Annotated in this window: 96 protein-coding genes, 1 tRNA gene and 2 pseudogenes (1 of these 99 cut by a window edge); 53 read left to right on the top strand and 46 right to left on the bottom strand. The window is 66.9% G+C overall.

Annotated elements, in window-relative coordinates; genetic code table 11:
* The coding region (locus LCI23_RS06000; protein ID WP_224945306.1) for a TraM recognition domain-containing protein at positions 1 to 401 on the top strand (401 nt) is incomplete at its 5' end.
* 72 nt (positions 402 to 473) lie between these two features.
* Here the strand turns inward: LCI23_RS06000 and LCI23_RS05995 are convergent.
* The gene (locus tag LCI23_RS05995) at positions 474 to 2600 is read right to left on the bottom strand and encodes a bifunctional diguanylate cyclase/phosphodiesterase (protein ID WP_224945304.1); all 2127 of its coding nucleotides are present in this window, start codon (positions 2598 to 2600) and stop codon (positions 474 to 476) included.
* 100 nt (positions 2601 to 2700) lie between these two features.
* Positions 2701 to 3282: a hypothetical protein gene (locus LCI23_RS05990; protein WP_224945302.1), complete on the bottom strand. Its 582-nt coding sequence runs from the start codon at positions 3280 to 3282 to the stop codon at positions 2701 to 2703.
* Positions 3283 to 3515: 233 nt separating this feature from the next.
* On the opposite strand from LCI23_RS05990, the gene LCI23_RS05985 reads away from it, so the two are divergent.
* Both LCI23_RS05985 and LCI23_RS05980 read left to right on the top strand, forming a co-directional pair.
* Positions 3516 to 4172, top strand: coding sequence for a VTT domain-containing protein (locus LCI23_RS05985; RefSeq protein ID WP_224945300.1), 657 nt, complete (start codon positions 3516 to 3518; stop codon positions 4170 to 4172).
* Between the two features lie 143 nt (positions 4173 to 4315).
* Positions 4316 to 5170, top strand: coding sequence for a Sir2 family NAD-dependent protein deacetylase (locus LCI23_RS05980; RefSeq protein WP_224945298.1), 855 nt, complete (start codon positions 4316 to 4318; stop codon positions 5168 to 5170).
* Between the two features lie 69 nt (positions 5171 to 5239).
* On the opposite strand, the gene LCI23_RS05975 is transcribed toward LCI23_RS05980, so the two are convergent.
* The 6 genes from LCI23_RS05975 to LCI23_RS05950 all read right to left on the bottom strand — a co-directional run bounded on the left by LCI23_RS05975 (position 5240) and on the right by LCI23_RS05950 (position 11281).
* Positions 5240 to 6607, bottom strand: coding sequence for a VWA domain-containing protein (locus tag LCI23_RS05975; protein ID WP_224945294.1), 1368 nt, complete (start codon positions 6605 to 6607; stop codon positions 5240 to 5242).
* Positions 6608 to 6712: 105 nt separating this feature from the next.
* Positions 6713 to 7951 carry a permease gene (locus tag LCI23_RS05970; protein WP_224945292.1) on the bottom strand — a complete coding sequence of 413 codons (1239 nt, stop codon included), beginning with the start codon at positions 7949 to 7951 and terminating at the stop codon, positions 6713 to 6715.
* Between the two features lie 11 nt (positions 7952 to 7962).
* Positions 7963 to 8211, bottom strand: a complete 249-nt coding sequence (locus LCI23_RS05965; RefSeq protein WP_224945291.1) for a DUF2249 domain-containing protein — start codon at positions 8209 to 8211, stop codon at positions 7963 to 7965.
* Entirely contained in the window at positions 8208 to 8675 is a 468-nt protein-coding gene (locus LCI23_RS05960) for an Rrf2 family transcriptional regulator (protein WP_224945290.1), read from the bottom strand. Before LCI23_RS05960 ends, LCI23_RS05965 begins: the two co-directional genes overlap by 4 nt.
* A 7-nt stretch (positions 8676 to 8682) precedes the next feature.
* Positions 8683 to 8946: a DUF2249 domain-containing protein gene (locus LCI23_RS05955; RefSeq protein WP_224945289.1), complete on the bottom strand. Its 264-nt coding sequence runs from the start codon at positions 8944 to 8946 to the stop codon at positions 8683 to 8685.
* Between the two features lie 61 nt (positions 8947 to 9007).
* A complete protein-coding gene (locus tag LCI23_RS05950; RefSeq protein ID WP_224945288.1) occupies positions 9008 to 11281 on the bottom strand; it encodes a nitric-oxide reductase large subunit in 2274 nt (757 codons plus the stop codon).
* A gap of 241 nt (positions 11282 to 11522) precedes the next feature.
* Between LCI23_RS05950 and hemN the strand changes: the two genes are divergently transcribed.
* Together hemN and LCI23_RS05940 are read left to right on the top strand one after the other, a co-directional pair.
* Positions 11523 to 12953 carry an oxygen-independent coproporphyrinogen III oxidase gene (gene hemN, locus LCI23_RS05945; RefSeq protein ID WP_224945287.1) on the top strand — a complete coding sequence of 477 codons (1431 nt, stop codon included), beginning with the start codon at positions 11523 to 11525 and terminating at the stop codon, positions 12951 to 12953.
* A 109-nt stretch (positions 12954 to 13062) separates the two neighbouring features.
* The gene (locus LCI23_RS05940; RefSeq protein WP_224945286.1) at positions 13063 to 13314 is read left to right on the top strand and encodes a heavy-metal-associated domain-containing protein; all 252 of its coding nucleotides are present in this window, start codon (positions 13063 to 13065) and stop codon (positions 13312 to 13314) included.
* 138 nt (positions 13315 to 13452) lie between these two features.
* Here LCI23_RS05940 and LCI23_RS05935 read toward each other — a convergent pair whose 3' ends face one another.
* Positions 13453 to 14649 (bottom strand): NnrS family protein, encoded by a 1197-nt coding sequence (locus tag LCI23_RS05935; RefSeq protein WP_224945285.1) that lies wholly within the window; start codon positions 14647 to 14649, stop codon positions 13453 to 13455.
* A gap of 32 nt (positions 14650 to 14681) precedes the next feature.
* Positions 14682 to 15359: a Crp/Fnr family transcriptional regulator gene (locus LCI23_RS05930; protein ID WP_224945284.1), complete on the bottom strand. Its 678-nt coding sequence runs from the start codon at positions 15357 to 15359 to the stop codon at positions 14682 to 14684.
* A gap of 260 nt (positions 15360 to 15619) precedes the next feature.
* Here LCI23_RS05930 and moaA point away from each other — a divergent pair, with 260 nt between their 5' ends.
* Genes moaA through LCI23_RS05910 form a run of 4 tightly spaced genes read left to right on the top strand, consistent with a single transcriptional unit; the run spans position 15620 to position 19910 of the window.
* A complete protein-coding gene (gene moaA, locus LCI23_RS05925; RefSeq protein ID WP_224945282.1) occupies positions 15620 to 16594 on the top strand; it encodes a GTP 3',8-cyclase MoaA in 975 nt (324 codons plus the stop codon).
* Between the two features lies 1 nt (position 16595).
* Entirely contained in the window at positions 16596 to 17258 is a 663-nt protein-coding gene (locus LCI23_RS05920) for a carbonic anhydrase (protein ID WP_224945280.1), read from the top strand.
* Positions 17255 to 19207 (top strand): type IV pili methyl-accepting chemotaxis transducer N-terminal domain-containing protein, encoded by a 1953-nt coding sequence (locus LCI23_RS05915; protein WP_224945278.1) that lies wholly within the window; start codon positions 17255 to 17257, stop codon positions 19205 to 19207. Before LCI23_RS05920 ends, LCI23_RS05915 begins: the two co-directional genes overlap by 4 nt.
* 25 nt (positions 19208 to 19232) lie before the next feature.
* Positions 19233 to 19910: a response regulator transcription factor gene (locus LCI23_RS05910; RefSeq protein ID WP_224945276.1), complete on the top strand. Its 678-nt coding sequence runs from the start codon at positions 19233 to 19235 to the stop codon at positions 19908 to 19910.
* On the opposite strand, the gene LCI23_RS05905 is transcribed toward LCI23_RS05910, so the two are convergent.
* Positions 19907 to 22246: a response regulator gene (locus LCI23_RS05905; RefSeq protein WP_224945274.1), complete on the bottom strand. Its 2340-nt coding sequence runs from the start codon at positions 22244 to 22246 to the stop codon at positions 19907 to 19909. The two genes, LCI23_RS05910 and LCI23_RS05905, sit on opposite strands and share 4 nt — an antisense overlap.
* 157 nt (positions 22247 to 22403) lie before the next feature.
* On the opposite strand from LCI23_RS05905, the gene glp reads away from it, so the two are divergent.
* The 11 genes from glp (at position 22404) to LCI23_RS05850 (ending at position 36223) form a co-directional block, all read left to right on the top strand.
* Positions 22404 to 23609: a gephyrin-like molybdotransferase Glp gene (glp, locus tag LCI23_RS05900; RefSeq protein WP_224945272.1), complete on the top strand. Its 1206-nt coding sequence runs from the start codon at positions 22404 to 22406 to the stop codon at positions 23607 to 23609.
* Between the two features lie 168 nt (positions 23610 to 23777).
* On the top strand, positions 23778 to 25037 hold the full coding sequence (locus LCI23_RS05895; RefSeq protein ID WP_224945270.1) for a nitrate/nitrite transporter: 1260 nt from the start codon (positions 23778 to 23780) through the stop codon (positions 25035 to 25037).
* A gap of 31 nt (positions 25038 to 25068) precedes the next feature.
* On the top strand, positions 25069 to 26442 hold the full coding sequence (locus LCI23_RS05890; protein WP_224945268.1) for a NarK family nitrate/nitrite MFS transporter: 1374 nt from the start codon (positions 25069 to 25071) through the stop codon (positions 26440 to 26442).
* A gap of 158 nt (positions 26443 to 26600) precedes the next feature.
* Entirely contained in the window at positions 26601 to 30407 is a 3807-nt protein-coding gene (locus tag LCI23_RS05885) for a nitrate reductase subunit alpha (RefSeq protein ID WP_307727708.1), read from the top strand.
* Positions 30408 to 30426: 19 nt separating this feature from the next.
* Positions 30427 to 31983: a nitrate reductase subunit beta gene (narH, locus tag LCI23_RS05880; RefSeq protein WP_224945266.1), complete on the top strand. Its 1557-nt coding sequence runs from the start codon at positions 30427 to 30429 to the stop codon at positions 31981 to 31983.
* A 1-nt stretch (position 31984) separates the two neighbouring features.
* Positions 31985 to 32659, top strand: coding sequence for a nitrate reductase molybdenum cofactor assembly chaperone (gene narJ / locus LCI23_RS05875; RefSeq protein WP_224945264.1), 675 nt, complete (start codon positions 31985 to 31987; stop codon positions 32657 to 32659).
* A gap of 22 nt (positions 32660 to 32681) precedes the next feature.
* Positions 32682 to 33365, top strand: a complete 684-nt coding sequence (gene narI, locus LCI23_RS05870) for a respiratory nitrate reductase subunit gamma (RefSeq protein ID WP_224945262.1) — start codon at positions 32682 to 32684, stop codon at positions 33363 to 33365.
* A 16-nt stretch (positions 33366 to 33381) separates the two neighbouring features.
* Positions 33382 to 34128, top strand: a complete 747-nt coding sequence (locus tag LCI23_RS05865) for a peptidylprolyl isomerase (RefSeq protein WP_224945260.1) — start codon at positions 33382 to 33384, stop codon at positions 34126 to 34128.
* A complete protein-coding gene (locus LCI23_RS05860) occupies positions 34128 to 34727 on the top strand; it encodes a YitT family protein (protein ID WP_374041146.1) in 600 nt (199 codons plus the stop codon). Before LCI23_RS05865 ends, LCI23_RS05860 begins: the two co-directional genes overlap by 1 nt.
* Positions 34728 to 34738: 11 nt before the next feature.
* Complete coding sequence (locus tag LCI23_RS05855; protein ID WP_224945258.1) at positions 34739 to 35143, top strand: ribonucleotide reductase subunit alpha; 405 nt, start codon at positions 34739 to 34741, stop codon at positions 35141 to 35143.
* Between the two features lie 111 nt (positions 35144 to 35254).
* Positions 35255 to 36223 (top strand): IS1595 family transposase, encoded by a 969-nt coding sequence (locus LCI23_RS05850; protein WP_224945256.1) that lies wholly within the window; start codon positions 35255 to 35257, stop codon positions 36221 to 36223.
* Positions 36224 to 36286: 63 nt separating this feature from the next.
* On the opposite strand, the gene LCI23_RS05845 is transcribed toward LCI23_RS05850, so the two are convergent.
* The 6 genes from LCI23_RS05845 to LCI23_RS05820 form a co-directional block, all read right to left on the bottom strand.
* Entirely contained in the window at positions 36287 to 37252 is a 966-nt protein-coding gene (locus tag LCI23_RS05845; protein WP_224945254.1) for an ABC transporter permease, read from the bottom strand.
* A 3-nt stretch (positions 37253 to 37255) separates the two neighbouring features.
* Positions 37256 to 38347: an ABC transporter permease gene (locus tag LCI23_RS05840; RefSeq protein ID WP_224945252.1), complete on the bottom strand. Its 1092-nt coding sequence runs from the start codon at positions 38345 to 38347 to the stop codon at positions 37256 to 37258.
* A 15-nt stretch (positions 38348 to 38362) separates the two neighbouring features.
* The gene (locus LCI23_RS05835; protein ID WP_224945249.1) at positions 38363 to 39892 is read right to left on the bottom strand and encodes an ABC transporter ATP-binding protein; all 1530 of its coding nucleotides are present in this window, start codon (positions 39890 to 39892) and stop codon (positions 38363 to 38365) included.
* A 103-nt stretch (positions 39893 to 39995) separates the two neighbouring features.
* On the bottom strand, positions 39996 to 41006 hold the full coding sequence (locus LCI23_RS05830; protein ID WP_224945247.1) for a BMP family protein: 1011 nt from the start codon (positions 41004 to 41006) through the stop codon (positions 39996 to 39998).
* A gap of 384 nt (positions 41007 to 41390) precedes the next feature.
* Positions 41391 to 42377, bottom strand: a complete 987-nt coding sequence (locus tag LCI23_RS05825) for an alpha/beta hydrolase (protein WP_224945244.1) — start codon at positions 42375 to 42377, stop codon at positions 41391 to 41393.
* 118 nt (positions 42378 to 42495) lie between these two features.
* The gene (locus tag LCI23_RS05820) at positions 42496 to 43029 is read right to left on the bottom strand and encodes a DUF2231 domain-containing protein (RefSeq protein ID WP_224945243.1); all 534 of its coding nucleotides are present in this window, start codon (positions 43027 to 43029) and stop codon (positions 42496 to 42498) included.
* A 170-nt stretch (positions 43030 to 43199) separates the two neighbouring features.
* On the opposite strand from LCI23_RS05820, the gene LCI23_RS05815 reads away from it, so the two are divergent.
* From LCI23_RS05815 to pcp, 4 genes are all read left to right on the top strand, one after another.
* Positions 43200 to 43502: a YciI-like protein gene (locus LCI23_RS05815; protein WP_224945242.1), complete on the top strand. Its 303-nt coding sequence runs from the start codon at positions 43200 to 43202 to the stop codon at positions 43500 to 43502.
* A 78-nt stretch (positions 43503 to 43580) separates the two neighbouring features.
* Positions 43581 to 44279, top strand: coding sequence for a DUF969 domain-containing protein (locus LCI23_RS05810; RefSeq protein WP_224945241.1), 699 nt, complete (start codon positions 43581 to 43583; stop codon positions 44277 to 44279).
* Complete coding sequence (locus tag LCI23_RS05805) at positions 44276 to 45229, top strand: DUF979 domain-containing protein (protein WP_224945240.1); 954 nt, start codon at positions 44276 to 44278, stop codon at positions 45227 to 45229. Before LCI23_RS05810 ends, LCI23_RS05805 begins: the two co-directional genes overlap by 4 nt.
* On the top strand, positions 45229 to 45987 hold the full coding sequence (gene pcp / locus LCI23_RS05800; protein ID WP_307727707.1) for a pyroglutamyl-peptidase I: 759 nt from the start codon (positions 45229 to 45231) through the stop codon (positions 45985 to 45987). The genes LCI23_RS05805 and pcp overlap by 1 nt, the downstream gene beginning before the upstream one ends.
* Here pcp and LCI23_RS05795 read toward each other — a convergent pair.
* A complete protein-coding gene (locus LCI23_RS05795; RefSeq protein WP_224945239.1) occupies positions 45872 to 46279 on the bottom strand; it encodes a hypothetical protein in 408 nt (135 codons plus the stop codon). The two genes, pcp and LCI23_RS05795, sit on opposite strands and share 116 nt — an antisense overlap.
* 204 nt (positions 46280 to 46483) lie before the next feature.
* Between LCI23_RS05795 and LCI23_RS05790 the strand changes: the two genes are divergently transcribed.
* The gene (locus LCI23_RS05790) at positions 46484 to 46693 is read left to right on the top strand and encodes a hypothetical protein (protein ID WP_224945238.1); all 210 of its coding nucleotides are present in this window, start codon (positions 46484 to 46486) and stop codon (positions 46691 to 46693) included.
* Here the strand turns inward: LCI23_RS05790 and LCI23_RS05785 are convergent.
* The 3 genes from LCI23_RS05785 to LCI23_RS05775 are packed head-to-tail and all read right to left on the bottom strand — an operon-like array spanning position 46680 to position 49681.
* The gene (locus LCI23_RS05785) at positions 46680 to 47600 is read right to left on the bottom strand and encodes a LysR family transcriptional regulator (protein WP_224945324.1); all 921 of its coding nucleotides are present in this window, start codon (positions 47598 to 47600) and stop codon (positions 46680 to 46682) included. The genes LCI23_RS05790 and LCI23_RS05785 overlap by 14 nt on opposite strands.
* A gap of 13 nt (positions 47601 to 47613) precedes the next feature.
* On the bottom strand, positions 47614 to 48534 hold the full coding sequence (locus LCI23_RS05780; RefSeq protein ID WP_224945237.1) for a pseudouridine-5'-phosphate glycosidase: 921 nt from the start codon (positions 48532 to 48534) through the stop codon (positions 47614 to 47616).
* Between the two features lie 4 nt (positions 48535 to 48538).
* Positions 48539 to 49681, bottom strand: coding sequence for a carbohydrate kinase (locus LCI23_RS05775; protein WP_224945235.1), 1143 nt, complete (start codon positions 49679 to 49681; stop codon positions 48539 to 48541).
* A 276-nt stretch (positions 49682 to 49957) separates the two neighbouring features.
* Between LCI23_RS05775 and xapA the strand changes: the two genes are divergently transcribed.
* From xapA to LCI23_RS05745, 6 genes are all read left to right on the top strand, one after another.
* Complete coding sequence (gene xapA / locus LCI23_RS05770; protein ID WP_224945233.1) at positions 49958 to 50803, top strand: xanthosine phosphorylase; 846 nt, start codon at positions 49958 to 49960, stop codon at positions 50801 to 50803.
* 16 nt (positions 50804 to 50819) lie between these two features.
* A complete protein-coding gene (locus tag LCI23_RS05765) occupies positions 50820 to 52013 on the top strand; it encodes a phosphopentomutase (RefSeq protein ID WP_224945231.1) in 1194 nt (397 codons plus the stop codon).
* Positions 52010 to 52966, top strand: coding sequence for a deoxyribose-phosphate aldolase (gene deoC, locus LCI23_RS05760; RefSeq protein WP_224945229.1), 957 nt, complete (start codon positions 52010 to 52012; stop codon positions 52964 to 52966). Before LCI23_RS05765 ends, deoC begins: the two co-directional genes overlap by 4 nt.
* Positions 52967 to 52984: 18 nt before the next feature.
* The gene (locus tag LCI23_RS05755) at positions 52985 to 55363 is read left to right on the top strand and encodes an aldehyde dehydrogenase family protein (protein WP_374041145.1); all 2379 of its coding nucleotides are present in this window, start codon (positions 52985 to 52987) and stop codon (positions 55361 to 55363) included.
* A 155-nt stretch (positions 55364 to 55518) separates the two neighbouring features.
* Positions 55519 to 56841, top strand: coding sequence for a thymidine phosphorylase (deoA, locus tag LCI23_RS05750; protein ID WP_224945227.1), 1323 nt, complete (start codon positions 55519 to 55521; stop codon positions 56839 to 56841).
* Positions 56842 to 56859: 18 nt separating this feature from the next.
* Positions 56860 to 57264, top strand: coding sequence for a cytidine deaminase (locus LCI23_RS05745; RefSeq protein ID WP_224945226.1), 405 nt, complete (start codon positions 56860 to 56862; stop codon positions 57262 to 57264).
* A gap of 241 nt (positions 57265 to 57505) precedes the next feature.
* Here LCI23_RS05745 and LCI23_RS05740 read toward each other — a convergent pair.
* The 4 genes and pseudogenes from LCI23_RS05740 to LCI23_RS05725 all read right to left on the bottom strand — a co-directional run.
* Positions 57506 to 57902, bottom strand: a pseudogene (locus LCI23_RS05740) (transposase); the annotation flags it as partial.
* A 3-nt stretch (positions 57903 to 57905) separates the two neighbouring features.
* On the bottom strand, positions 57906 to 58466 hold the full coding sequence (locus tag LCI23_RS05735) for a hypothetical protein (protein WP_224945222.1): 561 nt from the start codon (positions 58464 to 58466) through the stop codon (positions 57906 to 57908).
* A pseudogene (locus LCI23_RS20660) lies at positions 58429 to 58806 on the bottom strand (hypothetical protein); the annotation flags it as partial. The pseudogene LCI23_RS20660 and the gene LCI23_RS05735, both read right to left, overlap by 38 nt.
* Positions 58807 to 59186: 380 nt before the next feature.
* Positions 59187 to 59318 carry a transposase domain-containing protein gene (locus tag LCI23_RS05725; protein ID WP_224945322.1) on the bottom strand — a complete coding sequence of 44 codons (132 nt, stop codon included), beginning with the start codon at positions 59316 to 59318 and terminating at the stop codon, positions 59187 to 59189.
* Between the two features lie 218 nt (positions 59319 to 59536).
* Between LCI23_RS05725 and LCI23_RS05720 the strand changes: the two genes are divergently transcribed.
* Positions 59537 to 60196: a DUF2076 family protein gene (locus tag LCI23_RS05720; protein ID WP_224945218.1), complete on the top strand. Its 660-nt coding sequence runs from the start codon at positions 59537 to 59539 to the stop codon at positions 60194 to 60196.
* An 18-nt stretch (positions 60197 to 60214) separates the two neighbouring features.
* Here LCI23_RS05720 and LCI23_RS05715 read toward each other — a convergent pair whose 3' ends face one another.
* The 5 genes from LCI23_RS05715 to LCI23_RS05695 all read right to left on the bottom strand — a co-directional run bounded on the left by LCI23_RS05715 (position 60215) and on the right by LCI23_RS05695 (position 63472).
* Positions 60215 to 60985, bottom strand: coding sequence for a LytTR family DNA-binding domain-containing protein (locus tag LCI23_RS05715; protein WP_224945217.1), 771 nt, complete (start codon positions 60983 to 60985; stop codon positions 60215 to 60217).
* The gene (locus tag LCI23_RS05710; RefSeq protein WP_224945216.1) at positions 60985 to 61875 is read right to left on the bottom strand and encodes a sensor histidine kinase; all 891 of its coding nucleotides are present in this window, start codon (positions 61873 to 61875) and stop codon (positions 60985 to 60987) included. The genes LCI23_RS05715 and LCI23_RS05710 overlap by 1 nt, the downstream gene beginning before the upstream one ends.
* 3 nt (positions 61876 to 61878) lie before the next feature.
* The gene (locus tag LCI23_RS05705; RefSeq protein WP_224945215.1) at positions 61879 to 62130 is read right to left on the bottom strand and encodes a hypothetical protein; all 252 of its coding nucleotides are present in this window, start codon (positions 62128 to 62130) and stop codon (positions 61879 to 61881) included.
* 131 nt (positions 62131 to 62261) lie between these two features.
* Positions 62262 to 62918 carry a TonB family protein gene (locus LCI23_RS05700; protein WP_224945214.1) on the bottom strand — a complete coding sequence of 219 codons (657 nt, stop codon included), beginning with the start codon at positions 62916 to 62918 and terminating at the stop codon, positions 62262 to 62264.
* Positions 62915 to 63472: a GNAT family N-acetyltransferase gene (locus tag LCI23_RS05695; RefSeq protein ID WP_224945213.1), complete on the bottom strand. Its 558-nt coding sequence runs from the start codon at positions 63470 to 63472 to the stop codon at positions 62915 to 62917. The genes LCI23_RS05700 and LCI23_RS05695 overlap by 4 nt, the downstream gene beginning before the upstream one ends.
* Positions 63473 to 63728: 256 nt before the next feature.
* Here LCI23_RS05695 and LCI23_RS05690 point away from each other — a divergent pair, with 256 nt between their 5' ends.
* Positions 63729 to 64748, top strand: coding sequence for a PEP-CTERM sorting domain-containing protein (locus tag LCI23_RS05690; protein ID WP_224945212.1), 1020 nt, complete (start codon positions 63729 to 63731; stop codon positions 64746 to 64748).
* A 79-nt stretch (positions 64749 to 64827) separates the two neighbouring features.
* On the opposite strand, the gene LCI23_RS05685 is transcribed toward LCI23_RS05690, so the two are convergent.
* A complete protein-coding gene (locus LCI23_RS05685; protein WP_224945211.1) occupies positions 64828 to 65460 on the bottom strand; it encodes a TetR/AcrR family transcriptional regulator in 633 nt (210 codons plus the stop codon).
* Between the two features lie 7 nt (positions 65461 to 65467).
* A complete protein-coding gene (locus tag LCI23_RS05680; RefSeq protein ID WP_224945209.1) occupies positions 65468 to 66943 on the bottom strand; it encodes a PLP-dependent aminotransferase family protein in 1476 nt (491 codons plus the stop codon).
* A gap of 164 nt (positions 66944 to 67107) precedes the next feature.
* On the opposite strand from LCI23_RS05680, the gene LCI23_RS05675 reads away from it, so the two are divergent.
* The 8 genes from LCI23_RS05675 to LCI23_RS05640 all read left to right on the top strand — a co-directional run bounded on the left by LCI23_RS05675 (position 67108) and on the right by LCI23_RS05640 (position 77510).
* On the top strand, positions 67108 to 68424 hold the full coding sequence (locus tag LCI23_RS05675; RefSeq protein WP_224945207.1) for an aspartate aminotransferase family protein: 1317 nt from the start codon (positions 67108 to 67110) through the stop codon (positions 68422 to 68424).
* A gap of 4 nt (positions 68425 to 68428) precedes the next feature.
* Positions 68429 to 69934, top strand: a complete 1506-nt coding sequence (locus tag LCI23_RS05670) for a CoA-acylating methylmalonate-semialdehyde dehydrogenase (protein ID WP_224945206.1) — start codon at positions 68429 to 68431, stop codon at positions 69932 to 69934.
* Positions 69935 to 69957: 23 nt separating this feature from the next.
* Positions 69958 to 71346 (top strand): NAD(P)-dependent oxidoreductase, encoded by a 1389-nt coding sequence (locus LCI23_RS05665; RefSeq protein ID WP_224945204.1) that lies wholly within the window; start codon positions 69958 to 69960, stop codon positions 71344 to 71346.
* Complete coding sequence (gene preA / locus LCI23_RS05660) at positions 71334 to 72608, top strand: NAD-dependent dihydropyrimidine dehydrogenase subunit PreA (RefSeq protein WP_224945202.1); 1275 nt, start codon at positions 71334 to 71336, stop codon at positions 72606 to 72608. Before LCI23_RS05665 ends, preA begins: the two co-directional genes overlap by 13 nt.
* A 188-nt stretch (positions 72609 to 72796) precedes the next feature.
* Positions 72797 to 74311, top strand: a complete 1515-nt coding sequence (locus LCI23_RS05655; RefSeq protein WP_224945200.1) for an NCS1 family nucleobase:cation symporter-1 — start codon at positions 72797 to 72799, stop codon at positions 74309 to 74311.
* A gap of 11 nt (positions 74312 to 74322) precedes the next feature.
* A complete protein-coding gene (gene hydA / locus LCI23_RS05650; RefSeq protein ID WP_224945198.1) occupies positions 74323 to 75714 on the top strand; it encodes a dihydropyrimidinase in 1392 nt (463 codons plus the stop codon).
* Between the two features lie 11 nt (positions 75715 to 75725).
* Positions 75726 to 76964: a Zn-dependent hydrolase gene (locus LCI23_RS05645; protein WP_224945196.1), complete on the top strand. Its 1239-nt coding sequence runs from the start codon at positions 75726 to 75728 to the stop codon at positions 76962 to 76964.
* A gap of 75 nt (positions 76965 to 77039) precedes the next feature.
* Positions 77040 to 77510: an MgtC/SapB family protein gene (locus tag LCI23_RS05640; RefSeq protein ID WP_224945188.1), complete on the top strand. Its 471-nt coding sequence runs from the start codon at positions 77040 to 77042 to the stop codon at positions 77508 to 77510.
* Positions 77511 to 77672: 162 nt separating this feature from the next.
* Here the strand turns inward: LCI23_RS05640 and LCI23_RS05635 are convergent, their stop codons facing one another.
* Entirely contained in the window at positions 77673 to 79418 is a 1746-nt protein-coding gene (locus LCI23_RS05635; RefSeq protein WP_224945320.1) for an allantoate amidohydrolase, read from the bottom strand.
* 77 nt (positions 79419 to 79495) lie between these two features.
* Complete coding sequence (locus tag LCI23_RS05630; RefSeq protein WP_224945185.1) at positions 79496 to 80431, bottom strand: LysR substrate-binding domain-containing protein; 936 nt, start codon at positions 80429 to 80431, stop codon at positions 79496 to 79498.
* A 109-nt stretch (positions 80432 to 80540) separates the two neighbouring features.
* Between LCI23_RS05630 and LCI23_RS05625 the strand changes: the two genes are divergently transcribed.
* Together LCI23_RS05625 and LCI23_RS05620 are read left to right on the top strand one after the other, a co-directional pair.
* Positions 80541 to 81779, top strand: a complete 1239-nt coding sequence (locus LCI23_RS05625) for a urate hydroxylase PuuD (RefSeq protein ID WP_224945182.1) — start codon at positions 80541 to 80543, stop codon at positions 81777 to 81779.
* Positions 81776 to 83041 carry a M20/M25/M40 family metallo-hydrolase gene (locus LCI23_RS05620; RefSeq protein WP_374041144.1) on the top strand — a complete coding sequence of 422 codons (1266 nt, stop codon included), beginning with the start codon at positions 81776 to 81778 and terminating at the stop codon, positions 83039 to 83041. Before LCI23_RS05625 ends, LCI23_RS05620 begins: the two co-directional genes overlap by 4 nt.
* Here the strand turns inward: LCI23_RS05620 and LCI23_RS05615 are convergent.
* The 4 genes from LCI23_RS05615 to LCI23_RS05600 all read right to left on the bottom strand — a co-directional run bounded on the left by LCI23_RS05615 (position 83038) and on the right by LCI23_RS05600 (position 93263).
* Positions 83038 to 85323 carry a hypothetical protein gene (locus LCI23_RS05615; RefSeq protein WP_224945180.1) on the bottom strand — a complete coding sequence of 762 codons (2286 nt, stop codon included), beginning with the start codon at positions 85321 to 85323 and terminating at the stop codon, positions 83038 to 83040. The genes LCI23_RS05620 and LCI23_RS05615 overlap by 4 nt on opposite strands.
* A 108-nt stretch (positions 85324 to 85431) precedes the next feature.
* Positions 85432 to 87789, bottom strand: coding sequence for a prolyl oligopeptidase family serine peptidase (locus LCI23_RS05610; protein ID WP_224945178.1), 2358 nt, complete (start codon positions 87787 to 87789; stop codon positions 85432 to 85434).
* Between the two features lie 599 nt (positions 87790 to 88388).
* Positions 88389 to 88622, bottom strand: coding sequence for a hypothetical protein (locus LCI23_RS05605; protein ID WP_224945176.1), 234 nt, complete (start codon positions 88620 to 88622; stop codon positions 88389 to 88391).
* Between the two features lie 9 nt (positions 88623 to 88631).
* Positions 88632 to 93263: a DUF6861 domain-containing protein gene (locus LCI23_RS05600; protein WP_224945174.1), complete on the bottom strand. Its 4632-nt coding sequence runs from the start codon at positions 93261 to 93263 to the stop codon at positions 88632 to 88634.
* Between the two features lie 303 nt (positions 93264 to 93566).
* Here LCI23_RS05600 and LCI23_RS05595 point away from each other — a divergent pair, with 303 nt between their 5' ends.
* On the top strand, positions 93567 to 95846 hold the full coding sequence (locus LCI23_RS05595) for an ATP-binding protein (protein WP_224945172.1): 2280 nt from the start codon (positions 93567 to 93569) through the stop codon (positions 95844 to 95846).
* Between the two features lie 11 nt (positions 95847 to 95857).
* On the opposite strand, the gene LCI23_RS05590 is transcribed toward LCI23_RS05595, so the two are convergent.
* The 5 genes from LCI23_RS05590 to LCI23_RS05570 all read right to left on the bottom strand — a co-directional run bounded on the left by LCI23_RS05590 (position 95858) and on the right by LCI23_RS05570 (position 101211).
* The gene (locus LCI23_RS05590) at positions 95858 to 97504 is read right to left on the bottom strand and encodes a hypothetical protein (RefSeq protein WP_224945170.1); all 1647 of its coding nucleotides are present in this window, start codon (positions 97502 to 97504) and stop codon (positions 95858 to 95860) included.
* A 102-nt stretch (positions 97505 to 97606) separates the two neighbouring features.
* Positions 97607 to 99025, bottom strand: coding sequence for a glycosyltransferase family 2 protein (locus LCI23_RS05585; protein ID WP_224945167.1), 1419 nt, complete (start codon positions 99023 to 99025; stop codon positions 97607 to 97609).
* Positions 99022 to 99999, bottom strand: a complete 978-nt coding sequence (locus LCI23_RS05580) for a HEAT repeat domain-containing protein (protein ID WP_224945165.1) — start codon at positions 99997 to 99999, stop codon at positions 99022 to 99024. Before LCI23_RS05580 ends, LCI23_RS05585 begins: the two co-directional genes overlap by 4 nt.
* A 64-nt stretch (positions 100000 to 100063) precedes the next feature.
* On the bottom strand, positions 100064 to 100822 hold the full coding sequence (locus LCI23_RS05575) for a YaiO family outer membrane beta-barrel protein (protein ID WP_224945163.1): 759 nt from the start codon (positions 100820 to 100822) through the stop codon (positions 100064 to 100066).
* Positions 100819 to 101211: a response regulator transcription factor gene (locus LCI23_RS05570; RefSeq protein WP_224945161.1), complete on the bottom strand. Its 393-nt coding sequence runs from the start codon at positions 101209 to 101211 to the stop codon at positions 100819 to 100821. The genes LCI23_RS05575 and LCI23_RS05570 overlap by 4 nt, the downstream gene beginning before the upstream one ends.
* Positions 101212 to 101399: 188 nt before the next feature.
* Between LCI23_RS05570 and LCI23_RS05565 the strand changes: the two genes are divergently transcribed.
* Entirely contained in the window at positions 101400 to 101981 is a 582-nt protein-coding gene (locus LCI23_RS05565) for a hypothetical protein (RefSeq protein ID WP_224945159.1), read from the top strand.
* 58 nt (positions 101982 to 102039) lie between these two features.
* Entirely contained in the window at positions 102040 to 102408 is a 369-nt protein-coding gene (locus LCI23_RS05560; RefSeq protein ID WP_224945158.1) for a winged helix-turn-helix domain-containing protein, read from the top strand.
* 96 nt (positions 102409 to 102504) lie between these two features.
* Here the strand turns inward: LCI23_RS05560 and LCI23_RS05555 are convergent.
* Together LCI23_RS05555 and ispB are read right to left on the bottom strand one after the other, a co-directional pair.
* Positions 102505 to 102581: transfer RNA gene (locus tag LCI23_RS05555), tRNA-Pro, on the bottom strand.
* Between the two features lie 51 nt (positions 102582 to 102632).
* Positions 102633 to 103619 (bottom strand): octaprenyl diphosphate synthase, encoded by a 987-nt coding sequence (gene ispB / locus LCI23_RS05550; protein WP_224945157.1) that lies wholly within the window; start codon positions 103617 to 103619, stop codon positions 102633 to 102635.
* A gap of 280 nt (positions 103620 to 103899) precedes the next feature.
* On the opposite strand from ispB, the gene rplU reads away from it, so the two are divergent.
* The 7 genes from rplU (at position 103900) to LCI23_RS05515 (ending at position 109437) form a co-directional block, all read left to right on the top strand.
* A complete protein-coding gene (rplU, locus tag LCI23_RS05545; protein ID WP_027865917.1) occupies positions 103900 to 104211 on the top strand; it encodes a 50S ribosomal protein L21 in 312 nt (103 codons plus the stop codon).
* A 43-nt stretch (positions 104212 to 104254) separates the two neighbouring features.
* Positions 104255 to 104527 carry a 50S ribosomal protein L27 gene (rpmA, locus tag LCI23_RS05540; protein WP_027865916.1) on the top strand — a complete coding sequence of 91 codons (273 nt, stop codon included), beginning with the start codon at positions 104255 to 104257 and terminating at the stop codon, positions 104525 to 104527.
* 104 nt (positions 104528 to 104631) lie between these two features.
* Entirely contained in the window at positions 104632 to 105744 is a 1113-nt protein-coding gene (gene obgE / locus LCI23_RS05535; protein WP_224945156.1) for an Obg family GTPase CgtA, read from the top strand.
* 1 nt (position 105745) lies between these two features.
* The gene (locus LCI23_RS05530) at positions 105746 to 106156 is read left to right on the top strand and encodes a hypothetical protein (protein WP_224945155.1); all 411 of its coding nucleotides are present in this window, start codon (positions 105746 to 105748) and stop codon (positions 106154 to 106156) included.
* Positions 106153 to 107283, top strand: a complete 1131-nt coding sequence (gene proB, locus LCI23_RS05525) for a glutamate 5-kinase (protein WP_224945154.1) — start codon at positions 106153 to 106155, stop codon at positions 107281 to 107283. The genes LCI23_RS05530 and proB overlap by 4 nt, the downstream gene beginning before the upstream one ends.
* A 156-nt stretch (positions 107284 to 107439) precedes the next feature.
* The gene (locus LCI23_RS05520; RefSeq protein ID WP_224945153.1) at positions 107440 to 109020 is read left to right on the top strand and encodes a methyl-accepting chemotaxis protein; all 1581 of its coding nucleotides are present in this window, start codon (positions 107440 to 107442) and stop codon (positions 109018 to 109020) included.
* A gap of 54 nt (positions 109021 to 109074) precedes the next feature.
* The gene (locus LCI23_RS05515) at positions 109075 to 109437 is read left to right on the top strand and encodes a nuclear transport factor 2 family protein (RefSeq protein ID WP_224945152.1); all 363 of its coding nucleotides are present in this window, start codon (positions 109075 to 109077) and stop codon (positions 109435 to 109437) included.
* Here the strand turns inward: LCI23_RS05515 and nth are convergent.
* On the bottom strand, positions 109434 to 110013 hold the 3' portion of the coding sequence (gene nth, locus LCI23_RS05510; RefSeq protein WP_224945150.1) for an endonuclease III. The gene runs 113 nt beyond the window's last position; only the last 580 of its 693 coding nucleotides appear in the window; its start codon lies off the right edge, out of view; the stop codon is at positions 109434 to 109436. The genes LCI23_RS05515 and nth overlap by 4 nt on opposite strands.

The following is a 110013-nucleotide window of genomic DNA, read 5'->3' as shown; positions in this document are numbered from 1 at the left end:
TTGCGAATGAAACACTTGATATGGCAATTGGCCAATTAGGATCGGCCGGCATTACCTTATGGCCCGTGGTACAGCATATCAGCCAATTGAAAAGATATTACCCGGATACCTGGGATAATTTCATTCGCAATACCCGCGGTGTCCAGTACTTCGGCGACCAGTCGCCCGATATGCTGGCCTACCTCGAGAAACGCATCGGCTACCGGTCGGTCCGGATGCGCGATGGAACGATCATGAAAAAGCCGCTCATATCGGAAAACCAGATGTCCAGTGAGCTGCTGTCCCGGGACTCGAAACGCCTGCTGTACATACCGAACCAGCAGCCGGCAATGCTGCTCGAACTGGTCGAATATTACGACGGCACTTTTCCCAAGCATTGGTTCGATCCCGATCCGCGCTAGGAAAAGCGCAGGCTGCCCTGCATGGCGCGAGTTTCCGCGGCTGGAGTGGCCTCGTCACGACGCAGCCTGTCGTCAGGCGTGCCCGAAGCCTTGCGCGCTGTACCGGTGCTCGAATTCCTCGATCGGCACCGGCATCCCCAGCAGGTAACCCTGGAAGGTGCTGCAACCGCCCTCGATCAGGAAGCTGCGCTGTGCCTCGTGCTCGACGCCTTCGGCCACGATGTCGAGCTTGAGCGTGCGCGCCAGGGCGATGATCGCCTCGACGATCGGGCCCGCGTCCGGATCGATGTGCACGTCGTGCACGAAGGAGCGGTCGATCTTCAGCGCCGTCAGGGGAAAGCGCTTCAGGTAGGACAGCGATGAAAAGCCGGTACCGAAGTCGTCCAGCGAGAACCCGATGCCGCGGGCGCGCAGCGCATGCATGCGCGCGATGATGCCGGCCGCGTCCTCGGCGAACACGCTTTCGGTCAGCTCCAGGCACAGCTTCTGCGGCCGCGCGCCGGTCTGCGCCAGGATCTCGTCCACCTGGCGCGCAAAGGCCGCGCTGCGCAGCTGGTGGGCGCTGACATTGACCGCCAGCTTCAGGCGACCCAGCACGCGGTCGCCGCGCCAGCGCGCCAGCGCCCGGCAGCCGGCTTCGAGCACATGCTGCCCGAGCGGGCCGATCAGCCCGGTGGCCTCGGCCAGGCCGATGAACTCGGCGGGCCCGACCAGCTCGCCGCTCTCGCGGCGCCAGCGCACCAGCGCCTCGGCGCCCACCAGGCGTCCCTGGCGGTTGAACTGCGGCTGGCAATACAGCACGAACTGGTGCGCCGCCAGGCCGCCGCGCAGGGCCGCCTCCAGCGCCGCCTGGCGGTCGGCGGCCGCCTGCATGCCCGGGTCGAAGAAGCGCGCCGTATGGCGGCCGTCGGCCTTGGCCTGGTACATGGCCATGTCGGCCTGCTTGAGCAGGGCATCGACATCGGCCGTGGTCCCGTCGAACAGCACGATGCCGATGCTGGGCGTGCTGAGGACCATCCGCCCGCCCAGATGATAGGGCTGCTCGAGCGCAGCGAGCAGCTTGTCGACCACGTGCCCGGTTTCGCGCACCGCCTCGCGCACCGAACTGCCCAGCTGTTCCAGCACGATGACGAACTCGTCGCCGCCCAGCCGGGCCAGGCCGTCGCTGTGGCGCAGCACCAGCCGCAGGCGCTCCGACACCTGGCACAGCAGCGCGTCGCCCAGTTCGTGGCCGAGGGTGTCGTTGACGAGCTTGAAGTTGTCCAGGTCGAGCAGCAGCAGCGCCCCATGCTCGCCGGTGCGGGCGCTGCGCGCCAGCGCCTTGTCCAGCTCTTCCACCAGCAGCCGGCGGTTGGGCAGGCCGGTCAGGTAGTCGAAATAGGCGGCCTGGTAGACCTGGTGCTCGGCCTGCTTGCGTTCGGTGAGGTCGGTATTGGTGCCGGAGATGCGCAGCGGCTTGCCGTGATTGTCGCGTAGCACGAAGCCGCGCGACAGCACCGGCACGTAGTGGCCATCGCGGTGGCGCAGCCGGAACTCGATGCTGTAGGTGTCGAAGCGCTTGGCGAACAGTTCGCGCATGAACGCCATCACCGCTTCCTGGTCCTCCGGATGGGCGAGCGCCAGCCACAAGGTTTCGTCGGCGGGCAATTCGCCCGGATGGTAGCCGAGCATGCTCCACCAGCGCTCCGAATAGTAGATTTCGCGGGTCACGAGGTCGTAGTCCCAGGGCGCATCGGTAGAACCGCGCAGGACCAGGCGCAGGCGCTTCTCGGACTTCTGCAGGCGCTGCTTGGCACGCTTGAGCGCGGTGCAGTCGGTAAAGCAGACCACCACCTGCTGCACCTGGCCCGACGCATCGCATTCCGGGTAGGCATTGCAGATCAGCCAACGCAGCGGCACGCCCCCCGCATCGGGAACGCCGACGATCAGCTGTGCCACCTTGACGCCGGTGCGCAACACCACGTTGACCGGAAAGTCCTCGGGCCGCATGCGCGTGTGGTTGGGGCGGATGAAGGTCCATGCCGCCGCGCTGGACGCGGTGCCGGTCAGCTCGTCCTGGGTCTGGCCGAGCAGCTCGCACGCGAGCCGGTTGGCAGACAGGATGCGGCCGTCGGGGCCGTGCACCACGACGCCGGCAGGAATATGCTCGAGCAGGTCTTCGAGGCGGGCTGGACCGCCCGCGGCATTATCGGAATCCATGATGGCGGCGCCATGCGACTGGAAAGATTATCCTAGCACGTTCAAGGGCTCGGCAGCACAGTGCAAGCTATCCTGCGGGACACGGCCCTCAGGAACGTCCTTAGCCTGCCCCGCCGAATGCGGGCCGGGCCGCCAGCACGCGCGCCAGCGCGGTTTCCGGGTCCAGTCCGGCCATCATCTGGTTGATGATTTCCTGCTTGTCCTCCAGGCCGAGCCTGTCGCAGGCGGCCCGGTGCGAACAGAAATAGGCATACCAGGCCACGTCCGCCGGCCGCTCCTTGCGCGGCTTGTAGCGCGCCGGCACCATCGCGCGCTGCGCGGCCACATGCGCCGCGAGCGGCGCCGCGATCCCGCTCCAGTCGAAGCCGGCGGCGGCGCGGCGATCGGCTTCCCGGTCGCCCTGGTAGGCGGGATGGGGCCGCACGGTGTCCCGGTCCAGTGCGAGGCAGGCCAGGTTGGGATAGCCGTGCGCGGCGCAGAAACCTTCCACGAACAGCAGCTTCGGGCCGATGCCGACCTGGACCGCGCGGCCAAGCACCTCATCCTTCGGATGCAGGGAGCGGGCCAGCGCCAGCAGGTCGCCATAGGTGATCGGCATGCCGCGCAGCGAGCTCGCCTGGCGCGCGAGGGCCTCGACCAGGCGCGCGCCGACCTCGATGTCGTTGAAGGTAAAGGGAATCATGGGCGGAGTCTGGCGCGGCCTAGGCGGATGCAGGCGCGTCGCTGTGTCAAAATCGGCATCTTAGCAGGTCTACCGAGCCGGCAGGCCGCCTGCGGCGTGATGGACGACTAGGGGGGACGCATGCCACGCGGTACAATGCGGTGGTTTGCGCCCCCACCTGTGTGCCCCGCGCACTGGCGCGCCGATCACGCGGGATCGATCCCTGGCTTTCACATGAAACAAAGACAAACGCTATGCTGACTACCCTGCTCGACTGGTTCCTCCACCTCGACCGCCATCTCGCCGTCCTCGCGGCCGAGTACCAGGTGCTCGTCTATGTACTGCTGTTCGCAGTGATCTTCGTCGAAACGGGTGTGGTCGTGATGCCCTTCCTGCCGGGCGACTCCCTGCTGTTCGTCACCGGTGCGCTGGCGGCGAAAGGCATGTTGTCGCTGCCGGTGCTGATCCCGCTGCTGATCGTGGCGGCGGTGCTGGGAGACATCGTCAATTTCGCGGTCGGCAGCGCCTTCCGCGGACGAATCCAGGCGGGCCACCGGCTGCGCTTCATCAAGCCCGAACACATCCTGTATACCGAGCGCTTTTTCGAGCGCCATGGCCCCAAGACCATCGTGCTCGCGCGTTACGTGCCGATCGTCCGCACGCTGGCGCCCTTCGTCGCGGCGCTGGGCAGCATGCGCTACCGGACCTTCCTTTCGTATAACATTTCGGGCGGCACCCTGTGGGTGGTATCGCTGACGCTGGCCGGGTATGCCTTCGGCAACATCAAATGGGTCAATGAGAACCTGACTGCCGTCATTCTCGGCATCATCGTGCTGTCGCTGGTGCCGGGCATCGTGGCATGGATGCAGGAGCGGTATCGCAGCAAGCGGGCGGCGGGGCCGCAGGCCTGATCACGGGTCCGGACGATAACGCGTCCGAACCGGGCACCATCGATTGGCGAAGCTCGTATAGCGCCAGGCCGGCACGATGTTCACCATGCACGGACATGCGTGAAAGGACACAGCATGCACACCGAACCGTTCGGGGCGCCGGCATGAGCGCGGCGCCAGGCGACCCGCGGGCCATCGAACGCGCCGCGGCCCTGCTTGCCGGCGCCGATGCGCTGCTCATCGCTGCCGGCGCAGGGATGGGCGTCGATTCCGGCCTGCCCGACTTTCGCGGCAACGCCGGTTTCTGGAAGGCCTACCCGGCGCTTGCCGCCGCAGGAACGGGCTTCATCGATATCGCCAGTCCGTCCGCCTTCCGCGCCGATGCGCGCCGCGCCTGGGGTTTCTACGGCCACCGGCTAGGCCTGTACCGCCGCACCCTTCCACATGCCGGCTACGGGCTGCTGCGGCGCTGGGGCGAGGCGAAGCGTGATGGCTACTTCGTGTTCACGAGCAACGTCGATGGCCAGTTCCAGAAGGCCGGCTTCGATCCGTCGCGGATCGAGGAATGCCATGGGAGCATCCACCGCCTGCAGTGCCTGCTGCCCTGCGTTCCCCTGCTTTGGCCGGCCGACGGCCTGCAGCCGGTGGTGGACCAGGCCCACTGTGCGCTGCGCAGTCCCCTGCCCGCCTGTCCCCGCTGCGGCGGCATGGCCCGGCCGAACATCCTCATGTTCGGCGATGACGGCTGGATCGATACGCAGCGCGCATCGCAGGCGGCGCACTGCCAGGAATGGCTGGCACGGGTGCGCCGCCCGGTGGTGATCGAAATCGGGGCCGGGCTGGACGTCCCGGCCGTACGCCAGTTCGCCCGGCGCGTCGTGCTGCGGCACGGCGGCGCGCTCATCCGGATCAACCCGCGCGCACCGCATCTCGACGGCGTGCCCGGCGTCGGGATTGCCGCCGGGGCCCTGGAGACACTGGTGGCGATCGATCACATCCTTGACCAGCCGGGTATCTGAGTCGCGGCCAGGCGGCCTGCACAGGCTGCGCTGTACGTACCGCGAATCCAGCGGCATGGGGCGGCCAAGCTAGCTCACCCGGTTCGGCTCCTGCAACAGCCCGTGCTGCCGCGCCTGCGCCACCCAAGCCGGGTATTCCGTCGTCAACAGGTCGTACAATGCGGCATCGTCATGTTCGTCCGGGCTCGCCACCGAAAAGAAGTCGGCGTTGTCGATCAGGCGCCCGTCCAGGTCGTCGAGTTTTTCCAGGAAAGGGAAATCGGACTCGGCGAAATTGGACAGGCGCTTGCTTCTCGATTTCCTTCCCTTCCCGATTCCCATGAACTGCCAGAAAATCGGTTCGCGGCTCGACCAGCGCAGCTGGCGTTCGGTCACGGCCTGGTCGGAAGTGCCGCCGTCGGTCACGAACATGACGTAGACCGGGAGCGGCGCAGCATGTGCCGTCCTGCGCTCGCCCCCGTCCGTATCGGGGAAATAATGCCGGCGCACCGCGGCCATGGCGGCGCCGTAGCGGGTATCGCCCTCGAGCGGATGCCGCTCGATGGCCTTTGCGACGTAACCCGTCCAGTTGGAAAGCCCCATCGGCTCGGTCCGATGGACGTTCCTGCCGAACAGGAAGACGTCGATGTCGCCATCATCATCGAAGCGGCACCCCAGCGCCAGGATGCGTTCGGCGAAACGCTGCACCAGGCCTTTGCGATACAGGCTGCTCATCGATCCAGAAATATCGAGCACCAGGCAGACCCTGGCACGATGCCCCTGCAGCCCGGCCTTGGCCAGCGACACGCCCGCCGATTTCACCAGGCTGACGAGTTGCGGTGCCTTGGCTTCGATGCGCTTTTCCAGGCTGATGCTCGACGCTGGAGGCGCTGCCTGTGCCGCCTGGACTTGTGGCGCGGGGATGGCGGGCGCGGACTCCTGCGCGACGTCGGCGCCGAAATGCCGTACCAGCGCGGGCAATCCGCCGTTGAATCCTTGCGCGACCGCCATGAAGCGCCAGCCCCCGTCCCTGCGGTAGAACTCGCCGAGCATGACCGCCTGTTCATGGGCGAAATCCTGGCCGGTGAATGCGAAGCGGGCGAATTCGCCTTCCGCGCCATGCAGGCCCACGTGGCCTTGTGCCAGCTGCGACATGGCGCCGTCCCCGTCGATACTGGCCGTGATGACGACACGCTCGACCGTCGGCGGCAGCATGGCGAGGCGAAACATAAAACCGTCGACCGTGCTTCCCTGGCTCGCCAGCACAACGCCGCCGCACGGCGTGCTGGCCTGGTTGAAGAAGGTCATGTACCGGTCGTCGACCAGCTTGCCGGAGGCGCCAATGGCAAAGCAGGCAAAGTCGAGTGCCAGGCCCTGGCCCGCCAGCTTGACCTGAAGCGGCCTCTGTGACACATCCTGGGCGAGGGCCAAGCGCGCGCCTCGCGATAGTTCTTGCATATCCCTTCTCCTGCTATCCTGGTCCGATGCATGCAATGATAACTCGGCAAGCTCCAGCCGGGCATTTTCCTCCATGCAAGGGTGGCGCGGTTCGAGGCTTGCTCTCTAGGCCCTGCGAAGACGCAGGTAAAGCATGGCGGCACCGGCCAGGTCGCGGATCAGCAAGAGCATGGCCAGGGCCTGGAACAGGCCGGCGGGCCGCGCCAGGACCCCGGGCGCCAGCGGCGCCGCCAGCAGCAGGGCGAAGGCAACCAGGTGCCAGCGCCACTGGCGCAGCGCGCGCGGCTCATCGACGATCGTCCTGATCCCGGGCATGCGCGCACGTGCGCCCCCGGCCCTTTCCTGCAAGTGGTACCAGACGAGGAAGGGCACGATTTTGTACAACATGCCATTGATCGCAGACATCGCAAAGCCCGCGATGACCATGATGCCCATCATCAGGGCCCGGCGGTCGCCATCGATCGGAAGGAAATGGACCAGTACCGCCCCTGCCAGGCACGCCATGGCCTGGATCCAGTAAAACGTGCCGACATCGGCCTGGCGCTTGCGCCGCCGGAAGTGCAGGAGCGTTGTCCGGACGTATGACAGCAGTAGCACGCCAAGGCCGATCTCGGCAGCGGTGCGCCACTGTCCGGTTCCGCCGAGCGCCGCGGCGCTCCAGGCCAGCAGCAGCGCGAACAGCAGCGCGGGCACCCCGGCTTCCTGGGACGCCGGATAGGCTGCCGTACCCTGGAACATCGGAATGACCTGGAACGACACGACCGTCGTCAAGGCCACGACCCAGCCCAGCAACCCCCAGGATGCGTGGATGTCGGTCAGCAGCACGACGTCCGCCACCGCCACGCCGCCCAGGTACAGGGCCAGCGTGCCGCCCAGGCCCAGCGTGAGCGCCAGGCCTGCTGCGGCCAGCCGCACGCCGCGCACCAGCGCGTTGGCGGCAGGGGCGGCGCGGCGCGCGAGCGCGATGCCAAGCACCGCCAGCATGAGCAGGCCCGCCAGGGCGAGCACCGCCGCGGCGGCGTGGAAGGCAGCGCCTCCCAGTCCAAGGCCCAGGGCGCTGGCCAGGATCACGGTTCCCGACACCAGGCCGATCCAGCCGGCGACCGCGACGGGACGCGCAAGGGGGATCCGGGCGCCTGCGACCACCGGCAGCAGCTGGAACAGGGCGCCGACGATCGTCATCGTCAGGAAGCCCAGGGTCAGCAGGTGCGTCATGGCGAGCGTGGCCGGCGTCCAGCGCGAGACCAGCGCCGCCTCGCCCTGCCAGGCCAGCACGACCGATGCCGCCAGCGCGAAGCATGGTGCGGCGAGCAGGAAGGCCAGCGGCACCCAGATCGGGGGCATGGCCTCGTAGTTCAGTTTTCTTTGCATCGCACGGCCCAGATCATCAGGTCGTACCTGCCGTCGTCGCGCGGGGCGATCCGGTGGCCATAGCCGTCGCGCTCGAGTATCCGGTACAGCGGAAACGGTTCGCGGTCGATCCGTACCTGCAAGAACGCCCCGGCCGGCAAGGCCGCGAGCGCGTCGAGGATGTGCTCCATCGGTTCCGGTGGAAGCAGGCCGGATACGTCCAGGCAGACGGGGGGAGTCGGATGGCTTGTCATGGTGTCCTGGGCTGGTGGCAGTGACCTGATCCGGAAGGCTGGGCCGCGGACGTCGCCGGCGGCGCTGCCGGCAGCAGGTCGGCCAGGGTGACCCGGTTCAGCTCGTCCAGGTAGGCGCGGGTCGCATCGGCCAGCGACGCGCGCAGCCGGCAGTCGGGAGAGAACGGGCAGGCTGCGGCAGCCGCACCGAAGCACTGCGCCATGTGGAAGTTGGGTTCGGTCTGCGTGACGACTTCGCCGAGCCGGATGTCGCGCGGCTCGCGCGTCAGCCACACCCCGCCGCAGCGGCCGCGCACGGTCTGGATCATGCCCGAGGCAGCCAGCTCGTTGACGACCTTGGCCAGGTGATTGCGGGAGATGCCGTACTGCAGGGCGATCTCGTCGATGGTGGCCATGCGCCCCCGGTGGGCTCCCAGGTACATCAGCAGGCGCAGGGCATGGTCGGTGAATTCGGTCAGGCGCATGGCGGGCCTAGCTTTTCACGACGAAGTCGATCACCACGTCGCCGGGCGCACGGCGGTGGTAGACGACATCCACGCGGGGACCGAAATATTCGCCCAGTTGCGCCAGCAGCGGCAGCGGGTCGTGGTCGTTGATGAAGCGCATCGCCTCGCCGGGCAGCAGCGCGCCGAGGGCGCCGAAGATGGCGGCATGCCGGAAGCGCCGCGCCACGCCCCTGGCATCGAACACGTGGGGCCGGGCCGAGACGGACTCGCTGGAGCAATCGTGAGACATGGTGATTCCTTTCGTAGGTAGAGTGACCCGGCCGGTCGGCCGGGAGTCGGGATCAGGAAGCTCAGGCGCGTACGCGCACTCCTTCCGCCACCGCCTGCGGGTCGCGCCCGCTGCGCAGCAGCCGCCACGCGAACAGGCCGAGGAACAGGGTGCCGCAGGCGAACACGATGTCGCCGGGAACGCGCAGCCAGACCATGGTTTCCATGAAGGACGAGTGCACGAACTCGGCCGAGCGGGCATACCACATGCCGGTCGTGATGCTGGCGTGGGCCTGGTAGATGCCGGCCGGGACCAGCGACATGAACACCATCATGGCCAGGCCGATGTTGAGCAGCCAGAAGGTCGGGCGCAGCAGCGAATCGGACCAGCCGTAGCCGGCGCTCAGGCCGCGCAGGCAGAACAGCATCAGGCCGATGCCCAGCATCCCGTACACGCCGAACAGGGCGGCGTGGCCGTGGGCGGCGGTCATGTTCAGGCCCTGCATGTAGTACAGCGCGATCGGCGTATTGATCGCGAAGCCGAGCAGGCCGGCGCCCACCGTGTTCCAGAATCCGACGGCGATGAAGCACAGGATCGCCCAGCGATAGTTGCGGACCCAGGCGGCGGCCTTGCTGCGCTGGTAGTTGCGGTAGGCCTCGATGCCGATCAGCGACAGCGGCACCACTTCGAGCGCGGAGAACATCGAGCCGAGCGCGATCACCGAGGTCGGGGTGCCGGTGAAGTACAAGTGATGCAGGGTGCCCAGGATGCCGCCGAACAGGAACACGATGGTTTCGAGGACGATCGCGCTGTTGGCCGAGGCCGCGCGGATCAGGCCGAGCCGGGTGAACAGCAGTGCGATCACGGCCGTGGCGAACACCTCGAAGAAGCCTTCCACCCACAGGTGGACCAGCCACCAGCGCCAGTATTCGACCATCGAATAGTGGGTGCCGCGGCCCCAGGTCAGCGAGGTGGCATAGAAGCCGCCGATGCACAGCGCAGCCAGGAACACCATGGCGATCAGGCCGCGGCTTTCCGAGGGCTTGCGCAGCGCCGGCCACAGGCCGCGCCCTAACAGCAGCGCCCAGAACAGCAGGCCGACGAACAGCAGGATCTGCCAGACGCGGCCCATGCTGGTGAATTCCAGGCCCTGGTTACCGATCCAGAACGCGTAGTCGGTGCCGGCCGCGCGCAGCGTGCCGAGCCAGCCGGTGGCGGTCGAACCGACCACGATGAATAGCAGCGCATAGAACAGCAGGTTCACGCCCAGCTTCTGGTACTTCGGCTCGTGGCCCGAAATGGCAGGCGCGATGTACAGGCCGGTAGCCAGCCAGGCGGTGGCGATCCACAGGACGGCGAACTGGGTATGGATGGTTCGGCTCACGGTGAACGGCAGGATCTCGCCGAGCGGCAGGCCGAAGAAGCTGGTGCCTTCGACCGCGTAGTGGGCGGTGACGACGCCCATCGCCACCTGGGCCAGGATCAGGCCGACCACGACAAAGAAATACTTGCGCGTGGCGCGCATCGAGGGCGTGATGCGCATGCCTCCGAGCGGGTCGCTCTTCGGCGTCGGCGGATCTTCTTCTTCCTTGTGCATGCCATGGAAGAAGACCATGGCGGCGATCGCCGCGATCATCAGGATCACGCTGGCGATCGACCAGATGCCCGCGCCCGCCGTGGGTGTATTGCCGGCCAGCGGTTCGTGTGGCCAGTTGCTGGTATAGCTCAAGCCAGTCTCGCCGGGACGGTCGGCAGCGGCGGCCCAGGACGACCAGAAGAAGAAGCCGGTCAGTGCCGCGCGGTCGGCCTCCTCCGGCAGCGAGCCGGCCTTCATGGCGTACTGTTCGCGCAGGGCGTCGAAGCGGCTGTCGCTGCCGAACAGGCCGGCGTAGTGCATTGCCACCTTCTGTACGGCAGCGGCGCGCAGGGTCGACAGCACCAGCGTGCCGCTAGCCGGATCATAGGTGTTCCTGCGCAATTCCTCGCGCACGGTGGCGTCGACCTGGCCGCGCCGGGCGGTGTCGAGCCGGGCATAGGGTTGGCCGAAGTCGCGCGTGGAGACGGCGTCCTGCAGGGCCAGGGCTTCGCGGTGCAGCCAGTCGGCCGACCAGTCCGGGGCCAGGTAGCTGCCATGGCCCCAGACGGTGCCGAGCTGCTGTCCGCCGGCGGCGCGCCAGGCCTGCTGGCCATGCTGGATCTGTTCGCCCGAGAACAGTACCTCGCCTTTGCCGTTGGTGACGGCGGATGGGATGGGTGGCGCTTTCAGGTAGATCTCCCTGCCGACCCAACCGAGGACCGAGAAGGAGACCACACAGATGATCGCCAGCCATGTCCATAGCTTGCGTGTCGCATGCATATCAATGTCCTTTTCAACGTGAGAAATCAGGTTTTCGCCGGCATCCTAAGCAGCCCGGCAATAACATGCAAACGCAATACTTCTTTTTAATGGACCAGATCAAGAATTCCGGGATTGGCCTGCGCAAGGCCACTTTTGCCTTGCCGGCCCTGTCGGGCAGGCATAAGCTGTATTTCATCAGCAGGTTTCAGCAAGCCAGGGCCGCGACTCCCGCGGCATCGGCGCAGACGCGAGTTCACCCATGACCACCAATGCCATTCCAGCCATGCCCGACGTCCCAGCCCTCCCCTCGAGCGAACTCATCGCACGCATGAGCCGCCAGGGTCCGCGCTACACCTCCTACCCCACCGCGGACCGCTTCGCGCCCGACTTCGGCAGCGATGGCTACCGCCGCGCGGTCGCATCGCGGCGCCAGGCGCCGGCGCGCCCGCCCCTCTCGCTGTACGTGCACATTCCCTTCTGCCAGTCGCTGTGCTACTACTGCGCCTGCAACAAGATCGTCACGGGCGAGCGCGACAAGGCCGCCATCTACCTGGGCTACCTGCTGCGCGAGATCGACATGCAGGCCGCGCTCTACGAGGGCATGAACCGCGTGGAACAGCTGCATTTCGGTGGCGGCACGCCCACTTACCTGTCCGGCGAACAGATGGGGGTCCTGACCCGCCACCTGCGTGAGCGTTTCGATTTCGCCGGCGACGCCGATGGCGAATACGGCATCGAGATCGATCCACGTACGGTCGACGCGGCCCGCATCGCGCAGCTGCGCGCCCAGGGCTTCAACCGGATCAGCCTCGGGGTGCAGGATTTCGACCCGGAGGTGCAGCAGGCCGTGAACCGCATCCAGCCCGAGTCCCTGACCCTGGAGGCCATCGCCGCCGCACGGGCGCAGGGCTTCCGCTCCATCAGCATCGACCTCATCTACGGCCTGCCGAAGCAGAGCGTGGCCTCGATGCGGCGCACGCTCGACAAGGTGGTCGCGGTCGCGCCCGACCGCATCTCGGTGTACAGCTACGCCCATATGCCGGAGCTGTTCAAGTCGCAGCGCCTGATCCGCGAGGAAGACATGCCCAGCGCGCAGACCCGGCTCGACCTGCTGGCCCTGTGCATCGCCCACCTCACCGCCAGCGGCTACGTGTATATCGGCATGGACCATTTCGCCCGCCCCGACGACGAGCTGGCGCTGGCCCAGCGCGCCGGCCGGCTGCACCGCAATTTCCAGGGTTACTCCACGCACGCGGAGGCCGACATGCTGTCCTGCGGGGTCTCGGCCATCAGCGCGGTGGCCGGCAGCTACTGCCAGAACGAGAAGTCGCTCGGGCGCTACTACGCGGCCCTGGACCGTGGCCAGCTCCCCGTGGCGCGCGGCATCCGGCTCAGCCTTGACGACCTGGTGCGCCGCGACCTGATCGGGCGCCTGATGTGCGACTTCGACGTCGACCTCGATGCCTTCGAGCGCCGCCACGGCATCGGCTTCGCCAGCTATTTCGGGCGCGAACAGGCGCAGCTCGACGACTACGCCGCGCAGGGCCTCCTGGTGCGCGAGCCGGGCCGGCTGCGGGTGACGAGCCAGGGACGCTTCCTGGTCCGGAACATCTGCATGGTGTTCGACCGCTACCTGGGCCGCGAGGCCGGCGTGCCGCTGGTGCGCATGCCCTACTCCCGCACCGTCTGAGCAGCGCTGGCGCTTGATCCGAAAACCTGAACTGCTTCAAGGACGCGCCTGTCCATCCCCGCTAGCATGAGACGAGGACACAAGCACCAGTCACCGCGGAGGAATCAGCATGGAACACAGCCTGGCATTGAGCGCCGCCCTCGACCATCCGGCCGCCGAAAAGATGTTCGCCGTCCTGCGCCGGGTGCCTGGCGTGCGCGCGGTCGAAGCCCCGACCGGCAGCTCGCGGGTGCACGTCCAGTACGACGACGACCTGACCACGCCGCAGGAGATCAGCAGCATGGTCGCGCGCGCGGGCTTCCCGCTGCTGAAGGTGGCAGCCAGCCCGGCGCCGTGCTGCGGCTCCTGCAGCGGATGGTGATCCCGTCCCGGTATCAAGCCTGACGCCGTCCCGGCGGGCGCCGTTGCAGGCGTCCGTATCGCTGCCCCTGTTCGCGCTTCCCATTTGCCGGCGCGCCGCGGACCATCCGCGGCGACCGCCGCCGCCGTGCCCGCATGTTCAGCCTTCGCGGCCATCGACGCGGGACCGGAACAGGTAGGGACCATACTGCAGGCAATACAGTCCGAAGGCCAGGCTCCAGCACAGCGTCGCCGCCACCAGCCCGGCCGTGCGCAGCGGGCCGTCGCTGAAAGCGGCCACCAGGCGCGCCAGCACGCCGGCCTGCAGCAACAGGTACATCGCGGTCTCAGGCCGTCCCGCGCGCAGCATCCTGCCCGTGTGCCCCAGCGCCGTGCGGGTGATCATCCCGATGATCAGCCCCCCCATCGCCCCCACGGTGAGCGCATGCACGGCGGCGCTTTGCGGCACCAGTCCGAAGCATGCCAGCGCCAGCAGGACGAAGCCGAGCGGGATCCACGCATACGACAGGTGCAGGATCCACAGCAAGGGCTGGCGCAGCGTGCACAGCGGCTTCCACAGCGCCATCCGAAGCAGCTGGACCACGGCCGCCGCCAGGGCCAGCAGGGCCAGGGGCAGCGACAGCGGCAGCGCCGCCCATGCCAGGCCCGTAAGCGCCGTCAGGGCCAGGCTGAGTTTTTCCAGGCGCGGATCCGAGCGCGTGCGCACGCCGCGCACGGCATTGGCCGTGAAGTTGGGAATCACCCGCCCGCCCAGCACCGATTCGATCACCACGACGGCGACGATTGCGGCGTACAAGGGCTGCATCGGCGAAAGCGGGAGAAGGCCAAGCACGCTGGCGTGGTAGGCGGCGTTCGCCGCTGCGAGCACCGCCAGCAGCACCACCATGACCAGGTTGCGGGTATTGCCGGAGCGCCGGATGACCCGGTACAGGGGCAGCCCTGCAAGCGGCAGGAACAGCACGTCGACGGCCGCCGCCGGCAGTGCCGGCAGCAGCGCCATCGCGGCGCGTCCGGCCAGCCACAGCGCCACCAGGGCCGCCAGCGGCAGGCCACGCGGCGTCCACAGCCCGGTCCAGTTGCGGCCCGCGGTGTACAGGAAGCCGATCACGATGGCGATGACGAAGCCGAACAGCATTTCGTGCATGTGCCACAACAGGTCGAGCCGCGGCATGCCCTGCCAGCCGAGGTAGGAGGCGGTCCAGGCCGGCGCCGCGACGCCGGCGAAGGCCGCGCCCAGCAGGTAGAAGGGCCGAAAGCCGAGCGCGAGGAAGGGATGCGCGCCGAGGCCGCCGTGTGGCTGCGGCGGAACGGGGTCGTCGATGGTGAGAAGGGTCATGGTGCTTCCTTGCGTGGATGGTCTGGCGCGGCTCAGCCCTCGTAGGCCCGCAGCCGCTCGATGTCGAGGATCCTGATGGTGCGGCCGGCAACGTTCACCATGCCGCGATCGGCCATGTCGTGCAGCACGCGCGAAAAGTATTCGGGGGTGAGGTTCAGGCGCGAGGCGATCATCTTCTTGCTGACGGCCAGCGTAATCTCGCCGCCCTCCTCCGGTTCGTCCTTGAGCAGGTAGCCGACGATGCGCTGGCTGCCCGAACGCAGCGACAGGGCTTCGACGTCCGAGATCAATCCGTGCAGGCGCCGGCTCATGCCCGCGAGCATGCGGCGCGAGAAGCTCGGGTTGCGCTCGATTTCGTCGTAAATCGCCGCCTTGCCGATGTGCAGCAGCATGCAGTCGGCCAGGGTCTCGGCCTGGACGATGTAGTCCCGGTCCATGAACATCAGGGCCTCGCCGAAGCTCTGGCCGGCACCCACCAGCTCGATCACCTTCTCGTCGCCCTGGGACGAGACGAAGCACAGCTTCACGTTCCCGTAGATGACGGTGTGGAAACCGTGACAGGGATCCCCGCGCTTGAAGATGACCTGGCCGCGCGGCACGTGCAGTTCGGTGGTCGCCGCCGCCACCATGTCCAGCTGCCCGGTGGACAGGTCGGCGAACAGGGGCAGGCGCTTGAGGAACTGGCGGGGATCGATATGGGGTCGGGACATGGTTGCAAAGGAGGACCGGAGCCGTCAACACGAAAAGCAGACGACAAGCCAGGAATCCGGCCTGGCGCCGGCGCTGGCCAATGAGACAGCGTGTGCATCGTACATGCTGTTTTGCAAAACAAAACTTGATCCAGGTCAAATATGGCCGTCCGGATGGCCGGGCTAGTTCTTAGTGATTAGGCGCGCTAATCCCTCATGCCGACTGCCGCCAAGGGGGTGGAACCCTACAATGGACCCATGTTTGACCATGGGAGGGGCGTATGCTGCGCGACCGGTTCGGAAGATCGATTGAATACCTGAGGCTGTCGGTGACCGACCGTTGCGACCTCCGCTGCACCTACTGCATTCCGGCAGGCTTTCGCGGCTTCGAGGAGCCGGAGCACTGGCTCACCTTCGACGAAATGGAACGCCTGGTGGGCGCTTTCGCCCGCCTCGGTACGCGCCGGCTGCGCCTGACCGGCGGCGAACCGCTGCTGCGCCGCGACGTGACCGGCCTGGCGCGGCGCCTGTCGGCGCTGCCTGGGATCGAGGACCTGTCGATGTCCACCAACGCCACCCGGCTGGCGCACCATGCGGGGGCGCTGCGGGCGGCAGGCGTGAGCCGCATCAACGTCAGCCTCGACAGCCTGGACCGCGAATGCATGCACCGCATCACCGGGCGCGACAGCCAGCCGCAGATCATGGAAGGCATCATGGCGGGCAAGGCCGCCGGCTTCGATCCGATCAAGATCAACATGGTGGCGATGCGCGGCGTGAACGACGGCGAGATCGAGGCGATGGCCGAGTTCTGCATCGCCAATGGCTTCATGCTGCGGCTGATCGAGGTCATGCCGATGGGCGCCACCGGGCGCGATGCATCCTTCCTCGACCTGGGCGTCGTGCGCGAGCGCCTGGTCGCGCGCTTCGACCTGGTGCCGCAGGCGGAAGAACTGGGCGGCGGGCCGGCGCGCTACCTCGCCACCCGCGACGGCCGCGCCAGCATCGGCTTCATCACTCCCATGTCGCAGCATTTCTGCGCCACCTGCAACCGGGTGCGCCTGTCGGTGGATGGCACCCTCTACCTGTGCCTCGGCCAGGAAGAACGCTTCGAGTTCCGCCCCCTGCTGCGCGGCGGCGCCTCCGACGCCGAACTCGAAGCGGCCATCCGCCAGGCGATCGAGCTGAAACCGGAGCGCCACGAGTTCAGCGAACGACCCGAGAAGATTATCCGATTCATGGCCCAGACCGGTGGTTGACATGGAAGACATCGAAAAATTCATCCGCGGGTTTTCCCGCTTCCAGAAACAGTACCTGAGCGAGCCCGCCGCGCTGGACAGCCTGCGCCAGGGCCAGCACCCGGGCACCCTGGTCATCGGCTGCTGCGATTCGCGCGTCGATCCGGCGCTGCTGACCGGCTGCGACCCGGGCGACATGTTCGTGGTGCGCAACATCGCCAACCTGGTGCCGCCCTGCACCCCGGACGCCCCGCCCGGCGTCAGTTCCGCCATCGAGTTCGCGGTATGCGGGCTGGAGGTCGCGCGCATCATCGTGCTCGGGCATGCGGGCTGTGGCGGCATCCGCGCGCTGATGTCCTCCGCCCGCGTGACCGAGGAGACCGATTTCGTCGCGCGCTGGATGCGCATCGCCGAACCGGTGCGGCGCAGCGTCCTGCGCGAACTGCACCACAAGCAGCACGAGCAGCAGTGCCGCGCGGCCGAGCTGGCGAGCATCCTGCACTCGCTCGACAACCTGCTCACCTACCCCTGGATCAGGCGCCGCGTCGAAGCCGGCAAGCTGGCCCTGCACGGCTGGTATTTCGACCTCGGCAGCGGCACCCTGCTGGCCTACTCGCCGCGCAAGCAGGAATTCCTCAGCATCGTCGACCCGGTCGCGGCGACGCCGGAACGGCTGTGCGCATGATGGGCCTGCGAGGCTGCCGCAGCCTGATTGCCGGCCAGCGCCTGTCGACCAAGATCGTCGGCGTCCTGATCGGCTTCCTGCTGCTGGCCCTGGTCGCCATCGGCAGCACCTTGTGGCTGTCCTGGCAGCTCGAAGGGGCTGCGGCGGCGATCAACGAGACCGGCAGCCTGCGCCGCCACACCTACCGCCTGACGCTGCTGCTGGCGCGCGAGCAGGCCGGCGGCCAGTCCGAGTCGAGTGCGAAGGTGCCGGAGCAGATCGCCGCGATCGACAGGATCCTGCTGCTGGTGGAGCGGGGCGATCCCCAGCGCCCCCTCGGCCTGCCGCCCTCGCGCGCCATCCGCGGCGCTTTCCGCCATGTGCTGGCCCAGTGGAACGGGCACATGCGGCCGCTGATGCTGCAGGCGCACGCGGCGCGCGGTGCGGCGCGCCAGGACGCCCAGCAGCAGCTGGATGGGCACGTCGAGCGCTTTGTTGCCGAGATCGACCGGCTGGTCGCCCTCATCGAGCAGGACAATGCCTTGCGTACCTTCTGGCTGCGCGCCTCCCAGCTGGCGCTGGTGGCGATGGCGATCGGCGGCACGGTGGCCCTGGTGTACCTGATGTTCGGCCTGATCGTCGATCCGGTCATGCGCCTGCGCGGCGGCATGCGCAGCATGGCCGAGTCCGATTTCGGGGTGCGCCTGGCGGTCGAAAGCCGCGACGAATTCGGCCAGCTTGCGGCCGGCTTCAACGAAATGGCCGACCGCCTCGAGCAGCTCTACGGCAGCCTGGAAGACAAGGTGCGCGAGAAGACCGCCACCCTGGAAGACAAGAACCGCGAACTCGGCCTGCTGTACGACTGCGCCTCCTACCTCCAGCAACGCCATACCCTGGAGACCATGTGCGAGGGCTTCCTGGCGCGCATCTCCAGCTATTTCGCGGCCGACGGCGGTACCGTGCGCATCGTCGACGCCGACAATGCCAACGTGCACCTGGTGGTCCACGCCGGCCTGTCGGCCGAGATGGTGGAATCCGAGCGCTGCATGAAGTTCGGCAGCTGCCTGTGCGGCGAAGCGGCGGTCAAGAAGATCTCGGTGGTACACCGGCTCGGCGACTTGCCCGGCGGCGAACAGCTGCAGTGCGCGCGCGAGGGAATCGCGACGGTGTCGATCTTCCAGATCTGCGCGCAGGACCAGCAACTGGGCATGTTCAGCCTGCACTTCCGGCAGGCGCGCGGTTTTTCCGCGCGCGAGCGCGGGCTGCTCGACACCGTGGCGGCCCTGCTCGGGGTGGCGATCGAGAACATGCGGCTGGCGGAGCGCGAGCGCGAGATGGCCATTTCCGAAGAACGCAACCTGGTCGCGCGCGGCCTGCACGACAGCATCGCGCAGGGACTGAACTTCCTGAACCTGCAGGTGCAGATGCTGGACGACTCGCTGGCCGCCGGAAAGACCGCCGACGCCGCCGCCATCGTGCCGGCGCTGCGGGCGGGCGTCAAGGAAAGCTACGAGGATGTGCGCGAGCTGCTGCTGAACTTCCGCAGCCGCCTGGAGGAAGACAGCCTGCAGGCGGGGCTGCGCAAGACGGTCAAGAAGTTTTCCGACCAGACCGGGATCCCTGCCGAATTCCGCGCCCTCGGACCGGGTGGCCCACCCATGTCTCGTGAGCAACAATTACAACTCTTGTTCATTGCCCAGGAAGCCCTGTCGAACATCCGCAAGCACGCCCAGGCCGATGCGGTGCAGGTACGGATCGAAGATGGGGAGGACTTCTTGCTTTCAATCAGGGATAATGGCATCGGCTTCGATGCCAGTGCCGGGTCCGCCATGGATGATACCCACGTCGGCCTGCACATCATGCGCGAGCGTGCGCAGCGCATCCATGCCGACCTGGACGTCCAGTCGTGCCCTGGCGCCGGCACCACGGTCAGCCTGCACCTGCCCCAGGGGCAGCGGCGCGCGGCGTGAAGCCATGAACGAGAGGAAGGAATGAATGAGTGACAACACCGACAAGACCAGTGTCCTGCTGATCGACGACCATACCCTGTTCCGCAGCGGCGTGCGTTCGCTGCTCCAGCGCAACCCGCGCTTCGAGGTGGTGGGGGAAGCGGCCGACGGCGTCGAGGGCGTCAAGCGCGCCCTGCAACTGCAGCCGGACGTGATCCTGCTCGACCTGAACATGCCGGGCATGTCGGGCGTCGAAACCCTGCAGCTGCTGTTGCAGGACCGGCCCCAGGCCGCGGTGCTGATGCTGACCGTGTCCGAAGAGGCCGACGACCTGGCCGCGGCGCTGCAGGCCGGTGCGCGCGGCTACCTGATCAAGAACATCGACGCCGACTACCTGATCCGCGCCGTGGAACGCGCCGCGGCCGGCGAATCGGTCCTGGCCGAAGCACTGGCGGGCAAGCTGTTCGCCCACGTCCAGCGCGGCGGCGCCAAGCCGAGCGCGCCGGTGTCCGAGCTCGACAAGCTGACCCCGCGCGAGCGCGAGATCCTGGCCTGCCTGGCGCGTGGCGAAAGCAACAAGCTCATCGCGCGGGTGCTCGACCTGGCCGAGAGCACGGTCAAGATCCACGTCCAGAACGTGCTGCGCAAGCTGGGCCTGACCAGCCGCGTCCAGGCCGCCGTATTTGCCGTCGAAAACGGCCTCGGCGCCGGCAACGAGCGCTAGCTCCGCCCTTCCCCTCCGCGGCTGGCGCGCAAGGCTGCGCGCACCGCGTCGAACTCGCGTGCCAGCGCGGCCAGTTCTTCCTGCGCGCCGTCGAGGTTCCCCGCCCTGCCCAGCAGTTCCAGGTGCATGCAGTGCAGGCGCATGCGCTGCGCCCCGATGATGTCGATGCTGGACAACAGGTAGTGCGCGACCGCGGCCAGCGCCGCCGCATCCTGCGCGCGCACGGCCGCCTGCGCCTTCTCCAGCAGGCCCGGGACTTCGTCGGCGAAGGCCGCGCCCAGTTCGGCCGCCAGCTCGCCGTCGCCGTCGGGGTCGAGCTCGCCCAGGCGCGCCGGATCGAGCACCAGCGCCATGCGCCCGCGTCCCTGCACCTGTTCGATGCCCAGCGCCAGCGCCACCCTCAGGTCGTCGAGGATCACCGGCTTGGGCAGGTAGGCGTCCATGCCCGCTTCCAGGCAGCGCTCGCGGTCGCCGGGAAGCGCGTTGGCGGTCATCGCGATGATGTAGGGGGCGCTGGCACCCGTGAAGCGGCGGCGCAGCCGGCGGGTCGCCTCGATGCCGTCCATCTCGGGCATCTGCATGTCCATCAGGATCACGCCATAATCCTGGCGCTCGAGCGCCTCGATCACCTCGACCCCGTTGCCGACCACGTCGGCCCGGTAGCCCAGGCGCCGCAGCTGCTGGCGGATCACCTTCTGGTTGATCGCATTGTCTTCCGCCACCAGGATCTCGATATTGCCCTGGGCAGCCACCGGCGCTGCTTGCGCCGGCGCCGTGGCCTGCTTGCGCTGGCCCAGCGCGCGCAGCAGCGCCTCGAGCAGCACCGCGGGCTTGACCGGCTTGTTCAGGCGTGCGGCGAACAGCGCGTCGCCATCGCCGCCGGCATCGGGGGCGTGCAGGCGCAGCCCGATCGAGGTCAACAGGATGAGCGGTAGCGCACGGCCCTGCTCGGTCTTGCGGATGGCCGCGGCCAGGCCCAGCCCGTCGACGTCGGGCATGTGCATGTCGAGCACGCCCAGGTCGAAGCCGTGGCCATGCTGGACCAGGTCCAGCGCCTCGGCCGCCGAGGCCGCGGCCGAGGGCACCATGCCCCACAACAGGGCCTGGCGCATGAGGATGCGCCGGTTGGTCGGGTTGTCGTCCACGATCAGCACGCGCCGGCCGTCCAGGCCCGCCGCCTGGGCTTTCAGCAGGTCGCCGGCGCGCTCACCGGCCACGGCCTGCACCGGGATCGACAGCACGAAGCGCGAGCCGCTTCCCAGTTCGCTCTCCACCGTCAGGGTCCCGCCCATGATCTGGGCCAGGCGCCGGCTGATGGTCAGCCCCAGCCCGGTGCCGCCATACTGGCGCGTGGTCGAGGCGTCGACCTGGGTGAAGGAGTCGAAGATGTCCTCCAGCCGATGCGGCGGGATGCCGATCCCGGTGTCGCTCACCGTGAAATGCAGGGTGGTGCGCTCGCCTTCGGCCTGGTCGGCGCTCAGCTCGATCAGCACCTCGCCGCTATGCGTGAACTTGACCGCGTTCGACAGCAGGTTGACCAGGATCTGGCGCAGGCGGGTGGCGTCGGCCATCACGGTGGCCGGCACCGCCGGATCGATCATGCAGCTCAGCTCGATCTGCTTGCCGCCGGTGCCGGGCGCCACCAGGTCGAGCGCATCCTCGACGCAGCGCCGGACTTCGAAGGCCTGGTGCTCGAGGTCGAGGCGGCCGGCGTCGATCTTCGAATAATCGAGCAGGTCGTTGATGATGGACAGCAGCGCCTCGCCGCTGTTGCGAATGGTCTCGGTATGGTCGCGCTGCTCTTCGTCGAGCGCCGTGTTCAGCAGCAGGCTGGTCATGCCGATCACGGCATTGAGGGGCGTGCGGATCTCGTGGCTCATGTTGGCCAGGAAGGCGCTTTTCGCCCGCACCGCGGCCTCGGCCTTTTCCTTCTGGGCCTCCAGCTCGCGCTCGTAGGCGCGGCGCTCCGAGATATCCTGCAGGATCGCCGTCAGCAGCCATTCGCTGCCGGACTTCAGGCGCGAGATCGAGGCTTCGGCCGGAAACTCGGTGCCATCCTTGCGCACCGCGTAGATCGTGCCGCGCTCGCCCATCCGGCGCGCCGTGGTGGGTCCCTGGTGAAAGCCCGCCATGTGCCGCCCGTGGCCGGCGCGGAAGCGTTCCGGCATCAGGATCTCGAGTTCCCTGCCAAGTACTTCCTCCCGGCGCCAGCCGAAGATCCGCTCGGCACCCTGGTTGAAGAACACGATGCGCTGGTCTTCGCCGATCGACACGATGGCATTGTCGGCGATGTCTAGGATGCCAAGGACTTGCTCGGCCGTAAGTTTACTGGGCATGCTGTAGCGCTACGGTAATGAATCGGTTGGCGCAATCCTACACTGCCTGGGCCGCCGGTGTAGCACTTCCGCCAGCCCGGCTCGTCATTCCGGCATATTGCGCAGGGTTTCGGGGCGTGGCGAGAATGCCGTGTTCACCCACACAAGGACCACCCCGATGCTCAGCGTACAGGAAGCCCTCGACCAGCTGCTCTCCCACGCCACCCCGATCACCCAGGCCGACAGCGTCGCTACCCTCGCCGCCGGCGGGCGGGTGCTGGCCGAGTCGATCTACGCCGGGATCGACGTACCGCCCACCGACAACGCCGCGATGGACGGCTACGCGCTACGCAGCGCGGATGTTCGCCCGGGCACGCCGCTGCCGGTCGGCCAGCGGGTGGCGGCCGGCGCCCTGGCCATGCCGCTGGCGCCCGGCAGCGCCGCGCGCATCTTTACCGGCGCGCCCCTGCCGCACGGGGCCGACACGGTGGTCATGCAGGAACACTGCCGCATCGGGGCGGACGGCGTCGCCTTCCTGCGCCAGCCCACGTCCGGGGAGCACGTGCGCCGCCGCGGCGAAGACATCCGCGCCGGCAGCGTGCTGCTTGTCGCGGGGACGCGCCTGCGGCCCCAGGAACTGGCGTACGCCGCGGCGGCCGGCCTGGCGCAACTGCGCGTGATACGCCGGCCGCGGGTGGCGATGCTGTTCACCGGTGCCGAACTGGCCATGCCGGGCGGGCCGCTGGCCCCGGGGCAGATCTACAACGCCAACCGCTACGCACTGGGCGCCCTGCTGCACGCGCTCGGGTGCGAGACCACCGACTTCGGCATCGTGCCCGACCGGCTCGACGCCACCCGCGCTACCCTGCGCGAGGCCGCCGCCGGGCACGACCTCGTCATCAGCTCCGGCGGGGTGTCGGTCGGCGAGGAAGACCACGTCAAGGCGGCTGTCAGCGCCGAGGGCGCGCTGGAGGTCTGGAAAGTCGCCATGAAACCGGGCAAGCCGCTGGCCTTCGGCGCCCTGCGCCGCGCTGGCGGCGGCAGCGCGCATTTCATCGGCCTGCCCGGCAATCCGGTGGCCAGCTTCGTGGCCTTCGTGCAGTTCGCGCGGCCCTTTATCCTGCGCATGCAGGGCGTGGTCCTGGTGCAGCAGCAGGCGCTCGCCATGCGCGCCGGTTTCGCCTGCGCGCATCCCGACGCGCGTACCGAGTTCCTGCGCGTGCGGGTTGGTACCGGCGGCCTGCTGGAGCCGGTCGGAGCGCAAGGATCGGCCCTGCTGCACTCGCTGGTGCAGGCCGACGGCCTGGCCGTACGGGCGCCTGGCCGCGCCATCGCGCACGGCGACCTCGTTCCCTACCTTCCCTTCGGCGAACTGCTCGCCTGAACGGCGCTCCTAGCTCCTTGTGACTAGTCCCGGCGCCGCCCGCTAGTCCCTCCGGCGGGGCGCCGCTAGGCCGATTTCCCCGCCGCCGCCAGCCCTCCGGCCAATGGTAGAGCGGGCCTGCAAACCTTAGGCTTCCCAGTATCGCGTCCTACCAACAAGGAGGAAATAATGGGAACCGACAAACGACCGATATCGGTCCTGGTGAGCAGCACGTTCGCCTTCACCATCTGCTTTGCCATCTGGATGATGTTCGCCGTGCTGGGGATCCCGATCAAGTCCCAGCTGGGCCTGAACGAGACCCAGTTCGGCCTGCTCATCGCCACGCCGGTGCTGAGCGGCGCTCTCACCCGGGTGCCGCTCGGGATCTGGACCGACCGCTTCGGCGGACGCATCGTGTTCTTCTCCCTGATGCTGGCCTGCGTGCTGCCGATCTGGCTGATCGGCTATGCCACCGCCTACTGGCACTTCCTGGTCCTTGGCCTGTTCGTCGGCCTGGCCGGCGGCTCGTTCTCGGTCGGCACGCCCTACGTGGCGCGCTGGTTCGCCAAGGAGCGCCGCGGCTTCGCCATGGGCGTGTTCGGCGCCGGTAATTCCGGCTCGGCGCTGACCAAGTTCCTGGCCCCGGCCATCATCGCCGCCTGGGGCTGGCAGGCACTGCCGCAGGTCTACGCGGCGCTGATGCTCGGCACCGCCCTGCTGTTCTGGTTCCTGTCCTACTCCAATCCGGCGCACAGCAGCGGCGACGGCGTCACCTTCCGCCAGCAGCTGTCGGTGCTGAAGGACCCGCGCGTGTGGCGCTACTGCCAGTACTACTCGGTAGTGTTCGGCGGCTACGTCGCCCTGGCGCTGTGGATGACCAAGTACTACGTCGGCGAATACGGTTTCGACCTCAAGACCGCCGCCCTGCTGGCGGCCTGCTTCTCGCTGCCCGGCGGCGTGCTGCGGGCGCTGGGCGGCTGGATCTCGGACAAGTACGGCGCCTACAAGGTGACCTGGTGGGTGATGTGGGTGTGCTGGGTGTGCTTCTTCATCCTGTCCTACCCGCAGACCACGATGTCGGTCAAGACCGTCGGCGGCAGCGCCGAGCTGGCCTTCGGCCTCGGCCCGGTCCTGTTCACGGTCCTGCTGTTCGTGGTCGGCGTGGCCATGGCGATCGGCAAGGCCTCGGTCTTCAAGTTCATCGGCGACGACTTCACCGACAACATCGGCGCCGTCTCGGGCGTGGTCGGCCTGGCCGGGGGCCTGGGCGGCTTCATCCTGCCGATCATGTTCGGCGCCATCGTCGACCTGACCGGCATCCGTTCCAGCTCGTTCATGCTGCTCTACGGCACCGTCTGCGTATCGCTGGTGTGGATGCACTACTCGTTCAAGCCACAGCGCCTCGATGCGCCGGCCACCCAACCCACCCCGCTCAAGCGCGCCGCCTGAGCAGCCCTTTCGACAATAACAGGAGAACAACGTGAGCCGTTACCTCATTTCGACCTGGGAGCCGGAACTGCCGAGCTTCTGGGAAAGCCGTGGCAAGTCCACCGCCAACCGCAACCTGTGGATCTCGATCCCCGCCCTGATGCTGGCCTTCGCGGTCTGGATGGTGTGGAGCGTGGTCGTGGTGAACCTGCCGAACATCGGTTTCACCTACAGCACCAACCAGCTGTTCTGGCTGGCGGCGGTGCCGGGCCTGTCCGGCGCCACCCTGCGCATCTTCTACTCGTTCATGGTGCCGGTCTTCGGCGGCCGCAAGTGGACCGCGATTTCCACCGCATCGCTGCTGATCCCGGCGGTCGGCATCGGCTACGCCGTGCAGGATCCGACCACAGGCTACCCGACCATGCTGGTGCTGGCCCTGCTGTGCGGCTTCGGCGGCGGCAACTTCGCGTCCTCGATGGCGAATATCAGCTTCTTCTTCCCCAAGTCGCAGAAGGGCTATGCGCTGGGCATGAATGCCGGCCTGGGCAACCTGGGCGTCTCGGCGGTGCAGTTCGTGGTGCCGCTGGTGATCACCGCCGCCGTGTTCGGCGGCGACCCGCAGACCTGGATCAAGGGTGAAGAGACCAAGCAGATGTGGCTACAGAACGCGGGCTTCATCTGGGCTCCGTTCATCGCGCTGACCGCCATCGCCGCCTGGTTCGGCATGAACGACCTGGCCTCGGCCAAGGCCTCGTTCGCCGAGCAGGCCGTGATCTTCAAGCGCAAGCACAACTGGCTGATGTGCTGGCTGTATGTCGGCACCTTCGGTTCCTTCATCGGCTATTCGGCCGCCTTCCCGCTGCTGACCAAGACCCTGTTCCCTGACGTAAACCCGCTCCAGTATGCCTTCCTCGGCCCGCTGGTCGGCGCCCTGGCGCGCGTGGCCGGCGGCTGGATCTCGGACCGCCTGGGCGGCGCCATCGTCACCCTGTGGACCTTCGTGGCCATGATCGCCGCCGTGCTGGGCGTGCTGGAATTCCTGCCGGCCGCGGGCAACCCGGGCAGCTTCTGGGGCTTCTTCTGGATGTTCATGGTGCTGTTCGCCTGCACCGGCGTCGGCAATGCCTCGACCTTCCGCATGATCCCGGTGATCTTCCTGACCCTGCACCAGCGCGCGGCCGGCAAGCGCCCGGGCGACCAGGCCCTGGCCGTGGCCAATGCCAACAAGGAAGCCGCCGCCGTGCTCGGCTTCACCTCGGCGGTGGCGGCCTACGGCGCCTTCTTCATTCCGAAGAGCTACGGCACCTCGATCGCCCTGACCGGCGGCCCCGGCGCCGCCCTGTGGTGCTTCATCGGCTTCTACGCGACCTGCATCGCCATCACCTGGTGGTTCTATGCACGCAAGGATGCGGACATGCCCTGCTAGTCCGAAAGGACTAGGCGCGACTAGTCCCGATGCTGGTCGCGCACCGACTTCCTGCGAATACCCGGCGCGGGGCTGGAACCCTACACTGGCCTCAGCTGAACGCACTGTAACCGCACCGCAAGGTGATTGCGCTCGAGGAGCGCACCGATGGAGAAACCATGAGCCACTTTTTGGACCGCCTGAAGTTCTTCGGCAAAGCCAAGCAAACCTTTTCGAACGGCCACGGCGCCGTGGTCGAGGAGGACCGTACCTGGGAAAACGCCTATCGCCAGCGCTGGCAGCACGACAAGATCGTGCGCTCGACGCACGGCGTCAACTGCACAGGCTCGTGCAGCTGGAAGGTCTACGTCAAGAACGGCCTGATCACCTGGGAAACCCAGCAGACCGACTACCCGCGCACCCGTCCCGACCTGCCGAACCACGAGCCGCGCGGCTGCCCGCGCGGCGCCAGCTATTCCTGGTACGTGTACTCGGCCCAGCGCGTCAAGCACCCGATGGTGCGCGGCCGCCTGATGCAGATGTGGCGCGAAGCGCGCCTGACCCGCGATCCGGTCGGCGCCTGGGAATACATCAGCCAGGACCCGGAACGCGCCCGCGCCTACAAGGCGGTGCGTGGCCAGGGTGGCTTCGTGCGCGCCACCTGGGACGAAGTCAATGAAATCATCGCCGCCGCCAACGCCTTCACGATCGGCAAGTTCGGCCCGGACCGCATCATCGGCTTCTCGCCGATTCCCGCGATGTCGATGGTCAGCTATGCCGCCGGCACCCGCTACCTGAGCCTGATCGGCGGCGTCGCCATGAGCTTCTACGACTGGTACTGCGACCTGCCGCCATCGAGCCCGCAGGTGTGGGGTGAACAGACCGACGTGCCGGAATCGGCCGACTGGTACAATTCGACCTACCTGATGGTCTGGGGCTCGAACGTCCCGATGACCCGCACCCCGGACGCCCACTTCTACACCGAGGTGCGCTACAAGGGCACCAAGACCGTCGCCGTGTCGTCCGACTTCGGCGAGATGGCCAAGTTCGGCGACATCTGGCTGGCCCCCAAGCAGGGTACCGACGCCGCGCTGGCGATGGCCATGGGCCACGTGATCCTGAAGGAATTCCACGCCACCGGCAAATCCGCCTACTTCCGCGACTATGCCAAGCAGTACACCGACTTCCCGATGCTGGTGATGCTCAAGGAACGCGACGGCACCCTGGTGCCGGACTACTTCCTGCGCGCCTCGCACCTGGCCAACAACCTGGACGAGACCAACAACCCCGAATGGAAGACCCTGGTCATCGACGGGGCCAGCGGCCGGATCGTGGCCCCGAGCGGCTCGATCGGCTTCCGCTGGGGCGAGAGCGGCAAGTGGAACCTGGAACAGAAGGAAGGCGGCAGCCGCACCCCGATCGATCCGCGCCTGTCGCTGATCGACGCCAGCGACGACATCGTGCCGGTCGGCTTCCCCTACTTCGGCGGTACCGACGCCGACGACCTCCTGCTGCGCAACGTGCCGGTGAAGAGAATCACCCTGGCCGACGGCGGCACCGCCCTGGTGGCCACCGTGTACGACCTGTCGATGGCCAACTACGGCGTCGACCGCGGCATCTGCCCGAACGCCGCCAAGAGCTACGACGACGACGTCCCCTATACCCCGGCCTGGCAGGTGAAGCACACCGGCGTGAAAGCGGCGGACGTGATCACCGTGGCGCGCGAATTCGCCGACAACGCCGACCGCACCCGCGGCAAGTCGATGGTGATCGTGGGCGCCGCCCTGAATCACTGGTACCACATGGACATGACCTACCGCGGCATCATCAACATGCTGATGATGTGCGGCTGCGTCGGCCAGAGCGGCGGCGGCTGGGCCCACTACGTGGGCCAGGAAAAGCTGCGTCCGCAGACCGGCTGGACGCCGCTGGCCTTTGCGCTCGACTGGAACCGCCCGTCGCGCCAGATGAACTCGACCTCGTTCTTCTACGCCCACACCAGCCAGTGGCGCCACGAGAAGCTGCACACCTCCGAGATCCTGTGCCCGACGGCCGACGGCAAGCTCGAGGAAATGGCGCTGATCGACTACAACGCCAAGGCCGAGCGCATGGGCTGGCTGCCGTCGGCGCCGCAGCTGGAAACCAATCCGCTGGAAGTGACCCGCGCCGCGGAAGCCGCCGGCCAGGACCCGGTGCAATATGCCGTGAACCGCATCAAGGACGGCAAGCTGAACTTCTCCTGCGACGATCCGGACAATCCGGCCAACTTCCCGCGCAATATGTTCGTCTGGCGTTCGAACATCCTGGGCAGCTCCGGCAAGGGCCACGAGTACTTCCTGAAGTACCTGCTCGGTACCCAGAACGCCCTGATGAGCGACGAGGAAGACTGCATCACGCCGCGCGACATCAAGGTGCGCCCGGCCGTGGAAGGCAAGCTCGATCTGCTGGTGGTGCTCGACTTCCGCATGTCGACCACCTGCCTGTACGGCGACATCGTGCTGCCGACCGCCACCTGGTACGAGAAGGACGACCTGAACACCTCGGACATGCACCCCTTCATCCACCCGCTGTCCGAAGCCGTGCAGCCGCTGTGGGAATCGAAGTCCGACTGGGAGATCTACAAGGGCCTGGCCGCCAAGTTCTCGGAGATCGGCGGCGCCCACCTGGGCACCCGCAAGGACCTGGTCCTGACCCCGCTGATGCACGACACGCCGGGCGAACTGGGCCAGCCTTTCGATCCGAAAGACTGGCGCCTGGGCGAATGCGAACCGGTGCCGGGCAAGACCATGCCGGCCATGACCGTCGTCGAGCGCAACTTCAGCGACATCTACAAGAAATTCACCTCGGTCGGTCCGCTGCTGGAAAAAGCCGGCAACGGCGGCAAGGGCATCGGCTGGAAGACCGGGCATGAAGTCGACGTCCTGCGCGGCCTGAACCGCACGGTGCAGGAGGAAGGCGTGTCGCAGGGCCAGCCGCGCCTGAACACGGCGATCGATGCCGCCGAGATGATCCTGACGCTGGCGCCCGAGACCAACGGCCATGTCGCCGTGAAGGCCTGGGACGCGCTGTCGAAGATGACTGGCCGCGACCACACCCACCTGGCGATCCCGCGCGAGCACGACACGATCCGCTTCCGCGACGTCCAGGCCCAGCCGCGCAAGATCATCTCCTCGCCCACCTGGTCCGGCCTGGAAAGCGAAGAAGTGAGCTACAACGCGGGCTACACCAACGTGCACGAGATGATCCCATGGCGCACCCTGACCGGCCGCCAGCAGTTCTACCAGGATCACCTGTGGATGCGCGACTTCGGCGAAGGCCTGTGCGTGTACAAGGCGGCGATCAACACCAAGACCACCGAAGCGATCATGAACAAGCGTCCGAACGGGAACAAGGAGCTGGCGCTGAACTGGATCACCCCGCACCAGAAATGGGGCATCCACTCGACCTATTCGGACAACCTGCGCATGCTGACCCTGTCGCGCGGCGGTCCGCACGTGTGGCTGTCGGAAATCGACGCCAAGGCCGCCGGCATCGTGGACAACGACTGGATCGAGGTGTTCAACGTGAACGGCACCCTGACCGCCCGCGCGGTGGTCAGCCAGCGCGTCCCGGAGGGCATGACCCTGATGTACCACGCCCAGGAAAAGATCGTCAACGTGCCGGGCGCGGAAACGTCGAAGAAGCGCGGCGGTATCCACAACTCGGTGACCCGCGCGGTGACCAAGCCGACCCACATGATCGGCGGCTATGCCCAGCTGTCCTACGGCTTCAACTACTACGGCACGGTCGGATCGAACCGCGACGAATTCGTGGTGGTGCGCAAGATGCACGAAGTGAACTGGATGGAAGGCCCGCGCGACGAATCGCGTCCGAACGGCGACGAGCAGCTCGAGCGCGCTCCGGCCCGGTCGCAACCCCGGACCCCGGTGCGGGAAGAAGCACGCGAACCCGCGCTGGCGCTGACGCCGGCTCCCAAGGGCGCATGAGGAAAATCGAGGAAACATTATGAAGATCAGAGCACAAATCGGCATGGTCCTGAACCTGGACAAGTGCATCGGCTGCCACACCTGTTCGGTGACCTGCAAGAACGTCTGGACCAGCCGTGACGGCGTCGAGTACGCGTGGTTCAACAACGTCGAGACCAAGCCCGGCATCGGCTATCCGAAGGAATGGGAAAACCAGGAAAAGTGGCAAGGTGGCTGGAAGCGCACCGCCGGCGGCAAGATCGAGCCGCGCCAGGGCAGCCGCCTGAAGATCCTGGCCAACATCTTCGCCAATCCGAACCTGCCCGCCATCGACGAGTACTACGAGCCTTTCACCTACGACTACGAGCGCCTGCAGAACGCGCCGCTGTCGGAGACGCCGCCGACCGCCCGTCCGGTCTCGGTCCTGACCGGCAAGAAGATGGACAAGATCGAGTGGGGCCCGAACTGGGAGGACGACCTGGGCGGCGAATTCGCCAAGCGCAGCAAGGACAAGCTGTTCGACAACATCCAGAAGGAGATGTACTCGACCTTCGAGAACACCTTCATGATGTACCTGCCGCGCCTGTGCGAGCACTGCCTGAACCCGGCCTGCGTGGCGTCTTGCCCGTCCGGCTCGGTGTACAAGCGCGAGGACGACGGCATCGTGCTGATCGACCAGGACAAGTGCCGCGGCTGGCGCATGTGCATCTCGGGCTGCCCGTACAAGAAGATCTATTACAACTGGTCTTCGGGCAAGGCCGAGAAGTGCACCTTCTGCTATCCGCGCATCGAGGCCGGCCAGCCGACCGTCTGCTCGGAAACCTGCGTGGGCCGCATCCGCTACCTCGGCGTGCTGCTGTACGACGCCGACCGCATCGAGGAAGCCGCCTCGGTGGCCGACGAGCAGGACCTGTACGAATCGCAGCTCGGCCTGTTCCTCGATCCGCATGATCCCGAGGTGATCGCCGAAGCGCGCCGCCAGGGCATCCCGGATTCGTGGCTGGAGTCGGCCAAGCGCTCGCCGGTGTACAAGATGGCGGTCGAATGGAAGATCGCCTTCCCGCTGCACCCTGAATACCGCACCCTGCCGATGGTCTGGTACATCCCGCCGCTGTCGCCGATCCAGGCCGCCGCCGAGTCGGGCAAGATGGGCATGAACGGCATCCTGCCGGATACGCAGAGCCTGCGCATCCCGGTGCGCTACCTGGCCAACCTGCTCACCGCGGGCAAGGAAGCGCCCGTGGTCACCGCGCTGGACCGCATGCTGGCGATGCGCGCCTACATGCGCGGCAAGTCGGTGGACGGGGTCGAGAACCTCGACGTGCTGCGCCAGGTTGGATTGAGCAAGGCGGTGGTCGAGGACATGTACCACATCATGGCGATCGCGAATTACGAAGACCGCTTCGTGATCCCGAGCAGCCACAAGGAGATGGCCGAGGACAGCTTCAACGAGAAAGGCTCGTGCGGCTTCTCGTTCGGCAACGGCTGTTCGGACGGCGTCAGCGATGCTTCGCTGTTCGGCAAGAAGAAACAGGGCTCGACGCACTTCGTCTCGATGCCGAAGTCCCGCAAGAAAAAAGAAACCGAAGGTGCCTGAGATGGAAAACGACCTGCAACACTACCACATCCTGTCGGCGCTGCTGCTCTACCCTGAGCCGGAACTGGTCGCCGCCCTGCCCGAGCTGCACGCCGGGCTGGCCGGCCGGCCACAGCTACTGGCGAGCCTGGCGCCGCTGTTCGCCCACCTGGCCGACCAGGACCTGATCACGCTGCAGCAGGAATACGTGCAGACCTTCGACCGCACGCCTTCGCATTCGCTGCACCTGTTCGAGCACATCCACGGCGAGTCGCGCGACCGCGGCCAGGCCATGGTCGACCTGATGGAGGAATACAAGAAGCACGGCCTGGAGATGTGCACCAGCGAGCTGCCGGACTACGTACCGCTGTTCCTCGAGTTCCTGTCGCAGCTGGGCGACGCCGAGGAAGCCGGGCGCCTGCTGGGCGACGCGGTGCACGTCCTGGCCCACGTCGGCCGCAAGCTGGCTGCCAACGGCAGCGCGTATGCCGGCGTGTTCGAGGTGCTGCAGTCGCTCAGCCCGGTCGCGGCCGAGGAACTGAGCGAACCGCCGATCCAGGACATGGACGAGGCGCTCGAGACCTTCGGCCCCGGCGCCGACGGCGTCGAGCCCTTGCTCAAGCCAAAGGCCGGCGGCGCCCAGCCGATCAACTTCTACCCGCGCGGCGCAGCCCAGGCCCAGCGGGCCCGGGCTTGATGCGCCCGCTACGGAGACCACGATGAACTATCTGAACCACTTCCTGTTCGGGATCTATCCCTACATTGCCCTGGCCATCTTTCTGCTCGGCAGCCTGATCCGCTTCGACCGCGAGCAGTACACCTGGCGTTCCGAATCGACCCAGGTGCTGCACCGCGGCCAGCTGCGCCTGGGCAGCATCCTGTTCCATATCGGGATCATCGGCTTGCTCGGCGGCCATGCCGTGGGCCTGCTGACCCCGGTCTGGGTCTGGGACACGCTGGGCGTGAGCCACGGCGCCAAGCAGATCTTCGCCATGACCGCCGGCGGCATCATGGGCATCCTGTGCCTGATCGGCATCCTGCTGCTGCTGGCACGCCGCCTCGGCAACGAGCGCCTGCGCGCCGCCACCAGCCTGAAGGACAAGGTGGTGCTGCTGTGGATCCTCGGCACCCTGCTGCTGGGCTTGGGCTCGATCGTGGTCTCGACCGAGCACCTCGACGGCCACACCATGGTGCAGCTGATGAGCTGGGCACAGCACATCGTGACCTTCCGCGGCGACGCCGCCGGCTTCATCCTGGAGGCGCCGCTGGTGTTCAAGCTGCACCTGTTCATGGGCATGTCGCTGTTCGTGATCTTCCCGTTCACCCGCCTGGTGCACGTGTGGAGCGGCTTCGGCGCGCTCGGCTACCTCGGCCGCGCCTTCCAGCTGGTCCGTCCGCGCTAAACAAGGAGAGCATGCCATGGGTATTTCCGTGAACGGCGTCGACATCGACGACCAGCAGATCGAGCAGGAACTGCCGCACCACGCGGCGGCCGCCAACCCGCTCAAGCAGTCGGTGCACGAACTGATCCTGCGCACCCTGCTGCTGCAGGAAGCAGCCAGCCTCGGCATCGAAGGCGCCGACGATGAGGAGCGCATCGAAGCCCTGCTGGCGCGCGAAGTCCGGGTGCCGCCCGCCGACGATGCCGCCTGCGCCCTGCACTACCGCAACCATCCGCAGCGCTATACGCACGGCGAGATGGTGGAGGCGCGCCACATCCTGTTCCAGGTGACGCCGACCGTGCCGCTCGAGATGCTGCGCGAGACCGCCGAGGGCATCCTGGCCGCGCTCAGGGAGGACCCGGAGCGCTTCGACGAACTGGCGCGCACCTATTCCAACTGCCCTTCCGGCGCCGTGGGCGGCAGCCTGGGGCAGCTGGGACGCGGCCAGTGCGTGCCGGAGTTCGAGAAGCTGCTGTTCCGCCTGCGCCCGGGCGAGCTGCCCGAGCGTCCGCTCGAGACCCGCTTCGGCCTGCACATCGTGCAGGTGGTGCGGCGCATCGAAGGCCGCCTGCTGCCTTTCGAGGCGGTGCGGCGCGAGATCGCCGACTACCTCACCACCGCGGCCTGGCAGCGCGGCCTGCACCAGTACCTGCAAATCCTGGTGGGGCGCGCCGACATCGCCGGCATCTCGCTCGACGGCGCCGACTCGCCACTGGTGCAATAGTGGGCACGCTGCGCCACACCGCCCTGGAGGACCTGCAGGCGCTGCTGGCCGGCGTGCTGCTGGTCTCGCTCGGCGTCACGCTGATGGGCAAGGCCGGCCTGGTGACCGGCGGCGTGGCGGGCCTGTGCCTGTTGCTGCACTACCTTACCGGCCTGGCCTTCGGCAAGATCTTCTTCGCCCTGAGCCTGCCCTTCTACATCCTGGCGGTACGGCGCCTGGGCTGGACCTTCACCCTCAAGACCTTCGGCGCGGTGCTGCTGTTCTCGCTGGCGACCAACTGGCTGCCCCAGCTGCTCGCGCTCGAGCGCGTAGACACGCTGTACGCGGCGGTCATGGGCGGGGTGCTGGTCGGCGTGGGCCTCTTGATGCTGTTCCGCCACCAGGCCAGCCTGGGCGGCTTCAACGTGGTCTGCCTGTGGCTGCAGGAACGCTTCGGCTGGCGCGCCGGGCTGGTGCAGCTGGTCCTCGACTTCCTGATCCTGGCCCTGTCGTACCGGGTGCTTGCCACCGCCGCCTGGGCCGCTTCGCTGCTCGGCACCGCCATCCTCAACCTGACCCTGGCCATCAACCACCGGCCCGGGCGCTATCTCGCACATTGATTACACCTTCCATGAACACCGCACATTTCGATGCATTCCTCGCGGCCGCGCGCGCCGAACCCGAGCCGCAGCGCCTGCTGTTCGTCTTCGGCGTGGCCGAACTTCCCCCCGGCGCCACGCCCGGCCAGGCAAGGCGCCACCATGAGGGGCGCGGCGGCACGCTGGCGCCGGTCATGTGCGTCGACAAGTCCGTCGATGAGCTCACCAGCTTCGCGGAACTGGCGCGCGAGTCCGAGGCCACCGGCCAGCCCTGGGACATGGTGTTCGCCGGCGCGCTCGCCGGCCGCGACGGCGCGCCGCCGGCCGCAGCGGACGTCGAGCGCGCGCTGCGCGGGATGATCGGCGCGATCCACCGCGGCGCCATCGAGAAGTTCCTGGTACTGGACCGCCAGGGCCAGCTGCTGCAGTTCAGCTGAAGTCGGGCGCTGCGCTTTTCCTTGGGCGCAGTCCACCGGACCTATGGATGAGGACTGAACTGCCGAGCAGTTCGGCGGTCGAACGCCTGTCTCCCTCGACAGGAACCGGTCATGCGCGCTCCCCGCTTCAGGAAGTGGTTCGCCCAGCTGCCCGCGCTGAACGTGCCGCAGCGCCTGCAAACGCTCTCGGCCCTGCATCCGGCCGCCGGACTCGACCGCATCATCGCCCTCATTGCCCAGGTCAAGGAAGGCAGGCGCCGCTGTCCTGCCTGCGCTTGCGAGTGTTACTACCGGCATGGCCAGGCCAACGGTCTGCAGCGCTACCGCTGCCGTGCGTGCGGCCGCACCTATAACGACCTGAGCGGCACACCGCTGGCGCACCTGCGGCTACGGGAGAAGTGGCTCGACTATCTGGACACGATGCTCGCATCGAAGTCGGTGCGCAAGGCAGCCAGGGAAGTCGGCGTACACCGCAACACGGCCTTCCGGTGGCGCCACCGCTTTCTCGACCAGGCCAGGCACGATCGTCCCAAGACCTTGAGCGGCATCGCCGAAGCCGACGAGATGTTCATCCTAGAATCGAAAAAGGGTTCGCGAAAGCTGGACAGTCCGGCACGCAAGCGCGGTGGCCGGGCCCGCAAGCGCGGGATTTCAAGCGAGCTCGACTGCATCCTGGTGGCGCGCGACCGTAGCGGACAGACGATCGATGCGGTCGTAGGCAGGGGATCGTTAACAGCCGGGCAGCTGGAGCGCCATCTGCTGCCCAGGCTCGACCGCCAGGTGCTGCTAGTGAGCGATTCCCACGCTGCCTACCGCGCATTCGCCCGCAAGCACCGCATTGCACATGAGGCGGTCAACCTGCAGGCCGGCATACGGGTGCGTCGCCGGGCTGCCGGCGCCATCCACGTCCAGAACGTCAACGCCTATCACGCGCGCCTGCGGCAGTGGCTCAGCCACTTCCGCGGCGTGGCCTCGCGCTACCTGCCCAACTACCTGGGCTGGCGCTGGGCGCTCGATGGCGAACGCATCACTACTGCGGAACAATTGCTGCGTATCGCGATCGGAGCCATCAACAGGTAACGGAGACAGCGCCAAAAAAAATGGCCTGCAAACCTGCAGGCCACCGATTGACACCACGTCGGTTCAGCGTGACTTGACGAAGGGCCTGCCCAGTGCCTTCGGCGCTACCGACTTCGCCATCAGCCCGGCCAGCACGATCACGGTCAGTACATACGGAATCATCTGGATCAGCGCGCCCGGGATGCGGCCCACCACCGGCAGGTCCACACCTTCGATCTGTACCTGCACCGCGCCGAAGAAGCCGAACATCAGGCAGCCCAGCACCGTGTGCAGCGGACGCCAATTGCCGAACACCATCGCCGTCAGCGCCAGGTAGCCGGCGCCGGCCGACATGTCGCGCAGGAAGAAGCCGCTCTGGACGATCGACAGGTAGGCGCCCGAGAACGAGCACAGCACGCCGGCGATCAGCATCGCGGTGTAGCGGGTGCGCTGCACCGAGATGCCGGCGGCGTCGGCCGCATGCGGGTTTTCGCCGCAGGCGCGCAGGCGCAGGCCGAAGCGGCTGTGGTACAGCACCCAGTGCACCACCGGCAGCAGCAGGAAGGCCAGGTAGACCAGCACGGTATGGCCGCCGATCACGCTGCCGTACAGCCAGCCGATGAAGGGAATATCGGCAACAGCCGCGGTGCCCGGCAGGACGATCTCGGCCAGGCGCGCCTCGCCCAGGTCGGGCGTGCGGCCGCCCTGCTGGAAGAAGTACTGCGCCACCACGAAGGTCAGGCCGCTCATGGCGATGTTGATCGCCATGCCCGCGACCAGCTGGTTGCCCTTCTGGGTGATCGACACGAAGGCCTGGGTCAGGGCCAGCATGCTGGACGCCAGGATGCCGGCGGCGATGCCGATCCACGGGTCCTGGTAGGCGTAGGCGACGCCGGCCGAGACGAAGGCCGAGGCGAGGATCTTGCCCTCGAGGCCGAGGTCGATCACGCCGCTGCGTTCGGCGAACAGGCCGGCCATGGCTGCGAAGATCAGGACCGGCGCATTGCGAATCATCGTGACGACGATGCTGGCGAATTGGAAGTCGTCCATGGCTTAACCCTTGTTTGCCTTGTTTTTTGCATTGATCAGTTTGAGGACGGCGGGCGCGTACAGGTTCTCCATGGCGCCGCAGAACAGGATGATCAGTCCCTGGATGAAAATGAAGGTTTCCTGCGGGATGTTCGGCTTTTCCAGCGACAGGTCGAAGCCGCCCTGGATCAGCGCGCCGAACAGCACCGACGACAGGAAGATGCCCACCGGGTGCTGGCGCCCCATCAGCGCGATCGCGATGCCGATGAAGCCGGCGCCGGCAGGGAAGTTCAGGCTCAGGTAGTGGGTCGAGCCAAGGATCGAGTTGACGGCGGCGAGCCCCGCCAGCGCGCCCGAGATCAGCATCGCCACGATGATCATGCGGCTGATGCGCACACCGGCGTAGTGGGCCGCGTGCTGGTTCAGGCCGGTGGCCTGCAGCTTGTAGCCCCAGGGCGAGCGCGTCATCATCACCCAATACACCGCCAGCGCCACGATCGCGAAGAAGAAGCCGATGTTCAGCGGGGTGTCGCCCAGCACCGGGAACCACTCGCCCAGGCGTGGCATCCACGCCGCTTCCGAGAACACGCGGCTGGCCGGGTTCTGGTCGCCCTCGGGGATCAGTTTCAGGATCAGGAAGTTCATCAGGCTAGCGGCGATGAAGTTGAACATGATGGTCGTGACCACCACGTGGCTGCCGCGCCTGGCCTGCAGGTAGCCGGGCAGGAAGGCCCAGCCGGCGCCGAACACGGCGCTGGCCAGCATCGCCAGCGGAATCAATAGCCAGGGCGAGAGCGAGGCATCGAAAGCCAGCATGGCCAGGGTCAGGCCCAGGCCACCCAGGTACATCTGGCCTTCGGCGCCGATGTTGAACAGGCCCGCCTTCATCGCCACCGAGACCGCCAGGCCGGTGAAGACAAAGGTGGAGGCGTAGAACAGGGTGTAGCTCAGGCCTTCCGGATTGATGACGGCGCTGTTGATCAGGATCTGCAGCGATTCGACCGGGCTCTCGCCCAGCAGGTGGATCACCAGCGCGGCCACCAGCAAGGCCGAGAGCAGGTTCAGGACTGGCAGGACGAAGCCCGAGGCCCAGCGTGGGAGTTCAGTCGTTTTCATTGGCTTGTTCAGCTCTTAATGCTTGTGCATCCCGCCCATCAAGAGGCCGATGCGGGTCGTGTCGAATTCGTCGATGTTCAGTTCGCCGGTGACGCGGCCGCCGGAGACGACCACGATGCGGTCGGCCAGCGCGCGCACTTCTTCCAGCTCGGTCGACACCAGCAGGATCGCCACGCCCTCGTCGCGCAGGCGCAGCAGTTGGGTGTGGATGCTCTCGATGGTGCCGATGTCGACGCCGCGGGTCGGCTGGCCGACCAGCATCAGTTTCGGGCTGGCGGAGACTTCGCGCGCGATCACGACCTTCTGCTGGTTGCCGCCGGAGAGCAGGCCGATGCGCAGGCCAGGGTCCTTCGGGCGCACGTCGAAGGCTTCCAGCAGGTGCGTGCAGCGCCTGGCGATCGCCTCGAAGTCGAACAGGCCCAGTTTGTTCCTGACCCGGTCCTGGTAGCCGAACACGGTGTTCTGCATGACCGTGAAGTCCTTGATCACGCCGTCGCGCAGGCGGTCTTCCGGCACGTGGCCGATGCCCAGCTCGCGGAAGGTGGCGGGCAGGCCGTCGGCATTGGCGCGGCCGGCATAGGGCAGTGCCTGGCCGAGGAATTCGACCGTGCCGGAAGTCGGCAGGCGCATGCCCGACAGGATTTCCATCAGTTCGCTCTGGCCGTTGCCCGACACGCCGGCAATCGCCACGATCTCGCCGGCGCGCACCAATAGGTCGATGTCGGACAGCAGCTTGACCTTGTTTTTGTCCTGCAGTTGCAGGTTCGAGACCTTGAGCACCGGCGCGCCCGGATTGAAGGGCTTGCGCGGCAGGTTGCCTTCGATCGGGCGGCCGACCATCATGTTGGCCAGCTGCTCTTTCGAGGTGTCTTGCGTGGCGACGGCGCCGGCCACGCGGCCCGCGCGCATCACCGTCACCTGGTCGGTGATCTCCATGATCTCGCCCAGCTTGTGGGTGATCAGGATGATGGTCTTGCCCTGTTCCTTGAACAGGCGCAGGATCTCGAACAGCGAGGCGGTCTCCTGGGCGGTGAGGACGGCGGTGGGCTCGTCCAGGATCAGGATCTCGGCGCTGCGGTAGATCTGCTTGAGGATCTCGACGCGCTGTTGCGCGCCCACCGACAGGTCGTGGATGGTGGCGAGCGGATCGACGTCGAGGCGGTAGCGGGCGCAGATCTCGCGCAGCTTGGCCTCGGTTTCCTTGCGCTTGGCAGCCAGCTTGAATCCGCCCTCGGTGCCCAGCATGACGTTGTCCAGCACGGTCATGTTCTCGACCAGCATGAAGTGCTGGTGGACCATGCCGATGCCGAGCGCGATCGCCTCGAACGAGGTGCGGATCTGGCGCTCCTGGCCGTCGATCAGGAGCTGGCCGCTGTCGGCATTGTAGTAGCCGTACAGGATGCTCATGAGGGTGGACTTGCCCGCGCCATTCTCGCCGATCACACCGTGGATCGAGCCTTTGGCGATCGAGAAGCTGACGTCAGCGTTCGCCTGCACGGCCCCGAAGGCCTTGCTGATGTTGCGAAATTCTACGGCTGGCTGCATTGCGATCAGTAATAAGGGTTTGGTAAATGCGAAGAAGCCTTCATTCAAAAGCGCGCCGGGCCGGGGGGAACCGGCGCGGCGCGCTTTCTGAGGGAAGGGCGGATCAGACCGGGCAGCTGCCTGCCGCGCGGTAGTCGATGACCTTGATCTTGCCGTTGATGATGTCGGTGCGCACGGCGTTCACGCGCTTTTCCATCTCCGGCGACACGACCGCGCGGTTGTCCTTGTCCAGGACCCAGTCCACGCCGCCTTCCTTCAAGCCCTTGTAGGTGACGCCCGCTTTCCAGGTGCCGTTCTTTTGCGCCATGAAGGATTCATATACCGCGTTGTCGACGCGCTTGACCATCGAGGTCAACATGCTTCCCGGGTGCAAGTAGTTCTGGTTCGAGTCGACGCCGATCGCCAGCTTGCCCTTGGTCTTTGCCATCTGCAGGGCGCCCATGCCGCTGCCGCCGGCCACCGCGAACACCACGTCGGCGCCGCGGTCGAACTGCGCACGCGCCAGTTCGCCGCCCTTGGCCGGATCGTTCCAGGCCGCGGCGGTGGTGCCGACCATGTTCTGCATGATCTCGACTTTCGGGTACTGCGCTTTCGCGCCTTGCGCATAGCCGCAGGCGAAGGCGCGGATCAGCGGGATGTCCATGCCGCCGACGAAGCCCAGCTTCTTGGTCTTGGAGGCCATGGCGGCGGCGACGCCGACCAGGTAGGAACCTTCCTGTTCCTTGAACATCACCGAGTTGATGTTGTTACCCTGTGCGACGCTGTCGATCAGCACGAAACGCACGTTCGGGAACTCCTTGGCGACTTTTTGCACCGCCTGGGTCTGCGAAAAGCCGATCGCCGCGATCAGGTCGACCTTCTTGCGCGCCAGGCCACGCATCACCTGCTCGGCCTGGGTATCGCTGTTGGCCTGCACTTCCAGGACCTTGATGCCGGTTTCCTTGCTGAAGCGCTGCAGGCCTTCGAAGGCGGACTGGTTGAACGACTTGTCGAACTTGCCGCCCGCATCGTAGACCATGCCAAGCTTCGGCGCGGCGGGCGCAGCGTGTGCAATGCCTGCGCTGCCGGCGACGCACAGCGCCGCAATGGTCATGGAAAGTTGCTTGAGTTTCATGAATGAGGCTCCTGGGAATTTCGATATTGTACCCGGCCCGACAATGAGACAGGAACGGGCGGCGCAAGCTGCATCGTCAACGGCGCCGCCCGAAGGCCTTGCGTCCGACCATGCGCAGCGCATTGTGTCAGCCGCACGACGCGCGTGTGGTTACGATTTGTATCGTGGACTTGATTCTCTCGACAGTGCTTGCTGCGTGTAGCTTGAGTGCAACAGACCCGGAGCGGAACCAGCCGCGATGCCGCGCATTCAAGAGAAATCAGGGAAATCCGGATGTACGCAGCTCAGCCTGTCAAATATGCATCAAGCGACATATTGATGACAAATACGATTTTACTTGGCAATTTATTCCAAGGAAATATAACTGCTGACAATTTTCACCAATTATTTTGCTATGGCGTTCATCGTGTTGAACGCGGGCAGGGGTGCGGCTGGTGTGACATCCGGCCTCGGGCCGACTTCCTGGCCGAGGTCGACGATGGCTTGCGCGGCATCCGCCGCAGCCGGTTCCGCGGCCGGAAGCTGGGGAGGGGCGGCCGGTTTCGCGAACTGGCGCGTGAGGAAGCTGGCGATCAGGGCCTGGGTCGCTTCGAGGTAGGGGATGTTCATGTGGTCCGAGCCGGGCACGGTGTCGTCGGCCACCAGGGTGGCGAGCTTGCCCACCAGCTGGTCGGTGTGCGAATGCGGCACCACATCGTCTTCGAGGGCGCGCAGCACGTAGGTTGGGGCCTTGAGCGAGGGCGCGTACTTGATCGACTCGAAGCGGTGGCGCAGCATGTACTCGATCGGCATCACGCGGAAGCGCCGCTTGGCGATGGCCAGGATCGAATCGTAGGGCGTGATCAGGACCACCGAATGCACCGGCCTTTCCTTGGCCACCTGCACCGCGACCCCGGAACCGAGGCTGCGGCCGACCACCGCGATGCGCGCCGCATCGACCTGGCCGAGGGCGGCGAGCCAGTCGTACAGGGTGCAGCCATCCTCGATCATGTGGATCTCGGCCGGCACGCCATGCGACTGGCCGTAGCCGCGGTAGTTCATGGCCAGCACCGTCATGCCGGGGAACAGCTTGCCGGCGTCGCGCGCGACCCAGGACACTTCCTCCGAGCGGCCGCCGAAGTACATCACGGCCGGACGCGGGCCTGGAACGAGCGGCGTGAGCAGCCAGCCGCAAAGGCGGGTACCGTCCCGGGCGCGCAGGACGATGGGGCGGGTGCGGTGCCCGCTGCTGCGCGGGCTTTCGACTTCGGGCGTGATGCAGGGATTGAACACCAGGCGGCGCTGGTTGGCCGCTACCGCGGCCGTCAGGGTCAGCCACAGGAAGCTGGCAAACCCAGTGATCCCCGCCGCCATTTTCTTTGAGGTGTCCATGCTCCCAGTCTACGCGCACCCCAGCCGTTTGTTCTGTGCGGCACTTCGCTCAGTGGAGCGCGCAGGAAATCAGGTGCGGAACAGTTGGGCCAATACAACACTACGCGCCTGCTTCCGCTCATTCCGGGGCGTGCAGCGAGGACGGTCCGGCGGCAACGTACTGTTCCACATCCGGCGCGCGGTGGTCGATGCGGATGTCGTCCTGGTCGGTGTGCACGCCGGCTTCGGCGCGCTCGCCCGTGCCCGCTTCCTTGCCCATGCGCTGGCTCAGGTATTCCGAGGCCAGCACGCCGGCCGCGGACAGGGCTGTCAGCGCCAGCGAGCCGCCGCGCGCATGCGTGCCCTGGCGCCGCAGCACTAGGTTGGCGGCGCCTACCAGCAGGGCGGCGCCGGTCAGCGCGCCGTGCAGCTGGCCTTCGTGCCGGGCCTCGCCCTGCGGCTTGTCGGCGACGTAGTCGGCCACGCCGGCCACCCCCGCAGCCAGCCCGCCAATGATGCCGCCGGCCATGCTCAGGTAGGAAGCCTTGGCATAGTCCTCGTCGCCGGTGGCGCTGTGCATGGCGTCGAGGATGAAGCCGAAGGGAATGAGGACGGCCGGCGCGGCGCCCAGGACCGCATGCAGGGGTTGGCCGGCGAGGGTGATCTTGTTCATCGCGTGCTCCTGGCAGTAGTTGTTTACGCGGCCAGTGTGGCATAGGGCAGGACGGGACAACGCACGCTTGGGCTGGCGTGCGGCAAGGGGGGCAGGCGATCGCCGCCCGACGCGCCGATCCGGTAAGATCGGCCCTCCAGGCCTTGCCGCCGCCACCGACCGGAGTCCCCGTGCACTACTTGTTGATGTATGACCTTGCTCCCGACTACCTCGAACGCCGCGCCGCGTTCCGCGATGCCCATCTGACCCTGGCCTGGGAAGCGCAGCGGCGGGGCGAGCTGGTACTGGCCGGTGCGCTGGCCGACCCCTGCGACCGGGCCGTGCTGGTGTTCAGCTGCGACACGCCGGAACCGGTGCAGCTGTTCGCCGCCCGCGATCCCTACGTCACCCACGGCCTGGTGCGCGCTTTCCACGTGCGGCAGTGGAATACCGTGGTGGGCGAGGCGGCCTTCGCTCCGGTGCATCCGGGCTGATCCCGCCAGTCTTTCCGACGGCAAACTTGCACTGAACTTGGGGTAAGATTGTCCGGCTATCGACCAGCCGGAGAGTTCATGCACACTGCCGTCAACCTGTGGCCGCTGCTCGGCGTCGCCGTGATCGTCGCCGGCTTCCTGCTGCGCGCCCACCCGGTGCTGGTGGTGGTGGCCGCCTGCGGCGTCACCGGCCTGGCCGCGGCGATGCCGGTGCAGGCCATCCTCGCCACGCTCGGCACCGCCTTCGTCAAGACGCGCAACCTGCCCTTGATCCTGCTGCTGCCACTGGCGGCGATCGGCCTGCTCGAGCGCGCCGGCCTGCGCGAACGGGCCCAGGCCGCGATCGCCAGGGTACGCTCGGCCACGGCCGGGCGCCTCCTGATCGTCTACCTGTTCGCGCGCGAGACCTCGGCCGCCGCCGGCCTGACCAGCCTGGGTGGCCAGGCCTCGATGGTGCGCCCGCTGGTGGCGCCGATGGCCGAAGCCGCGGCCGAAACCCGCCACGGCAGCCTGCCCGAAACGCTGCGCCACCGCATCCGCGCGATGGCCGCGGCCACCGACAACGTCGGCCTGTTCTTCGGCGAAGACATCTTTGTCGCCTTCGGCGCCATCGTCCTGATGCAGACCATCCTGAACGCCGAAGGCATCGCCGTCAATCCGCTGCACATGGCCCTGTGGGGCATCCCGACCGCCGTCACCGCCTTCGTCATCCATGCCTGGAACCTGCGCCGGCTCGATGCGCACATCCTGCGCGAGATGGGAGCGCCGAAGGCATGATCTCGCTCGAGCTGTTCTACCTCGTGGCCGGCCTGCTGTTCCTGGCCGTCGCCCTGATGAACCTGGGCGATCGCAGCAATCCGCGCCGCTTCACGAGCGCGCTGTTCTGGGGGCTGTACGCCTTGCTCTACCTGGCGGGCGAACGCCTGCCGCCGGCATTCGTGGGCGCCCTGATGATCCTGATGGCGCTGCTGGCCGGTTTCCGGGGCGTGGCCGGGGGCAAGCCCGACATGCCGCCAGAGGAGCAGCGGCGCGCCTCCAGCGCCCGGCTCGGGAACCGCCTGTTCATCCCGGCGCTGGTCCTGCCGCTGGTGACCATGCTGGGCGCCACCGTCTTTTCCGAGGTACAGGTGGGCGGCCTGCCGCTGCTCGACCCGAAGCACCTGACCCTGGCCGCCCTCGGCGTGGCCGCCCTGCTGGCGCTGGGCGCGGCCTGCTGGCTTACGCGCGCGACGCCGCTGCAGGGCGTGCGCGAGACGCGCCGCCTGGTCGACGCGGTGGGCTGGGCCTTCGTGCTGCCGCACATGCTGGCCGTGCTCGGCCTGCTGTTTACCGAGGCCGGCGTGGGCAAGGCGGTCGCGCACGTGACGACCTCCTACATCGACATGGATTCGCGCTTCGTCGCGGTGGCGGTGTTCTGCATCGGCATGGCCCTGTTCACGGTGGTGATGGGCAACGGCTTCGCCGCCTTCCCGGTGATGGCGGGCGGGGTCGGCATTCCGGTACTGGTCGGCATGTACGGCGCGAATCCGGCGGTGATGGCGGCGATCGGCATGTTCAGCGCCTACTGCGGCACCCTGATGACGCCGATGGCGGCCAATTTCAACATCGTGCCGGCCGCGCTGCTCGAGCTGCCCGACAAGAACGCCGTGATCCGGGCCCAGGTGCCGACCGCGCTGCCGCTGCTGGCCGCGAATATCTTCCTTCTGTACTTCCTGATGAACCAGTGATGAAAACCGTGCTGCTCACCGGCTTCGAGCCGTTCAATCATGCGCGCGTCAACCCGGCCTGGGAAGCCGTGCGCGCGCTGGATGGGTGGAGCGGCGCGCGCTTCCGGGTCGAGGCGCGCCAGCTGCCCTGCGTGTTCGTGGAGGCCAGCCGCGCCCTGTGCGCGCTGGTGGATGAACTGGCGCCCGACATCGTGATCGCCGTCGGCCAGGCCGGCGGACGGGCCGAGATCTCGGTGGAGCGCGTGGCGATCAATGTCGACGACGCGTCGATTCCCGACAACGCCGGCCGGCAGCCGGTGGACCGCCCGGTCCGGGAAGACGGTCCGGCGGCGTATTTCAGCACGCTGCCGCTCAAGGCGATGGTGGCGGCGCTGCGCGGCAAGGGCCTCGCCGCAGGGGTGTCGCAGACCGCCGGCACCTTTGTCTGCAACCACGTGTTCTACGCGCTGATGGATCACACGGCCGGCACGCCGGTGCGGGCCGGCTTCATCCACGTGCCCTTCCTGCCCGAGCAGGCCGAGGAGCGGCCGGACGCGCCGCCCTCGATGCCGCTGGACGACATCATCCTCGGCCTCATGACGGTGGTGGAAACGGCGGTGGCGGTGGAGCGCGACGTGGCGCAGGCTGCTGCCGGTCGAAGGATCAGCGCTTCTCTTGCAGCTTCTCGCCGGCGCGTTCCAGCGCGGCGCCGGTCTTGTCGCCCACCTTGTCCGACGCTTCACGCACCTCGGCGGCGGCTTCCTTGGTTTCCTGCTTGATCTCGGCGCCGGCTTCGCGCATGTTCTGGCCGGCCTTGTCGGCGGCCTGCTCGATGTTTTCGCCAGCGCGGTCGGCGGCGGCGTCCACGCGTGCGGCGGCGTTTTCGGTCGCGTTCTCGACATTCTGCGCAGCTTCACGGGTTTCCTGGGCGGCGTTCGCGGCGGCGTTGTCGACGGCTGCGCCTGCTTCCTGGGCCGGGCCCATGTTCGGGTTGTCGTCGGCTTTCTTGCAGCCGGTGGCCATCACGGCGACAGCCAGCATCAGGGCGGAAATGGTTGCGGTGGTTTTCATGGTGTGCTCCTTGTAAAAGGGTTCAGGTTATTCATCTTTTGACAAGAGTGTGCACCAATGGGTGGATGAGAACGGTGCGCGAAGTAACGCAGAATAAAGAAAAGATTGCCTTTACAGCAAAATTTATCGAGGCCGATTAGCTGATCGATTTTATTGAAATACGGTGGCCTTGGAAGGTGCAGGGGCGGGTGTTAGGATGAATCAATGGACCGCCGTACCGACTACAAAACCGCCCTGCTGATCGACGCCGCCATCCACGAGGCTGCCAGCGAGGGACGTTCGCATGCCGCCACCGGACTGGCGCGGCTGGGCGTGCCGCTGGCGGTCGCGGTGCGGGTGCTGACCCGTCCGGCCGACCGGCGCCACCAGATCGCCTCGCTCAGCACGGTGGCGGTGGAGATCAGGCGCCAGTGAGGTCGCGGTCTTCTTCCGGCGCCAGCATGTTCAGGAAGGCGCGCACCACCGGCGCATCGCCCTCCACCGGATAGGCGATGTACAGGTTGGCCGAGGGCGGGTTGCTGCGGATCGGCAGGAAGCGCACCCCGGGCCAGCCGATGCGGCTGGTGGTCTGCGGCAGCAGGGCCACGCCGAGGCCGGCGCCGACCATGGCCAGCAGGGTCTGTGGCTCGGCCGCTTCCTGGAAGATGGTCGGCTGGAAGCCGGCGTTGACGCAGCACTGGATCAGGTAGCGCGGTTCGGCCGACTGGTCCAGGTGCAGGGTCAGCATCGGCTCGTGCGCGATATCGGCCAGTTCGATGGCCTCCTGCGCGGCGAGCGGATGCTTTTCGTTGATCGCCACGCACACATTCTCGCGGAAGCACAGGTCCTGGCGCAGCTTGGCCTGCTTCAGCACGTCGGCGTCGATGCGCGGCTCGCGCCAGAAGCCGATGTCGATCTGGCGCGCGCGCAGCGCTTCCCACTGGTCGTTCGGGCCCAGCTCATGGATGGTCCAGGTCACGCGCGGATACTGGCTCTGGAACTGTTCCAGCAGGGCCGGAATCGGGCCCCACATGGCCGAGCCGACGATGCCGACCCGCAGGCGCCCGACTTCGCCGCGGTCGATCTGGCGGATGGTGTCGATCGTCATGCGCATCCGCGCCAGCAGCTCGGCCGCTTCCGCCATCAGCGCCTTGCCGGCCACCGTCAGTTCGAAGCTGCGCGTGGTGCGGGTAAACAGGCGCACCCCGAGTTCGGCTTCGAGCTTCATGATCTGCTGGCTCAGCGGCGGCTGCGAGATGTGCAGCCGCTCGGCGGCGCGCGAGAAGCTTTTTTCCTCGGCCACCGCCAGGAAGTAGCGCAGCTGTTTCAGGTCGATCGACATGGCGGGCAGGGGTTCAGGCGTGCGGGGTGGCATGCAGCGCCAGCGCCAGGTGCGCGCCGACCAGGGCGTTGTGCTTGACCAGCGCGATGTTGGTGTCGAGGCTGCGTCCGCCCGTGAGTTCCTTGATGCGCGCCAGCAGGAAGGGCGTGACGGCCTTGCCTTTGACTCCCTGCTGCTGCGCCTCGTCCAGGGCCTGGACGATGATGGCGTCGATTTCCGCCGACGGCATGGCCGCGTCGGCCGGTACCGGGTTGCTGACCACCACGCCGCCGGCCAGGCCGAGCTGCCACTTGGTGCGGATGAAGGCCGCCTGCTGTTCCGGGGTGTCGAGCTGGAAGTCGGCCCTGAAACCGCTCTCGCGCGTGAAGAAGGCCGGAAAGCCAGGCTGGCCCACGCTCAGCACCGGCACGCCCTGGGTCTCCAGGTATTCGAGGGTCAGGCCGATGTCGAGGATCGACTTCACGCCGGCGCACACCACGGCCACGCTGGTACGGGCCAGCTCCTGCAGGTCGGCCGAGATGTCGAAGCTGGTCTCGGCGCCGCGGTGCACGCCGCCGATGCCGCCGGTGACGAACACCTCGATGCCGGCCAGCTGGGCGCAGATCATGGTGGCGGCGACGGTGGTGGCGCCCAGGCGCTTCTGCGCCAGCACATAGGCCAGGTCGCGCCGGCTGACCTTCATCGCATCGGGAGAAGCGCCGAGCAGTTCCAGCTGGGCGTCGTCCAGGCCGACGCAGATCTTGCCGCCGATGACGGCGATGGTGGCCGGCACCGCGCCGGCGTCGCGGATGATCTGCTCGACCTCGCGCGCGGTCTGCACGTTCTGCGGATAGGGCATGCCGTGCGAGATGATGGTCGATTCGAGCGCGACCACGGGTTTGCCGGCGGCGCGCGCGGCCGCCACTTCGGGCGAGAACAGGAGGAAGGAGTGCATGGTTTCAGTCCAGGTTGGAGTCGTTGTAAGGAATAGCCGGGGCCGGGCCATCGAGGTGGCCGGGGGTGAGCGCCGGGAACACGGTCTGCGCGCAGCCGATGGTCAGGCTGGAGAGCTGCAGGCCGCGCCGGCAGGCCAGGGCAAGCTCGCCGCCGTCGTTGTTACTGGTGTACAGCGACCAGCAAACGGCGGCCGCAAAGGCATCGCCGGCGCCGGTCACGTCGACCACCCGGGCTGCTGGCGCATCGAGGCGCGCCAGGCCGGACGGAGCGGTGGCGCAGGTATAGAGCACGCCGCGCGCGCCACGCGTGACGATGATGTCCTGCACGCCCTGGGCCTGCAGTTCGCGGCACGCCGCGCCGAGCCCGTCTTCGCCGTCCAGCGCGCGGCCGGCGCGCGCCGCCAGTTCGCCTTCGTTCAGGATCAACAGGCGCAGGCCGGGCAGGGCGCGCGGCAGGCGCCCCATCTTCGGTTCCGATACCGCCACCAGCACCAGCGGGACGCCATCGCGCTGCGCGTCCTCCAGCAGGGCCGCGATGCTCTCGGAGGGCAGGTTCAGGTCGGCCACGATCAGCGCGGCGCCGGCGCGCTGCTGCTGGCGCGTGGCCAGGAAGGCCGGGTCGAGCCGTTCGTTGAGCGCCATGTCGGCCAGGGCCAGTACCATTTCGCCATCCTGGTCGAGCACCGCCGTGTAGGTGCCGCTGCTGGCGCCGTCCAGGCGCAGGGCGCCGCGCGTGTCGATGCCGGCTTCCTCGGCGTGGGCGAGCAGGGCGCGTCCGGACGCGTCGCCGCCCACTGCCGTGACCAGGGCGGTCGGTGTGCCCAGGCGCGCCAGGTTTTCGGCGATGTTGCGGGCCACGCCGCCAAAGGATTCCTCCAGGGTGGCCGGATTCGAGGTGCCGAGCGCCAGCCTGGCGGTGGTGCGCAGCTTGCGGTCCAGGTTGGACGCGCCGATGCACAGGATCGGGCGCTGGTCGGGCAGCACATAGGCGCGCCCCAGGATGCGGCGCTCGCGCACCAGCGTGGCGATGTAGTTGGCCACGGCAGAGCGCGACAGCCCGAGCTGGGTGGCAAGCTCCTGCTGGGAAATGAAGGGATTCCCGCGGATGAGCTCGTACAACTGTTCCTTCTTGGGCTGGTCGGTCACGGTGGCTCGCTGAAAAGCTGGTGGTTAAAACAAATGTTTGCATATGCTAGACAAATGTTTGGTCAGAGTCAAACTGTTTGTCCTGTTGTTTGACCCGGCTCAACGATACAACGCGTAATTTATTTTTTAAAGAAATAAATCGCCAAGAAAAATGGTATTTGCCATACATATTCGCCATCATGCATAGTTATAATATTCCGGCTGATATGTGCCCTTGCTCTAGCAACAACGGTGCCAGCCTCTCACCATTCCCCGATTCCGCTCACAAGGACACCCATGTTCAGCAATACCCCATTCGAAGCAGCAGAAGTCATCAAGGCTCGCAAACCCGGTTTCACGCCGCGCGCCGCACTGATCCTGGGCTCGGGCCTGGGCGTGCTGGCCGAGCAGATGCTTGACGCCGTATCGATCAGCTACGCCGACCTGCCGGGCTTCCCGATCAGCACCGTGCACGGCCACGCCGGTGAACTCGTCCTCGGTACCCTGGCCGGCGTGCCGGTGGTGTGCATGAAGGGCCGCGGCCACTTCTACGAAGGCTATGGCGCCGCCGTGATGACGTCCGCCGTGCGCACTTTCAAGCTGATCGGCTGCGAGATGCTGCTGGTGACGAATGCCGCCGGCTCGCTGCGTCCCGAAGTGGACGCGGGCAGCGTGGTGGTCCTGAACGACCACATCAACCTGCTGCCGGGCAGCCCGATGGCCGGCCCGAACGACGAGCGCTTCGGTCCGCGCTTCTTCAGCATGGCCAATGCCTACGATGCCGAGCTGCGCGCCCTGATCAAGGAAACTGCGGCCGCGAATGGCATCACCCTGAACGAAGGCGTGTACCTGGCCTGCCCGGGCCCGAACTTCGAGACGGCCGCCGAAATCCGCGCCTTCAAGGCGCTTGGCGCCGACGTGGTCGGCATGTCGGTGGTGCCGGAAGTGATCTCGGCACGCCACTGCGGCCTGAAGGTGGCCGGCATCTCGGCGATCACCAACCTGGCCGAGGGCCTGACCCCGTTCCCGCTGTCGCACGAGCAGACCCTGAAGTACGCGGCCGTCGCGGCCAAGGACCTGGTCACCCTGATCCACTCCTTCATCGAGCGCCTGGGCGCGACCCCGCGCAGCGAAGCAAACTAATCTAAAGCGAGATTCCATGTCACGCGCATTCATCCTCCTGCTTGACTCGTTCGGCCTGGGCGCCTTGCCCGACGCCGACAAGTACGGCGATCTAGGTGCCAACACCTTCGGCCACATTGCAGAATGGGCCGCAAACGAGGGCAAGCCGATGGCGCTGCCCAACCTCGAGCGCCTCGGACTGGCTGCCGCTGCCCACAAGGCCAGCGGCGAATGGGCTGCGGGCTTCGGCCAGCGCGACGGTTTCAGCGGCGCCTGGGGCGTCGCGCGCGAGCAGTCGACCGGCAAGGACACGCAGAGCGGCCACTGGGAGATCGCCGGCGTGCCGGTGCTGTTCGACTGGGGCTACTTCCCGAAGACGGTGCCGTCCTTCCCTCAAGCGCTGACCGACAAGCTGCAGGAACTCACCAAGGTGCCGGGCTGGCTGGGCAACTGCCACGCTTCCGGCACCACCATCATCAACGAGCTGGGCGACGAGCATGTCGCCAGCGGCAAGCCGATCCTCTACACCTCGGCCGACTCGGTGCTGCAGATCGCCGCGCACGAAGAGCACTTCGGCCTGGAGCGCCTGTACCAGGTCTGCGAAGCGGCCTATGAGCTGGTCAAGCCCTACAACATCGGCCGCGTGATCGCGCGTCCGTTCACGGGCGCCAACGGCGACTACAAGCGCACCAGCAACCGCCACGACTACGCCGTGCCGCCGACCGCGCCGACGCTGCTGGACCATGTGAAAAACGAAGGGGGCGAAGTCATCGCTCTAGGGAAAATCAGCGACATTTTCGCGGCGCAGGGCGTGACCCAATTGATCAAGGGCGCCGACAACATGGCCCTGTTCGACCGCCTGCTCGAAGTGGCCGACACTGCGCCATCGAAGTCGCTGACTTTCGTGAACTTCGTCGACTTCGACATGCACTTCGGCCACCGCCGCGACGTCGCCGGCTATGCGAACGCGCTGCACGAGCTGGACGCGCGCCTGCCGGAATTCATGGCCATGCTGAAGGACGGCGACCTGGTCGTCATCACCGCCGATCACGGCTGCGACCCGACCGCGCCGGGCTCGGACCACACCCGCGAGCACATCCCGATGATCTTCTTCGGACCGAATGTCGCCCCGCAGGAACTGCCGATCGCGAATACCTTCTCGGATATCGGCGCAACGCTCGCCAAGCACCTTGGCGTCAAACCACTTTCGAACGGAACCGCACTGCTATGACCCAGCCCCTGGATTTCAAACGTAACACCGCCGTCGGCCTCGACCTCGGGCTGGTCAAGCACGTCAAGGTGAACCGCAACGCGGCCGACCGCCGCGCCGCCAGCCTGGCGAACCGCCGCACCGTCAAGAAGGAATACCAGGCGGCCTGGCTGGTCCGCGCCGTCGAGTGCATGGACCTGACCACCCTGGGCGGCGACGACACCCCGGGCCGCGTCGAGCGCCTGTGCATGAAGGCGATGCGCCCGCTGCGCGCCGATTTGATGGGGGCACTGGGCCTGGAATCGCTCACCACCGGCGCCGTCTGCGTGTACCACGAGATGATCGGGCCGGCCGTGAAAGTGCTGCAAGGCCGCCTGCCGATCGCCGCCGTGTCGACCGCCTTCCCGGCCGGCCTGTCGAGCATGGAAACCAAGCTGCGCGAGATCGAGCTGTCGGTCGCCGCCGGCGCCACCGAGATCGACATCGTGATCACGCGCCAGCATGTCCTGCTGGGTAACTGGCAGGCGCTGTACGACGAAATGCTGGCCTACCGCCAGGCTTGCGGCGACGCCCACGTGAAGGCGATCCTCGCCACTGGCGACATCGTCACCCTGGACAACGTGGCCAAGGCCTCGATGGTCTGCATGATGGCCGGCGCCGATTTCATCAAGACCTCGACCGGCAAGGAGGGCGTCAATGCGACCATCCCGGTGTCGCTGGTAATGACCCGCGCGATCCGCGACTACTACGAGCAGACCGGCTTCCAGGTCGGCTACAAGCCGGCCGGTGGCGTCTCCACCGCCAAGGCCGCGCTGCAGTACCTGACCGTGATGAAGGAAGAACTCGGCAACGACTGGCTGCAGCCGCACCTGTTCCGCATCGGTGCGTCGAGCCTGATGACCGACATCGAACGCCAGCTCGACCACTACGTGACCGGCAACTACTCGGCCGCCCACCGCCACGCGCAACCATAAAACAGCAACGGATTCGTCATGCCCACTATTAAAGAGATTCTTCAGACTATGGATTACGGCCCCGCACCAGAAAGCACCAAGGAAGCGAATGCGTGGCTGGACCAGCATGGACGCCGTTTTGGACTGTTCATCGATGGCGCGTGGAGCGAAGCGGCAACGACCTTCGCCACCAACAACCCGGCCGATGCCACCGAGCTGGCGCAGGTGACGCAGGCGACGGGCGAAGACGTCGAGCGCGCCGTGCAGGCTGCGCGCCGCGCGCAGCCGGGCTGGGTCGCCATGGGCGGCGCCGGCCGCGCGAAGATCATGTACGCGCTGGCGCGCCTGCTGCAAAAGCACGCACGCCTGTTCGCGGTGCTCGAGACCCTGGACAACGGCAAGACCATCCGCGAAACCCGCGATGCCGACCTGCCACTGGCTGCGCGCCACTTCTACCACCACGCCGGCTGGGCCGCGCTGCAGTCGGAAGAATTCGCCGACTACCGCGCCGTGGGCGTGGTCGGCCAGATCGTGCCGTGGAACTTCCCGCTCTTGATGCTGGCATGGAAGATCGCGCCTGCGATGGCCGCCGGTAACACCATCGTGTTCAAGCCCGCCGAGTTCACTCCCTTGACCGCGCTGCTGTTCGCCGAGATCTGCCAGCAGGCCGGCGTCCCGGCCGGCGTGGTCAACATCCTCACCGGCGACGGCGCGGTGGGCGAGGCGATCGTGAATCACCCGGGCATCGACAAGCTGGCCTTCACCGGCTCGACCGAAGTGGGCCGCATCATTCGTAAAGCCACCGCCGGCACGGGTAAAAAGCTGTCGCTGGAACTGGGCGGCAAGTCGCCCTTCATCGTGTTCGACGACGCCGACCTGGATGCGGCCGTGGAAGGCCTGGTCGATTCGATCTGGTTCAACCAGGGCCAGGTCTGCTGCGCCGGTTCGCGCCTGCTGGTACAGGAGTCGGTGTACGAGCGCTTCATCGCGAAAGTCAAGGCCCGCATGCAGAACCTGCGCGTTGGCTCGCCGCTCGATAAATCGAACGACATCGGCGCGCTGGTCGATCCGGTCCAGCAGCAGCGCATCCACGCGCTGGTGGAATCGGCACGCACCGAGGGCTGCGACGTGTGGCAGCCGAGCTGCGAAGCGCCGGCCGCGGGCTCCTGGTACCTGCCGACCCTGATCACGGGCGCCTCGACCTCGGCCGCCGTGGCGCAGGCCGAGATCTTCGGTCCGGTGCTGGTGGCGATGAGCTTCCGCACGCCGTCGGAAGCGGTGCAGCTGGCGAACAATACCGTGTACGGCCTGGCCGCCTGCGTGTGGTCGGAATCGATCTCGCTGGCGCTGGACGTGGCGCCGCAGATCAAGGCCGGCGTGGTATGGATCAACACCGCCAACCAGTTCGACGCGGCCTGCGGCTTCGGCGGCTACAAGGAATCGGGCTTCGGCCGCGAAGGCGGCAAGGAGGGCATGTACGAGTACCTGACCCCGCTGGCGGAAGACGCACGCCCGGCACTGCCAATCGTGGCTGAGAAGGGACGCGTGAAAGCCGCTGACGAAGGCAGCCCGTTCGCCGTCGACCGCACCGCCAAGCTGTACATCGGCGGCAAGCAGGCGCGCCCGGACGGCGCCTACAGCCGCGCCATCAACGGCGCGAATGGCGCCTTCCTGGCCGATGTCGGCGAAGGCAACCGCAAGGACATCCGCAACGCCGTGGAAGCGGCGCACAAGGCGTCCGGCTGGTCGAAAGCGACCGCGCACAACCGCGCGCAAGTGCTGTACTACATCGCCGAGAACCTGGCGATCCGCGCCGACGAATTCGCCGGGCGCATCGCCGCGCAGACCGGTGCGAAAGACGCCGCACGCGAGGTGCAGGCGTCGATCGAGCGCCTGTTCTACTGGGCCGCATGGTGCGACAAGTACGACGGCGCGGCCCACCAGCCGCCGATGCACGGCATCACGGTGGCCCTGAACGAGCCGGTCGGCGTGATCGGGATCATCTGCCCGAACGAGAATCCGCTGCTGGGCTTCATCTCGCTGGTCGCGCCGGCACTGGCACTGGGCAACCGCGTGGTGGCGGTGCCGTCGGAAACGGCGCCGTTGTCGGCCACGGACCTGTACCAGGTGCTGGATACCTCGGACCTGCCGGGCGGCGCGCTGAACATCGTCACCGGCTCTAGCTCGGAACTGGCGCGCACGCTGGCCTCGCACGCGGACGTGGATGCCGTGTGGCGCCATGACGGTTCGCTTGAAGGCTGCGCGGAAGTCGAGCGCTTATCGAGTGAATCGCTCAAGCGCACCTGGGTCGGCGGCGCCAAGGGCCGTGACTGGTTCGATGCGAAGCAGGCTTGCGGGCGTACCGTGCTGCAGCATGCTTCCCAAGTGAAGAACGTCTGGATTCCGTACGGCGTTTAATGGCATTGTTGGCGCCTCCGGGCGGTAGCGTGGGCGGCTTTGCCGCCCACGCGGTGATAGTCAGCAGCAAGATCGTCGAGCACGATATCGGAGCCTGTACCTATCACCGCGTGGGCGGGAGACCCGCCCACCCTACGTTATAGAAAAGGATTGATATGTTCCTCCCCCAAGAAATCGTCCGCAAGAAGCGTGACGGCGGCACCCTGAGCGCCGAAGAGATCCAGTTCTTCGTCCGCGGCATCCCGGACGGCAGCACCACCGAAGGCCAGATCGCCGCGCTGGCGATGGCCGTCTACTTCAACGACATGGACATGGATGAACGCGTCGCTTTCACGCTGGCAATGCGCGATTCCGGCCAGGTGCTCGACTGGAAATCCCTCGACCTGCCGGGCCCGGTGGTCGACAAGCACTCGACCGGCGGCGTCGGCGACGTGGTCTCGCTCATGCTGGGGCCCATGATCGCGGCCTGCGGCGGCTTCGTGCCGATGATCTCCGGCCGCGGCCTGGGCCACACCGGCGGCACCCTCGACAAGTTCGATTCGATCCCCGGCTACAGCACCGTGCCCGATCCGGACAAGTTCCGCGAGGTCGTGAAAGACGTGGGCGTGGCCATCATCGGCCAGACCGCCCAGTTGGCCCCGGCCGACAAGCGCTTCTACAGCATCCGCGACACCACGGCGACCGTGGAATCGGTGGCCATGATCACCGGCTCGATCCTCTCGAAGAAGCTGGCGGCCGGCCTGGACGCCCTGGTGATGGACGTGAAGGTTGGCAGCGGCGCTTTCATGCCGACCTATGAAAAGTCGGTGGAACTCGCCGAGAGCATTGTCCACGTCGGCAATGGCGCCGGCACCCGCACCTCGGCCATCCTGACCGGCATGAACGAGTCGCTGTGTCCGGCGGCCGGCAATGCCGTCGAAGTGCGCGTCGCCATCGACTACCTGACCGGCAAGTCGCGACCAAGCCGCCTGCACGAAGTGACGATGGCGCTGTGCGCCGAGATGCTGGTCATCTCCGGCATCGCCGCAACCCATGAAGAAGCGCACGCCAAGCTGCAGGCGGCGCTCGATTCCGGCGAAGCGGCCGAGCGTTTCGCCCGCATGGTGACCGCGCTGGGCGGCCCGGCCGACCTGATGGACAAGCCGGACGCGCACCTGGAAACCGCACCGGTCATCGTGCCGGTACCAAGCCTGCAGGCCGGCTACGCGACGTCGGTCGACACCCGCGGCCTCGGCCTGGCGGTGGTGGCACTGGGCGGCGGCCGCGTGCGTCCGCAGGACACGATCGACTTCGCCGTCGGCCTGACCGGCCTGGTGGAACTGGGCGACAGCATTGCCGTCGGCCAGCCGCTGGCGATGGTCCATGCGCGCACCAGCGAAGCCGCCGAGCAGGCGGTGCGCCAGGTGCAGGCGGCATACCAGATCGGTGCCGGGAAAGCGGCGGCCGAGCCGATGATCTACAAGACCATCCGTCCTTAACGAGAGAAGAAGCGCGCCATGAAATACGCGAAACTCATCGACGAAGCGCGCGCCGCGCGCGAACTGGCCTACACGCCGTACTCGAAGTTCCAGGTCGGCGCCGCGCTCGAGTGCAAGGACGGCCGCATCTTCCGCGGCTGTAACGTGGAAAATGCGTCCTACGGCCTGTGCAACTGTGCCGAGCGTACCGCTTTTTTCAGCGCCATCGCCAGCGGCTACAAGCCGGGCGATTTCTCGGCCCTGGCCGTGATCGGCCAGACCGACGGTCCGATCGCTCCCTGCGGCGCCTGCCGCCAGGTGATCCTGGAACTGGGCGGCAATGCGCTGCCGGTGGTGCTCACCAACCTGAAGGGCGACGTGTTCGAGACGACGGCGGCCGAGCAGCTGCCGAACGCGTTTGGCGGGTGGGAGCTGAACAGGTAGGCTCAGGCAGGATCGGCGCCGCGTGAGCGGCACCGTTGTCGCTACAGGAAGCGCTGCTCGCGGTAACGCGGCAGCGCTTCGTGTTTTCTGACTGGCATCGTTATGACCTACTTTCCGTTGACGCTGACAGGTGGCGCCAGATGCCTGTTCCATCATTGGTTAAACCGAGCAAAATCAGGATGCGTCCATGTATGTTGAGCACATCGAGCCCAGGCCGAGCTGACGCTATTTGTAGATCCTTTTATAACACCGGGACCGTGCTTGGCCTGCCCAGCCGGGTAAAGCGGCTCAACACGGCAGCCCGCACTTGTAGCTCGGCGACCTGACGGTCAAAGTCGCGTGCCATGACGCGTTCGCCCGGCAGCTTGAAGCAGCGCATCTTTCGTTTCAACAAGGCTGCGGCGGTGGTAGCCGCTTCAACTCTTCCATATCGTCCGTACCAAGCTTTTTGTCGTCCTTAGGATGTCGTTACGTTCATTGGCACCGCAGGGGTTTGCCTTCCAGGGCTTGGCGTTCTTGCGGGTCGAGATGAGGGCATCGGCTCCGCGCAGGGCGATGGCTTCGTGGCAGTCCTTCGTATCGTAAGCGCCATCGCCGCTGGCGCTGGCAATGCGCTCGTCGCCAGGAGGTTTGCTCAGTGCTTAGCGTTCAGACGGCGCCTTCCGAATTAACCCATATTTGTGCAGTGGTTCACAAGTTGCCGTGCCTGTGCGGCTTCGCAAATACGCCGCCAGACAGTCTGCGTTTTCGCGCGTCTGCTGTCGCTCATGTTGGGTCATCGTGTGTAGCACTGAGTCTGCGGCAATCGCTGACCGATACACTGATTCCACAGCCGTAAGGTCATTGGCAGCATGTATGCGAATATCTTTCTCGCGCGCCCTAATATTGGAAAAGAAAATTAACAAAATTTCCGCATATTCATTGAGGGTACGCGGACTAGGATAACGAATCGCGCTTTCGCCGAACGATTTGACAGCAGGCGACCACCGGCGCTCTGCTTTTTCCCGTGTCCCCAAATCGAAAAATTCTCTCGCCGCAGCTTGATCCGCTTTGCTCGCGTTTTCTTTTAGCCAAGCGGCGACCACCGCCGGCTCATGTAACTCGGTTTGGGTCAGCTTAGGGACAGGCTTCTCTCTGGCTAACAGATCGGACCAAGCAACTCCGCTAGCGAAGAACGCGAAGAGTGCCAATCGTTTTAGCATCGTTACTCCTGCAAGATATAAGATACTCGTAAAGTTCAGTCCAAGCGGATGGATCGACGGTGATGCAACCGGCGCTTACTTGCCCAGTATGCAAATAGCGATCATTCCCCGCTGATGCATAACCGTGGCCGAGGAAGAACCTAGTTTCAGCATACGGTGACATCGATCGATAATGTCGCCCTTTCGGATGGGGAAAGTCCGGTATCTGTATCGGATGAAGGCCAAGCGGTGTTGGATTGTACGGCGAAGTAATTGCCCCAACTCGGCCACCCGGATACGACAGTAATTTCTCGGTATGCCTAAACTCAAGATGCACCGCAAGCTTATGGTGCGTTCGGCTTACCGCGAGATACCCTGATTGAACTGAGAAACGTCCCCCTTATGTACACCTTCCGCTACCCTAAAGAAATCACGGCCATTTCTTGTGTCAGTTAATTCAACCCTCAGCAACTCCGGAACTGCGCTCCGCTGGCCGCTTGGTTCCGATTTTATTAGGACCCAACCGTTCTTCCCATTTACGATGTGATGCTTCGCAACCATTACCTCTCCATAAGGACGTTGACATTTCGCTTGCTTTTTTGTGAAGCAAGTGTAGAGGACGCAACGAGAGGTACTGTTGAGACAACGCATCCGACGAAGAGCCGCGCTCGATGCTGACGACAACATTATTCTGCTCCACAGCCCAGGTAAGCGTCCAGCCGCCCCACCTTCACCGCACAGTTAAGCCAGCGTAGAATCTGCAAATGGCAGCAGGGAATCGATCTTGCTGTTCGGGTAGGTCGGCAGTCTGTCGCGGGTGTCGTCAAGCCAGCGGGCCGGATCCAGCCCGTTGAGTTTGCCGTTGGCAAACAGGCTCTGGATTGCGGCGGCGCGGCGGCTAGCGCCAGCCCAAGTATTTTGATAACTAGCAGCGCCATAGGGACCGTTCTAGGTAAGCGATCTACAGGGAAGTCCTCGGTTTCGGATGGAAAGGCAACGCCTGCCAGCTACGCGCTGCCGTACTGGCCTTGAAATCACCATATCCTCCTCAACATGCAGTTTTGACCACGTTTTCGATGAGGAGCACCAGCATGAGCCCATCCGATACACAGAAACTGCACGATTTCCTCGGCCAATTGGTTCAGGCCCGGGGCATTCAGAAGGATCCCGACGCTGAGGCCCTGATCGCCCGCGCCGTCGCGCAACAGCCCGATGCTGCCTATCTGCTGGTCCAACGCGCCCTTCTGATGGAGCAGGCCCTGGACAGCGCGCGCGACCGGATCGCCGCGCTGGAGCAGCAGGTGCAGCAACAGCAGGGGCAGGGCGGCGGCGGATTCCTCGATCCCTATTCGTGGGGCAGGCAGCGGCACGCAAGCCATTCCGCATCCCGCCACATGCACTACCAGCACGCCTCGCCCGGCGCGATGGGACGCGGCATGGGCGGTTTCCTGGGCGGCGGCGGAGGATTGCTGGGGTCGATTGCTGCCACCGCGGCGGGCGTGGCAGCCGGCAGCTTCCTGTTCCACGGCCTGGATAACATGTTCCATGACCATGGGGGCAACACTGGCGCCCACCTGCTGGGCGGCGAGGCACTTGCCGGCGCAGGCGACTTGTCGGGCAGCATCCTGGCGGATCAGGCCGGCCTGGGTGACATCGGCAGCCGCAACAGCCCCCTGGGCGAGGAAGGCGGCCTGGATGGCAATGGCGGCTTCTTCGACGGCGACGGCTCGGACGACGGCCTGTTCGGCTGAACGTCCGCGCAGGGCGGTCTACATCTGCTGGAACAGGTGCCCGTGGTTGCGGCTGACTTCCAGCTCGCCGGGAAAGTCGCGCAGCCTGAGCATTTGCCGCCCGCGCGTGTCGCGGTAGACCTCGGCGATCGCATCGACCCGCACCAGGGTCGAGCGGTGGATGCGCCAGAACTCGTCCGGATCCAGTTCGTCCGCCAGTTCCTTCAGGGTCTTGCGGATCAGGAGCTGGGCGGTGGCGGTCTGCACGCAGGTGTACTTGTCGTCGGCCTGGAAATACAGGATCTCGCGCGTGCTCACCATGCGCAGGCTGCCGCCCACCTGGGCCTGGATCCAGCGCAGGTAGTTCGGCCTGGCTTCGCCGCTGCCCTTGAGCAGCGAGCCCAGTTCGGCCAGTTGGGCGCCGATGTCCTGGGGCGCCCGCGTCAGGCGCGCGCGCAGGCGCTCGCAGGTGGTCTGCAGGCGCGTGGGCGACACGGGTTTGAGCAGGTAGTCGATCGCGCCCTGTTCGAAGGCGTCCAGCGCGTACTGGTCGTAGGCGGTGGCGAACACGATGTGGCAGCGGTTGTAGAGCTGGCGCGCGGCGTCGATGCCGCCCATGCCGGGCATGCGGATGTCGAGGAAGGCGATGTCCGGCCCGTGCTGCGCGGCCAGGGCCAGCGCCTCGCTGCCGTTCGCGGCCTCGGCCACGATGCGCAGCTCGGGCCAGGCTTCGCGCAGGCGCAGGCGCAGCTGGTCGCGCATCGGCGCCTCGTCGTCGGCAATCAGGGCGGTGGGGGCTTGTACCGTCATCAGTCGAACTCCGTCATCCTGTAGGGCAGGCGGATCGAGGCGCAGGCGCCGCCACCTGGGGGCATCTCGATCACCAGTTCGGCATCCTTCCCGTACAGCAGGGCCAGGCGCTCGCGGATGTTGGCCAGGCCCACGCCTTCGTCGGCATGGACGTCGATGCCGACGCCATCATCGCAGACGTCCACGTGCAGGGTGGCGACTTCGACGTGGGCGCGGATCGTGATGGTGCCGCCGGCCACCTTGGGCTCCAGGCCATGCTTGATCGAGTTTTCGATCAGGGTCTGCAGCATCATCGGCGGGAAGGGCGCGCTGCCGAGGAAGTCCGGCACCTCGAAGCGCACCTGCAGGCGTTCCTTCATGCGTGCCTGCATGATCGCCAGGTAGGCTTTCGACAGCTCGACCTGCTTGCCCAGGGTGCCACCGCCCTTGGTGCGCATCTGCGGCAGCGAGGAGCGCAGGTAGTCGATCAGGTGCGCATGCACGCGCGCCGCTTCCTTCGGATCGGTCTCGATCAGCTGGCCGATCAGGGCCAGGGTATTGAACAGGAAGTGCGGCTCGACCTGGGCCTGCAGCGTCGCCATCTGCGCTTCCATCAGGCGCCGTTCGAGCGTGGCCACGTTGGCCTTGTCGGCCGCCTCGCGCGCGGTGAGTTCGGCGCGGCGCTTGCCGCCGGCCAGCACCTTGACCCCGAAGGAGATCAGGATGAACCACACGGCGGGCTCGGTCAGCTGGAAGGAGATGCCGAACACGAAAACCAGGAACCAGGTCACGTACAGCTTGCGCCACTCGACCAGGGCCAGCCAGTCGAAGAAGCTCCACCACAGGGCGCTGGCTTCGCTGACGGCTTCGCGCACGAAGTCGAGCGTGCGGTTGATCGGGGCGGCGCGCATGGCTTACTCCACGATCTGGGCAGGACGGGTGCCGAACAGCGCCGCCGCGACCAGTTTCAGCAGCAGGAAGCCGACGAACAGGGTCAGCGCCAGCGGGATGATGGTCAGGAGGCAGGCCAGTACCACCGACACCACCAGCAGGGACGGCCAGGGCAAGGCGGCCACGGTGCGCGCGCCGCTGCGCAGGGCGCGGTTGGCCTGGCGGGCGAAGACTTTCATGTCGGCGATGAAGCGATCGAAGCGGGAGGGTTTCATGTGGTTTCCTTTGCTGGAGTGGATGAGGTCACTCTAGGGAAGCTGCGCAGGATGCGCCATCGCCATCCGACGAACGGTCGAAAACATGGGCCTGGTGGCAGCGCAGGGCGATGAACGGAAGGCTGCGTTTCTCACTTTCGGGAGAGTTCTGCCGCTTCGCGCTGCATGGCCGATAACAGCCTGTCCCCCGGCCGGCCGGCGCAGGCGGCGATGGCGGCGGCCGCGATCGCGCCGCGCTCTTGCGTGCTTGGCATGATGTGCGGGCCGGGCGGCGCGAAGGGCAGCAGGTCCAGCGCCATCTTCACTACCTCCATGTCGCTGGCATGGCCTCCGGGATGGGCAGCCAGGAACCAGGCCTTGTCGATATTGAAATCGGCGCAGGTCTTGGCGGGCAGGGTGGATGGGCTGTCCTTGCTGAAGCGAAACGGTACCAGCACCTCCGACGGCGCCACCCCCTGCCTGGCCGGCGCATACGGATAGGAACGCGCCAGCGCCAGCGCGGCCTGGTCGAGTTCCGGGGAACCCGACGAGCTGGCGACCGCCACGGTGCCCGCCTTGCCCTGCGCGGTCACGCTGACGCGCACCACCACCCGGCCTTGCACGCCACGCGCGGCCAGCCCGGGTGGGTAGGCGGCGTCGCCGGGACGGACCGGGGTGTCGGCCTCGCGCACCTGGGCGGCGGGCCGGGCCAGCATGTCGCTCGCGAGCGCGACGCCAGCCTGGGCCCAGGCCGGGCTGGACAGGCCGGCGCAGGCCAGGAGCGTGAGCGCGAAGCGGGAGGGCGTCATGGGCGTTCGTCCCAGTAGCGGCGCAACAGGCCGTAGTTGACGGTATCGGCCATCTCGCCGTGCACGAACCAGCGTTCCGGCATATAGCCTTCCTTGCGGAACCCGAGCCGTTCCAGGACGGCGGCCGAGGCGCCGTTGCGCGGGTCGATGTCGGCTTCGATGCGGTTCAGGTCCAGTCCCTGGAACGCGTAGCCGATTGCCGCCGCCAGCGCCTCGCTGGCGTAGCCCTGGCCCCAGTGCCCGCTGGCGAGCGCGTAGCCGATCTCGCAGCGCCGGTTCTGGGCGAAGAAATGGTGCAGGTTGACCGTGCCGACCAGGGCGCCGGTGTCGGCCAGCACGATCCCGAAGCGTACCTCGGACTGCGCGCGATAGCTGTCGAGCGCGCGCGCGATGGCCTGTTCCGCGAATGCGACCGAGGTCCAGGGTTCGGCGCTCCAGTAACGCACCACGGCCGGGTCGGAGAAGACGGCGAACAGGGCCTCGGCATCGGTGGCCACGAGCGGGCGCAGGACGAGCCGGGGGGTGGCGAGGGTGGGCGTCGGGTAGCTGGACATGGCGGGAATCATAACATTGCCTTGCAATGCCGCTCCGCGGGATGGAAGGCGAAGCCCGAATAATGCGGGACATGGTAAAGCCGTTCATGTATCGCCAGCGCTTGCCAGTTCATGCGACGCCAACGAATAGCCCAGGCCTGCTTCCTTTTTTAAGGACACATTACTACCCTAAAGAAGAATGACAATATGCAAATGAACATATTTTCTTTGCAATATTCTGGAGGCCGAACCTATCCAACTATTTACGGGAGTAAACATGTCTTCGATTCGCCGGTCTTTATTCATGTCCATGGTGCTGTTTAGCGGAGTAGTAACTTGCGCGCAAGCAATTCCGCGATACGTCGCGTCCTCGCTGCATGACATGCCCAATGCCATGGTGGACGGCATCAACAATGCAGGACAGGCATTCGGGACGATGCACGAGGGAAGAGACTATTTCGTGGCGAGCAATGGGGTCTTGAGCATTTTTCGGCGCCAGATGCATATCGTGACCAGCATCGATGTCAATGACGCCGGTGTGATGCTGTACGAAAAAAAGTTGCGCTATACGGATGGGTCAACGGTTGACGTGGCCGAGGACTCCTATGCCATCAACAACCACGGCCAGGTGGCCGCCAGTCTGGGCCGGGTTGGCGCGGGCGGTCCGAACAATTATGCGGCACTCATTTCGCCGGGCAGGGGGACGCTCCTTGCCGGTATCGACCGTGCCTGGAATCACCCGATGGACATCAACGACCATGGCGTCATGGTAGGGTATTCGATTCGTCGGGGTACGTTTCCGACAATGTACGCGAACGGCCAGTCACGGCTGCTGGAAACATATGGAGATGGGGAAGGATATGCCCGGGCAATCAACAATCATGGCTTCGCGGTTGGTGAAACGGGTGGCTACGCCGCCTTGTGGAACCCGGATGGCAGCTTGCTGGTCAACCTGGGGGAAATGCTGAAAGCACGCTTCGGCAGCGATGACCCGGACTTTTACAGTACTGCCTACGGGATCAACAATGTTGGGGAAGTGGTGGGTGAGTACGGGAGATTCAATGGTTTCCTGTATAGCGGCGGCGAGCTCTATGACCTGGGTGAGATTGCCAGCGGTTTCACCGGCGCCGTGGTCGGTATTAACGATCAACACCAGATCGCCGTCAGAGGCTGGGGCAGCAGTTACGTATTGAACCTGGCCGGACCGCGGGTGCAACCGGTGCCTGAACCGTCCAGCTACACCCTGCTTCCGGCTGGCCTGCTCGCCCTTGCACTCCTGCGGCGCAGGAAAGGGTAATCCGATCGCCCGCGAATGACCCGGGGATGCGCTGATCGATGCGCGACGCCGGCCCTGGCACGCGTTCAGGCAAGCTACCCTAGGCTGGCCTGGCCAGCGCCCGAACCACCATGTCGCCGATCAGCTGCTCGGCATTCGCGAAGTCGGCGCCCGTCAATTCGGGCCGCTCCAGCACCAGCGTCATCTGCGCGGCGAAGTCGGCATACGATTGCGTCATGGCCCACAGCGCGAACAGCAGGTGGGTGGCGTCCACGCGCGCGATGCGCCCCTGCGCCATCCAGCGCTCGAAGACCTCGATGTCACGCTGCAGCAGGGGCACCACGCGCGCGCGGATCTGCTCGCCGTAGAACTTGGCGCCGCCGATGACTTCCATCGCATACACGCGCGAAGCCCAGGGTTGCTCGCGCGAGAAGCGCAGCTTGGCGGCGACATAGGCGCGCAGCACGTCCTCCGGTTCGCCGTCCGCATCGGCCAGGTGGGCCATGCGCGCCAGCCAGTCGTCCAGCACCTCGTCCAGCACGCGCCGGTACAGGCCATGCTTGGTGGGGAAGTAGTAGAGCAGGTTCTGCTTCGAGATGCCGGCCCGTTCCGCCACCGCGGCGATGGTGCTGCCCTCGAAGCCGCATTCGGCGAACAGGCGGGTGGCGGCGGCCAGGATCGCGCTTTCCAAGCGGTCGCGCCGGGCCGGCGTGTCATTCACCTTGATATCCATGGGTTCCTCAGCCTTGGGCGCGTTGGGTGTGCAGGAAGTGGATCAGTTGCGGATCGGCCGCATAGGCGGCATTGAAGCGGAACCAGATGCCGCTGGTCGGGCGCTGGGTAAAGAATTCGCCCGGCGCCAGCAGGATGCCGGCTTTCAGAGCGGCGTCGGCGATGGCGCGGCCATTGCGGCTGGCGCACGGCGCTTCCGGCCAGCCGGCGCTGACGAACATGCCGCCGCGCGGCGCCGCCAGCGGCCGGATGCCGACCTGGCGCAGGGCGTCCATGGTGCGTTCGCGCGCGTCGTCCAGCTGCGCGGCCAGGCGCTCGACCATGCGCCGGTAGCCGCGCGTGCCGGTGGCGTGCAGCACCGCGCGCTCGTTGATCTCCGAGGTCGTCAGGCCGGTCAGCATCTTCACCCGCAGCAGTTCCGGCAGCAGCGAGCGCGATGCGCACAGCGAGCCCACGCGCAGCACCGGCGACAGGGTCTTGGAAAAGCTGCCGACCCGGATCACGCGGCGCAGCCCGTCCATCGCCGCCAGCGAGGCGTCGCCCGGCTGCGCCAGTTCGCGGTAGATGTCGTCTTCCACCAGCCAGAAGTCGAACTGCTCGGCCAGTGCCAGCAGCCGGTGCGCCTGCGCCTGCGACAGTGAGGTGCCGAGGGGATTCTGCAGCACCGTGTTGACGAACATGAGCTTGGGATGCAGCAGCGCGGCCTGGCGCGCCAGCTCATCCATGTCCAGGCCCGCCTCGCCGCGCGCGATGCCGACCGGGATGCAGCCGTGGTGGCGTACCAGCGACAGCAAATTGCCGTAGCCCGGGTCTTCGACCAGCACCACGTCGCCCGGCCGGGTCAGCGTGCGCAGCACCAGGTCGAAGGCATGGGTGGCGCCGTTGGTGAGCAGCAGCTGGTCCGGGTCGACGGCGAACAGCTCGCTCGACAAGCTGGCCGCCAGCTGCTGGCGCAGCGCTGGAAAGCCGAGCGGATGGCCATAGCCGCGCAGCCGGCTGGCCGGAATCTTCATCGCATGCCGCACGGCGTCGAGAATCGTGCTTTCGCCATACCATTCCGGCGGCAGCCAGCCGGCGCCGACCGCCAGGGTGTCACCCTGGCCGCTGTACAGGTCGGGGGCCAGAGCGTCGATCTCGGATTGCAGGCCCGGTTGCGAGGGCAGGGGAGCGCAGGCCTGGGGCAGGCTGCGCGCAACGAAGAAGCCGGAACCGCGGCGCGAGGACAGCAGGCCGAGCTGGTGCAGGCGCTCGTAGGCCTCGACCACCGTGAAGGTGCTGACACCGTTGCATTTTGCGAATTGTCTAACCGATGGCATCCTGGTGCCGGCGCTGAGCTGGCGCTCGCTTACCATCGCCGAGATGGCCGCGACGATCTGGTCCACCAGGCTGCCGCGCTTGCTGCGCTCGATGGCCAGGAGCGGCCATGCCGGCGCCGGCTGCAAGGAATCGGAAGGAAGGACCTCTGCAAGAGCCGCTGCTTTCATCGCCACCACTCCACGCCTGGGTTGAAACTGTACAGGCAGCCTCGCCTGTACGGTTGGTCGGTTCTGCCCTTGGTGTATCTGTGCCAGTGTTGCCTTGCTGACTATTATTGATCAATATTTTGCCAACTGGTAAAAAATTTTCGCCTCCATGGCGGGGAGCAGTCATGAACGAATCCAGGCCCGCATCGATGTCGGCATTTTGGATGCCATTTACGAATAACCGCGACTTCAAGGCCAGCCCGCGCCTGCTGGTGTCCGCCGAAGGCATGTACTACCGCGACGTGGACGGCAACCGGGTGCTGGACGGCACCGCCGGCCTCTGGTGCGTCCCCTGCGGCCACGCCCAGCCGCGCATCACCCAGCGCGTCAGCGAGATGGTCGGCCAACTCGACTTCGCGCCCACCTTCCAGATGGGCCACCCGGCCGCGTTCGACTTGGCGGAACAGTTGATGGAGTACACCGGACACAAGTTCGGCCACGTGTTCTATACCAATTCCGGCTCCGAGGCGGTGGACACGGCACTGAAGATCGCGCTGGCCTACCACCGTGCGCGCGGCGAGGGCAGCCGCACCCGCCTGATCGGCCGCGAGCGCGGCTACCACGGGGTCGGCTTCGGCGGCCTGTCGGTGGGCGGCATCGGCAACAACCGCAAGAGCTTCGGCCCGCTGCTGCCCGGCGTGGACCACCTGCCGCATACGCACAACTTGGAGAAGAACGCCTTCTCGCGTGGCGAGCCGGACTTCGGCGCCGAACTGGCCGACGAACTCGAACGCCTGGTCGCGCTGCATGACGCTTCCACCATCGCCGCGGTGATCATCGAGCCGGTGTCCGGTTCCACCGGTGTGCTGGTGCCGCCCAAGGGCTACCTGAAGCGCCTGCGCGAGATCTGCGACCGGCACGGCATCCTGCTGATCTTCGACGAAGTCATCACCGGCTTCGGCCGCCTGTGCACGCCTTTCGCCAGCGACTACTTCGGCGTCGAGCCCGACATGATGACGACCGCCAAGGGCCTGACCAACGGCGTGGTGCCGATGGGCGCCGTGTTCTCCAGGCGCTTCATCCACGACGCCTTCATGCAAGCCCCGCCCGGCATCGAGCTGTTCCACGGCTACACCTATTCCGGCCACCCGCTGGCCTGCGCCGCCGGCCTGGCCACGCTGGAGGTGTTGCGCGAACAGGGCATCGTCGAGAATGCGGCCGCGCAGCAAGCGTATTTCGAGGATGCGCTGCACGCGCTGCGCGGCCTGCCGCACGTGATCGACCTGCGCTCGATCGGCCTGGTGGCCGGCATCGAACTCGCGCCGATTCCCGGCAAGCCCGGCGCGCGCGCCTTCAGCGCCTTCAAGAAGGCGTTTGCTGATGGCATCCTGATCCGCGTGACGGGCGACATCATCGCGCTGTCGCCGCCGCTCATCCTGGACAAGCAGCACATCGACGAACTGTTCGGCAAACTGGCCAACGTACTCCAACACCTGGACTGAACCCATGAACCTGATTTCCCATTTCATCGACGGCCAGCTGACGCATGCGGAAGGCACGCGCCAGGCCGACGTCTTCAACCCGGCACGCGGCGAGCCCTGCGCGCGCGTCGCGCTGGCCGAGCCGCGCGACGTCGATGCGGCCGTCCGCGCCGCCCTGAAAGCCTTCCCGGCCTGGGCCGCCACCCCGCCGCTGGCACGTGCCCGCATTCTCTTCAAGTACCTGCAGCTGTGCCAGCAGCACGTCGACGAGTTCGCGGCCATGGTGGTGCGCGAGCATGGCAAGACCTTCGCCGATGCGCAGGGCGAGGTGGCGCGCGGCATCGAGGTCATCGAGTTCGCGGTCGGCATTCCGCAGCTGCTCAAGGGCGAATTCACCGACCAGGTCGCGCGCGGCATCGATGCCTGGTCGATGCGCCAGCCGCTGGGCGTGGTGGCCGGCATCACCCCCTTCAATTTTCCCGTGATGGTGCCGATGTGGATGTTCCCGGTCGCCCTCGCGTGCGGCAATACCTTCGTGCTGAAACCCTCCGAGCGCGATCCGTCCGCTTCGCTGCTGCATGCTCGCCTGCTGAAGGAAGCGGGCTTGCCGGACGGAGTGTTCAACGTGGTGCAGGGCGACAAGGTGGCGGTCGATGCGCTGCTCGACCATCCGGACGTCCAGGCCATCAGCTTCGTCGGTTCGACCCCGATCGCCGAAGCCATCTATGCGCGCGGTTCGGCTAGCGGCAAGCGGGTGCAGGCCCTGGGCGGCGCCAAGAACCACATGGTGGTGATGCCGGACGCCGACATGGCGATGGCGGTCGATGCCCTGGTCGGCGCCGCCTACGGCTCGGCCGGCGAGCGCTGCATGGCGATCTCGGTGGCGGTGGCGGTGGGCGACGCCGGCGACCGGCTGGTTGCGGCCCTGGCCGGGCGCACGGCAAGCCTCAAGATCGGCGACGGCATGGCCGAGGGCGCCGAAATGGGACCGGTGATCACGGCCGCCGCGAAGGAGCGCATCGAGCGCCTGATCGGCCAGGGCGTGGAGCAGGGCGCCACGCTGGTGGTGGACGGCCGCGGCCACCGGGTGGACGGCTGCCCGAACGGCTTCTTTGTCGGCGGCACCCTGTTCGACCACGTCACGTCCGACATGACGATCTACCAGGAAGAAATCTTCGGGCCGGTGCTGTGCGTGGTGCGCCTGCCGGACGCGGGCAGCGCGGTGGAACTCATCAACGCCAACGAATACGGCAATGGCGTGGCCATCTTCACCCGCGACGGCGGCGTGGCGCGCGAGTTCGTGCGCCAGATCGAGGTCGGCATGGTGGGCGTGAACGTGCCGCTGCCGGTGCCGATGGCCTTCAACAGCTTCGGCGGCTGGAAGCGCAGCCTGTTCGGCGACCACCATGCCTACGGGCCCGAAGGGGTGCGCTTCTACACCCGCCACAAGGCGGTGATGGAGCGCTGGCCTGCGCCTGGTAAGGGCGATGCCGGCGGCGGAGCGCAGTTCGCTTTCCCGCAGATGAAGTAGGACCTACCAGGAAAGGGATGTTCATGATCGACTCACTCCGGCACCTGCCGCCCGCGGCAGGCTCGAACGGCGAGCTGGCCGCGCAGTTCACCGACCTGGCGCCGCCGCTTACCGCGCGCCAGGCGGCCGTCGAGGCGGCGCGCTGCCTGTACTGCTACGACGCGCCCTGCATGAATGCCTGCCCGACCGGCATCGACGTCGCCGGGTTCATCAAGAACATCCACGACGGGAACATCGATGGCGCCGCGTACGGCATCCTGCAGGCCAACATCTTCGGCGGCAGCTGCGCCCGGGTCTGCCCCACCGAGATCCTGTGCGAGGCCGCCTGCGTGCGCAACAACCCGGCCGAGCGCGCGCCGGTGCGCATCGGTCTGCTGCAGCGCCACGCGCTCGACAACGCGCGCTTTGCCGGCCATCCCTTCCAGCGCGCGCCGGCGACCGGCAAGGTGATCGCGGTGGTCGGCGCCGGCCCGGCCGGCCTGTCCTGCGCGCACCGCCTGGCCATGCTGGGCAACGAAGTGGTGGTCTACGAGGCGCGTCCGAAGGCGGGCGGCCTGAACGAATACGGCATCGCCAAGTACAAGCTGCCGGGCGACTTCGCGCAGCAGGAGGTGGACTTCCTGCTGGCGATCGGCGGCATCCGCATCGAGCATGGCCGGCGCCTGGGAGAGAACCTAGGCCTGGCCGAGCTGCACACCCGCTACGACGCGGTCTTCCTCGGCATCGGCTTGCAGGCCAGCCGCGCCCTTGGCCTGACCGGGGAAGACGCGCCCGGCCTGCTGACGGCGACCGACTACATTGCCGCGCTGCGCCAGGCCAGCGACCTGTCGCGACTGCCGGTGCCACGCCGCGCGATCGTGATCGGCGCCGGCAACACGGCCATCGACATGGCGGTGCAGATCAAGCGCCTCGGCGCCGAGGACGTGACCCTGGTCTACCGCCGCGGCCTGGAATCGATGAGCGCCACCGGCCACGAGATCGAGATCGCCAAGGCGCACTACGTGCGCATCCGCACCTGGGCCGCGCCGCTCGAGGTGCTGCTCGACGAAACGGGGCGGGTGGCCGGCATGCGCTTCGAGCAGACCCGCATCGAAGAAGGGCGGCTGGTGCGTACCGGCGGGGTCATCGAGATCGCCGCGGACGCCGTATTCAAGGCCATCGGCCAGGGCATGAACGAGGACGCGTTCAATGAACCCCTGGCGCGCGAGCTCATTGGCCAACCCTTGCGGGAAGGCGAGCGGATCTGGGTGGATGAGCGCATGCGCACCGCGCTGCCCGGCATCTACGCCGGCGGCGACTGCATCGCCCCGGGCCAGGACCTGACCGTGCAGGCCGTCCAGCACGGCAAACTGGCCGCCATCAGCATCCACCAGGACATCCAGCAACCAGCGGAGGCAGCATGGCCGACCTGAGCATCGATTTCTGCGGCATCAAGAGCCCGAATCCCTTCTGGCTGGCGTCCGCGCCGCCGACCGACAAGGCCTACAACGTCGTGCGCGCCTTCGAGGCCGGCTGGGGCGGCGTGGTGTGGAAGACCCTGGGCGAGGATCCGCCGGCAGTCAACGTGTCGTCGCGCTACTCGGCCCACTACGGCAAGAACCGCGAGGTGATCGGCTTCAACAACATCGAACTGATCACCGACCGCAGCCTGGAGATCAATCTCCGCGAGATCACCGAGGTGAAAAAGGCCTGGCCGGACCGCGCCCTGGTCGTGTCCCTGATGCTGCCCTGCGAGGAAGCGCCCTGGGCCACCATGTTGCCGCTGGTGGAAGCCACTGGCGCCGACGGCATCGAACTGAACTTCGGCTGCCCGCACGGCATGCCCGAGCGCGGCATGGGCGCGGCGGTGGGACAGGTGCCGGACTACGTGCGCATGGTCACCGCCTGGTGCAAGAAGCACACGCGCCTGCCGGTGATCGTCAAGCTCACGCCCAACATCACCGACGTGCGCCATCCGGCGCGGGCCGCCCTGGCCGGCGGCGCAGATGCGGTCTCGCTGATCAACACCATCAATTCGATCACCCACCTCGACCTGGAACGCATGGTGGCGCATCCGGTCGTGGGCGGGGCCAGTACCCACGGCGGCTACTGCGGTTCGGCGGTCAAGCCGATCGCCCTGAACATGGTGGCCGAGATCGCGCGCGACCCGGCCATGCGCGGCCTGCCGATCTCCGGCATCGGCGGCATAGGCAGCTGGCGCGACGCGGCCGAATTCATCGCGCTCGGCGCCGGCAGCGTGCAGGTATGCACGGCGGCGATGCTGCATGGTTTCCGCATCGTCGAGGAGATGAAGGATGGCCTGTCGCGCTGGATGGACAGCCAGGGCTATGCCAGCATCGCCGCCTTCTCGGGCCGGGCGGTGCGCAACACCACCGACTGGAAATACCTGGACATGAACTACCAGGTGATTGCCCGGATCGACCAGGACAGCTGCATCAAGTGCGGCAAGTGCTACGTGGCCTGTGAGGACACCTCGCACCAGGCGATCGCGCGCGCGGTGGGAGCCGACGGCGCCCGCCGCTACGAGGTGATCGCGTCCGAATGCGTGGGCTGCAACCTGTGCGAGATCACCTGTCCGGTACAGGACTGCATCAGCATGGTGCCGCAGGATACCGGCAAGCCCTACATGAACTGGACCCAGGATCCGCGCAATCCGCGCGCCGGGGTCGCGTAGGGTGGGCGGATTTCCGCCCACGCGTTCAACATGCATGTGCGTCATCGCGACCGTGGTTTGAACGCGTGGGCAGAGGATCTGCCCACCCTACAGCTTCCGACACCGAGGTACAAGAACCCCGCACCGCCGTACCGACGATTGCGCTACACTCGCTTGCCCAACCCGCAACCGACGAGGAGAGTCCGACCGTGACCACGCATCACAGCGCGCCCCCAGGCGCAAGCAGCGAACTCTGGAACCACGACCTGGCCCCGACCACGGCCGCGCAGCGCACCTGGCGCTGGTATCACTTCGCGGCCCTGTGGGTCGGCATGGTGATCAGCATCCCGGCCTACATGCTGGCGGCCAGCCTGATCGAAAGCGGCATGTCGGCCTGGCAGGCGGTGGCCACGGTGTTCCTGGCGAACGTGATCGTCCTGCTGCCGATGCTCCTGATCGGCCACGCCGGCACCAAGTACGGCATCCCCTACGCGGTGCTGGCGCGTGCCTCCTTCGGCACCCGCGGCGCCCGCCTGCCCGCCCTGATGCGGGCGGTGGTGGCCTGCGGCTGGTACGGCATCCAGACCTGGTTCGGCGGCAGCATGATCTACACCCTGCTCGGGGTCCTGACGGGCAGCCCGATCGGGGGCGAGAATCTTCCTGGCCTGGGCATCAACCTGGGCCAGCTGGCCTGCTTCCTCGGTTTCTGGGCGCTGCAGATGTACTTCATCGTGCACGGCATGGAATCGATCAGGAAGCTGGAAACCTATACGGCGCCGCTGAAGATCGCGATCTGCTTCCTGCTGCTGTGGTGGGTCTACGACAAGGTGGGCGGCTTCGGTCCGCTGCTCGACCAGCCTTCGCAGTTCGTGCCAGGCGGCGCCAAGGCCGGCCTGTTCTGGAGCGTGTTCTGGCCTTCGCTGACGGCGATGATCGGCTACTGGGCCACGCTGGCCCTGAACATTCCCGACTTTACCCGCTTCGCCAAGACCCAGCGCGACCAGGTGGTCGGCCAGACGCTCGGCCTGCCGCTGCCGATGGCCCTGCTGGCGGCGCTGGCCGTCACCGTCACCTCGGCCACCATCGTCCTGTACGGCAAGGCCCTGTGGGACCCGGTGGACGTGGCCAGCCGCATGACCGGGGTGGCGGTGCTGGTGGCCCTCTTGATCCTGATGATCGACACCGCCAGCGTCAACCTGGCCGCCAACCTGGTCGGCCCCGCCTACGACTTCTCGGCGCTGGCGCCGCGCCGCATCTCCTACCGCACCGGCGGCTACATCACGGCCGGCATCGCGCTCGCCATGATGCCGTGGAAGATACTCGAGACCACCCAGAACTACATCTTCATCTGGCTCACCGGCTACTCGGCCCTGCTTGGGCCGATCGCCGGCATCATGATCGTCGACTACTACCTCATCCGCAAGACCGAGCTCGATGTCGAGCGCCTGTACCGGGAAGGCGCGGCCTACTCGTACCGGGGCGGCTGGAACGTCGCCGCGCTGCTGGCCTTCGCCGCCGGCGTGCTGCCGAACCTGCCGGGCTTCCTCAACGCGGCGCTGCCGAACGCCTTCCCCGACGTGGGCGAGGCCTTCAAGACCATCTACACCTACGCCTGGTTCGTCGGCGTGGTGATCGCGGCCCTGGTCTATGGGCTGATGATGAAGGGCCGCACCGTGCCGGCGCCGGGACGGGCCAACGACGCTGTCAAACACTCTCCAAGCTGAAGGGAATGACCATGACGACGATGATCCGGGGCGGCACCGTGGTGAACGCCGACCGCGCATTCCGCGCGGACGTGCTGTGCGAAGGCGACAAGATCGTGGCGGTGGGCGAGCGCCTCGCGGCGCCGGCGGGGGCCACGATCGTCGATGCCGGCGGCCAGTACGTGATGCCGGGCGGGATCGACACCCATACCCACATGCAGCTGCCCTTCATGGGGACGGTCACCGCGGACGACTTCTACACCGGCACCGCGGCCGGGCTGGCGGGCGGCACCACCACCATCATGGACTTCGTGATTCCCGACCCGCAGCAGTCGCTGCTCGACGCTTTCCACACCTGGCGCGGCTGGGCGGAAAAATCGGCGGGCGACTACACGTTTCACGTGGCCGTCACCTGGTGGGACCGCTCCGTGCACGAAGAGATGGGCACGCTGGTGCGCGAGCATGGCGTGAACAGTTTCAAGCACTTCATGGCCTACAAGAACGCGATCATGGCCGACGATGAAACCCTGGTGAACAGCTTCCGGCGTGCGCTGGAGCTGGGCGCGATTCCCACCGTGCACGCCGAGAACGGGGAACTGGTCTACCAGCTGCAGCAGGAGCTGCTGGCGCGCGGCATCCGTGGCGCCGAGGCGCATCCGCTCTCGCGCCCGCCGGAAGTGGAAGCGGAAGCGGCCAACCGCGCGATCGCCATCGCGAACGTGCTGGGCACCCCGGTCTACATCGTCCATGTGTCCTGCGCCGAGTCGCTCGATGCGATCGCCCGCGCACGCGCCAAGGGCCAGCGCGTGTATGGCGAAGCGCTGGCCGGCCACCTGGTGATCGACGACAGTGTGTACCGCCATCCGGACCCCGACTTCGCGCGCGGCCACGTGATGAGTCCACCGTTTCGCAGCCGCCATCACCAGGACGCGCTATGGCAGGGCCTGCGCGGTGGCAACCTGCATACCACGGCCACCGACCACTGCACTTTCTGCGCCGAGCAGAAGGCGGCCGGCAAGGACGATTTCACGAAGATCCCGAACGGCTGCGGCGGCGTCGAGGAACGCATGGCCGTGGTGTGGGACGCCGGCGTCAACAGCGGCCTGCTCACGCCGTCCGAATTCGTGCGCGTGACCTCGACCAATGCGGCCCAGATCTTCAACATGTATCCGCGCAAAGGTATGGTCGCTCCCGGGGCCGACGCCGACCTGGTGGTGTGGGACCCGCAGGGCAGCCGCACCATCTCGGCCTCCACCCAGCATGCGAAGGGCGGCTTCAACGTGTTCGAAGGCCGCACGGTGCGCGGCGTACCGACCCATACCGTCGCCGCCGGCAAGCTGGTATATGCGCGCGGCGAATTGCGCGCTGAGCGCGGAGCGGGGCGCTATGTCGCGCGGCCCGCCTTCACCTCCACCACGGCCTGAAGGAGCACAGCATGAACGAACTGCGCATCAATGGCGGGCGCCTGTGGCAGTCCCTGATGGACCTGGCCGCGATCGGCGCCACCGAGAAGGGCGGCGTCAAGCGCCTGGCCCTGACCGACCTCGATCGCCAGGGCCGCGACCTGGTGGTGGAATGGGCCCGCGCGGCCGGACTGTCGATCACGGTCGACCAGATCGGCAACGTCTTCATGCGGCGCGAGGGGCGCAACGCGTCGCTGCCGCCGATCGTCACCGGCAGCCATGTCGACACCCAGCCGACCGGCGGCAAGTTCGACGGCAACTACGGCGTGCTGGCCGGACTGGAAGTAGTGCGCACCCTGAACGAGCGCAACATCCAGACCGAGGCGCCGATCGAGGTCGCGTTCTGGACCAACGAGGAAGGCTCGCGCTTCGTGCCGGTGATGATGGGTTCCGGTGTGTTCTGTGGTGCCTTCAGCCTGGAGACCGCCTATGCCGCGCGCGACCTGGAGGGTCGTACCGTCCTCGAGGAGCTCGAACGCATCGGCTACCTGGGCGAGCAGGTGCCGGGCAAGCACCCGATCGGCGCCTATTTCGAGACCCACATCGAACAGGGCCCGGTACTGGAAGACGCGGACAAGGTGATCGGCGTGGTGCCGGCCGTGATGGGCCTGTCGTGGTACGACTGCGTAGTGACCGGCATGGAAGCGCATGCCGGTCCGACCCCGATGGGCCTGCGGCGCGACGCGCTGCAGGTCGCTACCACCATCATGCAGGAAACGGTGAACATCGCGCACCGCTATCCGCCCTATGGGCGCGGCACGGTGGGCATGGTGCAGGTGTTCCCGAACAGCCGCAATGTGATCCCGGGCCAGGTCAAGTTCAGCATCGACCTGCGCAACGTGAACGACGAACTGTTGAACACCATGCACGAAGAGCTGCTGGCCTTCGTGGCCGCCACCCGCAGGGAAAGTGGCCTGGCGATCGAACTCGAACGGGTTTCCTACTATCCGCCGTGCCCCTTCCATCCGGACTGCGTGGATGCGGTGCGCGCCGCCACCGGGAAGCTGGGCTATTCCAGCATGGACGTGGTATCCGGCGCCGGCCACGATGCGATCTACGCGGCGCGCGTGGCGCCGGCCGGCATGATCTTCGTGCCCTGCAAGGACGGCATCAGCCACAACGAGATCGAAGATGCGCAGCCCGGGCACCTGGAGGCGGGCTGCAATGTGCTGCTGCACGCGATGCTGGAGCGGGCCGGGATCGCCGCTTGAAAAGCACAGGCCGAACGTGGCGACGCGCTTCTTGCACAGATGGCATCATCCCCGGGTTACCTCGGGAGGACGTGCATGGATTGGATGGAGCGCAGCTGGCTGACGATACTGAAGGAATTCTCGGACCTGGGTAGCCCCGAGGACATCACCCGCATCGTGCTGCGGCTGATGGTGGCGGTGTTGCTGGGCGGCCTGCTTGGCTATGAACGCGAGACGGTCGGGGCCTCGGCCGGCCTGCGCACCCACATGCTGGTCTCGCTCGGCTCGGCCCTGTTCGTGCTGATCCCGCTGCAGGCGGGTATGGAAATCAGCGATATCTCGCGCGTGCTGCAGGGCGTCACCGCCGGCATCGGCTTCATCGGCGCCGGCGCCATCCTCAAGCACCACCAGCAGGACGACGTGAAGGGCGTGACCACGGCTGCCAGCGTCTGGCTGACCGCCGCCGTCGGCATCGCCGCCGGCATGGGACGCGAGGCGACCGCGGTGCTCAGCGCGCTGTTTGCGCTGGTGATCCTGGGCCTGCTGCGGCTGACGCCGAAGAAGTAGCGCGCGTTGGTCGGCCCCGGATCAGACTCGGTCCGATGCCGCGCAGGACCGCGCGCACCCCGGGGTTCGACAGATGCCGCCGCGCCTGCGAAACCGCGCCCATCCAGCGTGACGCGCAGGGGATGGTTCTTGCTGCCGTGCGTCGTGCGTACGTGTCATGCCTCAGGAAGTCCGGCGCAGGAAGTCCAGCAAGACCTCGCCCGCCACTTCGGCATCGTCCGCCGTCATGGTCTCGAGCGGATTGTGGCTGATGCCGCCGTTGCCGCAGCGGACGAACAGCATGGCGACCTCGGTGATGCGGGCCATCTCCATCGCGTCGTGGCCGGCGCCGGACAGCAGGTCGACGCGCGGCAGGCCGGCCGCTTCGATGGCCGCGCCCAGGCGATCCATCAGGCGCGGCGCGCAGGGCGCGGCATCGGCCTCCACCAGCTTCCACAATTTTTCCTCGATGCCGCGGCGCGCGCAGATGGCCGAGATACCGGCCAGGATCTCGTCCACGGCCGCCAGGCGATCCTCGTCGCTGGCGGCGCGGATGTCGAGCGACAGGCGGCACGCGCCCGGGATCACGTTGACCGAGCCTTGCGGCACCTCGAGCTGGCCCACGGTGCCGACCAGCGCGCCGCGCCCGCTGCAGCGCGCTTCGACCAGCAGCACGATCTCGGCGGCGGCGGCGGCCGCGTCGCGCCGCATGCCCATCGGCGTGGTGCCCGCGTGGCTGGCCACCCCGGTCAGTTCCACCAGGTAGCGCGAGCTGCCGGCGATCGCCGTCACCACGCCGAGCGGCAGGCCGCGCTCCAGCAGCACCGGGCCCTGTTCGATGTGGACTTCGACAAAGCCCAGCAGCGATGCCGGGTCGCGCGCAATGGACGGGATGTGCGCCGGATCGTGGCCGGCCGCGCTCAAGGCCTCGCGCATGCTGAGGCCGTCGCCGTCGCGCTGCTCGAGCAGGCGCGGATCGAAGCGCCCGGTGATGGCGCTGCTGCCCAGGAAGGTGCTGCGAAAGCGCACGCCTTCTTCTTCCGCGAAGCCGATCACCTCGAGGTGGAAGGGCAGGCGCTCGCCGCGCGCGTGCAGGTCGCGCACCAGGGCGATCGGCAGCAGGATGCCGAGCCGGCCGTCGTACTTGCCGCCGTTGCGCACGGTATCGTAGTGCGAGCCGGTGAGCAGGGTCTTCGCATCGGCTTGCGCCGCCGGGTAGCGTCCGACCACGTTGCCGGCGGCGTCGATGTGGGCCTGCATGCCGGCCTCGCGCATCCAGTCGCGCAGCTGGGCGGCGCAGCGCCGGTGCGCGTCCGTCATGTAGGCGCAGGTGAGCTGGCCCTCGGCATCGCTGATGGCGCCCAGGGCTTCGGCCCAGTCCATGACCTGGGCACCGAAGCGCAGTTCGACCTGCAGCAGCGCATTCAGGCGGATCTCGGCGATGCGGTGCACCTGGCGCAGGCATTCGCGCATCTCGTCGCCATGCGTATTGCCGAGGCGGCGGCTGAACGCGGCGATGATGGCGGCGCGGCTCAAGCCGCGCCCGGCCGGACCCTTCACGGCCAGGATGAAGGGGAAGCCGAACTTGTCGCGGTACCGCGCGTTCAGGTCCTGCAGCGTGGCGAATTCGGCGGGACTGCAGCGGTCCAGGCCGGAGGCCGCCTGCTCGCCGCTCGATTCGGCCGTGAGTTCGCCGGCAATCGCCGCCTTGCCGGCCAGCTCGGGGTGGGCGCGCAGCAGCGCCAGTTGTGCGTCCTCGCTTGCTTGCGTCACCACCGCCTGCAAGGCCTGCTTCAGGGCGGCCAGGCTGGCGAAGGGCCGCAGCGCGGCGGCGCGCGCCGCGATCCAGGGCGAGTGTTCGTAGATGCCCGCAAGGGCCTCGACGAAGGCATCGGGCGGGCAGGCGTTCAGCTGCGGCAGTGTGGTCATGGTGGACGTCGCGTGTTGGGAGTCAGTCATGATAAATGTGGCCGGCCGTTCCGCTCATATGCCTGGCCGCATAAGCGCTATTTCGCCAGGGCGCGCGCGGCCAGGCTGACCTGGTCGCGCAGCCACTTGTGTTCCGGCGACTGGTGCACGCGCTGGTGCCACAGCTGGTAGAAGCGCATCGGCGGAAACTTGACCGGTACCGTGAAGCTCTTGAGCGGCAAGGTACGTTCGTAGAAGCGGATGAACTGGCGCCCGGTGGTCAGTACCAGGTCACTCTGGGTCAGCATGTAGGGGATCACGCCGAAGTAGGGCGACTCGACCGCCACCTTGCGCCGCAGTCCCAGGCGGTCGAGGTGGGCGTCGATCACGCCGTGGTAGCCGGGCAGCATCTGCGAGGGTGCGACGTGCGGCAGCGACAGGTAGTCCTCGAGCGTCATCGCGTCGCTTGCCGTGCGCCTGGCGTAGGGGCTGTCGGCGCGCATGGTGCAGGTGATCGGGTCTTCGAACAGCTTGGACATGTGCAGGTGCGCGGGCGGCTCGTCCCAGTTGGCGATCACCAGGTCCATCTCGCCGTCGGACAGCATGCGCAGGTAGTCCAGGCCGGGGCCCAGGCTGTGGATCACCACCTTGCTGTTGGGCGAGCCGCGTCGCAGGGCCGCCACCACGCCGGGCAGGAACTGGGTGTCCAGATAGTCCGGCGCCGCGATGTGGAAGGTGCGCGCCGCTTCCTCGGGCACGAAGGGCGACTTGCGCACGAACAGGCTCTCGGCTTCGTCCAGAATGCGCTTGGCGGGTTTGAGCAGGCTCTCGCCATGCTGGGTGGGCACCATGCCGCGCGCGCCGCGCACCAGCAGCGGGTCGCCGGTCAGCTCGCGCAGTTTGCGCAGCGAGGCCGAGATCGAGGGCTGCGGCTGGTTCAGCTTGAGCGCCACGCGCGAGACGTTTTTCTCCATCAGCAGCAAGTACAGGATGCGGATCAGGTGCAGGTCGAGGTGCAGGGGCAGGCTGGCCATGGTGTGTCGGCGCGTATATGGATTCACGTATGTCGAATATACGCTAGATTTCATGTTGCAGAAATTGAAATCACGTTATCGTCAAGGGATACTCGACAAGGACGCCCCTATGGATGGTTTTGGATACCTGGGCCCGTATGCCCTGGAGTGGTTCAACATGCTGGTGCGCTGGCTGCACGTGATCACGGGCATCGCCTGGATCGGCGCGTCCTTCTATTTCGTCTGGCTCGACAACACGATCCGCCCGCCGGCCCCCGATTCCGACCTGGCGAAGAAAGGCGTGGCCGGCGAGCTGTGGGCCGTGCATGGTGGAGGCTTCTACCATCCGCAGAAATACCTGGTGGCGCCCGCCACGCTGCCGAAGGAACTCCACTGGTTCAAGTGGGAAGCCTATTCCACCTGGCTGTCCGGCTTCGCGCTGCTGGTCATCGTGTATTACCTGAATGCGCAGGCGATGATGGTGGACCGCAGCGTGGCAGACCTGACGAGCTGGCAGGCGGTGGGTATCGGCCTGGGCAGCCTGGTGCTGGGGTGGATCGTCTACGACCTGCTGTGCCGCTCGCCGCTGGGCCGGCACGACCTGGCTTTCGGCGTGACCGTGTTCGCCTTCCTGGTCGCCAGCAGTTACGTGCTCACGCACCTGCTCGGCGGCCGCGCCGCCTACCTGCACGTGGGCGCGATGATCGGCACCATGATGGTGGCCAACGTCGCGATGCTGATCATTCCGGGCCAGCGCAAGATGGTCAATGCCATGCTGGCCGGAGAGAAGCCCGATCCGGTCCATGGCATCAAGGCCAAGCAGCGCAGCGTCCACAATAACTACTTCACGCTGCCGGTGCTGTTCATCATGATCAGCAACCACTTCGCGATGACCTACCGCCACGAGCACGCCTGGGCGGTGCTGGCCGTGATCATGGCGGCGGGCGTGTTGATCCGCCACTTCTTCAACCTGCGCCACAAGGGGCGGGTCGAATGGAAGTATCCGGCGGCCGGCGTGGCGCTGCTGCTGGCGCTGGCCGTGGCGATCGCGCCCAAGGCGCCGGCGGTGGGGGCACAACAGGCCAATGCCGCCCAGGATGCGGCGCAATTCGCCCAGGTGCGCGCCATCGTCGGGCAGCGCTGCGTGTCCTGCCACGCGCAGCAGCCGACCCAGGCCGGCTTCGCCACCGCGCCCGCCGGCGTGATGCTGCATACCTCGGAACTCGTCAGCCAGAACGCGCAGCGCATCTACCAGCAGACGGTGCAACTGAAGGCCATGCCGCTGGCGAACCTCACCCACATGACCGAGGCCGAGCGGGCCCAGGTCGGCGCCTGGTTCGAAGCCGGCGCACGCACAGGACAACCATGATGGATACCCAAGCACAAGGACACGACAAGGCCCGGGAGCGCCTGGGCGCCTGGATCGATGCCCATTTCGACGAGGAGGTCGGCTTCCTGCAGGAAGTGATCCGCATCCCGACCGACACCCCGCCGGGAGACAACGCGCCGCATGCCGAGGCGGTGGCGCGGATGCTGGCGCAGCTTGGCTGGGAAGCCGAACGGCACGCGGTGCCGGAACAGGCGGTGCGCGACTACGGCATGCAAAGCATCACCAACCTGATCGTGCGCCGGCCCTACGGCGCCGGCGGCCCGACCCTGGCGCTGAACGCGCACGGCGATGTGGTGCCGCCGGGCGAAGGCTGGACCAGGCCGCCCTACGGCGCCGAGATCGAGGACGGCGTCATCTACGGCCGCGCGGCGGCCGTCTCGAAAAGCGATTTCGCGACCTATGTGTTCGCGGTGCGCGCGCTGGAGGCGCTCGGCCTGCCACTGAAGGGCGCGATCGAGCTGCACTTCACCTACGACGAGGAATTCGGCGGCCTGCTGGGCCCTGGCTGGCTGCTGGAGCAGGGCTTGACCCGGCCCGACTACGTGATCGCGGCGGGCTTCGCCTACAACATCGTTACCGCCCACAATGCCTGCCTGCAGCTGGAGATCACGGTGCACGGCAAGGCCGGCCACGGCGCGATGCCGGAGACGGCGGTCGATGCGCTGCAGGCCGCGACCCGTATCCTGAACGCCATCTATGGCCAGCTGCCCGCGCTCAAGCAGATCAAGTCGCAGGTCCCCGGCATCGACTCGCCCACCATGCTGGTCGGCCGCATCGATGGCGGCACCAATACCAATGTGGTGCCGGGCAAGGTGGTCATGAAGATGGACCGCCGCATGATTCCCGAGGAAGACCCGGCGACGGTGGAACGCCAGGTGCGCGCCCTCATCGAGGACGCCGTGGCCGGCATGCCCGGCATCCGGCTCGAGATCCGGCGCCTGCTGCTGTCGCACGCCCTGCGTCCGCTGCCGGGATCGGAGCGGCTGGTGGCGAGCCTGCAGCGCCACGGCCGCGCGGTGTTCGGCGAGGAGATCACGGCCCAGGGCACGCCGCTGTACGCCGATGCGCGCCTGTACGGCGAGCGCGGCATCCCGGCGGTGATGTACGGCGCCGGGCCGCGCACGGTGCCCGAATCAAACGCCAAGAAGGCCGACGAGCGCCTGGTGCTGGAGGACCTGCGCAAGGCTACCCTGGTGGTGGCGCTGGCGCTGCTCGACTTCCTGGCGCCGCAGCCGGATTAGCGCGGCACGATCGCGAACTGCGGCGAACCGCTGTAGTCCGGCTGGACCGGGCGCGCCATGAAGCGCTCCCAGGCCTCGCGCCCGGCCTTGCCGGCGGCGCCGGCGGCATAGGCCAGGGCCGGCTGCAGGTTGGACGGGAAACCGGCGGGGGACTTGGAGTAGCCCGGCATCTCGCCCGGCGCGAGCTTCAGGGCGGCCGCCATTTCCGGGCTGGCGCAGGCGGTGCCGAGGACCTCGGGCTTGCTGCTGGCCCGGTACACCTGCTCGATGCTGGTATAGAACGCACTGGCGGGCGTGTCGCGCACCTTCAGCGAATACTGCGAGGCCGCGATCCAGCAGGTGCCGCTGCCGGTCATGCGCTGGACCGGGAAATTCGCCTTCCAGGCCAGCAGCGGCCGCGCCTTGTCGAAGCCGAGTTCCACCACATGGCCCACCGCCGAGGTGAAGAAGTCGTCCTGCCAGGGTGCCAGGCCGGTCTTGCCCTGGTAGACGATGGCATAGTTTTCCTCGACGAAGCCGAGCCGGTTGGCCTGGGCATTGGTGACGTAGCGCGTGTGGTACCAATCCAGGTTGCTGTCCAGGATGCGCAGGAAATGGGACTTGAGCGGATGCGCGTCGGGCGTGATGTAGGCCGCGTGCGCGAGCGTGCGCAGGGCCCAGGCCTGGCCGCGCACCTGGTAGGGCTTGAGCAGCCCCTTGGCGCCCTGGCGGTAGTGCGGGTTGGACGAGAAGGCATTGAACATCGCCCAGAACTGCAACTCCTCGAGATAGTAGTAATCGCCCGTGACCAGGTAGGGCACGTAGGCCAGCGAGGGCTGGTGCGCCACGTCATGGCGGTGCGGCGAGGCGCAGGCCTCGCGCGGCACGCAGGGCGGGAAGCCTTCGTTCTTGCCCGTGGCCGGGTTGCGCGCATGCTCGCGCTGCCCGAGGGTGGTCATGTAGGGATAGTCCAGCAGGCTGATCGGAAGCCCGGTGCGCTTGTCGCGGTAGTGCGCCGAGAAGCTGCCGGCTAGGTCGGCGGTGCCGAGCATGGCGCGCCGGGCACGTGGATCGGTGCTGACGACGTAGCTGGCCGTCCATCCCGGCAGCAGGCCGATGTCGGAGCGGCCGCCGGTGGTCGCCATCCGGTTCTCGGCCAGACCGGTGCTCATCGGTTCCGTCACCGGCCCCTGCCAGCGGTCGGCCAGCCGGGAGAGGGCTTTTTCCGAGACCTGCAGCGCCGGATCGTAGTTCGGCACGGCGCGGCTGGCAATCAGGGCGGCGCCGTCGTGGCGCACCTCGACGCCGGGATCGCCGCCGGCCCAGAACAGCTTGCGCCAGCGCGCCTTGCGGTAATGGGGCAGTGCTGCGTGGCGCCACACGGTTTCCTTGCCGATCACGATCTCGGCATCGTAGGTGAAGGTACGCGGATCCGGCTCGTAGGCCCAGCTGTTCTCGACCGTCACGTCGATGCGCGTGCGTTTGGCGCCGGGATAGCTGCGCAGGGCGAAGCGGGCCGTCAGGTGCGGATGGACCTGGCCTGCCGGACCGCGCAGCGGCACGACCAGCTGCGACTCGCTGGCCACCGGCCCCGCCAGCCAGCGGCCGCCCGGCGCCGCCCTGGCGCCGTCGGTCGAAGCGGTATAGCGCTTGCCGTCGATGAGGGCGATGACGCTGACTTCCGGTACATCCAGCTCCGCGCCGGCGGAGGATGGCGCTGCGCGCTCGGCCGGCCATAGTCCGATCCTGAGGGGCGCGCGGGCGGCGGGGCGCGGCAGCAGCGCCGAGATCACCGCATGGCGCAGCGAACCGTCCGGATGGCGGGCCTTGGCGTCGACCTGCAGCGCCACCGGCTTGCCGTCCGCGGTCTTGCCCGCCACGCCCTGTCCGCGTGGCACGGCGCCCGGTGCGAAGACCTGGCCAAAGGTGACCGGGACCGGTTCGCCGGCCTGGGCGCCGCCGGTGTTGTCGATCGCCACCGTGGCCAGGCTGCCTTCGATCCGCTTGAAGGCGCCGGGCAGCGCGAGTGGCGCCGGTGCGGAAGGTGCGTCCGGGTTGGCGGCGGGCCGCTTGCGCGCCTGCTTCCTGTCTTCGGGTTTCTCCTGCTCCCCTTTGTCCTGTTTTTCCTGTCCTGTCCCGATGAAGGCCCCGCTATCGTCCCTGGCCTCCTTGCCGTAGCGCGATTCAACCACCTTGCGCGGATCGAGGCCGCGGCCGGCGGGCAGGCTGGAAGCAGGCTGGGCCTGGACCAGGGAGGGCGCGGCAAGGGCCAGCAGGACAAGCAGGGCGGACGAGCGGAACATCGGACACTCCGGAAACGAGGAAAGCGGCACATGGTAACGCGCATGGCGCCCGGGCGCCGCCGCGTTCGCCTGCGAAAAAGGCGCCCGGAGGCGCCTTCTGTCTGGAGCTTACTGCTTGAGCGTGCGCTCGAACAGCTGGTAGATGCGGCGGTACTGGTCGTACCAGGCTTCCGGCTGCACGTAGGCGTGGCGTTCCAGCGGGTAGCTGGCCAGCTCCCAGTTGTCCTTCTTCAGCTCGATCAGGCGCTGCGCCATGCGCACCGAGTCCTGGTAGAACACGTTATCGTCGATCATGCCATGCGCGATCAGGAGGTGGCCCTGCAGCTTGTCGGCGTACTCGATCGGCGACGAGATCCGGTAGGCTTCAGGGTCGATGTCCGGCGTGTTGAGGATGTTGGCGGTGTAGCCGTGGTTGTAGGTGACCCAGTCGGTGACCGGACGCAGCGCGGCGCCGGCCTTGAAGGTCTCCGGTGCGCGCATCAGGGCCATGAAGGTCATGAAGCCGCCATAGCTGCCACCGTACACGCCGACGTTCTTCGCGTCGCCCTGGTGCTGGGCCACCATGTAGTTCACGCCGTCGATATAGTCGACCAGTTCCGGGTGGCCCATCTGGCGGTAGATCGCGGTGCGCCACTTGCTGCCGTAGCCTTTCGACGCGCGGTAGTCCATGTCGAGCACGATGTAGCCCTTCTGGACCAGCAGGTTGTGGAACATCTGCTCGCGGAAGTAGTTCGGGTAGCGGCGGCTGACGTTCTGCAGGTAGCCGGCGCCGTGCACGAACATCACCACCGGGTACTTCTTGCCCGGCTCGAGCTGGGCCGGGCGGTACAGCTTGGCCCAGACCGGGTCGCCGCCGGCGCTGGACGGCACCGCCACGTACTGCGGCTCGATCCAGCTACGTGCCTTGTAGGCCTCGCTGCGGGTATCGGTCAGCTTGACGGCGGCGCCGCCGCTGGCCGGGACGGTGGCCAGCTGCACCGGCGTATAACTGCCCGACCAGTGCACCAGCAGCTTCTTCCCGTCCGGGGACAGGCGGAAGCGCTCGACGCCGTCGAGGCTCGTCACCTCGCGCACCGCGCCATCCTTCGCGTTCACGGCGCAGACTTCGTAGTCGCCAGGCGTGGCGCGGTTGCACATCACCCAGGCCACGCTGCCGTCATGCGACCAGCTCACGTCCGAGGCTTCCCACTTGCCCGAGGTAAGGGCGCGCGCCGGTCCGCCCGTCGCGGGCTGGGTGTACAGGTGCGAGTAGCCGCTTTCCTCGGACAGGTACCACAGGCTGCGGTTGTCCGGCAGCCAGCCGAATTCGCTGTTGTCGAAATTGACCCAGGCCGCATCGCTCAGGCGGTGCAGCGGCTTGAGGCTGGCGCCGGCCGTGTCGACGGTGGCGATCCAGCGGTCCTTGTTGTCCACCGCGCGCAGCATGACGGCCACGTTGGCGCCGTTCGCGCTCCAGGCGATGCCGCCGAACACGCGCAGCGCGCGGTTGCCCTTGAGCGGCTCTTTCTTTGCCGCAGCGCGCAGCGCGGCCAGCGGGTCTTCCTTGATGCCGGGCAGGACGTCGAAGGACAGGTCTTGCACCTTGCTGGTGCGCAGGTCGACCAGCTTGAGCGTGTGCGGCGCCGGCATGTTGCGGCCGACGCGGGTACGCTGGTCGTCGAATTCCTCGTAGCCCGATTCGGTCACGTAGCGCGGCATCTTGCCGACGCGGCCCTTGTCGGCACCCTTCGGCGCGGTGACCACGAGCAGCCAGCGGCCGTCGGGGGACAGCGCGCTGTCCTCGACCTCGACCTTGTCGCCCAGATAGATTGGCGCCGGGGGCAGGGTCGGGTCGACGCGGCGCTGTTCGTTCAGGCGCTCGCGCAGCGTGTCGCGCTCGTCCTTCTGGCGCTTGAGGGTGGCGATCAGGCGCAGCTGCTGCTGGCGCAGCGGATCGTCCTCGGCGGCTGCCGGGTCCTTGGCGGCGCGCAGCAGCGCGGCCGGGCCCACCACCCGGGTGGCGCGGTCCCACAGGTACCAGTCGCTGCCGATGCGGTAGTGCACGCCGCGTTCGTCACTGGTGTATTGCGGCGCTTCCAGGCGGGTAGCGCCGCGTGTGATCTGTATCAGGGCCCCGCTCTTCAGGTCGCGTTCGAACAGGTCGCCGTTGCGCAGCATGAGCGCGCGCGTGCGGCCTGGGTTATAGACCACATCGGCGCCGTCGATCTTCGCGGCCTCGGCATCGCTCACCAGCCTTGCCTTGCCGCCCTGCGCCACCAGCCAGGTGTCGCGCACCGGCGAGCCGTCGCGCTTCTGCTTGTAGTACACGCCCTTGCCGTCCCAGCTCCACCAGGCGGTGTCGACCGGCGTGCCGATCCAGTCGGGATGGGACATGGCCTGGTCGAGGGTGATCGGAGTGGAGGCTGCCGCCGGCAGCGCAAGGAATGCCAGTTGTGCCGCGAAGATCGTAAGTGCTGGTATGCGCATCGTGTTCTCAGTGCCGAGTGAAAGGAAATAGCTTTCTTGCCAGAAAATGCGAATGCATTCTAGCTCAGCATGGACGGCGACGGGCATGTACCGGAGGGACTGGTAAAAACAAAGCGCCGGCGTACGACATGTCGTACAGCCGGCGCAGGAACGTCAATACTGCTGTTGCGTCGCAGCGTATCAGGTCGGCTCGGGCGGACGGCGCGCGGGGCGCAGGGACAGGGCCAGGCGGACGACCAGGGCCGCCAGTGCGCACAGGCTCAGGACAAAATCGAGTGCCGGCATGCTCAACCCCGTACCGCTGGCGCCCAGCCGCCGTGCGCGGCATACAGTTCGATCGAAAAGCCGCGCACTGCGGCGGCGGCACTGGCAAACAAGCGGCGGGCTAGGCTCATAGTGGAATCTCCGTGGAAACTGCGATGTTGCAGTGCAGTATAGGGAGCTCTGTGCCATAAATAAACTTTAGATTGGTGATTCCAGCGATGTGGGTGATGAATAATTGTTGAAGATGCCGTACAAACGATATTTACAGTATGAATGTCTCTTTGTCGCTATCGTGAATATCAGCACAATCGAACAAGGATTTTCTGGCGCATGCTTCAATCGAGGTTGGCAACGTGCGGATCAATGCCCGCCTTGATCAGCCGCTTTTCCAGCGCAAGCAGCATCTGGTTCGTCGCTTCCTTGCCCTGGATTGCCAGCGCTACCTCGGCCTCGGAAAGTTCGTCCTCGCGCATGGTGACCTGATGCGCGCCTGCATCGTAGCGAACAAAGTAGCGGTCGCCCCGTTTCCAGATCGTGAGATCCGCGAGTTCATACAGTTTTTGGTCCATCTTTTCTCCTTATGGGAAAACCGGCTTCGTCGTGTAGGCACCGGGCGGGACAGGGTCGATCACTGCCTCCGGCAAACCTCCCGGATAAGTAAAACCGCCAGGCCGCCAGAAACCGTTGGCGCCGAATTCATTGCCCGTTGGAATACGATAGCCAATGGGGTTCGGGATTTCAACCAATACCGGGTTGGCACCGAGATAACCCTTGTCCAGTCCCAGCAATTCCTCCAGCTTCGAGACGTCGTTGCCGGCGCGTGCGATCGCGTCACGTGTGGTTGACTGCGGGAAGACCCAGGTTTCGGTGCGCCCGATGGTTCCGGTGGGCGCGGAGGGCTGGATCCGGGCGGCGCCGCCGCGGAATATCTCCGCGTGGGCGTCACGGTAGGCTTGCGAGAGATAGCTGTCCGGGTTGGGACGCAATCCTTTCTCGGTGTTCAGGACTGCTTCGCTCGTTGCCTTGTCAAGCGTCGATGCATTGATGGTCGCTGCCGTGCAGGCGCATGCGCTCAGCCCGAGCGGATCGGCCCAGGCGACGGGATTCGGGGCGTACTGGTATGCATTGTTCCCGCCCGCCAGGCCGATGGGATCGGGCGACACGAAGCGTCCGCAATCGGGATCGTAGTAGCGGAACCGGTTGTAGTGCAGCCCGGTCTCGACATCATGGTACTGGCCCTGGAACCGGAGCGGCTGGAGCGAGGCGAGCGCCGCTTCCGATGACAGGTGGGCGGCGACGGCATGCGCCTCGTCCTGGTGCTGAGGTGCCTCGATTTTCAGGACATTGCCCCAGGCCTTGTAACTGGCAGCCCAAATCAGCCGGCCATCCCGGTCGCTGACTTCGCGTGGCGTGCCCGTCAGGTCGGTATGGAGGTAATGCACCTGCGCCGGTAGCGGAGCCGCTGGCTGCCCGGACCCGGATCCGGCCCCGTCGATCCGGGCCACCGGAACGAAGGAACCGGGCTCGTACACGTAGGTCCGATGGTCGCTGCCGCGCGCTTCCGACAGCAGGCGGTCGCCGTCCCAGAGGAAGTGCGTCTCGCCGAAGCGGTCGCGCTTGCAGATGCGGCGACCGAAGGCGTCGTACACGTAGTGCACCGTCTGGACCAATGGCTGGTCCTGGCCGGCATGGCGCGCCACCGTCGCCTTGACCATCTGGTGCGCGGCATTCCATTCGAACTGCATGCGCGTATGGCGCCCGATGCGCTTTTCCTGGAGATTGCCGTGCGCGTCGTAGCCGTAGCGCTTGTCTTCGAACACGCGTACCCGGTTACCCTCGACCCGCCCGCAGGACGCGGCGGCAGGGTCGAGCAGGTTGTGGGCCGGGTCGAAGGCGAAGCGCTCGCGCATGTCCGGCCGTAGCGCGGCGAGGACGCGGCCGATGGCATCGTAGTGGTACTCGGTGCGCCCCTGACGGAGATCGTCGATGGCGCCGAGATTGCCCGCTTCGTCGTAGGCGTAGCTGCGTGCGACGACGGCGGTGTGCCCGTCATCGGCCACCTGTGACAGGAGCCGCCCGGCCTGGTCGTAGTCGAAGCGGCTGGTGAGCGCGCCCTGGCTGCGGCTGGTGGGGCGGTGCGCGCTGTCGCGTTCCACATCGGTGATGACCGCGCCGTCCAGGTTGATCTGGTGCAGGTGTCCGGAACCGTAGAACAGGCTGTTCAGTACTCGTCCGTCCGGGAGGACGGTCTGGATGCGGTTGCCCAGCTCGTCGTAGCTGTGCCGTAATACGCTGGTACGCTTGCCGGCGCGGGTCGTATCGCTGACCAGCCGCCCCAGCAGGTCGTACCCGAGCTCGATCTCGGCATCGGCATTGACCGCACGCGTCATGCGTCCGAGCGGGTCGTACGCGTAGCGCTGGCGCAGTTGTTCCGCCTGCGCCGGGCCGGTGACGCGGGAACTGATCTTCTCGACCAGCTGGCCCGCCTCATCGCGCAGGTAGTGCGTAAGGATCTGGCTTGCCTTGTCCTGGGCGCCGCTACCGCATTCTTCCCTGGCCACCACCAGGCCCGCCTGGTCGTAGCGATAGCGGGTCAGGCGGCCGTCGAAGCCGGTTTCCTCGACAAGACGGTCCAGTGCGTCGTAGACGAAGCGGCTGATATCGCCGTTCTCGTTGATCAGCTCGGCCAGGCGGCGCCCCGCATCGTAGCGGTAAGCGAGTACCCCGCCGCGCGCATCGCGACGCTGCAAGGGCTTGCCATCGGTGTCGAGCACGTAGCTGCTGCGGTTCCCGGCGATGTCGGTCCGCCCGATCAGCCGTCCGAGCCCGTCATAGTCGTAGCGCTCGGTCTTGCCGTCCGGATGCACCGTCGCGAGGAGGCGGCCAAGCCCGTCATACGTGTAGGCGGTGGACGCCCCGGCCGCATCCACGATGCGCACCAGCTTACCGCCTTCGTAATGGAAATGCGTGGTGTTGCCAGAGCAGTCGGTATACCTGGTCAGCTGCCCGCCGCTGTCATAGGCAAGGCGTTTGACGGCGCCCGCGGCATCGGTGACCTCGATCGGCAAGCCCTGCGCATTGTAGGTGTAGGACGTGCGCTGTCCCAGCGCGTCGGTGATGCCGGTCAGGTTGCCGCGCTCGTCGTAGCGCAAGGCCGTGGTGGCGCCGAGCGCGTCGGTGATCAGCGCCGGCTTGTCGAAGCGCGCGTGATAGACGATGCCCGTGCCATGGCCGCCACGTTCGACCCGGACGACCCGGCTCCGGTCGTCGTACCGGTAGCTGGTGCTGCGCCCGGCCGGGTCGGTGATGGAGAGCAGGTTGCCATGCTCGTCCAGGCGTCGCCTGGTGGTGCCGCCGGCGGCGTCGACCATGCCGGTATAGCGCTGCCGCCGGTCGAACCGGTAGCGTTGCACGCGTCCGAGATGGTCGGTGACCACGGTCTCGCGGGCGAGGTACTGGAAGCTCCACGACAGCCCGTTGCTGGTCCAGTTGCGCAGCACCTTGCCTGCCGGAGTGTACTGGTCGTATTCATAGCGCGAGACGAGCCCGCCCGGCTGCGCATGCTCCACCATCAGGTGATCGCGGTAGGCGAATTCCCGCGTTACCTGGCCGAGACAATTGCGCACCCGGACCAGGTCCCCGGCATCATCGTAGTCATACTGCACCAGCAGGTCGGCTTGATGCGCCGGCAAGTGCTGATGCTCACCTGTTTCACGCAGCATGCCGACACTTGACAGGCGTGGCTGGCCGCGGCAGGTGCCGAATGCGAGGGTGAAGGTGCGGCCGGCGCTATCGTGTATCCGCTCCGGCAGTTGCCGATGGTTGTAGAGGATGCGGATGGCGTTGCCATTGGCGTCGACGATGCCAACCAGGTGCGCGATTCGGCCCGCAGGGCCAAGCAGGGCGAACTGCCGGCGCTGCAGGTTCTGGTCGACGAGTTCGAAGCGGGAGGCAGCGGTGCGCACCAGGCTGATCTTTTCGGAAGGCGAGAAGATCGTCTGGCCTATTCCAGGTAGCGAAAACGTCACCTCGCGTTCGAAGGCGTCGAGAATGACGATCTCGTTGCCGCTGAGCGCCAGCGCATCCGAGATCGGGATCGACCAGCCCTGTCCAAGCCAGCCAGAGCGCGATTGGGCTGAGCTGTAGCGTCGTTGCCAGACCAGGGGCAGGGGCGCTGCCAGGGAAAAGTCGAGCTCGCCGGGGCCCGAAAGAATCTTGCTGCCAGTGAGCGGATCGACCGGGTGGCCGACCGTCAGGCAAGTCGGGCAGGAGGTTTTTCCGACGCCGTTCTTCTGCGCTGCGGGCGCAGGCGGTTTTTCCCTGGGCGACGGTGGCGGGGCCGTTTTCCTCGGCGCTGCCGCCCTGGCGGCCGGACCGGCGCCGCCGTCGGCTGCCGCGATCGCAGGACGCAGCGCGGCATGCGTCAGCAGTTTCTGTTCGTTGGCTGCGATCCATGCGCCGAAGCGCGGTCCCAATTTGCTGCTGTTCAGTTGCTTGATCAGCTCGGAGCGCGCCAGCTGTCCGCGCGACAGGGCCACCACGATCGCGGCAAGCACCGCTTTCAGCAAGAGCAGCTTGCATTGGGCGAAGGATTCGCTTGCCGCATGGATCCGGGCCTGGTAGGCGCCATGGGCGCTGGAGGGAAGCTGCCCGGCGCTCCAGGCGCTGGCAAAGCCTGTCGCTGCCAACTGCATGATCCTGGGAACGCTACCCGCGATATAGACGGCCAGGCTGCCCAGGCCCATCACCGCGAGGATGTCGCCGGCGATCTTCATCCCGAGCGAGGCGCCGGCAACTGCCCCGGGCGCAGCGCCGACGCCGCCGAAGAAGAAGCCTCCGGCCGCCCCGACCGCTCCGCCAATGACCGCGCCGCCACCCAGGTAGAGCACGACTTCCTTCGCCGCCTCCGCCACGACATACCAGATGTGGGAAAAATCGAGACCGCTCAGTTCGGTCTTGAGCAATTGGCGAAAACGGTTTTCGGCGCCTTCGAGCGCCTGTGAGACCGCCACGGTGCAGCGCACCGCCTCGATTCCCATGGCGGCGTCGGCGAGCGGTGCAAGCTGCTCTTCCACCTGATGGGAAAACCGGCGTACCCGTTGCGCGATATCGAGCCGCGCCTGCGCGCCAGCCCTGGCATAGGCATCGCCGATTTGACGCAGTGTGAGCGACAGATGGTGGGCACTGTTGAATGATTCAGGTGTCGGCATCGGTGTTGTTCGGGAGGAGGGTGCGTGGAGAGACTGGGGGCTGTCGCGAAAATCGATTTGATCGCAATCCCAACCGGTATGCCTTGACATGGGTCGCATCCCGCTCCGGGCAGCGCTGGTAATGAACGCAGCTCCGGCTGGACCGCTGGCATGGACCGCAGTGGTACGCGTCACGCCGCAGAGCAGTTCCCATTGATGTTGCTCAGAATCCTCAATTTCCCGGCAAACGGCATGGGACTACACAGACCAGCAGCATGACTGTGTTACGCTGGCGCAACTGCTCCAGTTCGCTTTCTGATCCCCATGCATGCATCCCCAAAGGCCCAGCCCCGCCGGCGTGGGCTCGGCGCCTGGCTGGCGCTGGCTTTTTCCCTGCTGACCGTCATCCTGACCCTGCTGCTGGTCGAGGTTGTGGAGCGTGCATCGAACGCCCAGGCCCAGGACAGCATCGGCCACAGCCTCGGCGAACTGGCGTATCAAACCGCCGGCAAGCTCGACCTCGGCATGGCCGAGCGCTACCGCGAAGTCAGCCTCATGGTGCGCCGGCGGACCCTGCGCGATGCGGGCGCATCCGCTGCCGAGCGGCGCCAGGTGCTGACCGACATCCAGCAAACCTATGGGTATTACGACTGGATCGGCCTGACCGCCCTGGATGGCCGGGTGATCGTCGAGGCGCGCGGCCTGCTGGAAGGGGTCGACGTGTCGGCGCGCCCCTGGTTCAAAAATGCCCTGGCCGGTATCCACGTGGGCGACGTGCACGAGGCGGTCAAGCTGGCCAAGCTGCTGCCCGGCGAGAACGGCGAGCCGCGCCGCTTCGTCGACGTCGCGTTTCCGTTCAGCGGCCTCGACGGCAACACCGCCGGCGTGCTGGGCGTGCACCTGTCGTGGCAATGGGCGCGCGACGTCGAGCGCTCGATCATCGCGCCGGTCCAGGAACGCGGCCGGGTGCAGGCGCTCATCGTGAGCCGCGACGGCGTGGTCCTGCTCGGCCCCCCGGAGCTGCAGGGCCAGAAAATTGCCACCTCCAGCCTGCGCCTGGCCCAGCAGAAGCGTAGCGGTTTCCTGGTCGAGCGCTGGCCGGACGGCCAGTCCTACCTCGTGGGGCATGCCGCGACTGTCGGACGGGGTGCTTACCCGGGCCTGGGCTGGTCGGTCCTGGTGCGCCAGGATGTCACCGACGCCTACGCGCCGGTCAAGCGGCTGCGCGAGCGGGCGCTCTGGAGCGGCGCTGCCCTGGCGGTGCTGTTCTCGCTCGCTGGCCTGCTGGTGGCGCGGCGCATCACGCGGCCGCTGGGTGCGCTGGCCGAGTCGGCCGAGCGCCTCGGGCGCGGCGAGGCCGCGGAACTGGTGCCTAATGCCAAGGATTACTACGAAGTGGAGGCGCTGTCCGGCAGCATCAACAGGCTGGTGACGAACCTGGTCCAGCAGCGCGCGGCTTTGCGCGACCTGAACGCCACGCTCGAGCGGCGCGTCGAACAGCGCACCGCCGAACTGGAGGGCGCGCTGGCCGCGGTGCGCGCCAACGAACAACGCATCAACGCCATTGTCGAAACGGCCCAGGACGCCTATATCGCGGTCGACCAGCGCGGCATCGTCCTCGACTGGAACCATGCGGCCGAGTGCATGTTCGGCTGGTCCCGTGGCGAAGCGGTCGGCTGGCCGCTGGCCGAACTGGTGCTGCCTGAACGCTACCGCGCCAGCTTCGACAAGGCCCTGCACGGCTTCCGCCAGGGAGCCCGCACGTCCATGCTCCAGGGCAGGATCGAGCGTACCGTGATCGACCGCGGCGGCCGCGAGTTCGTGATCGAGATGACCGCCGGCCTGGCCGGCGAAGGTGCGGACGCCTTCTTCAGCGTCTTCCTGCACGACATCTCCGAACGCAAGAAGGTCGAACAGATGAAGAACGAGTTCGTGGCCACGGTGTCGCACGAATTGCGCACCCCCCTGACCGCGATCCGGGCTTCGCTGTCGATGCTGTCCGACGGCATGGCTGGCGACTTGCCCCCGGACGCGGCGCACCTGACCGCGATCGCCAGCCAGAGCAGCGAACGCCTGGTGCGCATGGTGAACGACCTGCTCGACATCCAGAAAATGGAAGCCGGGCACATGGCCTTCGCCCGCACGCCGCAGGCGCTGCTGCCGGTCGCCGAGCGTGCGCTGGCGGCGATGCAGGCCCAGGCGGCTGGCAGCGGGGTAGTGTTGCGGCACGACTGGCAGGCCAGGGCCGGGGACTGCGTGGCCGGCATCGACCCGGACCGCATGGAGCAGGTGCTGACCAACCTGCTGTCGAATGCGATCAAGTTCACGCCTGCCGGCAAGGCCGTCACCGTCGGCCTGGCCCAGGTGCCGGGCAAGGTGCGGCTGACCGTGACCGACGAGGGACCGGGGATCGACCCGGCCTTCCAGGCCCGGGTATTCGAGCGCTTCGCGCAGGCCGACGGCGCCGACACCCGCACCCGCGGCGGCACCGGCCTCGGGCTGGCCATCAGCAAGGCAATCGTCGAGCAGCACGGCGGTACCATCTCCTTCGAGACCGCACCCGGCCGGGGCACCTGCTTCACCGTGGAGTTGCCAGCCGTCTGAGCCCGCAAGGCCTAGCGCATCCCGTGCAGCGCGATGCCGGCAAACCCTGGCCAGGCGCTGAAATCGGCCTCCAGGCGCGGCAGCAGCGCGCGCAGTGCCGCCGTGTTGCCCTGGAAGCTGGTGGCCGACCCATCGATCCGCCGGGTGGCGGCCAGCCGGAATGGCCGGGCACCCGGGATGGCGCGCGGCTCGCGCAGCAGTGCCAGTACCGTTTGGCCGCCGAGCTCGAACAGCAGCATGTCCCCCGCGCTGCCGGGCTCGGCGGGGTGGTAGCGGCGCTCGGTCAGGGCCGCCACCGGCCCGGCCTCAAGGGCGATGCGCACCCGCTTGCCATGCGCGGCGCCCCAGTCGAGGAACGGCATGGCGAACTCCACGATCTGGTCGGGCGCGGTGCGATAGTCCATGACCGTGATGCTGTCGGCGCTGCGCGCCAGCGTGTCGAGCAGTGCGCGCTTGCCGGCCCACCAGAACGGCAGCACGAAGTCCAGCGGCAGTTCGCCAGCGGCATTGCGTAGCGCCGCGGCGGTGGCCAGGTATGCGCGTTCCAGCCGCGCCGGCGCCAGCACCTCCGGCCCAAGCAGGTAGGGCTCGATGTCGAACTGCAGGCTGGCCAGGCGCGCCGCCGGCGCCGCCTCCCGGTTGTAGCGCGCCACTGCCCAGGCGCGGGCGGCGCTGGCTGCACGTTCAGACGGAAGCACCATGTGCGGATCACCTTCGACCGCGCTGACGGCAATCCCGCGCGCGCGTGCGCTGCGCACGAAGGCGGACAGCGCCGCGGGCTCGCGCACCCGGCCGCCGGCGATCGGCACCGTGACGAACAGTTCGCGGATGCCTTCGCTCACCGCCCAGTCGAGCAGGGCGGGGCCGCGTCCGCGCCAGTCGCGCGCTTCCCAGATCCAGGTCGCGCGTGGCGCCGGCCGCTGGTCCGCCGCGCCGGGCGTGGGTGCGAGCGCCAGTTCGCGCAGCTCCAGGGTGGCCGGACCATCGGGACAGGCCAGCACGAAATGGCGCCAGCCGGCGCGATCGAGTCCGGATGGCAGCGCCAGGCGCAAGGACGTTTCAGTGCCGGCCGCGTCGAGGAATCCCAGTTCGAGCGCGGTTTCGCGCGCGGCCTGCGCGGCGTCCGCGGCGCGCCAGGCGAACCGCCCCTGGCCCGCGAAGCGCAGGCGCAGCGCGCCGCGTAGCAGCGGCAGCCGCCAGGGGCCGGAAAGCAGCACGCCGGCGGGGCGGATACCGGCCTCGCAGCGCAGGTGCAGCCGTCCATCCTCGAGGCGGGCCCGCACCCGCTCCTCGCTGCCGTAGGGTGTGACGCGCATGGCGTCCAGCAGGTTGCGGTGCAGCGGCATGGGCCCCGGGGCCGCGGGCGGTGCGGAACTGTCGGGTTGCACCAGGATCTGCTCGCTGACCGCGAAGCCGCCGTCCTGTTCGTCGCCGTGCAGCAGGATGGCGCGCGCGGTGTGCGCCTGCGGGCCGGGTGCGTGCAGCGCTTCGATGCGGGCGTCGCCCAGCGCCAGCGAGCTGCACCCGGCTGGGGCTGGCCGTTCGGTCACGACGAAGCGCAGCTTGCTGCCGTCGGCGGCCGGCGCGCTGGCCAGCGCCGGAGCGGGTACCGCCGCCGCCGGGCACAGGTGCAGGTAGGCGCTGTGGGCGGGGCTCATGGGGATCAGCGCCAGCAGGGAAAGCAGGCAGGCAGGGCGCAGACGGGAAGGGCGCAGGCAGGACATGGCGCTAGCCTAGCGCACATGCCGCTGGCGCCGCGCTCATTTCCCGGCGCCGCTTTGCCAGTTGCCCTTGCGCCGCATTGCTCCCCATGTCGATTCCTTCTGCATGGCCCAGCGGTACAGGCCGGTCAGGCGCCAGACCGTGTTGAGCTGGCGGTAGCCGAAGTTTTCCAGAATGACGATGCCCGCCAGGGCGAGCAGTTGCTTGTTGCGCGGATAAAGGTGGAATGACATTTCTTCCAGCAGCAGGCCGGAGGCCGACAACAGGATCCCCATGCCGATGGCGACGAACAGGAAGGCGCCGAAGGCCTGCCAGGAGATCGCGCCGGTGCAAAAGGCGATCAGCATGAAGACATAGCCACCCAGTTCGATCAGTGGGCCGAGCCATTCGAAGGCGAGCATGAAGGGAAACGCCAGCCAGCCCGGCACGCCGCCGTTGCGCGACAGCGGCAGGCCCCAGTTGGCGTTGAGGCTTTCGGCCAGGCCGCGCTGCCAGCGGATGCGCTGGTTCTTCAGCGTGCGCATGTCTTCCGGGGCTTCGGTCCAGCAAACCGGGTCGGGAACGAACTCGATCCGGTAGGGCTGGCGGCGCGCGCGCAGCTGGCGGTGCATGCGCACCACCAGTTCCATGTCTTCGCCGATGGTATCGACCCGGTAGCCGCCGGCCAGCACCACCGCGTCCTTGCGGAACACGCCGAAGGCGCCGGAAATGATCAGCATGCCGTTGAGCGAGGACCAGCCCAGGCGCCCGAACAGGAAGGCGCGCAGGTATTCGACCACCTGGAACATCGCCCACAGATTGGTGGGCAGCCCGACCCGGGTCAGGAAGCCGCCGCTGACCTCGCAGCCGTTGGCGATGCGCACGGTGCCGCCGGTGGCGACCACGGTGGCGTCGCGCAGGAAGGGTTCGGTCACCTTGGCCAGGCTGTCGCGCTGCAGGATCGAATCGGCGTCGACTCCGCAGAACAGCGGGTAGCGCGAGGCGTTGATGCCGGCGTTGAGCGAGTCGGCCTTGCCGCCGTTGAACTTGTCGATCACGCGCAGGTTCGGGTAGCGCGTGGAGCGGTAGATCTGGCGCACTTCCCTGGTGGCGAGCTGGCGCCGGTAGGCTTCCGGAAAGGGCAGCAGGCCGAACTCGCGCTGCAGCACCTCGAGGGTGGCATCCTTCGAGCCGTCATTGATGACGATGATCTCGAATTCGGCATAACTCAGCTGCAGCATCGAGCGGATCGAGGCGGCGATGGTGGCTTCCTCGTTGTAGGCCGGGACCAGGATGCTGATCGGCGGCTCCAGCCCGGAATAGGCGCGCGGCAGCTCGCTCAGGAACTGCTCCTCGCCCCGGCGGCGCAGGCTGCGCAGGGCGAACAGGTTGAGCAGCAGGTAGCCGCCGTTGAGGGCGATGAAGTAGGCCAGCACGAACCACGTGGCCCAGGTGACCAGGGTCTGGTAGACGCTCATGTGGGGCTCCCTTCGGCCATGACCTGGGCCAGCATGTCGGACGCGAAGCGGTCGGTCAGCGCGGCTTGCAGCGCGGCGAGCTCGGCACGGTGCAGGGCCGGCAGGTCGCGCAGCGCCTCGGCGGCGCGGTAGCGTACCCACCACTGCGGATCGCGCAGCAGCGCGGCCAGGCGTTCGGCATCTTCCCGTTCACCCACCCGCCCGAGGGCGCGGGCGGCCTGGACCCGCACCTGCCAATCCTGGTGCGCCAGCAGGCTGCGCACCTGCGCGACGGTTTCCGGCGTGAGCACGTTGCGCAGCGCCGCGAGGACCACCGGCACCGCGGGACTGTCCAGCGCCGCTCCCAGCACGGCGGGCGGGAGCGTGAGGCGCAAGGCTTCGGCGATGCGCAGCGCGCGCGGCAGTTTTGTTTCGTCGAGCGTGGGCAGGAGCCGTGCCAGCACGCCGGCGGCCGGCGCGCTGGCCTGCTGCAGGATGCCGGCCACGTGCGACAGCGCCCAGTCCTCGCGTTCGATGAACAAAGGCGTCAGGTAGCCGGCGGCGGCCTCGGGATCGATCCGCACCAGCGCCCACAGCGCGGTCAGCGACAGCGTACTGTCGGTATCGGTGGCGAGCTCCAGCAACCCGGGCCAGGCGCGCCGCTCGCGCAGGTGGCCCAGCACGAGTGCGCCGAGCAGGCGCGCGCTGCGCGGGCCGCGCGCCAGCATCGCCAGCGCCTCGTCGTCCAGGCGCAGGCGCCGCGCCAGCGTGTTCAGGGTCTCGCCGGCCTCGCCGCGCACCGAGCCCTGCAGGTGCACCCACAGGCGCAGGAAGGGCTGGCGGTCGCCAGGCGGCAGGGGCGGGAGGCCGGCGCCGTCCTCGGCCGGCAGTTCGCCGACGACGGCGGCATTCAGGACCGGACGCCAGCGCGCCAGCGCTTTCGCTTCGGCGGCCTGGCGGCGCCGCAGTCCGACCCGCATCAGGACGATCTGCAAGCTCAGCACCAAAGTGAGCCCGAAGGCACCCAGCCCGGCCCAGACGGCCGTTGCGATGAATGGATCAGAAAGCGTATTCGATACCGGCATTGATGCCCTTGCGCGTGTACAGGCTGCCCTGGCGCGTGTAGCTGGCCCCCCAGCTGAGCGCCCAGCGCTGATCGAACCAGTGGCGCCCGAGCACCGCCAGGGAGCGCACTTCGGTGAGCACCACGCCGCCCGGCACGCTGGCCGCTTCCTTGCCGGCGGCGGCGATCAGGCCCACCGAGTCGCGCTCGCCGTAGTAGCGGTTGGCGCGCAGCTCGACGCCATGCGCGGTGGCCCCGAAGGCGCGCGTCGGCCGCCATCCCAGCATGACGCTGTAGCGGTCGATGTAGTGCTCCAGTGCGAACTGGTAGCCGTTGACGGTGGCGCTGTCGTAGCTGCTGCTGCGGGCGCCGCCGTGGACCAGCCAGCGCGGCGCGAATTCGTATTGCAGCGCCGCGCCGGCGAAACGGCGCGCCAGTACCCGGTGGGTAGGGCTGGCGCCGGCGTCAAAGGTGGCGGTCAGCGCGCTTGACAATGGCAGCGTGAGGCTGGCGGCAACCTGGCTGTCATGCAGGCCGAAGCGGTGCACGTCGGCCACCGACAGCTCGAGCAGCTGGCGCGGCGCGAAACGCAGCTGCAGGGCGGCCATGCTTTCGCGCCAGTCGGGGCTGTCGTTGCTGAGCTGTTCGGTGGCGCCCGACAGGCGCAGGCGGGTGTCGGTGGCGAAGGCGGGCGCGGCCAGCGCGGACAGCAGGGCCAGCGCCAGCGGCGCGGCCAGGCAGGAGACGCGCCTCATGCCGGCACCGGAAGACAGCGCCGCACCCGCGCCAGCAGTTCGTTCGGCTGGAAAGGCTTGATGACGTAGTCGTTGGCGCCGGCATCGAGGGCGCGTACGGTGTCGCGTTCGGTATTCTTGGCCGTCAGCATCAGGACCGGAACAGCGGACCAGGCGGCCTGCTCGCGGATGAGGCGCACCAGTTCAAAACCGTCGACAAAGGGCAGCATCACGTCGAGCAGCACCAGGCCTGGCGGGGCGGCGCTGATGATATGGGCGGCGGCGGCGCGGCCATCGGCCAGGTGGGTCACACTGTAGCCCTGGCGCTCGAGCATGAAGCTCAGTACCTGGGAAATATTCTCGTCGTCTTCCACGACCAGCACGCTTGCCGAAACTTTATCGCTATTCATTGAAATCAAGAAACACTGTGAGAGTCACAGTATAGCGTTCACGGCGCCGCTTTTGCGCGTGCGCGACCGTGAGGTGACGCCATTGACGATGCCCGCCGATTCTTTATCGGCACAGTAGCCTCCGGACAAGGATGTGTTACTGTCTCGCAACTTACCATCCGGCCTTTCGACGCTTTTGTTTTTCCAAGATGAACCAGCCCGTCACCGCTTTCCGACTGAATCTCTACATGGTGCTGGGCACGATGTTCCTGCATGGCCTGGTCATGCTGGCCAACGAGCTCTTTTTCCAGCGGGCGGAATTCGTGCAGGGTATCGGCTGGATCTATCTTCCTGCCGGTACCAGGTTGCTGTGCACACTGCTGTTCGGGCGGGCCGGCGCACTGGGTTTGCTGATCGTGGGCTGGTTCGCCTGTTACTGGTACTACTTTCCGGGCGATGCGGTACGCGCCACGACCGGCGCCATGGCCGGCGCCATCGGTCCCTACCTGATCTACCTCATTGCGCGGGAGCGCTATGGTTTGCAGGCTTCCTTGACCAACCTGACTCCCCGCCGGCTGTTGCTGTGCGCCCTTGGATGCGCGCTTGCCAGTCCGCTGTTGCATCACATCTGGTTTTTCGTCCATGACGACGCACTCCACTTGCCTGGTTTCCTTGTCATGTTCGTCGGCGACCTGGCCGGCGCGCTGATCGTCCTGTACACGGCCAAGTGGCTGCTTTCGCTCGTGCGCAGGCAGGCCACGTCTCGGCGAGAGGATCGGACGGTGTGTTAACATTCACAACCGTGATTGTCAGTTGGCCTGGCAACATCAGGATAATCCGCATCCGCCCATGACGACTCCGAAACGACCTGCCGATATCTACCTGCGTTTCCTGCAGTTGGCCGAAGCCTTGAGAGGTTTGCCGTCCTTGCCGCCACTCGATCCCCTCGAGGAACGCATATTGGCCATCGTCGCGCGCGCGCGCCAGGAAGAGGGACGCCTGTCGGTGCGCGACATGATGGCAAAGCACGAACTGGGGGCGCCGGCCACCGTGCATTCGCGCCTGAAATCGATGCGCGAGAAAGGCTGGCTGATGCTGACCGATACTGAAGACGCGCGCCGCAAGCAGATCGAGCTGACGCAGGCTGCGCTGCTCCACTTCGACAAGCTGTCGACCTGCCTGGTGCAGGCAGCCGCGCAATCCGACCGTGTCGCCTGATCGATCAGGGACCTTGCCGTGAAGAAGGGCAGGGTACACCAGGGCAGGCAACAAAAAAGCCAGAGCAACACATGGTTGGTCTGGCTTCTGAATTCGTGGTCGGGGTGAGAGGATTCGAACCTCCGGCCTCTACGTCCCGAACGTAGCGCTCTACCGGGCTAAGCTACACCCCGACTATTTGAGATTCGTTTCCGAAATCTCGGGAAGGCATTACTATAGTTGGCTCAATGGTTCCTGTCAACAGCGAAACTGCAGAGCTGCAGCAGGCTCGCCTTGTAGGGACTGTCCGGCAATCCGCTAATCGCCTCGGCCGCGCGCGCTGCGGCCTGCTCGGCCTGCTGGCGGGTATAGGCCAGCGCGCCGCTCGCGCTGACGGCCGCCAGCACCGCTTCGAACTGCTCGCCGTCGCCTTGTTCGATGCAGTTGCGCACCAGCTGGCGCTGCGCCAAGCTACCGTTTTCCATCAGCCAGATCAGTGGCAGGGTGGGCTTGCCTTCGCGCAGGTCGTCGCCCAGGTTCTTGCCGATCTCGGCGGCGTCGCCGGCGTAGTCCAGCACATCGTCGATCAGCTGGAACGCGGTGCCCAGCGAGCGGCCGTATTCGCCGGCCGCTTCGATCTGTGCGTCGTCGGCGCCGCCCACCAGTGCGCCCAGCTCGGCAGCGGCCTCGAACAGCTTGGCGGTCTTGGAGCGGATCACCTTCAGGTAGCTCTCGCGGGTCACGTCCGGGTCGTGCATGTTCAGCAGTTGCAGCACCTCGCCTTCGGCGATCACGGTGGTGGCGCGCGACAGGATGCTCATCACGCGCATGTTGTCGAGGCTGGTCATCATCTCGAACGAACGCGAGTAGAGGTAGTCGCCCACCAGCACCGAGGCGGCATTGCCGAACAGGGCATTGGCCGTCTGGCGCCCGCGCCGCATCGAGGATTCGTCGACCACGTCATCGTGCAGCAGGGTCGCCGTGTGGATGAACTCGACCACCGCCGCCAGTTCGTGGTGGGCCGTGCCCTTGTAGCCATAGGCATTGGCCAGCAGCAGCACCAGCACCGGCCGGATCCGCTTGCCGCCCGCGCTGATGATGTACTCGGCGATCTGGTTGACCAGGCTTACTTCTGATTGCAGTCGCTGCCGGATCACCGTGTTCACGGCCTCCATGTCGGTGGCGATCGATTGGGCGATGGTGTTCTGGGCGTGTTGGGTAGCGGCTGACAAGGCGAACCTGCAATATAAACAGTGGTGTTGGTAAGTGCGGCGATTATACGACATGCAAGGAAAGGGCGCCCCAATGATGACTTTCAGACAGGGAAATGGACGCGTCGCATGGCCTGTGCCGCTTTCCATGCGTGCAGCATGCAACACCGGGCGGAGAAATCGCAGGGCGCTTTTGACGCACTGCAGCGGCTTATGTATAATCCCCTGTTCCCCGGCATCCGAACAGCTCAGCGTCTCTGGCGCCGGCGGGATTTTTTTAACATTTGATGAGGTTTCAATCATGTACGCGGTCATAAAAACCGGTGGCAAGCAATACAAAGTTGTCGCTGGCGAAAAACTCAAAGTAGAACAGATACCTGCTGACATTGGTTCCGAACTCACCATCGATCAAGTTCTCGCGCTCGGCGCGGGCGACAGCATCAAGTTTGGTGCTCCGCTGGTCGAAGGTGCCTCGGTCCTGGTGAAAGTTGTTTCCCACGGTCGCCACGACAAGGTCCGCATCTTCAAGATGCGCCGTCGTAAGCACTACCAGAAGCGTCAGGGCCATCGCCAGAACTTCACCGAAATCCAGGTGGTGTCGATCAACGGCTAATCGCCGTTCGATTCACCAAGTTCATTCATCAAGGAGCAAATAAATGGCACACAAAAAAGGTGGCGGTACTACCCGCAACGGCCGTGACTCAGAAAGCAAACGCCTTGGCGTGAAAGTCTACGGCGGCCAGGCGATCAACGCCGGCGGCATCATCATCCGTCAACGCGGCACCCCGGTGCGCGCTGGCACCAACGTCGGCACCGGCAAGGATCACACCCTGTTCGCGCTGGTCGACGGTACCGTCAAGTTCGTCAAGCAAGGCGTGGGCTCGAAGCAGTTCGTGACCGTCGTTGCCAACGAAGCAGTCGCTGCTTAAGTAGCTACTCGCGCCGCTCGACGCGGCGCTTCTTTGCAAGGCGCAAGCCTTCCATCGAAAGGCTCTGCCCACGGTAGGGCCTTTTCTTTTTATCGGTCACCATCATGAAGTTTATCGACGAAGCAAGAATTGAAGTCATCGCCGGCGACGGCGGCAACGGGTGCGCCTCGTTCCGCCGCGAGAAGTTCCGCCCCTTCGGCGGCCCGGACGGCGGCGACGGCGGCAAGGGCGGCTCGATCTACGTGGTGGCCGACCGCAACATCAACACCCTGGTGGACTTCCGCTATTCGAAGACCCACCACGCCCGCAACGGCGAACCGGGCCGCGGCTCGGACTGCTACGGCAAGGGCGCCGAGGACGTCACCCTGCGCATGCCGGTGGGTACCCTGATCATCGATGACGTCAGCGGCGAGATCATCGCCGACCTCACCGAGCACGGCCAGACCGAACTGCTGGCCAAGGGCGGCGAGGGCGGCTGGGGCAACATCCACTTCAAGACCTCGACCAACCGCGCGCCGCGCCAGAAGACCGAGGGCAAGGAAGGCGAGCGCCGCACCCTGCGCCTGGAACTGAAGGTGCTGGCCGACGTGGGCCTCTTGGGCATGCCGAACGCCGGCAAGTCGACCTTCATTACCGCCGTGTCGAACGCCAAGCCGAAGATCGCCGACTACCCGTTCACCACCCTGCACCCGAACCTGGGCGTGGTGCGCGTGTCGCACGAGAAGAGTTTTGTCATCGCCGACATCCCGGGCCTGATCGAAGGCGCGGCCGAAGGCGCGGGCCTGGGCCACCAGTTCCTGCGCCACCTGGCGCGTACCGGCCTGCTGCTGCACATCGTCGACCTGTCGGGCTTCGATGCCAAGGCCGACCCGGTCAAGGAAGCCAAGGCCCTGATCAAGGAACTCGAAAAGTACGACGAAGAGCTGCTGAACAAGCCGCGCTGGCTGGTGCTGAACAAGCTCGACGTGGTCGATGAAGCCGAGCGCAAGAAGATCGTCAAGGACTTCGTCAAGCGCATGGCCTGGAAGGGGCCGGTGTTCGAGATCTCGGCCTTGAATCGCGAGGGCTGCCAGGACCTGGTCAACGCGATCTACCTGCACCTCGAAGAAAAGCGCACCAGCGAGCAGCGCGCCGAAGAAACCTCGATGACCGAGGAAGCGCGCGGCATCAACTCGATCGACCCCGACGATCCCCGTTTCAAGATCCTCGAAGACTGAGTTGGCCGCATTGTCAGTCAGTCGCAGCGGGCTGCGCGGCCAGCTGCTGCAAGTGCTCGCCACCGCCAGCTCGCTGGCGGCGCTGGCGGCCATGCTCGATCCCGACCGCATCGCGTCGGCGATGGGCATCTTTCTCGTCGGCGTGAATGGCTATAGCCAGTTCTACGCCGTCTACGTGGGCATGCGCCTCGCTACCGCGATGCTGGCGCTGCTGGCAGCAAGAAGCGGCGACCAGCCACTTCTCGTCGACCTCACCGCATTGTTCCTCCTGGCCCAGCCGGCCGGGCGCCTCGTCGCCGCTTTCGCGATCGGGCTGCCAAAGGGGGTATTATTAGCAGTCTGCGCGGTCGAGTTGTTGGCAGGACTTTCCCTGCTGGCCTTACGGCCGCGAGGAAAATTCCTGTCGCCATGAACTCAGTCCCCCACGCCGCACTCCAGCAAGCTTCCCGCATCATCATCAAGGTCGGTTCCTCCCTCGTCACGGACGAGGGCAGGGGCCTGGACCATGCCGCCATCGCCCGCTGGGCGGCCCAGATCGCCGCGCTGCGCGCCATGCGCAAGGAGGTGGTGCTGGTCTCGTCCGGCGCGATCGCCGAAGGCATGCTGCGCCTCGGCTTTACCAGGCGTCCCACCGACATCCATGAACTGCAGGCCTGTGCGGCGGTGGGCCAGATGGGCCTGGCGCAGATCTACGAGACCAGCTTCCACGGCCACGGCGTCAAGACCGCCCAGGTGCTGCTGACCCACGCCGACCTGGCCGACCGCGAGCGCTACCTGAACGCACGCTCCACCCTCACCACGCTGCTGCGCCTGGGCGTGGTCCCGATCATCAACGAGAACGACACGGTGGTCACCGACGAGATCAAGTTCGGCGACAACGACACCCTGGGCGCGCTGGTGGCCAACCTGATCGAGGCCGATGCGCTGGTGATCCTGACCGACCAGCGCGGCCTGTTTTCAAGCGACCCGCGCAAGGATCCGTCCGCGCGCCTGGTCGCGCAAGCCCAGGCGGGCGACCCGCAACTGGAAGCGATGGCGGGCGGGGCGGGATCAAGCATCGGGCGCGGCGGCATGCTGACCAAGGTGCTGGCCGCCAGGCGCGCGGCGCGCTCGGGCGCCCATACCATCATCGCCTGGGGCCGCGAGGAAGACGTGCTGCTGCGCCTGGCCAACGGCGAAGCCATCGGCACCCAGCTGAGCGCCCCGACCGGCCGCCTGACCGCGCGCCGGCAGTGGATGATCGACCACCTGCATACCACCGGCGAAGTCGTGATCGACGCCGGCGCGGCGCAGAAGCTGACCCGGGAGGGCAAGTCGCTGCTGCCGATCGGGGTGGTGGCGGTGCGCGGCGAATTCGGACGCGGACAGGTCATCACCTGCATCGACGAAGCGGGCCAGCCGCTGGCGCGCGGGCTGACCAACTACACCAGCAGCGAGGTGCGGCGCATCATGCGCCATTCGTCGGCCGAGATCGAACGCATCCTGGGGTATGTCGAGGGACCCGAACTGGTGCATCGCGACAATTTGGTGCTTCTATAAGGCAGTGCGCACCACCATGGGGCGCACGTTGTTGATGAGCTACACGGAATCCGGGTCAATCGCAGGACGGTGATACGTAGTTTTGCCTGGCAGTTACAAAATACGTAAACTACCGGGCAGCTATTGTTTGTCATCCTGTCCATTCGAAAGCCGTCCATGAAACTCAGTCGTAAACTCCCCCTCGGCTTTGCCGCCGTTACCCTGGTCGTCGCCTGTGCAGGATTCTTCGGCATGAGCCAGATGAACAATGCGCTGGATATGTATAACGCCGCCGTGCGCCAGTCCACCCACGCCGAGGGCGTGGAAAGTCTGCTCGCGCATTTCCGCCTGCAGACCCAGGAATGGAAGAACACCCTGTTGCGCGGCAAGGATCAGGAGCAGCGCGCCAAGTACTGGAAGGCCTTTCAGAAGAGTGAAGCCGACGTTGCCAAGGCAGTGCAGGAGCTGGGCGCCGCGATCCCGGCCGGGGAGGTGCGCGAGCTGCTGGCGCAATTTGGCCAGGCCCATGCGAAGATGGGCGAAGGCTACCGCCGCGGCTTCGCCGCCTTTACCGCTGCCGACTTCGATGCGGCGGCCGGCGACCAGGCGGTCAAGGGCATGGACCGGGCGCCTGCCGAGCTCCTGGTGAAGGCCCAGCAGGCGATGAGCAAGCAGACCGTCGCCACCGCCCGCGACGCCGATGCGGTCGGCAAGCGTGCCACCCTGGTCAGCTATTTCCTGATGCTGCTGGGCGCCGTCGCCGCCGTCGTGGCGGGCATCTTCATTTCGCGTTCGATCACGCGTCCGCTTGGAGCAGCCGTCGAAGTGGCGCAGAGCGTCGCCTCGGGTGACCTGCGCACCACGATCGAGGTGCGCGGCGACGACGAAACCGGCCAGCTGCTGCAGGCCCTGAACGACATGACCGGCAGCTTGCAGGCCATCGTTGCCCAGGTGCGCAGCGGCACCGAGACGATTGCCGTGGCCTCCGACCAGATCGCACGCGGCAACCAGGACCTGTCGAGCCGCACGGAGCAGCAGGCTGGCGCGATCGAGGAAACCGCTTCGTCAATGGAAGAAATCACTTCGACCGTCCAGCAGAACGCCGACAATGCGCGCCAAGCCAACCAGCTCGCCATCTCGGCCTGCGAGGTCGCGGCCAGGGGTGGACAGATGGTGGAGCAGGTGGTCGGGACCATGGCCTCGATCAGCGACTCCTCGCGCAGGATCGTCGAGATCATCAGCGTTATCGACGGCATCGCCTTCCAGACCAATATCCTGGCGCTGAATGCGGCGGTGGAAGCGGCGCGTGCCGGCGAGCAGGGCCGCGGTTTCGCGGTCGTCGCGGGCGAGGTGCGCAGCCTGGCGCAGCGCTCGGCGACAGCGGCCAGGGAGATCAAGGAGTTGATCAACGATTCGGTGGCGCGGGTCGATGCCGGCAACCGGCTTGCGGCCGAGACCGGCGCCACCATGGAGGACGTTGTCGCCAGCGTACGCCGCGTGATGGACATCATCGCCGAAATCAGCACCGCCAGCGCGGAGCAGGGTGCCGGCATTGCCCAGGTCAATGTCGCCGTCGGCGAGATGGATACCGTGACGCAGCAGAACGCTGCGCTGGTGGAAGAGGCCGCGGCAGCTGCGCAGGAGCTGCACGACCAGTCGCAGGCGCTGAACGAGGTCGTTGCGGTGTTCAAGCTCGAGGCCGGGCGGCCGGCGCGCAAGGCGCTTCCGGGCCGCGCGCCTGCGCGCCTGAGCGCTTGACGCTAAGATGAACGACGCGCCAGGCCTGGCGCGTTTTTATCGACCCCGGAGACCATGAACCCGATTTCTCCCCTCGCTGTCGTCCAGGCGCAGCTCGACGCCTACAATGCCAAGGACCTCGACGCCCTGATGGCTACCTATGCGCCCGACGCGCAGCAGTTCGCGCTGCATGGCGCGCTGCTGGCGCAGGGCATTGACCAGATTCGCCCGCGCTACCAGGAGCGCTTCCTCGAGCCCGACCTGCACGCGCGCCTGTTGACGCGCTCGGTCGTCGGGAACTTCGTCACCGACCTCGAGATCGTGACCCGCAACTTCCCGGAAGGACGCGGTACGGTGGAGATGCTGTGCGTCTATGAAGTGGTCGACGGGCGCATTGTGCGCGCCTCGTTCGCCACCGGGGAACAGCGCCTCGGTTAGCCGAGTTCGGCCGCCTGGCTGGCCAGGCCGGCCGCCGGATCCATCACCCCGCCTGGCGCCGGCGTCTTGTCCTTGAACTCGCACAGGTCATTGATCAGGCAGTTCCAGCAGCGCGGCTTGCGCGCCACGCAGGTGTAGCGCCCGTGCAGGATCAGCCAGTGGTGGGCATCGATCAGGAAGTCCCTGGGCACGAACCTGAGCAGCTTCTGCTCGACGATGTCGACGTTCTTGCCCGGCGCGATCTTCGTGCGGTTCGACACCCGGAAGATGTGGGTGTCGACCGCCATGGTCGGCTCGCCGAAGGCGGTATTGAGCACCACGTTGGCGGTCTTGCGGCCCACGCCCGGCAGCGCTTCGAGCGCCTCGCGCGAGCGCGGCACTTCGCCGCCATGCTGCTCCACCAGGATCCGGCAGGTCGCCATGACATTGGCAGCCTTGGTGTTGTACAGGCCGATCGTCGCGATAGTGGACTTGAGTTCCTCCAGGCCCAGGTCGAGGATGGCCTGCGGGGTATTCGCCACCGGATACAGGCGGCGCGTCGCCTTGTTCACGCCGACGTCGGTCGACTGCGCCGAC

It is taken from the genome of Massilia sp. MS-15, assembly GCF_020176695.1.
GTDB lineage: Bacteria > Pseudomonadota > Gammaproteobacteria > Burkholderiales > Burkholderiaceae_D > Telluria > Telluria hydrophila.
Note: the sequence above shows the minus strand (reverse complement) of the source record. Positions and strands in the feature narration are given on the sequence as shown.

Excerpts from the sequence above, each read along its gene's own strand:
- LCI23_RS05995 (WP_224945304.1), bottom strand. The coding sequence starts at position 2,600 with ATGGATTCCGATAATGCCGCGGGCGGTCCAGCCCGCCTCGAAGACCTG.
- LCI23_RS05990 (WP_224945302.1), bottom strand. The coding sequence starts at position 3,282 with ATGATTCCCTTTACCTTCAACGACATCGAGGTCGGCGCGCGCCTGGTC.
- LCI23_RS05985 (WP_224945300.1), top strand. The coding sequence starts at position 3,516 with ATGCTGACTACCCTGCTCGACTGGTTCCTCCACCTCGACCGCCATCTC.
- LCI23_RS05980 (WP_224945298.1), top strand. The coding sequence starts at position 4,316 with ATGAGCGCGGCGCCAGGCGACCCGCGGGCCATCGAACGCGCCGCGGCC.
- LCI23_RS05975 (WP_224945294.1), bottom strand. The coding sequence starts at position 6,607 with ATGCAAGAACTATCGCGAGGCGCGCGCTTGGCCCTCGCCCAGGATGTG.
- LCI23_RS05970 (WP_224945292.1), bottom strand. The coding sequence starts at position 7,951 with ATGCCCCCGATCTGGGTGCCGCTGGCCTTCCTGCTCGCCGCACCATGC.
- LCI23_RS05965 (WP_224945291.1), bottom strand. The coding sequence starts at position 8,211 with ATGACAAGCCATCCGACTCCCCCCGTCTGCCTGGACGTATCCGGCCTG.
- LCI23_RS05960 (WP_224945290.1), bottom strand. The coding sequence starts at position 8,675 with ATGCGCCTGACCGAATTCACCGACCATGCCCTGCGCCTGCTGATGTAC.
- LCI23_RS05955 (WP_224945289.1), bottom strand. The coding sequence starts at position 8,946 with ATGTCTCACGATTGCTCCAGCGAGTCCGTCTCGGCCCGGCCCCACGTG.
- LCI23_RS05950 (WP_224945288.1), bottom strand. The coding sequence starts at position 11,281 with ATGCATGCGACACGCAAGCTATGGACATGGCTGGCGATCATCTGTGTG.
- hemN (WP_224945287.1), top strand. The coding sequence starts at position 11,523 with ATGACCACCAATGCCATTCCAGCCATGCCCGACGTCCCAGCCCTCCCC.
- LCI23_RS05940 (WP_224945286.1), top strand. The coding sequence starts at position 13,063 with ATGGAACACAGCCTGGCATTGAGCGCCGCCCTCGACCATCCGGCCGCC.
- LCI23_RS05935 (WP_224945285.1), bottom strand. The coding sequence starts at position 14,649 with ATGACCCTTCTCACCATCGACGACCCCGTTCCGCCGCAGCCACACGGC.
- LCI23_RS05930 (WP_224945284.1), bottom strand. The coding sequence starts at position 15,359 with ATGTCCCGACCCCATATCGATCCCCGCCAGTTCCTCAAGCGCCTGCCC.
- moaA (WP_224945282.1), top strand. The coding sequence starts at position 15,620 with ATGCTGCGCGACCGGTTCGGAAGATCGATTGAATACCTGAGGCTGTCG.
- LCI23_RS05920 (WP_224945280.1), top strand. The coding sequence starts at position 16,596 with ATGGAAGACATCGAAAAATTCATCCGCGGGTTTTCCCGCTTCCAGAAA.
- LCI23_RS05915 (WP_224945278.1), top strand. The coding sequence starts at position 17,255 with ATGATGGGCCTGCGAGGCTGCCGCAGCCTGATTGCCGGCCAGCGCCTG.
- LCI23_RS05910 (WP_224945276.1), top strand. The coding sequence starts at position 19,233 with ATGAGTGACAACACCGACAAGACCAGTGTCCTGCTGATCGACGACCAT.
- LCI23_RS05905 (WP_224945274.1), bottom strand. The coding sequence starts at position 22,246 with ATGCCCAGTAAACTTACGGCCGAGCAAGTCCTTGGCATCCTAGACATC.
- glp (WP_224945272.1), top strand. The coding sequence starts at position 22,404 with ATGCTCAGCGTACAGGAAGCCCTCGACCAGCTGCTCTCCCACGCCACC.
- LCI23_RS05895 (WP_224945270.1), top strand. The coding sequence starts at position 23,778 with ATGGGAACCGACAAACGACCGATATCGGTCCTGGTGAGCAGCACGTTC.
- LCI23_RS05885 (WP_307727708.1), top strand. The coding sequence starts at position 26,601 with ATGAGCCACTTTTTGGACCGCCTGAAGTTCTTCGGCAAAGCCAAGCAA.
- narH (WP_224945266.1), top strand. The coding sequence starts at position 30,427 with ATGAAGATCAGAGCACAAATCGGCATGGTCCTGAACCTGGACAAGTGC.
- narJ (WP_224945264.1), top strand. The coding sequence starts at position 31,985 with ATGGAAAACGACCTGCAACACTACCACATCCTGTCGGCGCTGCTGCTC.
- narI (WP_224945262.1), top strand. The coding sequence starts at position 32,682 with ATGAACTATCTGAACCACTTCCTGTTCGGGATCTATCCCTACATTGCC.
- LCI23_RS05865 (WP_224945260.1), top strand. The coding sequence starts at position 33,382 with ATGGGTATTTCCGTGAACGGCGTCGACATCGACGACCAGCAGATCGAG.
- LCI23_RS05855 (WP_224945258.1), top strand. The coding sequence starts at position 34,739 with ATGAACACCGCACATTTCGATGCATTCCTCGCGGCCGCGCGCGCCGAA.
- LCI23_RS05850 (WP_224945256.1), top strand. The coding sequence starts at position 35,255 with ATGCGCGCTCCCCGCTTCAGGAAGTGGTTCGCCCAGCTGCCCGCGCTG.
- LCI23_RS05845 (WP_224945254.1), bottom strand. The coding sequence starts at position 37,252 with ATGGACGACTTCCAATTCGCCAGCATCGTCGTCACGATGATTCGCAAT.
- LCI23_RS05840 (WP_224945252.1), bottom strand. The coding sequence starts at position 38,347 with ATGAAAACGACTGAACTCCCACGCTGGGCCTCGGGCTTCGTCCTGCCA.
- LCI23_RS05835 (WP_224945249.1), bottom strand. The coding sequence starts at position 39,892 with ATGCAGCCAGCCGTAGAATTTCGCAACATCAGCAAGGCCTTCGGGGCC.
- LCI23_RS05830 (WP_224945247.1), bottom strand. The coding sequence starts at position 41,006 with ATGAAACTCAAGCAACTTTCCATGACCATTGCGGCGCTGTGCGTCGCC.
- LCI23_RS05825 (WP_224945244.1), bottom strand. The coding sequence starts at position 42,377 with ATGGACACCTCAAAGAAAATGGCGGCGGGGATCACTGGGTTTGCCAGC.
- LCI23_RS05820 (WP_224945243.1), bottom strand. The coding sequence starts at position 43,029 with ATGAACAAGATCACCCTCGCCGGCCAACCCCTGCATGCGGTCCTGGGC.
- LCI23_RS05810 (WP_224945241.1), top strand. The coding sequence starts at position 43,581 with ATGCACACTGCCGTCAACCTGTGGCCGCTGCTCGGCGTCGCCGTGATC.
- LCI23_RS05805 (WP_224945240.1), top strand. The coding sequence starts at position 44,276 with ATGATCTCGCTCGAGCTGTTCTACCTCGTGGCCGGCCTGCTGTTCCTG.
- pcp (WP_307727707.1), top strand. The coding sequence starts at position 45,229 with ATGAAAACCGTGCTGCTCACCGGCTTCGAGCCGTTCAATCATGCGCGC.
- LCI23_RS05795 (WP_224945239.1), bottom strand. The coding sequence starts at position 46,279 with ATGAAAACCACCGCAACCATTTCCGCCCTGATGCTGGCTGTCGCCGTG.
- LCI23_RS05790 (WP_224945238.1), top strand. The coding sequence starts at position 46,484 with ATGGACCGCCGTACCGACTACAAAACCGCCCTGCTGATCGACGCCGCC.
- LCI23_RS05785 (WP_224945324.1), bottom strand. The coding sequence starts at position 47,600 with ATGTCGATCGACCTGAAACAGCTGCGCTACTTCCTGGCGGTGGCCGAG.
- LCI23_RS05780 (WP_224945237.1), bottom strand. The coding sequence starts at position 48,534 with ATGCACTCCTTCCTCCTGTTCTCGCCCGAAGTGGCGGCCGCGCGCGCC.
- xapA (WP_224945233.1), top strand. The coding sequence starts at position 49,958 with ATGTTCAGCAATACCCCATTCGAAGCAGCAGAAGTCATCAAGGCTCGC.
- LCI23_RS05765 (WP_224945231.1), top strand. The coding sequence starts at position 50,820 with ATGTCACGCGCATTCATCCTCCTGCTTGACTCGTTCGGCCTGGGCGCC.
- deoC (WP_224945229.1), top strand. The coding sequence starts at position 52,010 with ATGACCCAGCCCCTGGATTTCAAACGTAACACCGCCGTCGGCCTCGAC.
- LCI23_RS05755 (WP_374041145.1), top strand. The coding sequence starts at position 52,985 with ATGCCCACTATTAAAGAGATTCTTCAGACTATGGATTACGGCCCCGCA.
- deoA (WP_224945227.1), top strand. The coding sequence starts at position 55,519 with ATGTTCCTCCCCCAAGAAATCGTCCGCAAGAAGCGTGACGGCGGCACC.
- LCI23_RS05745 (WP_224945226.1), top strand. The coding sequence starts at position 56,860 with ATGAAATACGCGAAACTCATCGACGAAGCGCGCGCCGCGCGCGAACTG.
- LCI23_RS05735 (WP_224945222.1), bottom strand. The coding sequence starts at position 58,466 with ATGCTAAAACGATTGGCACTCTTCGCGTTCTTCGCTAGCGGAGTTGCT.
- LCI23_RS05720 (WP_224945218.1), top strand. The coding sequence starts at position 59,537 with ATGAGCCCATCCGATACACAGAAACTGCACGATTTCCTCGGCCAATTG.
- LCI23_RS05715 (WP_224945217.1), bottom strand. The coding sequence starts at position 60,985 with ATGACGGTACAAGCCCCCACCGCCCTGATTGCCGACGACGAGGCGCCG.
- LCI23_RS05710 (WP_224945216.1), bottom strand. The coding sequence starts at position 61,875 with ATGCGCGCCGCCCCGATCAACCGCACGCTCGACTTCGTGCGCGAAGCC.
- LCI23_RS05705 (WP_224945215.1), bottom strand. The coding sequence starts at position 62,130 with ATGAAACCCTCCCGCTTCGATCGCTTCATCGCCGACATGAAAGTCTTC.
- LCI23_RS05700 (WP_224945214.1), bottom strand. The coding sequence starts at position 62,918 with ATGACGCCCTCCCGCTTCGCGCTCACGCTCCTGGCCTGCGCCGGCCTG.
- LCI23_RS05695 (WP_224945213.1), bottom strand. The coding sequence starts at position 63,472 with ATGTCCAGCTACCCGACGCCCACCCTCGCCACCCCCCGGCTCGTCCTG.
- LCI23_RS05690 (WP_224945212.1), top strand. The coding sequence starts at position 63,729 with ATGTCTTCGATTCGCCGGTCTTTATTCATGTCCATGGTGCTGTTTAGC.
- LCI23_RS05685 (WP_224945211.1), bottom strand. The coding sequence starts at position 65,460 with ATGGATATCAAGGTGAATGACACGCCGGCCCGGCGCGACCGCTTGGAA.
- LCI23_RS05680 (WP_224945209.1), bottom strand. The coding sequence starts at position 66,943 with ATGAAAGCAGCGGCTCTTGCAGAGGTCCTTCCTTCCGATTCCTTGCAG.
- LCI23_RS05675 (WP_224945207.1), top strand. The coding sequence starts at position 67,108 with ATGAACGAATCCAGGCCCGCATCGATGTCGGCATTTTGGATGCCATTT.
- LCI23_RS05670 (WP_224945206.1), top strand. The coding sequence starts at position 68,429 with ATGAACCTGATTTCCCATTTCATCGACGGCCAGCTGACGCATGCGGAA.
- LCI23_RS05665 (WP_224945204.1), top strand. The coding sequence starts at position 69,958 with ATGATCGACTCACTCCGGCACCTGCCGCCCGCGGCAGGCTCGAACGGC.
- preA (WP_224945202.1), top strand. The coding sequence starts at position 71,334 with ATGGCCGACCTGAGCATCGATTTCTGCGGCATCAAGAGCCCGAATCCC.
- hydA (WP_224945198.1), top strand. The coding sequence starts at position 74,323 with ATGACGACGATGATCCGGGGCGGCACCGTGGTGAACGCCGACCGCGCA.
- LCI23_RS05645 (WP_224945196.1), top strand. The coding sequence starts at position 75,726 with ATGAACGAACTGCGCATCAATGGCGGGCGCCTGTGGCAGTCCCTGATG.
- LCI23_RS05640 (WP_224945188.1), top strand. The coding sequence starts at position 77,040 with ATGGATTGGATGGAGCGCAGCTGGCTGACGATACTGAAGGAATTCTCG.
- LCI23_RS05635 (WP_224945320.1), bottom strand. The coding sequence starts at position 79,418 with ATGACCACACTGCCGCAGCTGAACGCCTGCCCGCCCGATGCCTTCGTC.
- LCI23_RS05630 (WP_224945185.1), bottom strand. The coding sequence starts at position 80,431 with ATGGCCAGCCTGCCCCTGCACCTCGACCTGCACCTGATCCGCATCCTG.
- LCI23_RS05625 (WP_224945182.1), top strand. The coding sequence starts at position 80,541 with ATGGATGGTTTTGGATACCTGGGCCCGTATGCCCTGGAGTGGTTCAAC.
- LCI23_RS05620 (WP_374041144.1), top strand. The coding sequence starts at position 81,776 with ATGATGGATACCCAAGCACAAGGACACGACAAGGCCCGGGAGCGCCTG.
- LCI23_RS05615 (WP_224945180.1), bottom strand. The coding sequence starts at position 85,323 with ATGTTCCGCTCGTCCGCCCTGCTTGTCCTGCTGGCCCTTGCCGCGCCC.
- LCI23_RS05610 (WP_224945178.1), bottom strand. The coding sequence starts at position 87,789 with ATGCGCATACCAGCACTTACGATCTTCGCGGCACAACTGGCATTCCTT.
- LCI23_RS05605 (WP_224945176.1), bottom strand. The coding sequence starts at position 88,622 with ATGGACCAAAAACTGTATGAACTCGCGGATCTCACGATCTGGAAACGG.
- LCI23_RS05600 (WP_224945174.1), bottom strand. The coding sequence starts at position 93,263 with ATGCCGACACCTGAATCATTCAACAGTGCCCACCATCTGTCGCTCACA.
- LCI23_RS05595 (WP_224945172.1), top strand. The coding sequence starts at position 93,567 with ATGCATGCATCCCCAAAGGCCCAGCCCCGCCGGCGTGGGCTCGGCGCC.
- LCI23_RS05590 (WP_224945170.1), bottom strand. The coding sequence starts at position 97,504 with ATGAGCCCCGCCCACAGCGCCTACCTGCACCTGTGCCCGGCGGCGGCG.
- LCI23_RS05585 (WP_224945167.1), bottom strand. The coding sequence starts at position 99,025 with ATGAGCGTCTACCAGACCCTGGTCACCTGGGCCACGTGGTTCGTGCTG.
- LCI23_RS05575 (WP_224945163.1), bottom strand. The coding sequence starts at position 100,822 with ATGAGGCGCGTCTCCTGCCTGGCCGCGCCGCTGGCGCTGGCCCTGCTG.
- LCI23_RS05570 (WP_224945161.1), bottom strand. The coding sequence starts at position 101,211 with ATGAATAGCGATAAAGTTTCGGCAAGCGTGCTGGTCGTGGAAGACGAC.
- LCI23_RS05565 (WP_224945159.1), top strand. The coding sequence starts at position 101,400 with ATGAACCAGCCCGTCACCGCTTTCCGACTGAATCTCTACATGGTGCTG.
- LCI23_RS05560 (WP_224945158.1), top strand. The coding sequence starts at position 102,040 with ATGACGACTCCGAAACGACCTGCCGATATCTACCTGCGTTTCCTGCAG.
- rplU (WP_027865917.1), top strand. The coding sequence starts at position 103,900 with ATGTACGCGGTCATAAAAACCGGTGGCAAGCAATACAAAGTTGTCGCT.
- rpmA (WP_027865916.1), top strand. The coding sequence starts at position 104,255 with ATGGCACACAAAAAAGGTGGCGGTACTACCCGCAACGGCCGTGACTCA.
- obgE (WP_224945156.1), top strand. The coding sequence starts at position 104,632 with ATGAAGTTTATCGACGAAGCAAGAATTGAAGTCATCGCCGGCGACGGC.
- proB (WP_224945154.1), top strand. The coding sequence starts at position 106,153 with ATGAACTCAGTCCCCCACGCCGCACTCCAGCAAGCTTCCCGCATCATC.
- LCI23_RS05520 (WP_224945153.1), top strand. The coding sequence starts at position 107,440 with ATGAAACTCAGTCGTAAACTCCCCCTCGGCTTTGCCGCCGTTACCCTG.
- LCI23_RS05515 (WP_224945152.1), top strand. The coding sequence starts at position 109,075 with ATGAACCCGATTTCTCCCCTCGCTGTCGTCCAGGCGCAGCTCGACGCC.